The sequence below is a fragment of the Actinacidiphila cocklensis genome (genome assembly GCF_907177275.1).
GTDB lineage: Bacteria > Actinomycetota > Actinomycetes > Streptomycetales > Streptomycetaceae > Actinacidiphila > Actinacidiphila cocklensis.
In genome coordinates, this window is the sequence record NZ_CAJSLV010000103.1 from 112,430 (window position 1) to 227,772 (window position 115,343).

At 70.9% G+C, this 115,343-nt stretch carries 91 protein-coding genes, 2 tRNA genes and 8 pseudogenes (1 of these 101 cut by a window edge); 53 read left to right on the forward strand and 48 right to left on the reverse strand.

The annotated features are described in order from the left end of the window. The 18 genes and pseudogenes from NFU81_RS35730 to NFU81_RS35810 all read left to right on the forward strand — a co-directional run. A protein-coding gene (locus NFU81_RS35730; RefSeq protein ID WP_251499797.1) for an ester cyclase crosses the window boundary here: on the forward strand, window position 1 shows a 1-nt sliver of it. Its footprint begins 449 nt before the window's first position; a 1-nt sliver of its 450-nt coding sequence is all that appears in the window; its start codon lies off the left edge, out of view; its stop codon straddles the left edge of the window (only 1 of its three bases is visible, at window position 1). A gap of 61 nt (window positions 2-62) precedes the next feature. Continuing rightward, a pseudogene (locus NFU81_RS35735) lies at window positions 63-11,903 on the forward strand (SDR family NAD(P)-dependent oxidoreductase); the annotation flags it as partial. 173 nt (window positions 11,904-12,076) lie between these two features. After that, a complete protein-coding gene (locus NFU81_RS35740; protein WP_251499801.1) occupies window positions 12,077-12,286 on the forward strand; it encodes a hypothetical protein in 210 nt (69 codons plus the stop codon). 86 nt (window positions 12,287-12,372) lie between these two features. Next, window positions 12,373-14,262: pseudogene (locus NFU81_RS35745) on the forward strand (type I polyketide synthase); the annotation flags it as partial. A gap of 83 nt (window positions 14,263-14,345) precedes the next feature. Then, window positions 14,346-15,272, forward strand: a complete 927-nt coding sequence (locus NFU81_RS35750) for an AfsA-related hotdog domain-containing protein (protein WP_251499803.1) — start codon at window positions 14,346-14,348, stop codon at window positions 15,270-15,272. 19 nt (window positions 15,273-15,291) lie between these two features. Next, window positions 15,292-16,275 (forward strand): acyltransferase domain-containing protein, encoded by a 984-nt coding sequence (locus NFU81_RS35755; RefSeq protein WP_251499805.1) that lies wholly within the window; start codon window positions 15,292-15,294, stop codon window positions 16,273-16,275. Between the two features lie 446 nt (window positions 16,276-16,721). Beyond that, on the forward strand, window positions 16,722-17,816 hold the full coding sequence (locus tag NFU81_RS35760) for a hypothetical protein (protein ID WP_251499807.1): 1,095 nt from the start codon (window positions 16,722-16,724) through the stop codon (window positions 17,814-17,816). A gap of 309 nt (window positions 17,817-18,125) precedes the next feature. Then, a complete protein-coding gene (locus NFU81_RS35765) occupies window positions 18,126-18,848 on the forward strand; it encodes a tryptophan 2,3-dioxygenase family protein (protein ID WP_251499810.1) in 723 nt (240 codons plus the stop codon). Beyond that, window positions 18,845-20,053, forward strand: coding sequence for an aminotransferase class V-fold PLP-dependent enzyme (locus NFU81_RS35770; protein ID WP_251499812.1), 1,209 nt, complete (start codon window positions 18,845-18,847; stop codon window positions 20,051-20,053). The genes NFU81_RS35765 and NFU81_RS35770 overlap by 4 nt, the downstream gene beginning before the upstream one ends. A gap of 4 nt (window positions 20,054-20,057) precedes the next feature. After that, window positions 20,058-21,344 (forward strand): tryptophan 2,3-dioxygenase, encoded by a 1,287-nt coding sequence (locus NFU81_RS35775; RefSeq protein ID WP_251499814.1) that lies wholly within the window; start codon window positions 20,058-20,060, stop codon window positions 21,342-21,344. Next, complete coding sequence (locus tag NFU81_RS35780; RefSeq protein WP_251499817.1) at window positions 21,341-22,972, forward strand: FAD-dependent monooxygenase; 1,632 nt, start codon at window positions 21,341-21,343, stop codon at window positions 22,970-22,972. Before NFU81_RS35775 ends, NFU81_RS35780 begins: the two co-directional genes overlap by 4 nt. Beyond that, complete coding sequence (locus NFU81_RS35785; RefSeq protein WP_251499820.1) at window positions 22,969-23,919, forward strand: aminotransferase class IV; 951 nt, start codon at window positions 22,969-22,971, stop codon at window positions 23,917-23,919. The genes NFU81_RS35780 and NFU81_RS35785 overlap by 4 nt, the downstream gene beginning before the upstream one ends. Next, window positions 23,916-24,683, forward strand: a complete 768-nt coding sequence (locus tag NFU81_RS35790; protein ID WP_251499823.1) for a cyclase family protein — start codon at window positions 23,916-23,918, stop codon at window positions 24,681-24,683. Before NFU81_RS35785 ends, NFU81_RS35790 begins: the two co-directional genes overlap by 4 nt. Window positions 24,684-24,711: 28 nt before the next feature. After that, complete coding sequence (locus NFU81_RS35795; RefSeq protein ID WP_251499825.1) at window positions 24,712-25,434, forward strand: methyltransferase; 723 nt, start codon at window positions 24,712-24,714, stop codon at window positions 25,432-25,434. A 73-nt stretch (window positions 25,435-25,507) separates the two neighbouring features. After that, complete coding sequence (locus NFU81_RS35800) at window positions 25,508-26,077, forward strand: NADPH-dependent FMN reductase (protein WP_251500138.1); 570 nt, start codon at window positions 25,508-25,510, stop codon at window positions 26,075-26,077. A 199-nt stretch (window positions 26,078-26,276) separates the two neighbouring features. Then, window positions 26,277-26,402: a hypothetical protein gene (locus NFU81_RS40920; protein ID WP_274037144.1), complete on the forward strand. Its 126-nt coding sequence runs from the start codon at window positions 26,277-26,279 to the stop codon at window positions 26,400-26,402. Window positions 26,403-26,542: 140 nt separating this feature from the next. Further along, the gene (locus tag NFU81_RS35805) at window positions 26,543-28,744 is read left to right on the forward strand and encodes a hypothetical protein (protein WP_251499828.1); all 2,202 of its coding nucleotides are present in this window, start codon (window positions 26,543-26,545) and stop codon (window positions 28,742-28,744) included. Then, a complete protein-coding gene (locus NFU81_RS35810; protein ID WP_251499830.1) occupies window positions 28,741-29,973 on the forward strand; it encodes a S53 family peptidase in 1,233 nt (410 codons plus the stop codon). Before NFU81_RS35805 ends, NFU81_RS35810 begins: the two co-directional genes overlap by 4 nt. A gap of 266 nt (window positions 29,974-30,239) precedes the next feature. On the opposite strand, the gene NFU81_RS35815 is transcribed toward NFU81_RS35810, so the two are convergent. Both NFU81_RS35815 and NFU81_RS35820 read right to left on the reverse strand, forming a co-directional pair. After that, window positions 30,240-31,307: a hypothetical protein gene (locus NFU81_RS35815; RefSeq protein WP_251499832.1), complete on the reverse strand. Its 1,068-nt coding sequence runs from the start codon at window positions 31,305-31,307 to the stop codon at window positions 30,240-30,242. Window positions 31,308-31,411: 104 nt separating this feature from the next. Then, window positions 31,412-31,780, reverse strand: a complete 369-nt coding sequence (locus NFU81_RS35820) for an ester cyclase (protein WP_251499834.1) — start codon at window positions 31,778-31,780, stop codon at window positions 31,412-31,414. A gap of 94 nt (window positions 31,781-31,874) precedes the next feature. On the opposite strand from NFU81_RS35820, the gene NFU81_RS35825 reads away from it, so the two are divergent. After that, the gene (locus NFU81_RS35825) at window positions 31,875-32,441 is read left to right on the forward strand and encodes a TetR/AcrR family transcriptional regulator (RefSeq protein ID WP_251499837.1); all 567 of its coding nucleotides are present in this window, start codon (window positions 31,875-31,877) and stop codon (window positions 32,439-32,441) included. Window positions 32,442-32,491: 50 nt separating this feature from the next. Here the strand turns inward: NFU81_RS35825 and NFU81_RS35830 are convergent, their stop codons facing one another. From NFU81_RS35830 to NFU81_RS35845, 4 genes are all read right to left on the reverse strand, one after another. After that, on the reverse strand, window positions 32,492-33,181 hold the full coding sequence (locus tag NFU81_RS35830; protein ID WP_251499840.1) for a hypothetical protein: 690 nt from the start codon (window positions 33,179-33,181) through the stop codon (window positions 32,492-32,494). Next, complete coding sequence (locus NFU81_RS35835) at window positions 33,181-34,080, reverse strand: SRPBCC family protein (protein ID WP_251499842.1); 900 nt, start codon at window positions 34,078-34,080, stop codon at window positions 33,181-33,183. Before NFU81_RS35835 ends, NFU81_RS35830 begins: the two co-directional genes overlap by 1 nt. Before the next feature lie 6 nt (window positions 34,081-34,086). After that, complete coding sequence (locus NFU81_RS35840; RefSeq protein WP_251499844.1) at window positions 34,087-34,653, reverse strand: hypothetical protein; 567 nt, start codon at window positions 34,651-34,653, stop codon at window positions 34,087-34,089. A gap of 218 nt (window positions 34,654-34,871) precedes the next feature. After that, complete coding sequence (locus NFU81_RS35845) at window positions 34,872-36,248, reverse strand: FAD-dependent oxidoreductase (RefSeq protein WP_251499846.1); 1,377 nt, start codon at window positions 36,246-36,248, stop codon at window positions 34,872-34,874. A gap of 172 nt (window positions 36,249-36,420) precedes the next feature. On the opposite strand from NFU81_RS35845, the gene NFU81_RS35850 reads away from it, so the two are divergent. The 7 genes and pseudogenes from NFU81_RS35850 (at window position 36,421) to NFU81_RS35880 (ending at window position 42,245) form a co-directional block, all read left to right on the forward strand. Further along, window positions 36,421-37,344: a cupin domain-containing protein gene (locus tag NFU81_RS35850; protein ID WP_251499849.1), complete on the forward strand. Its 924-nt coding sequence runs from the start codon at window positions 36,421-36,423 to the stop codon at window positions 37,342-37,344. 16 nt (window positions 37,345-37,360) lie between these two features. After that, window positions 37,361-37,672 (forward strand): annotated as a pseudogene (locus NFU81_RS35855) (winged helix-turn-helix transcriptional regulator); the annotation flags it as partial. Window positions 37,673-37,859: 187 nt separating this feature from the next. Beyond that, a complete protein-coding gene (locus tag NFU81_RS35860; protein ID WP_033176054.1) occupies window positions 37,860-38,063 on the forward strand; it encodes a cold-shock protein in 204 nt (67 codons plus the stop codon). A 252-nt stretch (window positions 38,064-38,315) separates the two neighbouring features. Beyond that, complete coding sequence (locus tag NFU81_RS35865) at window positions 38,316-39,845, forward strand: DEAD/DEAH box helicase (RefSeq protein WP_251499852.1); 1,530 nt, start codon at window positions 38,316-38,318, stop codon at window positions 39,843-39,845. Window positions 39,846-39,913: 68 nt separating this feature from the next. Further along, the gene (locus tag NFU81_RS35870; protein WP_251499855.1) at window positions 39,914-40,219 is read left to right on the forward strand and encodes an SCO5918 family protein; all 306 of its coding nucleotides are present in this window, start codon (window positions 39,914-39,916) and stop codon (window positions 40,217-40,219) included. Window positions 40,220-40,581: 362 nt separating this feature from the next. Further along, window positions 40,582-40,785 (forward strand): cold-shock protein, encoded by a 204-nt coding sequence (locus NFU81_RS35875; RefSeq protein WP_251499857.1) that lies wholly within the window; start codon window positions 40,582-40,584, stop codon window positions 40,783-40,785. A gap of 1,112 nt (window positions 40,786-41,897) precedes the next feature. Beyond that, window positions 41,898-42,245 (forward strand): helix-turn-helix domain-containing protein, encoded by a 348-nt coding sequence (locus NFU81_RS35880; protein WP_251499859.1) that lies wholly within the window; start codon window positions 41,898-41,900, stop codon window positions 42,243-42,245. Window positions 42,246-42,580: 335 nt separating this feature from the next. Here the strand turns inward: NFU81_RS35880 and NFU81_RS35885 are convergent, their stop codons facing one another. Then, window positions 42,581-43,927 carry a PP2C family protein-serine/threonine phosphatase gene (locus tag NFU81_RS35885; RefSeq protein WP_251499862.1) on the reverse strand — a complete coding sequence of 449 codons (1,347 nt, stop codon included), beginning with the start codon at window positions 43,925-43,927 and terminating at the stop codon, window positions 42,581-42,583. A gap of 138 nt (window positions 43,928-44,065) precedes the next feature. After that, window positions 44,066-44,899 carry an enoyl-CoA hydratase/isomerase family protein gene (locus NFU81_RS35890; protein ID WP_251499864.1) on the reverse strand — a complete coding sequence of 278 codons (834 nt, stop codon included), beginning with the start codon at window positions 44,897-44,899 and terminating at the stop codon, window positions 44,066-44,068. Between the two features lie 638 nt (window positions 44,900-45,537). On the opposite strand from NFU81_RS35890, the pseudogene NFU81_RS41515 reads away from it, so the two are divergent. Next, window positions 45,538-46,034: pseudogene (locus NFU81_RS41515) on the forward strand (transposase); the annotation flags it as partial. 98 nt (window positions 46,035-46,132) lie between these two features. On the opposite strand, the pseudogene NFU81_RS41520 reads toward NFU81_RS41515, so the two are convergent. From NFU81_RS41520 to NFU81_RS35910, 4 genes and pseudogenes are all read right to left on the reverse strand, one after another. Continuing rightward, window positions 46,133-46,342 (reverse strand): annotated as a pseudogene (locus NFU81_RS41520) (ankyrin repeat domain-containing protein); the annotation flags it as partial. After that, window positions 46,281-46,520: a hypothetical protein gene (locus NFU81_RS35900; RefSeq protein WP_251499866.1), complete on the reverse strand. Its 240-nt coding sequence runs from the start codon at window positions 46,518-46,520 to the stop codon at window positions 46,281-46,283. The gene NFU81_RS35900 and the pseudogene NFU81_RS41520, both read right to left, overlap by 62 nt. A gap of 588 nt (window positions 46,521-47,108) precedes the next feature. Next, complete coding sequence (locus NFU81_RS35905; protein ID WP_251499870.1) at window positions 47,109-47,675, reverse strand: Uma2 family endonuclease; 567 nt, start codon at window positions 47,673-47,675, stop codon at window positions 47,109-47,111. A 453-nt stretch (window positions 47,676-48,128) separates the two neighbouring features. Further along, window positions 48,129-48,201 (reverse strand) — tRNA-OTHER (locus NFU81_RS35910). A gap of 392 nt (window positions 48,202-48,593) precedes the next feature. Between NFU81_RS35910 and NFU81_RS35915 the strand changes: the two genes are divergently transcribed. The 3 genes from NFU81_RS35915 to NFU81_RS35925 all read left to right on the forward strand — a co-directional run bounded on the left by NFU81_RS35915 (window position 48,594) and on the right by NFU81_RS35925 (window position 55,015). Further along, the gene (locus NFU81_RS35915; protein WP_251499873.1) at window positions 48,594-51,359 is read left to right on the forward strand and encodes a helix-turn-helix transcriptional regulator; all 2,766 of its coding nucleotides are present in this window, start codon (window positions 48,594-48,596) and stop codon (window positions 51,357-51,359) included. A gap of 51 nt (window positions 51,360-51,410) precedes the next feature. After that, entirely contained in the window at window positions 51,411-54,191 is a 2,781-nt protein-coding gene (locus NFU81_RS35920; protein ID WP_251499876.1) for an ATP-binding protein, read from the forward strand. Window positions 54,192-54,448: 257 nt separating this feature from the next. Then, on the forward strand, window positions 54,449-55,015 hold the full coding sequence (locus NFU81_RS35925) for a CYTH domain-containing protein (protein WP_251499877.1): 567 nt from the start codon (window positions 54,449-54,451) through the stop codon (window positions 55,013-55,015). A gap of 1,089 nt (window positions 55,016-56,104) precedes the next feature. Here NFU81_RS35925 and NFU81_RS35930 read toward each other — a convergent pair. Then, window positions 56,105-56,716, reverse strand: a complete 612-nt coding sequence (locus NFU81_RS35930) for a TetR/AcrR family transcriptional regulator (RefSeq protein WP_251499880.1) — start codon at window positions 56,714-56,716, stop codon at window positions 56,105-56,107. Window positions 56,717-56,861: 145 nt separating this feature from the next. Between NFU81_RS35930 and NFU81_RS35935 the strand changes: the two genes are divergently transcribed. Genes NFU81_RS35935 through NFU81_RS35945 form a run of 3 tightly spaced genes read left to right on the forward strand, consistent with a single transcriptional unit; the run spans window position 56,862 to window position 59,180 of the window. Beyond that, window positions 56,862-57,596 carry an SDR family NAD(P)-dependent oxidoreductase gene (locus NFU81_RS35935; RefSeq protein WP_251499882.1) on the forward strand — a complete coding sequence of 245 codons (735 nt, stop codon included), beginning with the start codon at window positions 56,862-56,864 and terminating at the stop codon, window positions 57,594-57,596. A gap of 35 nt (window positions 57,597-57,631) precedes the next feature. Next, window positions 57,632-58,255, forward strand: a complete 624-nt coding sequence (locus NFU81_RS35940) for an NADPH-dependent F420 reductase (protein WP_251499885.1) — start codon at window positions 57,632-57,634, stop codon at window positions 58,253-58,255. Window positions 58,256-58,289: 34 nt separating this feature from the next. Further along, window positions 58,290-59,180, forward strand: a complete 891-nt coding sequence (locus NFU81_RS35945; RefSeq protein ID WP_251499887.1) for a TIGR03619 family F420-dependent LLM class oxidoreductase — start codon at window positions 58,290-58,292, stop codon at window positions 59,178-59,180. A gap of 723 nt (window positions 59,181-59,903) precedes the next feature. Here NFU81_RS35945 and NFU81_RS35950 read toward each other — a convergent pair. After that, window positions 59,904-60,842 (reverse strand): LysR family transcriptional regulator, encoded by a 939-nt coding sequence (locus tag NFU81_RS35950; protein WP_251499890.1) that lies wholly within the window; start codon window positions 60,840-60,842, stop codon window positions 59,904-59,906. 134 nt (window positions 60,843-60,976) lie between these two features. Here NFU81_RS35950 and NFU81_RS35955 point away from each other — a divergent pair, with 134 nt between their 5' ends. The 4 genes and pseudogenes from NFU81_RS35955 to NFU81_RS41525 all read left to right on the forward strand — a co-directional run. Next, a complete protein-coding gene (locus tag NFU81_RS35955; RefSeq protein ID WP_251500144.1) occupies window positions 60,977-61,909 on the forward strand; it encodes an NAD-dependent epimerase/dehydratase family protein in 933 nt (310 codons plus the stop codon). 51 nt (window positions 61,910-61,960) lie between these two features. Further along, a complete protein-coding gene (locus NFU81_RS35960; protein WP_251499892.1) occupies window positions 61,961-62,455 on the forward strand; it encodes an SRPBCC domain-containing protein in 495 nt (164 codons plus the stop codon). Between the two features lie 249 nt (window positions 62,456-62,704). Then, window positions 62,705-63,208: an SRPBCC domain-containing protein gene (locus NFU81_RS35965; RefSeq protein WP_251499895.1), complete on the forward strand. Its 504-nt coding sequence runs from the start codon at window positions 62,705-62,707 to the stop codon at window positions 63,206-63,208. A 204-nt stretch (window positions 63,209-63,412) separates the two neighbouring features. After that, window positions 63,413-63,526 (forward strand): annotated as a pseudogene (locus NFU81_RS41525) (IS630 family transposase); the annotation flags it as partial. A 41-nt stretch (window positions 63,527-63,567) separates the two neighbouring features. On the opposite strand, the pseudogene NFU81_RS35970 reads toward NFU81_RS41525, so the two are convergent. Next, window positions 63,568-64,626 (reverse strand): annotated as a pseudogene (locus NFU81_RS35970) (ISAs1 family transposase); the annotation flags it as partial. Continuing rightward, complete coding sequence (locus NFU81_RS35975; protein WP_251499898.1) at window positions 64,623-65,207, reverse strand: TetR/AcrR family transcriptional regulator; 585 nt, start codon at window positions 65,205-65,207, stop codon at window positions 64,623-64,625. The pseudogene NFU81_RS35970 and the gene NFU81_RS35975, both read right to left, overlap by 4 nt. 85 nt (window positions 65,208-65,292) lie before the next feature. Between NFU81_RS35975 and NFU81_RS35980 the strand changes: the two genes are divergently transcribed. Further along, window positions 65,293-66,192 (forward strand): alpha/beta fold hydrolase, encoded by a 900-nt coding sequence (locus NFU81_RS35980; RefSeq protein ID WP_251499900.1) that lies wholly within the window; start codon window positions 65,293-65,295, stop codon window positions 66,190-66,192. 68 nt (window positions 66,193-66,260) lie between these two features. Here NFU81_RS35980 and NFU81_RS35985 read toward each other — a convergent pair whose 3' ends face one another. The 5 genes from NFU81_RS35985 to NFU81_RS36005 form a co-directional block, all read right to left on the reverse strand. Beyond that, window positions 66,261-66,521: a hypothetical protein gene (locus tag NFU81_RS35985; protein WP_251499903.1), complete on the reverse strand. Its 261-nt coding sequence runs from the start codon at window positions 66,519-66,521 to the stop codon at window positions 66,261-66,263. A gap of 543 nt (window positions 66,522-67,064) precedes the next feature. After that, complete coding sequence (locus tag NFU81_RS35990) at window positions 67,065-67,553, reverse strand: cupin domain-containing protein (RefSeq protein WP_251499906.1); 489 nt, start codon at window positions 67,551-67,553, stop codon at window positions 67,065-67,067. A 412-nt stretch (window positions 67,554-67,965) separates the two neighbouring features. Beyond that, window positions 67,966-68,604 (reverse strand): NADPH-dependent F420 reductase, encoded by a 639-nt coding sequence (locus NFU81_RS35995; RefSeq protein ID WP_251499908.1) that lies wholly within the window; start codon window positions 68,602-68,604, stop codon window positions 67,966-67,968. A 90-nt stretch (window positions 68,605-68,694) separates the two neighbouring features. Beyond that, a complete protein-coding gene (locus NFU81_RS36000; RefSeq protein ID WP_251499911.1) occupies window positions 68,695-69,279 on the reverse strand; it encodes a YceI family protein in 585 nt (194 codons plus the stop codon). Window positions 69,280-69,499: 220 nt separating this feature from the next. Continuing rightward, window positions 69,500-70,132, reverse strand: a complete 633-nt coding sequence (locus tag NFU81_RS36005) for an FMN-dependent NADH-azoreductase (protein ID WP_251499913.1) — start codon at window positions 70,130-70,132, stop codon at window positions 69,500-69,502. A gap of 144 nt (window positions 70,133-70,276) precedes the next feature. Here NFU81_RS36005 and NFU81_RS36010 point away from each other — a divergent pair, with 144 nt between their 5' ends. Continuing rightward, on the forward strand, window positions 70,277-70,906 hold the full coding sequence (locus tag NFU81_RS36010) for a TetR/AcrR family transcriptional regulator (RefSeq protein WP_251499916.1): 630 nt from the start codon (window positions 70,277-70,279) through the stop codon (window positions 70,904-70,906). A gap of 58 nt (window positions 70,907-70,964) precedes the next feature. Next, window positions 70,965-71,278: pseudogene (locus tag NFU81_RS36015) on the forward strand (transposase); the annotation flags it as partial. A gap of 57 nt (window positions 71,279-71,335) precedes the next feature. Here NFU81_RS36015 and NFU81_RS36020 read toward each other — a convergent pair. Both NFU81_RS36020 and NFU81_RS36025 read right to left on the reverse strand, forming a co-directional pair. Continuing rightward, a complete protein-coding gene (locus tag NFU81_RS36020; protein WP_251499919.1) occupies window positions 71,336-72,274 on the reverse strand; it encodes an NADP-dependent oxidoreductase in 939 nt (312 codons plus the stop codon). Between the two features lie 17 nt (window positions 72,275-72,291). Beyond that, the gene (locus tag NFU81_RS36025; protein ID WP_251499921.1) at window positions 72,292-72,741 is read right to left on the reverse strand and encodes a MarR family winged helix-turn-helix transcriptional regulator; all 450 of its coding nucleotides are present in this window, start codon (window positions 72,739-72,741) and stop codon (window positions 72,292-72,294) included. 97 nt (window positions 72,742-72,838) lie between these two features. On the opposite strand from NFU81_RS36025, the gene NFU81_RS36030 reads away from it, so the two are divergent. Further along, window positions 72,839-73,726 (forward strand): alpha/beta hydrolase, encoded by an 888-nt coding sequence (locus NFU81_RS36030; protein WP_251499924.1) that lies wholly within the window; start codon window positions 72,839-72,841, stop codon window positions 73,724-73,726. 22 nt (window positions 73,727-73,748) lie between these two features. Further along, complete coding sequence (locus tag NFU81_RS36035; protein ID WP_251499927.1) at window positions 73,749-74,468, forward strand: SDR family oxidoreductase; 720 nt, start codon at window positions 73,749-73,751, stop codon at window positions 74,466-74,468. Window positions 74,469-74,545: 77 nt separating this feature from the next. Here NFU81_RS36035 and NFU81_RS36040 read toward each other — a convergent pair whose 3' ends face one another. Both NFU81_RS36040 and NFU81_RS36045 read right to left on the reverse strand, forming a co-directional pair. Beyond that, window positions 74,546-74,938: a Rossmann-fold NAD(P)-binding domain-containing protein gene (locus NFU81_RS36040; RefSeq protein ID WP_251499929.1), complete on the reverse strand. Its 393-nt coding sequence runs from the start codon at window positions 74,936-74,938 to the stop codon at window positions 74,546-74,548. 216 nt (window positions 74,939-75,154) lie between these two features. Further along, the gene (locus tag NFU81_RS36045) at window positions 75,155-76,606 is read right to left on the reverse strand and encodes a M1 family metallopeptidase (protein WP_251499932.1); all 1,452 of its coding nucleotides are present in this window, start codon (window positions 76,604-76,606) and stop codon (window positions 75,155-75,157) included. A 305-nt stretch (window positions 76,607-76,911) separates the two neighbouring features. On the opposite strand from NFU81_RS36045, the gene NFU81_RS36050 reads away from it, so the two are divergent. Both NFU81_RS36050 and NFU81_RS36055 read left to right on the forward strand, forming a co-directional pair. Then, window positions 76,912-77,802: a hypothetical protein gene (locus tag NFU81_RS36050; RefSeq protein ID WP_251499935.1), complete on the forward strand. Its 891-nt coding sequence runs from the start codon at window positions 76,912-76,914 to the stop codon at window positions 77,800-77,802. Window positions 77,803-77,868: 66 nt separating this feature from the next. Continuing rightward, a complete protein-coding gene (locus NFU81_RS36055; protein ID WP_251499937.1) occupies window positions 77,869-78,030 on the forward strand; it encodes a hypothetical protein in 162 nt (53 codons plus the stop codon). Window positions 78,031-79,075: 1,045 nt separating this feature from the next. Here NFU81_RS36055 and NFU81_RS36060 read toward each other — a convergent pair. The 4 genes from NFU81_RS36060 to NFU81_RS36075 are packed head-to-tail and all read right to left on the reverse strand — an operon-like array spanning window position 79,076 to window position 85,095. Then, window positions 79,076-80,464, reverse strand: a complete 1,389-nt coding sequence (locus NFU81_RS36060; protein WP_274037150.1) for a sigma factor-like helix-turn-helix DNA-binding protein — start codon at window positions 80,462-80,464, stop codon at window positions 79,076-79,078. Then, a complete protein-coding gene (locus tag NFU81_RS36065) occupies window positions 80,457-81,056 on the reverse strand; it encodes a hypothetical protein (protein ID WP_251499942.1) in 600 nt (199 codons plus the stop codon). Before NFU81_RS36065 ends, NFU81_RS36060 begins: the two co-directional genes overlap by 8 nt. After that, a complete protein-coding gene (locus NFU81_RS36070; protein ID WP_251499945.1) occupies window positions 81,053-82,723 on the reverse strand; it encodes a DEAD/DEAH box helicase family protein in 1,671 nt (556 codons plus the stop codon). Before NFU81_RS36070 ends, NFU81_RS36065 begins: the two co-directional genes overlap by 4 nt. After that, window positions 82,720-85,095, reverse strand: a complete 2,376-nt coding sequence (locus NFU81_RS36075; RefSeq protein WP_251499947.1) for an ATP-binding protein — start codon at window positions 85,093-85,095, stop codon at window positions 82,720-82,722. The genes NFU81_RS36070 and NFU81_RS36075 overlap by 4 nt, the downstream gene beginning before the upstream one ends. Window positions 85,096-85,371: 276 nt before the next feature. Here NFU81_RS36075 and NFU81_RS36080 point away from each other — a divergent pair, with 276 nt between their 5' ends. Beyond that, window positions 85,372-85,560 (forward strand): hypothetical protein, encoded by a 189-nt coding sequence (locus NFU81_RS36080; RefSeq protein WP_251499950.1) that lies wholly within the window; start codon window positions 85,372-85,374, stop codon window positions 85,558-85,560. Here NFU81_RS36080 and NFU81_RS36085 read toward each other — a convergent pair. After that, window positions 85,545-86,342, reverse strand: a complete 798-nt coding sequence (locus NFU81_RS36085; protein WP_251499951.1) for a very short patch repair endonuclease — start codon at window positions 86,340-86,342, stop codon at window positions 85,545-85,547. The genes NFU81_RS36080 and NFU81_RS36085 overlap by 16 nt on opposite strands. Next, a complete protein-coding gene (locus NFU81_RS36090; protein ID WP_251499954.1) occupies window positions 86,339-87,688 on the reverse strand; it encodes a DNA cytosine methyltransferase in 1,350 nt (449 codons plus the stop codon). The genes NFU81_RS36085 and NFU81_RS36090 overlap by 4 nt, the downstream gene beginning before the upstream one ends. Window positions 87,689-87,822: 134 nt before the next feature. Here NFU81_RS36090 and NFU81_RS36095 point away from each other — a divergent pair, with 134 nt between their 5' ends. Then, on the forward strand, window positions 87,823-88,671 hold the full coding sequence (locus NFU81_RS36095; RefSeq protein WP_251499956.1) for a GIY-YIG nuclease family protein: 849 nt from the start codon (window positions 87,823-87,825) through the stop codon (window positions 88,669-88,671). A 160-nt stretch (window positions 88,672-88,831) separates the two neighbouring features. Here NFU81_RS36095 and NFU81_RS36100 read toward each other — a convergent pair whose 3' ends face one another. From NFU81_RS36100 to NFU81_RS36130, 7 genes are all read right to left on the reverse strand, one after another. After that, a complete protein-coding gene (locus tag NFU81_RS36100) occupies window positions 88,832-89,137 on the reverse strand; it encodes a MazG nucleotide pyrophosphohydrolase domain-containing protein (RefSeq protein WP_251499958.1) in 306 nt (101 codons plus the stop codon). An 81-nt stretch (window positions 89,138-89,218) separates the two neighbouring features. Then, window positions 89,219-89,719 (reverse strand): nucleoside/nucleotide kinase family protein, encoded by a 501-nt coding sequence (locus tag NFU81_RS36105; RefSeq protein ID WP_251499961.1) that lies wholly within the window; start codon window positions 89,717-89,719, stop codon window positions 89,219-89,221. Continuing rightward, window positions 89,716-90,663, reverse strand: a complete 948-nt coding sequence (locus tag NFU81_RS36110) for a nucleoside 2-deoxyribosyltransferase (protein WP_251499964.1) — start codon at window positions 90,661-90,663, stop codon at window positions 89,716-89,718. Before NFU81_RS36110 ends, NFU81_RS36105 begins: the two co-directional genes overlap by 4 nt. A gap of 21 nt (window positions 90,664-90,684) precedes the next feature. Further along, entirely contained in the window at window positions 90,685-91,503 is an 819-nt protein-coding gene (locus NFU81_RS36115; protein WP_251499966.1) for a PfkB family carbohydrate kinase, read from the reverse strand. Further along, window positions 91,500-92,297 (reverse strand): HhH-GDP family DNA glycosylase, encoded by a 798-nt coding sequence (locus NFU81_RS36120; RefSeq protein WP_251499982.1) that lies wholly within the window; start codon window positions 92,295-92,297, stop codon window positions 91,500-91,502. The genes NFU81_RS36115 and NFU81_RS36120 overlap by 4 nt, the downstream gene beginning before the upstream one ends. 23 nt (window positions 92,298-92,320) lie before the next feature. Next, window positions 92,321-93,031: a maleate cis-trans isomerase family protein gene (locus NFU81_RS36125; protein WP_251499984.1), complete on the reverse strand. Its 711-nt coding sequence runs from the start codon at window positions 93,029-93,031 to the stop codon at window positions 92,321-92,323. Next, window positions 93,015-94,535: a radical SAM protein gene (locus NFU81_RS36130; protein WP_251499986.1), complete on the reverse strand. Its 1,521-nt coding sequence runs from the start codon at window positions 94,533-94,535 to the stop codon at window positions 93,015-93,017. Before NFU81_RS36130 ends, NFU81_RS36125 begins: the two co-directional genes overlap by 17 nt. Window positions 94,536-94,737: 202 nt before the next feature. Between NFU81_RS36130 and NFU81_RS36135 the strand changes: the two genes are divergently transcribed. Continuing rightward, entirely contained in the window at window positions 94,738-96,123 is a 1,386-nt protein-coding gene (locus tag NFU81_RS36135; protein WP_251499988.1) for an NsdA family TPR-like regulatory protein, read from the forward strand. A gap of 10 nt (window positions 96,124-96,133) precedes the next feature. Here NFU81_RS36135 and NFU81_RS36140 read toward each other — a convergent pair whose 3' ends face one another. Beyond that, window positions 96,134-96,847, reverse strand: a complete 714-nt coding sequence (locus NFU81_RS36140; RefSeq protein ID WP_251499990.1) for an SDR family NAD(P)-dependent oxidoreductase — start codon at window positions 96,845-96,847, stop codon at window positions 96,134-96,136. A 354-nt stretch (window positions 96,848-97,201) separates the two neighbouring features. Here NFU81_RS36140 and NFU81_RS36145 point away from each other — a divergent pair, with 354 nt between their 5' ends. The 3 genes from NFU81_RS36145 to NFU81_RS36155 all read left to right on the forward strand — a co-directional run bounded on the left by NFU81_RS36145 (window position 97,202) and on the right by NFU81_RS36155 (window position 98,907). Further along, window positions 97,202-97,777, forward strand: a complete 576-nt coding sequence (locus tag NFU81_RS36145) for an ATP-binding protein (protein WP_251499992.1) — start codon at window positions 97,202-97,204, stop codon at window positions 97,775-97,777. 439 nt (window positions 97,778-98,216) lie between these two features. Then, window positions 98,217-98,600 carry a hypothetical protein gene (locus tag NFU81_RS36150; RefSeq protein WP_251499993.1) on the forward strand — a complete coding sequence of 128 codons (384 nt, stop codon included), beginning with the start codon at window positions 98,217-98,219 and terminating at the stop codon, window positions 98,598-98,600. Window positions 98,601-98,667: 67 nt separating this feature from the next. Continuing rightward, window positions 98,668-98,907 (forward strand): helix-turn-helix domain-containing protein, encoded by a 240-nt coding sequence (locus NFU81_RS36155; protein ID WP_251499995.1) that lies wholly within the window; start codon window positions 98,668-98,670, stop codon window positions 98,905-98,907. Between the two features lie 473 nt (window positions 98,908-99,380). Here NFU81_RS36155 and NFU81_RS36160 read toward each other — a convergent pair whose 3' ends face one another. From NFU81_RS36160 to NFU81_RS36170, 3 genes are all read right to left on the reverse strand, one after another. Then, on the reverse strand, window positions 99,381-99,764 hold the full coding sequence (locus NFU81_RS36160) for a hypothetical protein (protein WP_251499997.1): 384 nt from the start codon (window positions 99,762-99,764) through the stop codon (window positions 99,381-99,383). A 464-nt stretch (window positions 99,765-100,228) separates the two neighbouring features. Further along, window positions 100,229-101,638 (reverse strand): DUF3631 domain-containing protein, encoded by a 1,410-nt coding sequence (locus tag NFU81_RS36165; RefSeq protein ID WP_422665380.1) that lies wholly within the window; start codon window positions 101,636-101,638, stop codon window positions 100,229-100,231. A 463-nt stretch (window positions 101,639-102,101) separates the two neighbouring features. Continuing rightward, window positions 102,102-102,335, reverse strand: coding sequence for a hypothetical protein (locus tag NFU81_RS36170; protein WP_251500001.1), 234 nt, complete (start codon window positions 102,333-102,335; stop codon window positions 102,102-102,104). A 97-nt stretch (window positions 102,336-102,432) separates the two neighbouring features. Here NFU81_RS36170 and NFU81_RS36175 point away from each other — a divergent pair, with 97 nt between their 5' ends. Together NFU81_RS36175 and NFU81_RS36180 are read left to right on the forward strand one after the other, a co-directional pair. Beyond that, entirely contained in the window at window positions 102,433-103,128 is a 696-nt protein-coding gene (locus tag NFU81_RS36175; protein ID WP_422665376.1) for a helix-turn-helix domain-containing protein, read from the forward strand. Then, window positions 103,125-104,717 carry a tyrosine-type recombinase/integrase gene (locus NFU81_RS36180; RefSeq protein WP_251500003.1) on the forward strand — a complete coding sequence of 531 codons (1,593 nt, stop codon included), beginning with the start codon at window positions 103,125-103,127 and terminating at the stop codon, window positions 104,715-104,717. The genes NFU81_RS36175 and NFU81_RS36180 overlap by 4 nt, the downstream gene beginning before the upstream one ends. Before the next feature lie 128 nt (window positions 104,718-104,845). On the opposite strand, the gene NFU81_RS36185 is transcribed toward NFU81_RS36180, so the two are convergent. From NFU81_RS36185 to NFU81_RS36205, 5 genes are all read right to left on the reverse strand, one after another. After that, window positions 104,846-104,919, reverse strand: a tRNA-Thr gene (locus tag NFU81_RS36185). A 102-nt stretch (window positions 104,920-105,021) separates the two neighbouring features. Next, window positions 105,022-106,653, reverse strand: coding sequence for an alpha/beta hydrolase (locus NFU81_RS36190; RefSeq protein WP_251500004.1), 1,632 nt, complete (start codon window positions 106,651-106,653; stop codon window positions 105,022-105,024). 87 nt (window positions 106,654-106,740) lie between these two features. Next, entirely contained in the window at window positions 106,741-107,937 is a 1,197-nt protein-coding gene (locus NFU81_RS36195) for a hypothetical protein (RefSeq protein ID WP_251500006.1), read from the reverse strand. A gap of 398 nt (window positions 107,938-108,335) precedes the next feature. Further along, window positions 108,336-109,529: a DNA polymerase III subunit delta' gene (locus tag NFU81_RS36200; protein ID WP_251500008.1), complete on the reverse strand. Its 1,194-nt coding sequence runs from the start codon at window positions 109,527-109,529 to the stop codon at window positions 108,336-108,338. 41 nt (window positions 109,530-109,570) lie between these two features. Then, window positions 109,571-110,998, reverse strand: coding sequence for an aminotransferase-like domain-containing protein (locus tag NFU81_RS36205; protein WP_251500010.1), 1,428 nt, complete (start codon window positions 110,996-110,998; stop codon window positions 109,571-109,573). Between NFU81_RS36205 and NFU81_RS36210 the strand changes: the two genes are divergently transcribed. After that, entirely contained in the window at window positions 110,997-111,893 is an 897-nt protein-coding gene (locus tag NFU81_RS36210; protein WP_251500011.1) for a DMT family transporter, read from the forward strand. The genes NFU81_RS36205 and NFU81_RS36210 overlap by 2 nt on opposite strands. A gap of 207 nt (window positions 111,894-112,100) precedes the next feature. Here the strand turns inward: NFU81_RS36210 and NFU81_RS36215 are convergent, their stop codons facing one another. After that, window positions 112,101-114,398, reverse strand: a complete 2,298-nt coding sequence (locus tag NFU81_RS36215; RefSeq protein WP_251500014.1) for a macrolactam cyclase family protein — start codon at window positions 114,396-114,398, stop codon at window positions 112,101-112,103. Window positions 114,399-115,343: the final 945 nt, after the last annotated feature.

The window sequence follows — 115,343 nt, forward strand, 5'->3', positions numbered from 1 at the left end:
ACCGGCACCCCGCGTCGATTGTTCGGGATTCGGGATTCGGGATTTCGTCGAGGAGATGCATCATGACTGACGGGTTCGCAATCATCGGCATATCCGCCCGGCTGCCACGGGCGAACGGGCCGGCCGCATTATGGCGGCTGCTGCGTTCGGGCACCGACGCGGTCACCGAGCCTCCCCCGGGCCGGACGACCGCACGCCGTGGTGCGTTCCTCGACGACATCACCGGATTCGACGCGGGCTTCTTCGGCCTCTTCCCGCGGGAGGCCGCCGCCATGGACCCGCACCAGCGGCTGGTCCTGGAGCTGGGCTGGGAGGCGCTGGAGCACGCCCGGCTGACCGCGGACCGGCTGGCCGGCACGCAGACCGGGGTGTTCGTGTCCGCGCCGGGCGAAGTCGCCCCGGCGTCCGCGCCCGACCCCTACACCTTCACCGGGCGGCAACGCGGCATGGCCGCCAACCGGTTGTCCTACGCGCTCGGCCTGAACGGCCCGAGCCTGACCGTGGACACCGGGCAGTCCTCGTCGCTGGTCGCGGTGCACCTGGCGGTGCAGTCGCTGCGCGCCGGGGAGTGCGACCTGGCCCTGGCGGGCGGCGCCAGCCTGATGGTGGCCGCCGACTCCGGGAGCGGCCTGGCCGAGCTGGGCGTGCTCTCCCCCGACGGCCGGTGCCACGTCTTCGACAGCCGCGCCAACGGCTTCGTCCGCGGCGAGGGCGGCGGCCTGGTCGTCCTGAAGCGGCTGGCCGACGCCGTGGCCGACGGCGACCGGATCGCCGCGGTCGTCCTCGGCAGCGCGGTCAACAACGACGGCCACTCGCAAGGGTTGACGGTGCCCAGCGCGGCCGCGCAGCAGGCGCTGCTCACCCGGGCGTACCGGCAGGCCGGGGTCGACCCCGGCACCGTCACGTACGTCGAACTGCACGGCACCGGCACCGCCGTGGGCGACCCGGTCGAGGCGGCCGGGCTCGGCGCCGCGCTGGGCACCGCCGCGACCCGGACGGCACCGCTGCTGGTCGGGTCCGTCAAGACCAACATCGGGCACCTGGAGGCCGCGGCCGGGATCGCAGGCCTGCTCAAGGCCGTACTGAGCCTGCAGAACCGGCGGATACCCGCCAGCCTGCACTTCGCGGAGCCCAACCCGGCCATCCCGCTGGCGGAGTTGAACCTCGCGGTGGCCACACAGCTCCTCCCGTGGCCCGAAGGCCCGGCCGTGGCCGGCGTCAGCTCCTTCGGCCTCGGCGGCACGAACTGCCACGTGGTGCTGGCCGAGGCCCCGCCGACCCCCGTTCAGGACGCGCCCTCGGGCCTGCCCGCGGTGCCGTGGGTGCTGTCGGCGAAGACCGCGGACGCCCTGCGCGGGCAGGCCCGGCGGCTGCTGGAGCAGACCACGGGACTCGACCCGGTCGACGTCGGCTACTCGCTGGCGACGACCCGCACGCTCTTCCCGGTCCGCGCGGTGGTGTTCGGCCGCGACCGGGCCGAACTGGAGTACGGTCTGAGGGCCTTGGCTGACGGGACAGGCCCCGCGGTGGCCGGTACGGCCGCAGAGCCGCTCCTGGCCATGGCCGCCGGCTTCACGGCGGGCGCCGAGGCGGACTGGGCCGCGATCTTCGCCGGCTCCGGCGCGCGCCACGTGGACCTGCCCACCTACGCGTTCGACCGGCCCGCCCCCGACGCGGCCCGCCCGGCCGAGGCAGCGCCCGCGGCCGGCGACCTGCTCGGGGTCGTACGCGCCGAGGCCGCCGCCCAGCTGGGCCACCACGACGCCGACGCCGTACCGCGCGACCGCAGTTTCAAGGACCTCGGCTTCGGCTCGCTCAGCGCCGTCGAACTCGCCGACCGGCTGTCCGCCGCACTCGGCCGGGACGTCGAGCCGACCGCGGTCTTCGACTACCCGACGCCGTCCGCGCTCGCCGCGCACCTGGCGGCGGAGCCCCCGGCAGCCCTGCGGCGACCCCCGCCGCCGGCAGCGGCCGACCGGCCCGCGGACGACGACCCGGTCGCGATCGTGGGCATCGGCTGCCGGTACCCCGGCGGCATCGCCTCCGCCGCCGACCTGTGGGACGTCGCGGCGGGCGGACGTGACGTGATCTCCGGCTTCCCCACCGACCGCGGGTGGGACCTGGACGGCCTCTACGACTCCGACCCGGACCGCCCGGGCACGACGTACGTCCGCGAGGGCGGCTTCCTCTCCGACGTCGCGGGCTTCGACGCCGCCTTCTTCGGGATCAGCCCCAGCGAGGCCCTCGCGATGGACCCGCAGCAGCGGCTGCTGCTCGAAGTCACCTGGGAGGCCCTGGAGAACGCCGGCATCGACCCGCACTCCCTGGCCGGCAGCAGGACCGGCGCCTTCGTCGGCATGTACGGCTGGGACGCCGCCGAGTCCGTCGAGGGCTACCGGATCACCGGCGGCCTGTCCGGCGTCGCCTCGGGCCGGCTGGCGTACACGCTGGGCCTCGAAGGACCCGCGGTGACCCTGGACACGGCGTGCTCCTCGTCGCTCGTCGCGATGCACCTGGCCGTACGGTCGCTGCGCTCCGGCGAGTCGGACCTCGTGCTGGCCGGCGGCGCCACCGTCATGGCCACCCCCCGGGTCTTCCTCGAATTCGCCCGGCAGCGCGGCCTGTCGCCGGACGCCCGCTGCAAGTCCTTCGCGGCGTCCGCGGACGGCACGGCCTGGGCCGAGGGCGTCGGCGTCGTCGTCCTGGAACGCCTGTCGGACGCCCGCCGCCACGGGCACGAGGTACTGGCGCTGGTCCGCGGCAGCGCCGTCAACCAGGACGGCGCCTCCAACGGGCTGACAGCCCCGAACGGCCCCTCCCAGCAACGGGTGATCCGCGCGGCACTGGCCGACGCGGGCCTGTCCACCGCGGACGTCGACGTCGTCGAGGCGCACGGCACGGGGACGCCGCTGGGCGACCCCATCGAGGCGCAGGCGATCCTGGCCACGTACGGGCAGGGCCGGCCGCGCGGCCGCGAACTCCTGCTCGGCTCGCTCAAGTCGAACATCGGGCACACGCAGGCGGCCGCGGGCCTGGCCGGCGTGATCAAGACGGTGGCGGCCATGCGGCACGGCGTCGTGCCCGCGACCCTGCACGTCGACGCGCCCAGCCCGCACGTCCCGTGGTCGTCCGGCGCGGTGCGGCTGGCCACCACCGCCCAGGACTGGCCGGACACCGGGCGGCCGCGCCGGGCCGGGGTCTCCTCGTTCGGCATCTCCGGCACCAACGCCCACGTCGTCCTCGAACAGCCGCCCGCGCAGCCGGAACCCGCCGCCGCGGCACCGAACTGGCCGGTGCTGCCGTGGGTCCTCTCGGCGAGGACCGAGGACGCCCTGCGCGGCCAGGCCGAGCGGCTGCTCGCGCACGCCGCCGGGCACGACCCGGCGGACATCGCCGTCTCGCTGGCGACCACCCGCGCGCGCTTCGCGCACCGCGCGGTGGTGGTCGGCACGGACGCCGCGGGCCTGACCGCCGGGCTGTCCGCGGTCGCCGCGGGACGGCCCGCCCCGAACGTGGCCTACGGCCGGGCCGGCGACGAACCGGGCAGGACCGTGTTCGTCTTCCCCGGCCACGGCATCCAGTGGCTGGGAATGGCCGCGGAACTGCTCGACTCCGCCCCGGTGTTCGCCGCGCGGATGGCCGACTGCGCGCGGATCATCGACCCGCTGGTGGACTGGTCGCTGCTGGACACGGTCCGCGAGAGCGCGGACGACTCCTGGCTGGCGCGCGTCGACATCGTGCAGCCGGCGCTGTTCGCGGTGCTGGTGTCGCTGGCCGAGCTGTGGCGCTCGCTCGGCGTGACGCCCGACGCCGTCGTGGGCACCTCGCAGGGCGAGATCGCGGCCGCCTGCGTCGCCGGCGCGCTGTCGCTGGACGACGCGTGCCGGCTCATCGTGGCCCGCGCGCGGCTCATCGCCGACCGGCTGCCCGGCGCGATCGCGTCGGTCGGCGCCCCGGAGGAGGCGGTGGCCGCCCGGCTGCTCCCCGGCCTGTCGGTCGCCGGCGTCAACGGCCCGTCAGGGACGACGGTGGCCGGGCCCGAGGACACGCTGGACGCGTTCCTCGCCGACCTGCGCGCGACCGGGGTTCCGGCCAGGATCGTGACGCCGTTCGCGTCGCACTCGCCGCTCGTCGACCCGCTGGAGGAGCCCTTCGCCGAACTGGCCGCGTTCGTCCGCCCGTCCGCCGCCACCGTGCCGGTCTACTCGACGGTGACCGGGGCGGCCGTTGCGGGCGAGGACCTGACGGCCGCGTACTGGTACCGCAACTGCCGGGAGCCGGTGGCCTTCCAGCGTTCCGTCGAGGCCCTGCTCGCCGACGGGTTCACGCACTTCGTCGAGTGCGCACCGCATCCGGCACTCGGCCTGCACATCGAGCAGACCGCGGAGCGGGAGGGCCGCGCGGTCACCGTCGTCGGCTCGCTGCGGCGCGGCGAGGGCGGCCCCGCGCGGCTGCTGGCCTCCGCGGCCGAGCGGTACGTGCGCGGGGGCGAGGTGGCGTGGGAGTCGGTGCTCGGCGGTGCCCGGCGGGTGCCGCTGCCCACGTACGCCTTCGACCGCACGCGGTACTGGCTGGAGCCCGAGCCGCGCACGGACGTCACCGCGCTCGGCCTGACCGTCGCGGACCACCCGCTGGTCGGCGCGGTCGCCGAACTGCCCGACACGGACGCGGTCCTGCTGCCCGGACGGCTGTCGCTCGCCACGCACGGCTGGCTGGCCGACCACGCGGTCGCGGGCGCGACGCTGCTGCCGGCCACCGCCTTCGTCGATCTGGCCCTGCGCGCGGGCACCGCTTCCGGCCGCGGGTTCCTGCGCGAACTGGTCCTGCAGACCCCGCTCGTGCTGCCGGAGGAGGGCGGCGTGGCCCTCCGCGTGGTCGCGGACGACGGCGAGGTCGCGATCCATTCCCGTGCCGCGGACGGCGGATGGGTGACGCACGCGCGCGGTGAACTGGCCGCCGAGGAGCCGTCGGCTCCGCCGCCCCCGGCCGAGTGGCCGCCCGCGGCGGCGGACGCGGTCGACCTGGCGGTCGCCTACCGGCAGTTGGCGGAACGCGGTTACGGATACGGTCCGGCCTTCCGCGGCCTGCGCGCGGTGTGGCGCCGCGACGACGAGGTGTTCGCCGAGGTCGCGCTCCCCGCCGGGGCCGACCGGGCCGGCTTCGGCCTGCACCCGGCGCTGCTCGACGCCGCGTTGCACGCGGCGCTGGTCACCGTCGCCGCGGACGGCCTTGCGCTGCCCTTCTCCTGGTCCGGCGTCCGGCTGCACGCGACCGGCGCGACCGCCCTGCGGGTGGTGATCACCCCGAGCGGCCCCGACGCGATCTCGCTGGCCGCCTACGACGAGTCCGCCCTGCCCGTGTGCACGGTCGGCTCGATCCTGCTGCGCCGCCTGTCACCCGAGCAGCAGACCGCCCTGACCCGCGCCGCCCACCCCACCGCCCCCCGCCTGCTCGAACTGACCTGGACCCCGCTGCCCCACCCCAGGCCGACCCCGATGACGGTCGCCGGCTGGACCGAGCTCGACGGCACGGCTCCGGTCCCGGACGTCGTGGTCTTCGACGCGGACTTCGCCCCGGGCGCCGTTTCGGGCGCCGTTTCGGGCGCCGTTTCGGGCGCCGTTTCGGACGCCGTTTCGGGCGCGAACGGCCCGAACCCGGCCGACCCACAGCTCACCTCGGACGCCGTCAACTCCCCCGCGTCCGCACCGGACATGCTCGCCGCCACCCACGACGCCACCCACCGGGTGCTCCGCGTGCTCCAGGACTGGCTGGCCGACGAGCGCACGGCGGGCAGCGTCCTGCTGGTCGCCACCCGCGGTGCGGTGCAGCCGGCCGGTGCGGGTGCACCCGACCCGGCGGCCGCGGCGGTGTGGGGTCTGGTGCGCACCGCGCAGGCCGAAGCACCCGGCCGGTTCGTCCTGGTGGACACCGACACCGGCACCGGCACCCCGCCCGCCGCGGGCCTCGACGCGGCCGCCGTCGTCGCCGGCGGCGAACCGCAGGTGATGATCCGGGCGGGCGTGCTGCACGCGGCCCGGCTGGCCCCGGTGCAGGACTCCCCCGCCGGCGGCTTCGACACGGCCGGCCCCACCCTGATCACCGGCGGCACCGGCGGGCTCGGCTCCGCTCTGGCCCGGCACCTGGTGACGCGGCACGGCGTACGGCGCCTCGTCCTCGCCTCGCGGCAGGGACCCGACGCCCCGGGCGCCGCGGAACTGACCGCCGAACTTGCGGAGTTGGGCGCGGACGCCCAGGTCGTACGGTGCGACGTCACCGACCGCGCCGCGCTCGCCAGCTTGGTGACGCCGGAGCTGACCACCGTGATCCACGCGGCCGGAGTGCTCGACGACGGCGTGCTCGACGCGCTGACCCCCGACCGGATGGACGCCGTGCTGCGGCCCAAGGCGGACGCCGCCTGGCATCTGCACGAGCTGACCGAGCGGACGGGCGCCGCGCTCGTGCTGTTCTCCTCGGTGCTCGGCGTGAGCGGCGGCCCGGGGCAGGCCAACTACACCGCCGCCAACGCCTTCCTGGACGCGCTGGCCGCGTACCGGCAAGGCCGCGGGCTGCCCGCGCTGTCCATCGGCTGGGGGCTGTGGGACCGCGGCACCGGCATGGCCGAGCGGCTGCGCGACGCGGACATCGCCCGGCTCAGGCGGCGCGGCATGGCCGAACTCCCGGTCGACGCGGGCCTTGAGCTGTTCGACGCGGCCCTCGCGCAGCACCGGCCGCACGTGGTCGCGATGGTCTCCGACCGCGCGGCGCTCCAGCTCGCCGCCGCCACCGGCGAACTGCCCTCGGTGCTGCAGGACCTGGCCCCGCGCCCGGCGCAGGCCGCGCCCGCGGAAAGGTCCGCCCCCGCGGACCTGCTGGCGCTGACCCGTACCGAGGCCGCGGCCCTGCTGGGCCAGAGCGGCGGCGAACAGATCGACCCGGATCGCAACTTCAGGGAACTCGGCTTCGACTCGCTGCTGTCCGTCGAGCTGCGCAACCGCCTCAGGACCGCCACCGGATTGGCGCTGCCCGCGGGCGTCATCTTCGACTACCCCACGCCCGCCGCACTGGCCGGCTACCTGCGCGACCGGGCGTCCGGGCGCACGCAAGCCGCGGAATCACGCCCCGCGGAAGCGGCGGACGACAGCGACCCGATCGTCGTGGTCGGCATGAGCTGCCGCTTCCCCGGCGGCATCGCCTCGCCCGCCGACCTGTGGGACGCCGTGGCCGGCCGCAGGGACGCGATCGGCGCCTTCCCCACCGACCGCGGTTGGCAGGAGACCGGGCTGCCCATGCAGCAGGGAGGTTTCCTCGCCGACGCGGGCGCGTTCGACGCCGGCTTCTTCGGCATCAACCCGCACGAGGCGGCCGCGATGGACCCGCAGCAGCGGCTGCTGCTCGAAGTCAGCTGGGAGGCCGTCGAACGCGCCGGCATCGCACCGGAGTCGCTGGCCGGCAGCAGGACCGGCGTGTTCGCCGGGATCATGGCCCAGGAGTACGGTGCGGGCGCCGACGACGCCGCTGCCGGGGTCGAGGGCTACCGGCTCATCGGCAGCCAGGGCAGCGTCGCGTCCGGCCGGGTCGCGTACGCGCTCGGCCTGGAGGGTCCCGCGGTCACCGTGGACACCGCCTGCTCCTCGTCGCTGGTCGCGGTGCACCTGGCCGCCCGGTCGCTGCGGTCCGACGAGTGCGACCTGGCGCTGGTGGGCGCCGCCACGGTGATCGCCACGCCCAGGGTGTTCGTGGAGTTCGCCAAGCAGGGCGGTCTCGGCTCCGACGGGCGGTGCAAGTCGTTCGGCGCGGGCGCCGACGGCACCGGCTGGAGCGAGGGCGCGGGCGTCATGGTGCTGGAGCGGCTGTCGCGGGCCAGGGAGCGCGGCCACCGGGTGCTCGCGGTGGTGCGCGGCAGCGCGATCAACCAGGACGGCGCCTCCAACGGCCTGACCGCCCCCAACGGCCCCTCCCAGCAACGGGTGATCCGCGCGGCACTGGCCGACGCGGGGCTGTCCACCGCCGACGTCGACGTGCTGGAGGCGCACGGCACCGGCACGGTACTGGGCGACCCCATCGAGGCGGAGGCGGTGCTGGCGACCTACGGCCAGGGCCGGCCCGCCGACCGGCCGCTGCTGCTCGGCTCGGTCAAGTCCAACCTGGGCCACACGCAGGCCGCGGCGGGCATGGCCGGGATGATCAAGATGATCGGCGCGCTCGACCGGGGCGTGGTCCCGCCGACGCTGCACGCCGACCCGCCGACGTCCGCGGTGGACTGGTCGGGCGGGGCCGTCCGGTTGGCCACCGAGGCGGCGGAGTGGCCGCGGACCGGGCGCCCGCGCCGCGCGGGGGTCTCCGCGTTCGGCATCTCCGGCACCAACGCCCACGTCATCCTCGAACAGCCGCCCGCGCAGCCGGAGTCCGTCCCGGCGGCACGGAACTGGCCGGTGCTGCCGTGGGTCCTCTCGGCGAAGTCCGCCGACGCCCTGCGCGGCCAGGCGGCCCGCCTGCTGGCCCACGTGCGGGCGGACGAGTCCCTCGACCCCGCGGCCGTCGCCACCGCGCTTGCGGCGACCCGGTCCCGCTTCCCGCACCGGGCGGTCGTCACCGGCGCGGACCGCGCCGAGCTGCTCGACCGGCTGGCCGAGGCCGTCCAGGCCGGGCCGGCCGAACCGGCCGCGGGGCCGGTCGTGTTCCTCTTCCCCGGCCACGGCAGCCAGTACGCGGCCATGGGGGCGACGCTGTACGCCGAGTTCCCGGTGTTCGCCGGCGCACTCGACGAGGTGCTCGCCGCACTCGACGCGAACCTCGAACGGCCGCTCGGAGAGCTGCTGTTCGCCGCGAAGGGGACGCCCGAGGCCGCCGTGCTGCTGGACCAGACGGAGTTCACCCAGCCCGCGCTGTTCGCCGTCGAGGTCGCGCTGTTCCGGCTCGTCGAGTCCTTCGGGCTGCGTCCTGACTACCTGCTCGGCCACTCCTTCGGCGAGCTGGCCGCGGCGCACGTGGCCGGGGTCCTGTCGCTGGCGGACGCCGCGCGGCTGATCACCGCGCGCGGCCGCGCCATGGGCGCCCTGCCGCCCGGCGTCATGGTGCAGATCCTGGCGAGCGCCGAGGAGATCGAGCCCACCCTGGAGCCCGGCGTGTCGATCGCCGCCCTGAACGCACCCGACGCCACGGTGGTCTCCGGGACGCCGGACGCGGTCGAGCGGGTCGTCGAACGCTGGCGGGAACGCGGCCGGCGGTCGATCAAGCTGCGCAACCGGCACGCCTTCCACTCCGCGGAACTGGACGGCAGGCTCGACGAGTTCGCCGCCGTGGCCCGGGAGGTCACCTACCACCCGCCGACGATTCCGATCATGTCCAACGTCAGCGGCGGGCCGGCCGCGGAAGGGGACCTGCGCTCGGCCGAGTACTGGCTGCGGCACGCGCGGGGGACCGTGCGGTTCGTGCCCTGCGTGGACGCCCTCGCGGAGCTGGGCGCGCGGACCTTCGTGGAGATCGGCCCCGGGCGGGCGCTGACCACGCTGGCCGCGCAGACCATCCCCGCGAAGGTCGTCGCGCTGTCGCTGCTGCGCCGGGACCTGCCGGAGCTGGCCAGCCTGCTGCCCACGCTCGGCGAGCTGTCCGCACGCGGCCTGCCGGTGGACTGGCGGGCGGTGTTCGGTGAAACGCCCGGCCCGCTCGCGGAGTTGCCCACCTACGCCTTCGACCGGCGGCGCTACTGGCTGCTGCCGGAACCGCCGGCCGCCGCGACCGGCATGGGGTTCACCGCCGCCGACCACCCGGTCCTGACAGCCCGCTTGGAGCTGCCGGACAGCGGCACGGTGATCCTGTCCGGTGCGGTGTCCAGGAACTCGCCCGGCTGGCTGGCCGACCACGCGGTGGCCGGCTCGGTGATCGCCCCCGGCACGCTCTTCGCGGAGCTGGCGCTGCGCGCCGCCGCCGACGCCGGGGCGGACACCGTACGCGAACTGGTCCTCCAGGCACCGCTGGTGCTGCCCGAGCAGGGCCGCCGGTTCGTCCAGGCGGTCGCCCACCCCACCGGCGAGGTGGTGGTCTCCGCCCGCGCCGACGAGCCGGGGGCGCCCTGGGTGGTGCACGCCAGGGGCGCGGTGGCCGCCGCCTACCGCGCGGCCCCCCGCGAGGAGGGCGCGTGGCCGCCGGCCGGCGCCGTCCCCGTCGACTTGGACGGGGCCTACGACCGGCTGGCGCACCAGGGCTTCGGGTACGGCCCGGCCTTCCGCGGCCTGCGCGCGGTGTGGCGCGACGGCGAGGACGTACTCGCCGAGATCGCCGCCGACGTCGATCCGGGCCGCTACGGCCTGCATCCGGCCCTGCTGGACGCGGCGTTGCAGGCGTGGCTGGTGGGCACCGGGCGCGGCGGCACGGACGTCCCCTTCGCCTGGGAGGACGTGGCGCTGCACCGCGCCGGCGCGGACGCCCTGCGGGTCCGGCTGTCCCCCGCGGGTCCCGACGGCGTCTCCGTCACGGCGTACGACCGGGCGGGCAGGGCGGTGCTGACCGCCGGCTCGGTGCGGCTGCGCCCGATGTCGGAGTCGGGCGGCCGGCTGCGGGAACTGGCCTGGGCTCCGCTGGACGCGGTACCCGCGGCCGCCCCCGTACCGGACCCCGAGGTCGCGGTGCTCGACGACCTGCCCACCGGTCCTGACGTGGTCTCCGCGCTGCACGCGGCGACCCGGACGGTGCTGGGCGCGCTCACCGCACCGGCGGCGAAGCGGCTGGTCGTCGTGACGCGCGGCGCGGTCGGGCTGCCGGGGGAGGACGTAAGGGACCTGGCGGGCGCCGCGGTGTGGGGCCTGGTGCGCTCCGCGCAGGCCGAACAGCCGGGCCGCTTCGTGCTGGTGGACACCGACGGCGACGTGGACCTGCCCGCCGTCCTGGCGGCGGGGCAGCCGGAACTGGTGGTCAGGTCGGGCGTGCCGCACGCCTCCCGGCTGGCCCCGCTGCCGCAAGGCCCGGCAGGCGCGGTCCCGTTCGGTCCTGACGGCACGGTGCTGATCACCGGCGGCACCGGCGGGCTCGGCGCGCTGTTCGCCCGGCACCTGGTGGTGGCGCACGGGGTCAGGCGGCTGCTGCTGGCGAGCAGGCGCGGTCCTGCCGCACCGGGTGCCGCCGAGCTGCGCGCCGACCTGACCGAGCTGGGCGCCGTGGTCGACGTCGTGGCGTGCGACGTCACCGACCGGGCCGCGGTCGCCCGCCTGGTCACACCCCGGCTGACCGCGGTGGTGCACGCGGCGGGCGTCCTCGACGACGGCGTGCTGGAGTCGCTGACACCGCAGCGGCTGGCCGCGGTGCTCGCGGCCAAGGCGGACGCGGCCTGGTACCTGCACGAGGCGACGCGCGGGCTCGACCTGAGCGCGTTCGTCCTCTTCTCGTCGGTGGCCGGCACCATCGGCACCGCGGGGCAGGCCAACTACGCGGCGGCGAACGCCTTCCTGGACGGGCTGGCCGCGCACCGCAGGGCCGCGGGCCTGCCCGCGGTGTCCATCGCCTGGGGGCCGTGGGCGGGTCGGTACGGGATGACCGGGCACCTGCGCGAGCCGGACCTGGCGCGGCTGCGCGACCAGGGGCTCGCGGCGATCTCCGAGTCCGACGGCCTGGCGATGTTCGACGCGGCCCTGACGGCGCCGCGCGCCCAGGTGGCCGCGGTGACGCCGAGCACGGCCGCCGCCCCGGACCGGCAGGACGACGCGGTCATGCTGCGGCACGAACTGGCCGGCCTCGCACCGGAGGAGCAACGGCAGCGCGTCCTGGACCTGTTGAGCCGCAAGCTCGGCAAGGTGCTCGGCCACGGCGAGGGGCAGCCGCTCGACGCCGACCGCAACTTCCGGGAGCTGGGCGTCGACTCGCTCACCGCGATCGAACTCCGCAACGCCCTCGCGCCGCTGACCGACGCGCCGCTGCCGGCCACCGCGGTCTTCGACTACCCGACCCCCGCGGCACTGACCGACCACATTCACCGCATCCTCGTCGCGCCGGTACCCGACGCGCGGCCGACCCGCCAGGAGTTGATCGAGACGATGGACACCGAGGAACTGATCGCGGCCGCGATGGGCGAGGGGGGACCGCGATGACCGGGAAGACACCGGCGGCCCGCGTCCCCGCCGCACGCACGCTGGGCGCGGGCGCCCACTACCGGCGCCCCGCACCGTCCCGCTGGTACCGGGCCTTCCTGATGGCGATGTGGCAGATGCTCGTCTCGCTGGGCGCCGCGTTCGCGCCGCCGCCGGTGTGGCCGGACGACGACCCGTACGACTCGGGGTGGAGTGACCTGTGGTGAGCCAGGACACCGAAGCCCGGCTGGTGGCGGCGCTGCGCGAGTCCCTCAGGGAGATCGAGCGGCTGCGCGGGAGCGGCCGCGGCGGCGACGACCCGGTCGCGGTCGTGGGCATCGGCTGCCGGTACCCCGGCGGCATCGCCTCGGCGGCCGACCTGTGGGACGTGGTCGCCGAGGGCCGCGACGTGATCTCCGGCTTCCCCGCCGACCGCGGCTGGGACCTCGACGGCCTCTACGACCCCGACCCGGACCGCCCGGGCACGACGTACGTCCGCGACGGCGGGTTCCTCGACGGTGCCGCGGACTTCGACGCGGGATTCTTCGGGATCAGCCCGGGCGAGGCCGTGGCGATGGACCCGCAGCAGCGGCTGGTGCTCGAAGTCGCCTGGGAGGCGCTGGAGGACGCCGGCATCGACCCGCACTCGCTGGCCGGCAGCGCGACCGGGGTCTTCGTCGGCCACATGGCGCAGGAGTACGGGCGCGACATCGACGAAGCCGGCACCGAGGGCTACCGGTTGACGGGCACCGCGGGCAGCCTGGTCTCCGGCCGGGTGGCGTACACGCTGGGCCTCGAAGGTCCCGCGGTGACCCTGGACACGGCGTGCTCCTCGTCGCTGGTCGCCGTGCACCTGGCCGTACGGTCGCTGCGCTCCGGCGAGTCGGACCTGGTGCTGGCCGGCGGCGCGACCGTCATGGCCACCCCCCGGGGCTTCGTGGACATGGCCCGGCAGCACGGCCTGTCGCCCGACGGGCGGTGCAGGTCGTTCGCGGCCTCGGCGGACGGCACCGGATGGGCCGAGGGCGTCGGCGTGCTGGTGCTGGAGCGGCTCTCCGACGCGCGCCGCCACGGGCACGGGGTACTGGCGCTGGTCCGCGGCAGCGCCGTCAACCAGGACGGCGCCTCCAACGGGCTGACCGCCCCCAACGGCCCTTCCCAGCAACGGGTGATCCGCGCGGCGCTGGCCGACGCGGGCCTGTCCACCGCCGACGTCGACGTCGTCGAGGCGCACGGCACCGGCACGGTGCTCGGCGACCCCATCGAGGCGCAGGCGATCCTGGCCACGTACGGGCAGGACCGGCCCGCGGACCTGCCGCTCGCCCTGGGGTCGCTGAAGTCGAACCTGGGGCACACCCAGGCCGCCGCGGGTGTCGCGGGGATCATCAAGATGGTGGCCGCACTGCGCCACGGCGTGGTGCCCGCGACGCTGCACGTGGACGAGCCGAGCACGCATGTCGACTGGTCCGCTGGACGCGTGGAGCTGGCGACCGGGCGGCACGGCTGGCCGCAGACCGGGCGGCCGCGCCGGGCGGGCGTCTCCTCCTTCGGCATCTCGGGGACCAACGCGCACGTCATCGTCGAGCAGGCACCGGTGGCGCCCGCCGAGCCCCGGCGGCCGCTGCCCGCGGTGCCGTGGGTGCTCTCGGCGAAGACCCCGGGGGCGCTGGCCGCGCAGGCCGGCCGGCTGCTGGCGTCGCCGGAGGCGGCCGGCGCCGACCCCGCCGACGTCGGCTACGCCCTGGCGTCCCGGGCGCGGTTCGCCCACCGGGCCGTCGTGCTCGGCGCGGACCGCGACGAACTGCTGAAGGGCTTGCGGGCGTTCGTCGCCGAGCCGCTGCCGGGCACCGTCGTCGGGCGCGGCGAACTGCGGGACCGGGCCGACCGGTTCGTGGCCGGCGGCGCCGTCGACTGGGCGGCCGTGTTCGCCGGGACGGGCGCGCGGCGGGTCGGCCTGCCCACGTATCCCTTTGCCCGGCAGCGCTTCTGGTCGGTACCGGCCACGGCCGCGGGCACGCCCGCCGGCACCGCTCCCGCCGTTCCCGCGGGCGACGCCCTGGCCACCGTGCGCGCCGCCGTCGGCGACATCCTCGGCGAGTACGGGCCGCTCGGCCTCGACGACGACATCGTCTCGCACGGCCTGAACTCGCTGTCCGCCGTGGAGCTGCGCGGCCGGCTGCAGGCGCTGACCGACGTGCGGATCAGCCTGACCGACATCTTCGACAACCCGACCATCCGCTCGCTGGCCGCGTTCCTGGACCGGCCCTGACAGTCCCGGAGGCTCCGATGACCACCGACCCCGTTGCCGCTCTCGCCTTCGACCAGCTGGTGCCGCCCGAGACGGTGAACCGGCGCTCGCCCCGCGAGGTGTTCGTCACCGACCACGCCCGGCTGGGCGCCGACGAGTACGCGATCGCCGTGCGGATCGCACCCGACCACCCGCTGTGGTCCGACCAGCGGGCGCCCTGGCACGACCCGCTGGCGCTGACCGAGGCGTTCCGGCAGGCGTTCGTCGTCGTGCGGAACGGCTACCTCGACGTGCCGCGCGGTACGCCGTCGGCCGTGCAGCAGATCACCCTGAACGTGCCGGGGACGGACGTCTTCCGCGCCGACGGGGCGACACCGCTGCAGGGCGTCGTGAAGGTCCGCGTCACCCAGACCGACGACTCGTTCGACATCGCGGGCGACTTCGTCGTCGGCTCGGTGCCCGCCATGTCGCTGTCGTTCAGCAGCCTCCTCTTCGACCGCGACTACTACCGCGAGATCCGCGAGTACCAGCGGTCCCGGCGGGCCGCGGACCTCGCCGCCGCCCCCGACGCCAAGCCGGTGGACCCCGGGTCGGTCGGGCGCAACGACCCCGCCAACGTGGTGATCGGTCCCGCCGTGCGGCCCGACCGCTACCCGCTGCTGGTCGACCGGACGCACCCGTCGTTCTTCGACCGGGACTACGACCACATCCCGGCGTCGCTGCTCATCGAGGCGATGCGGCAGTCCGCGCTGCTCAGCGCCGCCGAGGCGGGCCTGCGCACGGGCGAGGCGGCGCTGACCCGGGCCGAGCTGGACTTCGGCATCTTCGTGGAGATCGACGTGCCCGCGGAGTGCGCGGTCTCCGTGGCCGGCGGCCCGGGGTCGATGGCCGCGACGCTCGGCATCGACCAGGGCGGCGTCCGCGTCGCGAGCGGAACCCTGGAACTGACCGGACTGAACCCGTGACGACGAGGTGGTGTGTGTGATGGACGTCCGACGCGAAGTCGCCCTGGTCTTCCCCGGGCAGGGCGCGCAGCACCCGAGGATGGGCGCCGACCTGTACGGCGTCGAGCCGGCCTTCACCGCGGTGATGGACGAGTTCTTCGCCGCGGCCGGCGCCGACGGGCCGCCGCTGCGCGACGACTGGCTCGCGCCGGAGCCGGGGCCGGACTTCGACGACTGCGGGCGCGCGCAGCCGCTGCTGTTCGCCGTCGGCGCGGCACTGGCGTTCGCGGTGATCGCGCGGGGCCTGCGGCCCACCGTCCTGGTCGGGCACAGCGTCGGCGAGCTGGCCGCGGCCGCCGTCGCGGGGGTCTTCAGCATCACCGACGGCGGCCGGGTGATGGCGGCCAGGACCACCGCGATGGCGGCGACGGAACCGGGCGGGATGCTCGCGGTGGCCGCGGGCGTCGACCGTATCCGCGAGGTGCTCGGCGACCTGGCGGGCCACGGCATAGCGGTCGCGGCGATCAACAGCCCCTATCAGACGGTGCTTTCCGGCGCAACGGCCGAACTGGACGCCGCGCAGCGGACGCTGGCGGCCAAGGTGGTCGCCTGCCGCCCGGTGAAGGCCCGGCAGGCCTTCCACAGCCCGCTGTGCACCGAGGCGGCGAAGCACTTCTGCGAAATGCTCGGGAACATCCGGCTGCGCCCGCCCGCCATCACCATCCGCTCCACCTCCACCGCCCGCGACGTGACCGACGCGGAGTCGGTCACCCCGGAGTTCTGGTCGGCGCAACTGACCAGACCCGTGCTGTTCTGGCCCGCGATGGACGGCCTGCTCGGGTCGGGCAGCCGCATCTTCCTCGAAGCAGGCCCGAAGGGCAGCTGCGCGTCCGTGCTCCACCTGCACCCCACCGTCCAGTCCCGTACGCACCTGGTGCTCCCGCTGCTCCCCGCGGCCTCGCGCGGGCAGGCCCGCCAGGTCTTCGACGAGTCCGTCTCCACCGCCCTGTCCCTGTCCGCCTGACCGCCGCCGCCGACGGCTCGCCCCCGCCGGCGGCGCGGGCGCCGGGCCGGGCGCGATCCTCTACGGTGATCAAAGCACCGCCGCCACACCGCCGGCGGTACCGCTATCGGCACCCTGGTCCGACCGGCTACGTCGCATTTATCCTGCACGGTACGGAATCAATAAGAATTCGGGCCTGATCACCCGAAAAGCAGAAATTCCCACCCGGGCACGGTTGTACGCAGCCTGCGGTCGCCGTAGCCGGAACACCCACTTAGTCCACACCGGGCCACACCCCCCTTGACTTCACTACGACGCGGCTTGCATGCTCCTGTGCAGGGTCACCATGCGCCCTTCACGATGAATATTGCACGCACGGGTCGTATATTTATTCACGGGGAATCTGCGCCGCCTGCACCCGCGCGCGGAATTGGTGCCGATGTTCCCGTTCTAGCGGGGAGCAGGCTGTGCAGAAAAAGATCACCGAGATCTTCAACGACAAGTGCCTCAGACCCGGTTCCCGATTACGGAACAGCACACGGGACGCACAGCTGCCCGATGTGTACGCGAAATCCTTCGGGTATCTGCTGCTCGACCGCCCGCTGTTCGCATCAGAACCTGAGATCAACGCCTTCGCCACCGACTTGGGCGCGCTCCTGGCACTCCTGGCCTCCCTGCCCGACCGGCTCTTCGACGGAGATGTGCGCGCCTACTGCGACGCCCTCGGAATGGACAGCCGGCCGGCCTCCCTCATGTGCCGCGGGTCCGACGTGCCGCCGCCGCGCAACGCGCGGGCGGACGCCCACCACGACGGCGAGGCCTTCATGCTGGAACTCGACGTCGGCAGCCGGCTCGGCGGCACCGACACCGCCCAGGCCAACCGCGACCTGCTGGCCCTCGGCCGGATCACCCTCAGGGGCACCGGGATCGACGTCCTGCTGCGGTACTTCGTCGCCTCGGAGATCGTCGACGACCCGCAGGCCCTGGCGGACTTCGACACCGTGCTGCGCGCCGACGAGGCCGGCCGCACCGTGCTCCACCCCCCGCTGCGAGGCGCCGTCCTCGCCGGCAAGGGCATCCTCGCGATGCTCCACGACCCCCTGGTGCAGGCGACCTTCACGCCCGCGGAACAGGCCGTGGTCGACCGCGTCATGCCGTGGACCGCCCTGCTGGGCCAGGCCCGGCACTCCCCCGCCGCACTCGCCGCGCTGCTGGACCGATGTCGGGACCGGCGCGAGGAGCTGGTGGCCGAACCCGGCGTCGGGCGCGGCGGGGTCGGCACCGTCATCGGGCACCAGGTCACCGACGCGGTGCGGCGGCAGGCGCTGCCCGACGCCGCCGCCGGGGACCACGTCGTCCAGGAACGCGTGCGGCCCGCCACCGAAGCGGTGGTGGACGCCGACACCGGCGCGGTCCACGAGTGGGTCGCGAACCGGGACGTGTTCGTCGACGCGGAAGGCTACGCGGGTAGTTACGTCCGGGCGCTGAAGCCGGGCGACGGCGCGGTGGTCGCCTGCTCCAACCCCGGCACCCGCGGTACCTGCGTCTTCGCCGCTCCCTGAACCCGGCGGGGCGGGCGCTCCTTCGAGCCTGCTCCCGTCCCCCGCGCGCCGCGGCCCTGCACCGCCGCTCGCGCCCCCTTGCCTGCGTGCGGCACGACCCGCCGCGCGCCATCCGAGCGGACCTGCCCGGTTCCGCCTTCCGTACCTGCGCATGCCACCCGCGACCGACGTGCCTGCGACGCCCTGACCGCGGCGCGCCGGTGCGCCCCACCCATGGCCGCTGTCAGGAAAGGGGTTCTCCCGTGCAAAGCCATCCGCCCGACCGTGACGGACGCCCGCATACCCACGACGCCAATCCGAGGTGACGCGATGAGGGACTACTCCGAGCAGATACTCAACGGCGAGGGCAAGGACGACTACGCCCGCTACATGCGCACCGACACCCTGCTCTCGCTGCAGCGCCGCCCCGAGGAGGTCGTCCACCGCGACGAGCTGCTCTTCCAGGTCGTTCACCAGTCGACCGAGCTGTGGCTGAAGCTGGCCTGCTCGGAACTGGCCCAGGCGAGCGAGCACCTGGCCAGGGGCGAGGAGGACCCGGCGATCGAGCTGCTGACCCGGGCCTGCCTGGGGGTCGAACTGATCACCGGACAGCTGGACATGCTGCGGCACCTGTCGCCCTGGGACTTCCAGACCATGCGCACCATCCTCGGCCACGGTTCGGGCGCGGACTCGCCGGGCTGGCGCGGGGTGCAGCGGCACAGCCGCCGGCTGGGAGCGGCCTTCCAGGCGTACGTCGACGAACGCGGCCTGGACGTCGCTGAGTTGTACCGATCCGGCCAGTACACCGCGCCGTACCGGCTGGCCGAGGCGGTGATCGCCTGGGACGAGCAGGTCTCCCTGTGGCGGGTGCGGCACTACAAGGTCCTCACCCGGGTCATCGGCAACGGCGTGATCGGCACCCAGGGCACCCAGGTGGAGGTCCTCAGCAAGCTCATCGAGCACAAGTTCTTCCCCGAACTGTGGCGGGTGCGCACCGAGTTGACCCAGACCGGCCCGATGGGCGACTACCACCTCGCGGAGCCGTCCTCATGACCGCGGGACCGGCCGCGGTCGCGGCCCCCGACGCCGCCGCCTTCCGGCGGCGCTTCCCCGCGCTGGAGAGCCGCGTCCACCTGGCGAGCTGCAGCCTCGGCGCCCGGTCGCTCGACCTGGACGCGGCGATGGACCGGATGCTGGACGACATGGCACGCGGCAGCGCCCCGTGGGGCCTGTTCGAGGAGCAGGTGGCCCGCGCCCGCCAGGGCTTCGCGGACCTGATCGGGGCGCGCGTCGAGCAGGTCGCGGTCGTCCCCAACGCCTCCGTCGGCGCCTACCAGGTGGCGTCCACGCTGGAGTGGGCGCCGCGGAGCAGGATCGTGACCACCGCCCTGGAGTTCCCCTCGATCGCGCACGTGTGGCTGGCCCAGCGCCCGCGCGGCGCCGAGGTCGTCCACGCGCCGGGCGCCGAGGACTACGCCCGGCTGGTCGACGAGCGGACCCGGCTGGTCTCGGTGCCCCTCACCGGCTACCAGGACGCGGCCCGGCTGCCGGTCACCGAGGTGGCCCGGCTGGCGCACGACGCCGGCGCCCAGGTGTTCGTGGACGCCTACCAGGCGGTGGGCACGGAACCCGTCGACGTCACCGCCCTGGACTGCGACTACCTGGTGGCCGGGACGATGAAGTACCTGCTGGGCCTGCCGGGGCTCGCCTTCCTCTACGCGCGGCGACCCGCGCCCACCGACCGGCTCCCGCGGCTCACCGGGTGGTTCGGCCGGGTCGACCCCTTCGCCTTCGACCCGACGACCCTGGACTTCCCTGCGGGCGCCGGGCGCTTCGAGACCGGCACCCCGGCAATCCCCGCCGCGTACGCGGGCGTTGCCGGCCTCGGTCTGGTCGGCGGCCTCGACCTGGCGGTTGTTCGCGCGCACATCCTGGACCTGACGGACCTGGCGGTCGACCGGCTGACGGCGCAGGGCGAGCGGGTGCGTGCGCTGCCGCGCGAGCGGCGCGGCGCCCACGTCGGGCTGCTCGACGCCGACCCCGGCGGCCTGGCGCACCGCCTCGCCGAGCGCGGCATCGCGGTCAGCGCCCGCGGCGAGGTGGCCCGCCTGTCCTTCCACTACTACAGCAGCGCCTCGGACGTCGCCGCGCTCTGCGCCGCGCTCGACGACCTCCGCCGCGGCCGCAGGCCGGGTCCCCCGGCCGCTGTCCCCTCCCACCATCCGACCGGCCTCCCGGCCGGCTCACCGAAGGGCTGATCTCGTGCTGCGAGCCGAGCTGGGGTCCTGGTTCCAGGACCCCGACCCCGAGAAGTTCCCCTACGACGCCGTCGTCCGCCAGTACCAGCGGGTCGGCAAGCACTTCGTACCGCAGGAGTTACTTGCGGCTCTGTCCGAGGTACGCGACCGGTTACCGTCCCTGAACGGCCCCTGGTCGCACGTCCAGACGCTCGCCTCCTTCCTGAGCACCGCCCTGGACAAGCCCGACGGCCGCTACGACTACGCGTCGTACCTGGCGCTCGGGCTGCTCGACCTGCCCGCGGTGACCGACCCGGTGGAGCAGGCGCCCTTCGCCCGCTCCCGCTGCGACCGGCTCACCTCCCAGCTGGTCTGCGACGCCTTCGCCTTCGAACTGGCCGTCGCCGACGGGCGATCCGACCTGCTGCCGAAGATGCGCCCGGCCCACGACCAGGTCGAGAAGCGCTTCAAGCACGGGCTCCGGGCGATTCGGCCCGCCCTCGCCCGGATGTCGCTGGCGGCAGGGCTGACCGCCGACAACCCCGCCGAACTCGCCCGGCAGGCCTGCTTCCTGGTGCGCTCCGACATGTCGCTTGCCGAACGGCGCGCGCTGTCGGTCTGCGTGCTGCCAGTGGACACCGCCCACGACGAGTACCTCTTCCTGCGCGTGCTCCAGACCTTCGAGACGACGTTCGCGCTGCTCGCCGTGCACCTGCGCGGTGCGATGGCGGCGATGGCCGGCCGCCAGGTGGAGCGGGCCGAGCACTTCCTGGCCGGCGCGCGGACCGCGCTGTCGGAGTCGGCGCCGCTCTTCTCGATGCTGGCCACGATGCAGGTCGAGTCCTTCCGGATGTTCCGCGAGTTCACCGACGGGGCCAGCGCCATCCAGTCGCGCAACTACAAGCTCGTCGAGTCGCTGTGCCGCCGCCCCGACCCCGAACGGGTCGACTCGGCCGCCTACACGTGGGTGCCCGAGGTGCGCGAGCGCGTGCTGGCCGGGCAGGCCACCCTCGACGACGCCTACCGCGAGGCCGCCGGGTCCGGCGACCTGTCCGAGGCCGACCGCGAGCGGCTCGCCGCCGCCATGGAGGGCTTCGCCCGTGCGCTGATGCGATGGCGGAACACCCACTACCGGCTCGCCGTCCGGATGCTCGGCGAGGCGCCGGGCACCGGCTACACCGAGGGCACGCCCTACCTGGCGTCGGTGCGGTCCATTCCGGTCTTCGAGAGCGTCGGCGCGGGCGGGGGCGGCGTCGACGAACCGCAGGCGGAGGCCCTGGCGGCCGACGAGCAGGCGGCGAGGACCCGATGACCGCACTCGACGCGCCCGTCGGCATCATCGGCGCAGGCCCGGTCGGCCTGGTGACCGCCCTGCGGCTGGCCTCGTTCGGGATCCCCAGCGTGCTGCTGGAGTCCTCGGGCGAATTGGTGAAGCAGGGCTCCAAGGCGTGCCTGATCCAGGGCGACGTGCTGGAGATCCTGGACAAGTTCGGCTGCGCGGCCACCGTCGCCGAGGAGGGCGTCACCTGGACCGTCGCCAGGACGTACGTGCGCAACCGGGTCATCCGCTCCGCCGAGTACCCGCGCGGAACCGGCTTCGGCCCCTTCGTCAACATCTCCCAGCACCGCATCGAGCAGGTGCTGGCCGCCGCCGCGGAGGAGCACCCCGACTGCGACCTTCGCTGGGGCCACGAGGTGGTCGACGTGGCGCAGGACGGCGACGCGGTCACCGTCACGGCCAGGACCCCGGAGGGCGAGCGCACCCTGCGCTTCTCGCACCTGGTCGCCTGCGACGGGGTGCGCAGCAGGACCCGCGAGCTGCTGGACGTCGCGTGGACCGGCTACACCCACAAGGACCGCTTCCTGATCACCGACATCAAGGCGAAGCTGCCCCTCGCCAAGGAGCGGCACTTCCACTACGACCCGTCCTTCAACCCCGGGCGCCAGCTGGTGATGCACCCGCAGCCGGACGACATCTGGCGGATCGACTGGCAGCTGCCGCCGGACGCCGACATCGACGCCGAGCGGGCCGACGGCCGCTTCCACCAGCGGGTCAGGGACGTCATCGGCGACATCCCGTACGAGATCGACTGGGTCAGCACCTACCGCTTCCACCAGCGGGTGGTCGCCCGGCTGCGGGTCGGCCGGGTGCTCTTCGCGGGGGACGCGGCGCACGCCCTGCCGCCGTACGGCTCGCGCGGCATGAACAGCGGCATCCAGGACGCCGACAACCTCGCCTGGAAGCTCGCCCTGGTCCACCAGGGCCGGGCGGACGAGGAGCTCCTGGAGACCTACCACACCGAGCGATACGCGGCCGCGAAGGAGAACCTGGCCGTCACCGAGGCGACCATCCGCTTCATGGTGCCGCCCAACCGCGCCCGCCGCTGGGCGCGTTCGGCGCTGCTGACGCTCTCGCGCTCGCTCGGCGCGGCCCGCGACCGGGTCAACAGCGGCCGGATGGCCGAGCCGTACGTCTACACCGCGTCCCCGCTGGTGCAGCCGGCCGGCGGGGACCGGCTGCTCGGCGCCTTCGCGCCGGACGGCCCGGTCGACGCCGGCGGGGGGCCGACCCGGCTGCGGCAACTGCTCGGGGCCGGCTTCGTCGCCCTGGCCGCCGCCTCCGACGGCGCCCGCGCCGCCGCCGTCCTCGGCCCGCTGGCCGAGCGGGCGCGCACCGCGCCCTGGCCGGTCCCGGTCCGGCTGGTGGCCCTGCTGCCGCAGGGCGCGCCCGCCGACGGGCTGCCCGAAGGCACCACCGCCGTCCGTACCGGCCGGGCGGAACTGCTCACCACCTACGGCGCCGAGCGCGGCGGGTGGTGGCTGGTGCGACCCGACGGCCACCTCGCGGCCCGCGGGGACGGCGCCGAGCACTTCGCGACCGCACTGCACACCGGCATCGGCACCCCCGCCATGTCCCTTGTGGAAGGAAACCGTCCATGACCGACACACCACCGCCCTACGCCTGGCTCGACGGCCGCGTCGTGCCCTGGGACCAGTGCGTCCTGCACGCGCGCAGCCAGGGCGCCTTCTGGGGCGCCAACGTCTTCGAGGGAATCCGGGTCTACGCCGGCGGCCCCGGCGACGACCGGCTGCACGCCTTCCGGGTCGCCGACCACCTCGCCCGGCTGCGGCAGTCGATGAAGGCCCTGCACATGGAGATCGAGCACACCGACGCCGAACTGGCCCAGGCGTGCAACGACCTCGTGCTCGCCAACGGCTACGGCACCGACGTGCACGTGTGCGTGGTCGCCTACTTCGGCATGGGCCCGCACTTCGACCCGCTGGCCCACACCACCGAGACCGGCGTGCACATCACCTCCACCCCGGTGGGCCGCTCCGCCGCCCACGAGCAGGGCGTCGCGGCGTCCGTCTCCTCCTGGCGCCGGATCAGCAGCGACGCGATGCCCACCAGGATCAAGGCGGGCGCGAACTACCACAACAGCCGCCTGGCGCAGCACGAGGCGGTCCGCAACGGCTTCGACACCACCTTGCTGCTCAACGGGCGCGGCACCGTCTCCGAGGCGCCCGGCTCCTGCGTGGTGATGGTCCGCGAGGACCGGCTCGTCACGCCGCCCGGCACCAGCGGCGTCCTGGAGGGCATCACCGTGGCCACCGTCAAGGAGCTGGCCGCCGAGCACCTCGGCCTGCCGCTGGAGCGCCGCGAGATCGACCGCGCCGAACTCCACGCCTGCGACGAGCTGTTCCTGTGCGGCACCATGTCCGAGCTGCTGCCGATCACCAGCGTCGACCGCCTCCCGGTCGGCGACGGCAAGCGCGGCCCGGTCACCGCCGCCCTCCAGGGCCACTACGACGACGCGGTACGCGCCCGTGCCGGCCGCCCGCAGTGGTGCACGCCGGTCCTGCCCGCACGGGAGGTCGTCGCATGAGCGTGCTCGCCGACCTGACGGCCGCGCTGCGCGACGGCACCGTCGAGGTGGTCGACCTGACCGCGCCGCTGTCCGAGGACACCCCGATCATCGACCTGCCGCCGGAGCGCGGCCAGCCGTGGCCGTTCTCCCGCGAGGTGATCAGCGACTACGACGAGGCCGGGCCGACCGTCTACTGGAACAACATCCGGCTGTCCGAGCACACCGGCACCCACTTCGACGCGCCCGCGCACTGGCTCTCCGGCAAGGGGCTGCCGGACGTCTCGCAGGTGCCGCCCGGCCGGCTGGTGGGCCCTGCCGCCGTCATCGACATGACCGAGCAGGTCGCCGGCGACCCCGACTTCCTGCTCAGGCGCGAGCACGTCGAGGCGTGGACCGATGCCCACGGCCCGCTGCCCGCCGACGGCTGGCTGCTCTACCGCACCGGCTGGGACGCGCGCCGCGAGGACGCCGTGCGCTTCATCAACGGCCGGCACACCCCCGGCGTCGCGCCCGAGTGCGCGAAGTGGCTCGCCGAGGAGACGCCGCTGCTCGGCCTCGGCGTCGAGACCGTCGGCACCGACGCGGGCCTGGCCGGCGACTTCACCGACCAGCCGTTCCCCTGCCACTGGTACCTGCACGGCGCGGGGAAGTACGGGCTGACCCAGCTGCGCAACCTCGCGCTGCTGCCGCCGACCGGAGCGCTGCTGGTGGCAGGCCCGCTGCCGATAGTCCGCGGTTCCGGCAGCCCCACCCGGGTGCTGGCACTCGTCGAGCGCGCCTGACGTGGCGCACCCCGGAAAGGAGCACACCGTGGACGACACCGGATACCAGCGGGGCGACGCCCTGCTGCGCAGGCACCAGGAGGACGGCGCGCGCCCCGCCGAGTTCTCGCTGCTCGGCAGGGAATGGGATCTGCTGGAGGGCGTGTTCAGCCCGACCTACACGCCGGTCACCGAGCTGTTCTCGACCTGGCTGCCCTACCCCGAAGGCGGCAGCTTCCTGGAGATGGGCTCGGGGGCGGGCGTCACCGCGGTCGTCGCGGCGCAGTCCGGCTGCGCCGCGGTCACGGCGGTGGACATCAGCGCCGCCGCGGTGGACAACACCCGGCGCAACGTCGAGCGCCACGGCGTCGGCGACCGGGTCCGGGTCCTGCACAGCGACCTGTTCTCCGCCCTGGATCCCGCGGACCGCTTCGACCTGGTCTTCTGGAACTCCAACTTCGCCGAGCCGCCCGCGGACTTCGTCAACGAGACCGACCTGCACCACGCGTTCTTCGACCCGAGCTACGACGCGCACCGCCGGTACGTGGACGAGGCGCGCGGCCACCTGACCGCGGACGGCCGCCTGATGCTGGGCTTCAGCAGCATCGGCAACACCGCGAAGCTGGCCGCGATCACCGAGCGGGCCGGTCTGGAGACGGTGACGGTCCGCTCGCAGACGCGCCGTCTCGACGAGCACACCGAGATCGAGTTCCAGCTGCTCGAACTGCGGCAGGACCTGCGCCCGCAGCGGGGGCCGGCCGCGGGCGGCTGACCCGCGGTCCCCGGAAGCGATCAGCACACACCCGTCCTTCCCCGAAACGCCGCAAGGAGTCCCTCCCGTGTCACTGCCCCGCCTGCACGTCCTGACCGCCAGCACCCGCCCCGGGCGGGTAGGTCCTGCCGTGGCCGAGTGGCTGCTCCCGCTGGCGGCCGGGTCCGGCCTGTTCGACGTCCACCCCGTCGACCTCGCCGACTTCCGTCTGCCGCTGTTGGACGAACCGCACCACCCCTCCGAGCGCGACTACACCCAGGAGCACACCCGGCGGTGGAGCGAGTCGGTGGCGGCGGCCGACGCCTTCGTGTTCGTGATGCCGGAGTACAACTACGGCATCAGCGCGGCGCTGAAGAACGCGATCGACTACCTGTACTACGAGTGGCAGTACAAGCCGGTCGCGTTCGTCAGCTACGGCAACACCTCGGCGGGCCTGCGGGCGGCGCAGATGGCCAAGCAGGTCGTCACCACGCTGAGGATGTTCCCGCTCACCGAGGCGGTGTCCATCCACTTCGTGGGCCGATCCATGGTCGACGGCCGCTTCGAGGGCACCGAGGCGCACGCCCAGTCCGCCAAGGGCATGTTCGCCGAGCTGGAGCGGGTGGCGCTCGCCCTGCGGCCGCTGCGCGAGACGGCCGGCTGAGCCCCGGCGGGTCCGCGGGCAGCACCGTCACCACCGCGAACCGAGCGAGCAGTTGGCAGCGGCCCTACCTGACCCGCTGGGCGGTCGCCGACCTCGGCGACGAGCCGGCGGTGACGGCGGCACTCGCCGAACTGGCCGGGACTGGTTCGGGAGCCGGGGTGTTCACCTGGGTGGAGACCGCCCTCGAAGTGACCGCGCGGTGCTGCTGTGGGTCGCCGGCTACGTGGTCGTCGCCGCGCTCGCCTACGCCCCGGGGGGCTTCCGGCTGGGCGGACTGCTCGGCTACGACGTCCTCTTCGGCCTCGGCGGGTGCGCCTGCTCGTGACAACGCGTCACGTCCGCACCCTGGGTCACACAAGTAACGTGTGTCACAGTGAACTCCCGTGGGGGTGCCACGGATTGCCGCCCGGGTGCTTGCGGGCGGCGGGCGTCCATCCCCCAGAAATCCCCCCACGGAGGACAACCATGACCACAACTGGAAACGGCCGCGCGGCGTCGGCGCTCGCGGTCTCGGCCGCGGTGGCCGCCGCCGCGGCACTGACCGGCGGGCCGCCCGCCACCGCGGCCACGACCACCGCGCCCCACGTCCGGGCCATAGCGGCGCCCGTGGCGAAGACCGTCACCCTGGTCACCGGCCAGCGCGTGCGCGTCGACATGGAAGGGCAGCGGGTCACCGCGTACCGCGTGCTGCCAGGACAGGACACGGGCGGCGCGCTGCTCTCCTTCGGCGTCGGGGACGGCGACAGGTACACCCTGCCGGCCGACGCCATGCCCGAGATCGGCGGCCGGCTCGACCTGTCGCTGTTCGACGTCACCGCCCTGGCCCGGCAGACCGCCGGCGACGGCCGCATCCCGGTGACCCTGGACTTCGCGGCGGGCGCCACCCCCACGGCCCCGCCCGGAGTCCGCCTCACCTCCGTCGACGGCTCGACCGCCACCGGGTACCTGACCCCCGCCTCCGCCGCCGCGTTCGCCGGGGCCGTACGCGGGCGGACCCTGCCGGAGGCCCTCGGCTCGGTGCGGCTCAGCGGCGCACCGGGCGCGGCCGCCCACCCCGACTTCCCCCTGCACACGCTGCAGATCAACGCCACCGGGCTCGCCGGCGCCCCGGCCGACACCCCGATGGGCAGCATCGTGCTCAACACGGACGACGTCAGCCGCTTCGGCACGGCCGTCCCCGTGGACGGCGGCGAGGGCAACGTCCAGGTCCCCGCGGGCCATTACGCGATCTACACCGTCTTCCTCGACCACGACGCGAAGGGCAGCGCGGTCGCCTACCGCGAGGTCGCGCAGAACGCCACGGTCGCCGACGGCGCCGGCACGACCACCGTGGCCGCCGACGAGAGCGCCGCCGACAAGCGCGTCACCGTCACCACACCCCGGCCCGCCACCGCGGACCTGCTCAAACTCACCTGGTTCCGCAAGGGTCCGACCGGCATCGTCTCCTTCGACAGCGTCCAGATCGGCGACCCGTCGACCGAGGCCGTCTACGTCAACTCGCAGCCCGCGGCGCCCGGCGGTTCGCGCTACGTCGTCCAGTGGGGCGGCTCGGCGCCGGACGGCGGGGCGTACCGCTACGACCTGGCGTTCGGCTCCGACGACGTCCCCGCGGACGAGTCCTTCGCCGCGCGCGCCGACCGGCTGGCCACGGTCGAGCAGCACTTCTCCGCCGACCCGGCCGGCGGCGACTTCCCCGGCGCCTTCTACGTCCTGCCGGTGAGCGACTGGACCCGGGCCGTGGAGGCGGCCGGCCAGGCCGTCCTCGCGCCCCCGGTCGACCCGGGCCGCACCTCCATACCTGGCAACCGCACCGAGTACCTGGGCACCGCCGACGGCGGCAGCTGGCTGTTCAGCGAACTGACCCCGCAGCTCGGCACTTTCGAGTCCGACATCACGTCCCTCGCCGCCGGCACCACCCGCCGGATCGACTGGGGCCACGGCCCGCTGGCCCCGGCCCTGGGCGCCCACCGCGACCAGCAGCTGCGGGACTGCACCGCCTGCGCGGGCGACGGGCTGTTCAGCCTGTACCTCCCGACCGGCGACAGCGAGCCGGACCACATCGGCAGTACCGCCACGGGCACCCACTTCACGCTGTACCAGAACGGTGCGAAGGTCGTCGACGAGGCGGACGTCGTCGGCGCCCAGGTCCCGGCCGCTGCCGGCCCCACCACCTACCGCGCCGTCTACGACACCGACCTCACCGCCACCGGCGCGACCCAGTCGACGCGGACGCACACCGACCTCACCTTCCGCGACACCGGCCGGGCCGATCCGGACCTCGCCCTGCCCGCGGACGTGCCGTGCCCGGAGACCGGCTGCCGGATCATGCCCGCCCTCACCCTCGCCTACCGCCTCGACTCCGACCAGTCCAACACCAGCGCCCTGGCCGACCAGACCATGGACCTCACCGTGGGCCACCTCTCCTACGACGGCCACGGCTCGCTCGCCGCGATCACCTCGGCCGCGGTGTCGGTCTCCTTCGACGGCGGCGCGACCTGGCAGGCGGCCACCCTCACCGGCACCGGTGGCGGTACCTACCACGCCAGTTGGAGGAACACCGGAACCACCGCCCCCGTCCTCAAGGTCACCGCGACGGACGCGGCCGGCGGCTCCCTGGCCCAGACGGTCACCGACGCGTACACCCTCGCTGCGGGAGGCCTGCGATGACGGCACGCCCCAAGTCCCCGCGCCGGTACGTGAACGCGCTGGCCGCCGCGGCAGCCGCCGCGGCCCTGGCGCTGGTCCCCACCGGGTCCTCCGCCGCGACCGGCCCCCATGTCCGCGAGGTGTGCGGGTCCGCGAAGCCGGGCTTCGCGCGGTGCCTGGCGCAGGTCCGTACCGACGTGCACGGCGGCCGCGGAGTACGCGGCCCGCACGCGCGCACCGCGTCGCTCGCCGCCCTGCCGCCCGGCTACGGGCCGGCCGAGCTGCGGGCCGCGTACCACCTGCCCGCGGACGGCGGGGCGGGCCAGACCATCGCGGTCGTCGAGGCGGGCGACGCCCCGCGGGCCGAGGCCGATCTGGCCGTCTACCGCACGACGTTCGGGCTGCCGCCCTGCACCACGGCCAACGGCTGCTTCCGCAAGGCCGACCAGCGCGGGGACGCCGCCCCGCTCCCGCCCGACCTGGGCTGGTCGGTGGAGGCCGCCCTCGACCTGGACGCGGCCTCGGCGCTGTGCCCCGCGTGCCACCTGCTGCTGGTGGAGGCCGACCAGGCGGCCGGCGCGACCCTGGCCGCGTCCGTCGACACGGCCGCCGCGCTCGGCGCCACCGAGATCTCCAACAGCTACGCCGCCGCCGAGAGCAACCAGAACGCGGCCTTCGCCGCGGACTACGCGCATCCCGGCGTGGCCGTCATCGCGTCGTCAGGGGACGCCGGTTACGGCATCCCCAGCGTCCCCGCCGCCTACCGGAGCGTGATCACGGCCGGCGGCACCACGCTCACCCCCGCTCCCGGCACCGCCCGCGGCTGGTCGGAGAGCGCGTGGCAGGGGGCGGGCAGCGGCTGCTCGGCCTGGGTGGACAAGCCCGCATGGCAGCACGACGCCAACTGCCCGGGCCGGATGACCGCCGACGTCTCCATGGACGCCGACCCCGACACGGGCCTCGCGGTGTACAACACCGACGAGACCGGCGACCCGGGCGGCGGCTGGTCGGTGGTGGGCGGCACCAGCGCCTCGTCACCGATGCTCGCCGCGGTCATCGCGCTGGCCGGCCACCCGGCCCGCTTCGGCGACGCCTCCCGCCTCTACACCGCGACGGCAGGCCTGACCGACGTGACCAGCGGCAGCAACGCGGCCGGCACGGACTGCGGCGGCGACTACCAGTGCACGGCAGGACCCGGCTACGACGGCCCGACCGGCAACGGCACCCCGGACGGCCTGACCGCCTTCTGACACCCCCCGCGTAGCGCACAGCCGAAGCCCGGGCCGGAACCCTCCCGGCCCGGGCTTCAAGGCCGCGGCCGCCGCCTGCGGATGCCGCAGCGCCCCGTCGAAGAACCGCGCCTCCCCCAGCCACCCGGCCGGGGTCACGGCACCGGACGTCGCCAGCCGCAGCCCCGCGTCGGAGGAGTACGTCGATGCACCGGGGTAGGCATAGGTGTGGGTCGGGCTCGCCATGCCGCAGAACCTATCCGCACCCTCCGACAAGTCCCCGCCGGCTACTCGATGTCGACGTAGGCCTGGTGGTGCGGGTCCTCGGCGCAGACGAAGACCATCAGCGCGTCGCGCGCGCCGCTGAAGCCGGTGGGGTCGTGGAACGCCTGGCCGTCCGCGCGCCCGACGGTGACGTGCTGCTCCTCCGCCGGGGTCCAGCTGTCGGCCCCGCGCTCGCCGTTGGGCACGGTCAGCAGCAGGCTCGACGCACCGCCGCAGTCGGGGCAACCGAGCGGCCGGGGACCGTGCGGCCAGTACGGCCAGCCGCCGGCCTTGAGACCTGTCGCGGTGCTCAGGTCGTTGCGGTAGTCGTAGCCCCGCGGCTCCTCGCCGCCGGACGGGTCGGCCTCGTCCTCCTCCCACTCCAGGACATCTGACCGGAGCGGCTCGGGGAGGTCCTCGACGTCGGGGTACTCGGTGACCTGCTCGGGGTGCAGCACGCACGGCTGCAGGAGGTAGCCGCTCTCGGAGCCGGGAGCGGGAGCGGGAGCGGTGCCGGCCGTGGCGAGCCCGGCGGCGGCACGCCACAGCAGGTGCACGGCCGGCCCGTTGTAGTGGGGCTTCTGCCCGGGTGCCTCCTGGTGCTGGAAGGGGCACCAGAGCAGTTGCAGCAGGTCCGTGCCCGAAGGGAACGCGATCGGGGGCGCGTCGGCGGCGAAGAGCTGCAGGACGGGCAGCAGCGGAACGGGCTCCGGCGGCACCGCCGGCTCCCAGGTGCGGACCGTCGGGGGTTCTGCCGAGTCCGCGCCGGCCGCTTCCTTACGGCGGGCCTCGAACCTGGCGGCGAGGGACGAGGCCCCCGACCGGGCCGCCGCGGCCGCAAGCCGCTCGCCCGCACGGCGCCGCAGCTCCTGTTCCTCATCGGTCATCGGCCGCCGGACCTCGACAAGGTGCGGCAGCCGGCACGTGGGCCACTCCTCGTCCGCAGGCCACACCATCGGCCCGGCTACGGAGCTCTGCTGCGCGTGCGGGGTACCGCGCCGCGGATGCAGGCGGACCGCGGTCCGGGCCAGATCGGCGATCTCGGGGAACAGCACGGTGACTTCGGCCGGCCGCGGTGGCGTGGTGAACATCTGCCAACGATCGCAGGGCGCGCCCGCAGCCTGCCCGCCGGGTCGGGCCGGGGACCGGCTCCACTCGCCCCGGCCCGCACCGCCGATCGCCGATCGCGCCCGGATCAGAAGGGCTCGGCGACGACCCAGTGCTCGACGACGCGGCCCTCGACGACGCGGACCATGTCCATGCCGGCGACCTCGAACCGCTGCCCGGTCGGGGGGCGGCCGAAGAAGTCCCCGGTGTGCGTGCCGCTGATCCGGTACTGGTTGGCGACCCACTCGCCGTTCTCGACGCTCCGCAGCGCGGTGACGGCGAAGTCGGGAACCCCGGCGACGATGCCCTCCCATTTGCGGCGCCATTGCTCGCGGTCGGACTCGACGCCCTGGTCGAGGGATCGCGGCGCGATGTACTGCACGGCCGCGTCGAAGTCGCCTGCGGCACGCAGGTCGTTGATCGCGCGCACGACCTGGGCGGGGCTCGAAGACGTCATGGGTGGTCCCGACTCTCGATAAACGGGGAGACTCCCCGGCACGGTGTGCGTGCCACAATACGGGGAGACTCCCCGGATGAACAAGGAGGGCGGCATGGCAGGCCGGCCGACCCGCCAGGACGCCCAGCGCAACCGGTCGCGGCTGCTCGACACCGCCGCCGAGGTCTTCCAGGCCGCCGGCGCCGACGCGCCCCTCGACCTGATCGCCGAGCGGGCCGGCGTCGCCAACGCGACGCTGTACCGGCACTTCCCGACCCGGCGCCTGCTGGTCAGCGCGGTCTACGCCCGGATCATCGACACCCTCTGCGCGGAGGCCGCCACCCGGGTCGAGGACGGCGGGGCCGGCGCCCTGTTCGACTGGTTCGGCGTCGTCGTGGCCCACATGCAGGCCAGCCGGGGCCTGCGCGAGACACTCGTCGCCGCCTACGCCCTGGCCCCCGAGGGATCGGCCGCCGAGGTCGAAGAATGGCACGAGCGCATCCGTGCGACCGCCCTCCCCCTCTTCACCCGCGCCCAGCAGGAGGGCCTGGTCGCCCCGGCCCTCCACTGGCCCGAAGTCCTGGCCCTGGTCACCGCGGTGGCCGGCGCGGCCGGCGACGACACCCGGGCGGCCCGCACCATGCTCGCCATCGTCACCGCCGGCCTGCGCGCCACGCCCTGAAGGTCACCGCCGGCCTGCGCGCCAACGCCCTGAAGAGCAGCGGACCGGGATCAGCGGTGCAGGTGGCGGCGGGCGGCGGCGGTGCGGCGGGAGGGGGCGGGCCTGCGGTGGCGGCGGGGGCGGGGGCGGCGGGCGTGCTCCGGCGCGCGTTCCTGCGGCGGCTCGGTGGGGGCGGACCTCGACGGCGCGTCGGCGTCCCCGGCGGCGCCCTCGACGGTGGAGGACGCCGTACCCGTCACTTCCTGCGCGGCGTCGCCCGCCGCCGAAGCCGCGTCGCCCGCCGCAGAACCGACGCCCCTGACGGCCTCGTCGGCGCCTTCGCCCACGTCCCTGACTGCTTCGCCCGCGCCTCGGCCGAGTTCGCCGGCCGCGCGCCCGGCACCCTGACCGAGCGATTCCGCGGCCTCGCCCACGGGCCGGGCGACCGACTCGAGGATCTGGGGGTTGCGGTCGATGGTGCGCAGGACGTTCTCGATGATCGCGACGACGTTGTCGAGGTTGACCTTCAGCAGGGCCTTGGCCTGCACCCCCTCGATGTCGAGATCGACCTTCCCCAGGACGGCGTCCACACCCACTTCGAGCGTGAGCAGGTCCTGCACCTCCGCGCGGAGCGCCACTCTGGCCCGGAGGTCCTCGACGTCCAGACCGATCCGGTCGACGTGGAGTTCCTCGACGTCGAGCAGCACGTCCGGCTCGCCGGCAGGCTTCCTCGCCTCCGGCGCGGTCTCCGGGTCAGCCATCAGCCCGCCCCCTCCTCGTCGTCCTCGTATTCCTCGTCGGCGTACTCCTCGTCCTCCGCTTCGTCTTCCTCCCGCGCCATGGCCTCCTCGTGGGTCTCCACGACCTCGCCCTCGCGGACCTCGCCGCGCCACCCCTCGACCTCCTCCTCGGAGAAGGTCACGTACCGCTGGAAGTTCTCGAAGTCCAGCCGTGCCCGGCGGCCCTGGGCACCCCAGAGGTTCTCGGCCTTCTCCACGATGCCGCTCGGCTGGTAGACGAGGACCATGAGGATCCTGGTGAGCGTCGGGGTGATCTCGTGGAAGCTGACGGCACCCTGCGTGGTGCCCGTCGACCCCTCGGACGTCCAGACGATGCGGTCGTCGGGAAGCTGCTCCTGAACGGTCGACTTCCAGGTCCGTGTCGACGGGCCGACCTTGACCGTCCACTCGCTGACGGCCTCGTCGCCGCGCCGGGCGTGCTGGGCGGCCTTGGCGAACCCGCTGAAGGTGTCGTACTCGGTCCAGTGGTCGTACGCGGTACGCAGCGGAACCCCGACGTCGATCATCTCGATGATGTTCGTGGCCTTGCCGTCGGCCGACTCGTCGCCGTCGTCGGAATCGCCGTCGCCGCCCGAGACGGCGTTCCTGACCTTCCCGACGACTCCGCTCGTGAGGTTCGCCCCCGTCTCCGCGGCGATGGCCGCGGCCGGCGACTCGCCGTGCAGGACCCGGCTGCCGACCTTCGGGACCGTACCGCTGTCCTCGTCCACGTCCAGCAGCCGGTCCGCCGCCTCACTGAGGCGATGCCCGGCCCTGCGGGCGGTACGCCTGGCGCGGGCGCCGACGTAGCGTCCCAGCTCGTGCCTGAGCTGCGTCAACGGCGGGGTCTGTGTCGTGTCGGAGTTCTGGTCGGTCGCCATGGACGGTCACCTCTCCCGCCGGGTACGCGAGCTGGTTGTCTTGTGGGCTCGGCCACTGGTGGACGACGCTCTCCTGGCCTGGCTCCTCTTCTTCGCCGCGGGGGTCCGCGGGGAGCGCGTGCCCTGCGAACGGGCGGTCGCGGACTTCCGCGCCCCGGCGGTCTTCTGGGCCGGCCGGGCCCGCCGCTTCGGCTCGGCGCGTTCCGGCTCTCCGGCCGGGGCCTCGTCGGCTCCGCCGTCCCCGGTGCCGTCCGCCTCGCCGCTCAGGGCCTCGGTGCGCTGACGCAGAGTCCCGGCCAGCGCCGTCACGCCACGGTTCGCCACGGAGGCGGCGGCCTTGCTCAGGCATCCGCGATTCGCCTCGTCGCCGGCGCGCTCCGCCTGGTCGCCGCCGCGCGCGGCGGGCACTCCCGGCACCTTGCGGACGGCGCCCGTCACGAGCCCGCCCGGCCGCAGGCCCCTGCCCGCCAGGAGCGCCGCGGCGGTGAGGGCCATCTGCCCCCTCCGGGTCCGGCCGAGGAAATATCCCCCCGCGACGGCCGCGGCCATGCCGAGGTTCTTCGGTTCGCCCATCACGCTTCGCCTTCTCACCGTCGGTTGCGCGTGTTCCGTGCAGGGGTCAGGACCGGAGCGCACGTCCGAAGCGGCGGCCTCCCGTCGTCGGCGGCTTTCACGCAGCCGCGACCTGAGGCAACCAACCCGACGAGCCACCCCACCCCTGCCCAGTCTCGTCCACTTCTCCGAAACCGCATCTGGGCCCGCCCGCCGGGGCGGGGCGGGGCGGGGCGGGGTCAGCGGACGACGGTCGCCAGGACCTCGTTGAAGGCCTCCGTGGAACTGGGATGCGTCCAGATGGAGTCGCGCAGAGTGCTCGCGGTCGTACCGCTGCGCATCGCCAGCGCCACGGTGTTCACCAGCTCCTGCGCGTCCACGCTCAGGAGCGCGGCGCCGAGGATCGCGTCGGTCTCGGCGTCGATCACGAACTTCATCAGTCCCCTGGTGTCACCGACGATGCTCGCGCGGGGCATCGCCATGATGTCCGCGATCGCCTTGGCCGCCACCCGCACGGACCGGCCGGCGGCGCGCGCCTCGGTCTCCGTCAGGCCCACCCGGGCCAGCGGCGGCGTCGTGAACAGCGTGTACGGCACGGCCACCCGGTCGGCGGTGGAACGCCGGCCCTCGCCCAGCAGCTGGTCCGCGGCGATCCGGTGGTCGTCGAGGGAGACGTAGGTGAACTGGGGTCCGCCGTTGACGTCGCCGAGGGCGAAGATGTGCGGGCGGCTGGTGCGCAGGTGCTCGTCCACCTCGACGGCGCCGCGTGCGGTGGTACGAACGCCCGCCGCCTCCAGCCGCAGCCCGTCCGTGCGGGGCGCCCGCCCGGTGGCGGCGAGGACCGCGTCCGCGGTGACGGTGGCCGCGGCCCCGTCCTGCTCGTAGTGGACGACGGCCGCGCCGTCCCGGTCCTCGACCCTGGTGACGTGCGCCGAGGTGACGAAGGTGATGCCCTCGTCCTGGAGGATGTCCCGCATCGCACGGGCGACGTCGTCGTCCTCCCGCGGCAGGATGCGCGCGGTGCTCTCCAGGACGGTGACCTCGGTCCCGTAGCGGCGGAGCATCGCCGCGAACTCCAGCCCCTGGTAGCCGGCGCCGAGGACGGTGAGCCGGCCCGGCATCTCGGGCGAGGCGATCAGCTCGGTGCCGGTGACCAGGTGCGCGCTGTCCCGCAGGCCGGGGACGTCCGGGATCACGTTCGTGGCGCCGGTGTTGATCACGATGGTGTCCGCGGTGATCTCCAGCCGGTCGTCGCCGGCGACGACCTCCACCCGGTGGTCGTCGAGAAAGGCGGCGGTACCGGTCACCACGGTCACGGAGTCGAGGGTGTCGAGCATCCGGAAGTTCTTGCCGCGCATCACGGCGGTCAGCGCCGCCGTCGACGCCACGGACTCGGCGTACCACTTGGCGGGGTCCGCGCCGTCCGGGCGCTCGGAGGCCCGGTGGATGAGCGCCTTGGTCGGTACGCAGCCGGTGTTGATGCAGGTCCCGCCGTACATCTGGGCGGACCGCTCCACCATCACGACGCGCTTCCCCGCGCGGCCCATGGTCGCCGCGAGCGTCTTGCCGCCCTTGCCGAAGCCGATCACCAGCAGATCCGCGTGCATTGTGTCCATACAGCCAGCGTCCACCCGACCGGACGACCCTGCAAGGCGAGGAAGAATCAATTACCGTCGAGATAGGCTCACGCTGCCTGAGGAAGAGCGCTCGCACCGGCTTCGGGCGGGGCCTCGTAAGGGGCTTCGGGCAAGGCCTTCGGAGGGGCTTCGGGCGGACGGAGGGAGACCCGTGGACGCGGTCAGCACGCTCATCCGCATGGCGCGCCTGGAGGCCGGCGTGGACGTGCGCTGCCTCCTGGCGGGCGGCCACGTCATGGACAACCCGCCCGGCCCGACGGGCCAGGTGCCCTTCCACGTCCTGCTGGCCGGCCGCTGCGTCGTGCAGGCCGGCGAGCGGATCGTCGACCTGGAAGCGGGCGACGTCCTCGTACTGCCACGGGCCGGGCGGCACCGCGTACGGGTACGGGTGGACACCGGCGCACCGCCGGTGCCCGCCACGCGGCACGAGGGCGCGTCGGTGGCCACCCTGCGCAGCTCGTCGGCTCCGGACGTGGACCTCTTCTGCGGGCACTTCACCTACCGGCCGGGCGCCGGGGAGTTGCTGTTCGCCGGGTTGCCCGACGTCCTCCACGCGTCGTTCGGCACCGGCGCCGGCTCGCCGCTGCGGCTGCTCGGTGAGCTGATGCGCAACGAGGCGGCGCTGGACGGGCCGGGAGCCGGGGCACTGCTGGCCTCCCTGTGCGAGGCGCTGCTGGCGCTCGTCCTGCGCGGCGACGGCCGCACTCCCCCAGCCGCCGCCACCCCCGCGTGGACGGCGGTGGCCGATCCCGGGCTGCGGGCCGTCATCGACGCCGTCGTCCACGAACCGCAGAAGCGGTGGACGCTCGCCGGGCTGGCCGAGGTCGCCGGCGTCTCACGGGCCACCCTGGTCCGGCGCTTCCCCGCGGCCACCGGCACGGGGGTCGCCGACTTCCTCACCAGGACCCGGATGACGGTGGCGGCGGACCTGCTGACCACCACGCAGCGCAGCCTGGAGGACATCGCCGCCAGCGTCGGCTACCGCTCGCCCTCCGCCTTCGGACGGGCCTTCAGGACCGTCACCGGTACGACGCCCGCCAGCTGGCGCCGGGCCGCAGCGCTGACGCGCGGCTGACGAGCGCCACCGGACGCTGCTGGAGCAGCGGCCCCACCAGACGCACCCGTCGCGCCACACATACGTGCTCACCGACCACGGAGGCTCCCTGCGCCCGGTGATCGTCGCCCTCGCGGCCTGTGGCAACCAGCACCTGGCACCGGGACCGGCCGCAGGCCCTGGCATGCGCGCCCGGCACGCCGAACCGGGGCGACACCTGACTCGGACCAGACCCCCCGGCCGGAACGCACGGGTGCGGAAATCTGATTCCGCAAGTGCAGAAATACCGACACGCCACCCGGAGTCTTCTTCGCCTTTGCCGGCAGGGAAATTATGGAACCGCGAGTGACCACCGCGGCGTGCTATGGTATCCATCAGTTGCAGTTGTGGTTCCCAGAAACTTCGAGTGCCCTTGCCGACATGACGGTGGGAGCACTTCTGTATTTCCGGCATTTTTCCGGACGGGGTAATCATCGCGGCGACGCGGATTCCGCACAGTGCAGATTCCGGGTACTGCCCCTGAAGGAGATCTTGATATGGCATCTGGCACCGTGAAGTGGTTCAACGCGGAAAAGGGTTTCGGCTTCATCGAGCAGGACGGTGGCGGCGCTGACGTCTTCGCCCACTACTCGAACATCGCCGCCTCCGGCTTCCGCGAGCTGCAGGAGGGCCAGAAGGTGAACTTCGACGTCACCCAGGGCCAGAAGGGCCCGCAGGCGGAGAACATCGTTCCCGCCTGACGCTGACGCTCAGAGCAGGCCGGGTCCCGCACCTTGGGGTGCGGGCCCCGGCCTGCTGCTTTCTCCGGAAGTCCCAGGCGGTATTCGGGTACGCCGTGAAAGCCAGCTGCCCGTCGGGCATTTTACCTCCGGGCTTTTCGATGGTTTCCCCGCTCCGCGCATTCACCAGCATCGGTTCGTCCTCGTGCTCCCACTCGCGGCCTGGCTCCGCCCGGGATTCCTCGACGTACCGAAATCGAGGAAAGGTTCTCCGTGAACCGCACTTTTCGCACGACTGATCGCTCTTCCCGCAACCGCTCCTCCGGCTCCGGCTCCGGCCGCAGCGGCTACCGCAGCCAGGCGCCGAGCCGCTCCGGCGGCCCGTCCCGCTCCGGCAGCTACGGAGGCCGCCGACCGGCTGCACAGCAGGGGGAATTCGCCCTGCCCGTCACCCTCACGCCCGCCCTGCCCCCGGCGGAGACCTTCGCCGAGCTGGACCTGCCGTCCGCACTGGTGAAGACGCTGGCCACACAGGGGATGGCCGTGCCGTTCCCGATCCAGGCCGCCACGCTCCCCAACTCCCTGGCAGGACGCGACGTGCTGGGCCGCGGCCGCACCGGCTCCGGCAAGACCCTGGCGTTCGGCCTGGCGCTGCTCGCCCGCACCGCCGGACAGCGCGCCGAGCCCGGACAGCCGCTGGCCCTGGTCCTGGTCCCGACGCGGGAACTGGCCCAGCAGGTCACCGACGCCCTCACCCCGTACGCCCGCGACCTGCGGCTGCGGCTGACCACCGTCGTCGGCGGCATGTCCATCGGCCGCCAGGTCAACGCGCTGCGCGGGGGTGCCGAGGTCGTCGTAGCGACTCCGGGACGGCTCAAGGACCTCATCGACCGCGGTACGTGCCGGCTGGACCGGGTCGCCATCACCGTGCTGGACGAAGCGGACCAGATGGCTGATATGGGATTCATGCCGCAGGTCACCGCCCTGCTGGACCAGGTGCGCCCAGGCGGTCAGCGGATGCTGTTCTCGGCCACTCTGGACCGCAACATCGATCTGCTCGTGCGCCGGTATCTGAATGACCCGGTCGTCCACTCCGTCGACCCCTCCATGGGCGCCGTCGCCACGATGGAGCACCACGTTCTGCACGTGCAGACCACGGACAAGCAGGCTCTGACCACCCAGATCGCGGCCCGCGACGGCCGGGTACTGATGTTCCTGGACACCAAGCACGCCGTGGACGCACTCACCGCGCACCTGCTCCGCACCGGCGTGCGGGCGGCGGCGCTGCACGGCGGCAAGTCGCAGCCGCAGCGCACCCGTACCCTCGCGCAGTTCAAGAGCGGTCACGTGACCGTGCTGGTGGCTACCAACGTGGCCGCCCGCGGTATCCACGTCGACGACCTCGACCTGGTCGTCAACGTCGACCCGCCCAGCGACCACAAGGACTACCTGCACCGCGGCGGACGGACCGCCCGGGCCGGTGAATCCGGCCGCGTGGTCACCCTGGTCCTGCCCAGCCAGCGGCGCGAGATGACCCGGCTGATGGCCACCGCCGGAATCACCCCGCAGAGCACACAGACCCACTCCGGGCAAGCTGAACTGACGCGCATCACCGGCGCCCGCACCCCCTCCGGCGTGCCGGTGACCATCACCGAACCGGTCGGGGAACGCACCAGGCGCAGCACGTCGTCGTCCTCGCGTAGCCGGCGCAACCGCCCCTCGCAGGCCGGGCGCTCCGGCCGGCCCACCCTGGCGTCGAAGGGAACCTCACCGCGCCGCTCCGCCCTCGGCACGGCAGCCTGAAGCCCAGCCGGACTGCACCCTTCCAGGCGTACCGGCTCCTGCCCTGTCCCCATCATCTGCGAGGTCCCATGCGCTGCATCATCGCCCGCTTCCCCTTCGACTTGACCAAGAGCGACGTGCAAGCATCGATGAAAGGCATCAAGCCCGAGCTCATTTCGGGTGAGTCCGTGATCATCAGCCGCCGCCAGTACCCCGTCAAGCAGGTCGGAGAAGTCGTCACCAGGCAGGATCGCCGCGATTTCAGCGCCGCCGAGATGACCCGCGCCCTCCTCAGCCTCGGCTTCACGTGCCGCGGCGCCGTTGGGCCGAAGGTTCCGCCCGCCGCCCTCAGCCCGCTCCGGACAGCACAATCGCTGCTGGGCGTCGAAGCGTAAGTCCAGAACCGATGGCCTCACCCAGCCGGCGGCCGGGGCGCACTTCGTGCCCCGGCCGGCCGCGTTGAGGGACGGCGATACGGCCGGCGGCCTCGACTGAGGCACTCGTGTCCGCCCAGCGGCGGGCCGTCTCGGCTACGCAGCGGCGTGGCCAGGCGGCTCTGCCGACAAACGAGCAGGCCGGGGGTGCTGCCGGCGACGTCGACCGGGCGTGCCCGGTTCAGAAAGCGGCCGGCCCCCCGATCCGTCCCGTCCCCCACGGTGCGCCCGACCCTCGCTCCGGCTGCATTGCCCAGTCCATGCCGCGGTGAATCCGCCGTCGAAATTTCTCACCGCACTTCAAGCGCGCAGGAAGGTGCAAAATGCCCACAGGCACAGTGAAGTGGTTCAATTCGGCCAGGGGTTTCGGTTTCATCGAGCAGCCGGGCGCCGGCCCGGACGTCTTTGCGCACTACTCGAACTTCGTCGACCCTGAGCTCTCCGGGCTGATCGAAGGCCGGAGTGTCACTTTCGAGGTCACGCAGACCCCGAAGGGGCTGTGCGCAGAGAACATCGTCTGCCGGTAGTCCGAGCAGCCGGAATCCTCGTCGCACGAAGACGCGTGAGTCGGTGCATCGCCGGCCCCGGACGAGTCGCCGTCCCGTCTCGGCCGGCCTGCGTGCCTGCCGTCCGGCGTACTCACACCACAGGCGCGGCCCGGACGCTTCATGATCCCACTGATGCAGTCCGGGCATCGACCGACTCGGCGAAGGACGCGGGTCCGTAGGCAACCCCGGCCACCACGATGAGGTCGGGATGGCCGACCAGGCCGACGGAGCTTCGCGGAAGGTCCGGTGGGCGCGCGCAGCGGCGACGCCGGTCAGCCGACCGCTGCGCATCGCCCGCCCGACGTCATCCCGTCCGGCAGGGCGCGATTACCTCACCGTCGAACACGCGGAAATCTATGTCGCCTGGAGTAGACATTGGGCGGCAGCATGGGTATGTTTCCTGTCGTAGTCGAGATCGAGCGGTGCCCGGCAGACACGAACTGCCGGGCAGCAGTACACGCAAGTGCAGGTCGGTACGGCTGTGGAGTTCCGAAGCCAGGTGACAGCAGGACGGTGACGGAGCTGACGCCGGACCGGGTGGCCCGCAGTGATCAGGGGCCGCCGCCGGCAGTACCGTAGGCGCAGTTTGCAGTACCAGCAGTGCAGTGATGGATGTTCCTCGGTGAAGGCGTCGGGCTGCGGGCGCGCGCACCGGGAGGTTCGGCAGTGGGGTTCCAAGCCAGAGCAGACGCAGGGTAGGCGACGGGGCTGGCTGTCGAAGAGCGGCGCTTACTCAGGCCGCTGCAGTTCGCATCACCGGTATCACCGGCACGAGAAGCAGTACCGCGTTGCCGGCAGTACGAAGTTCCCGTCTGGTAATCAGTTGTTCAAGAGGGAAGAACGGAGGAGCTGAGCGCCATCAGGATCGCCCGGGCGGAATCACCGAGCCCGGGTACCGCAGGACATCGATAGCGAGGTGGTCTCCGGTCACGCAACCGCGATCCCCGCACTCCCCTTTCCCCCCCGGATGGGCGTGCGGACACAGAAGGCCGGCCCAGCAATAGACCGGCAGATGGTGTTGCATTTCCTTCGGGGCCCTGGTGCAGTACTGCACCAGGGCCCCTCCAGCGCGTGTTCCACAGAGAGGTGAGATGACAGCAGACGATTCGTTCGGCCGTCTCGATGACGACGACTACCCCGCCTACACCATGGGCCGGGCCGCCGAGATACTCGGCACGACCCAGGGCTTCCTTCGCGCCGTCGGCGAGGCCCGCCTCATCACCCCACTCCGCTCCGAGGGCGGCCACCGCCGCTACTCCCGCTACCAGCTGCGCATCGCCGCCCGCGCGCGGGAACTCGTCGACCGCGGCACCTCCATCGAGGCCGCCTGCCGCATCGTCATCCTTGAAGACCAGCTTGAGGAAGCCCAGCGCATCAACGCCGAATACCGCCGCGCCGCCGAATCGGCGAATTCAGCGAACGAGTCCGGCGACGGCTGAGATCTGCCGCTCTCCCAGTGGCGCAGCCCCCGGTAAGACGACCTCCACGACCAGCAGCACGCGCGCTCGGGACGCGTGGGCATGATGTCCGTCGTGTCGGCGCGGTACACAACCACATCTGCGGTGCTCGGACGTGCCGCCTGGTGACGTTCTGCCTGGTCAGAGCGCGTATGACAGGTTGGCCTGTGTCGTCTCGTAGACGACATCCAAAGGCGTCCGGCCGTCGGATGGCCGCGGGAGACTCCGAGTGCCTCTCATCTCGGGGCTGTCGTCCCTCTACAGGAGGCGCCCATGCCCGGTAGAGAAGAACCGGCGAACCTGTACAGGTCAGAGCCTCATTTCGTGCTCAGGCCGGGGCGCCGTCGGGCCACGAGGGCGGCGATGTCGTCGTTGAGCTCGCCGCCGCTGTAGTCGACCAGGTCGCGGTGGAGATGCTCGAGGAGGTGGTGGGGCGCCTCGCCGCTCCACGAGCGGATGCGCTCGGCGAGGGGGTAGAAGGCGCCGGAGGGGTCGCGAGTCTCAGTGACCCCGTCGGTGTACAGCATGAGCTGGTCTCCCGGGTGGAAGGGGGCGAGGTCGACGTGGTACTCGTCGCTCACCAACATGCCCAGGTTGAACGGCGGCGAGGGGGCAGCGGCCTGCAGCTCCCGGACCTCGCCGCGGTGCATCAGCAGCGGGGGCGGGTGGCCGCAGGTGACGGTCCGGACGACCGGTTCGTCGTCCGGGATCTCGGCGAGGAGAGCGGTGATGAAACGTTCAGCGATCTCCGAGCCCGGGACCCCGGGGTACTGGGAGGCGTGGCGGCGCACGCTCGTCTCCAGGCGGCTGGCGAGGTCGGGCAGGTCAGGAGCGTCGTGGGCGGCCTCGCGGAAGGCGCTGAGCAGCGCCGCGGCGGTCTGGACCGCGAGCAGGCCCTTGCCGCGTACGTCGCCGATGAGCAGCCGTACGCCGTGGGGGGTACGGATTGCCTCGTACAGGTCGCCGCCGATCCGGGCTTCCGCCGCGGCGGCCAGGTACAGGCTTTCGAGCGTGACGTGCCCGAGGTGGCGTGGGATCGGATGCAGCACCGCCAGCTGGGCGGTCTCGGCCACTGAGCGGACCTGAACCAGCTGATGGGCGCGTCGGTCGAGCAGACGGTTGAGGAAGACGGCGAATGCCGCAATCGCCGCGAGCGTGGCCAGCTCAGAGTAGGCGGTCCCATCCCGCAGCGCGTTGAAGCGCATTATCAGGCCGAAGAAAATGGCGCACGCGCCCACTCCAGTGAGCACGGTCCCCTTCAGGTGCAGCAGCGCGGCGGCAGAAACCACGGCAGTGGCGAGGAAGGCGATCGGCCTGACACTGCTGGGTGTGAAGAGGCCGACCAACAGGCCGACGAACAGCAGCAGCGCAGGCAGCATGGACAGCAGCAACCTGTCTCGCGCAGCAGCGCTGTGTGCGTCTCTGCGTTCCTCAGGAGATTTCGCCACCGCGCCGCTCCCCGAGGTCGTAACGGCCCTGGTTCGAAAGCCAGGCCCCGGTGGGTGTTCCCGCACGTCGAATGCGCCTTCCCCGGGGTGCGACGCGTAGTCGACCCCGGCGCAGACCACCTGGCCCGGTGTGAACGCGGCTGGGGCGATATTCACCGCCGCCCGCGCGACATCCGCCGTGCGTCCGGCCGCCCAGTGGTTCAGCTCGCCGAGCACCCCGGCGCGCAGTACGTCGCCGACGCGGGTCGGGGCCGAGTCGAAGCCGGTGGCGTCGATGGCGTGCCCGTCGACCGGGCCCCGTTTCGGTGAATACGCCGAATCCTCTCTGACCGTTGCTGCTCCAATTCAACAGTTTCACTGTGGGGTTCCTTCCGGCTGGCGTCCGAGGTGGTAGCCCAGGCGCATTTCGTAGTCGCCCGGCTGATTGCGTCCTGCGGCGAGCGCGGCCGGAAGCCTGCGTTTGGACCCTGGCCAGCCGAATGAGTCAAAGTAGAGGTCGGAGGACGACTGCAGATCCTCCGCGGAAGGCAGCGTGTACCGGTTCACCTGCTTTTTGACTGCGGCGATCGACTCCTTGTCAAAGGAGGCGACCCGGCGGGCGAGCGCGTCGACGAACGCGTCGAGTTCGCCGTCGGGGAGCGTGCGGTTGACCCATCCGTACCGCTCGGCCAGCTCACTCGTGTAGTCGTCGCTGGACAGGACCACCTCCAGTGCGCGTGCCCGGCCGAGCAAGAGGGGCAGATGCTCAAGGCCGCCGCCGCCAGGCAGGTTGCCGTTGGCCACTTCAGGCTGGCAGAACAGCGCCCCCTCACTGGCGAAGCGCATGTCCATCGCCTGGATCAGCTCGCTACCCAGACCCCGGACTCGTCCGCGGATCTTCGCGATGGAGACGACGGGCAGGCGTGACAGGCGCGTGGTGGCGTCGATCAGCAGCGGGTATCCGCTTGCGCCAAGTTCCTTGGGGGTCTCGGCGACCCGGGAGGTGTCGTAGTGGTTCAGGAAGTAGTCGGGGTTCGCCGACTCGAACACGGTCACGAGTACCTCCGAAGCAGCCTCCATCTGATCGACCAGCCTCGGAAGCTCCGTGAGCATCTCCGGGGACACCAGGTTGATCGGTGGACTGTCAAACGTGATCCTCCACAGACGTTTGGTCTCGGCGGTCACGGAGAAATGAGTCCATTGCTCCACGGATTCGTCTCCTCGGTCTGAACGTACCTCGCCTGACAAAGCAGGTCGCACGACGGAGGCGAGGTGTATAGGAGGCCCGCCGGTACCGGGCCGGAGTCACGCGGTCCGCTCGGCGGTCACCGCTTCTCGCAGTTCACCAATCCGCGGACCGGGCCAGCCGGCATTACTGGGTGCGAGTGATCAAGCCATCGGCGATCGGCTTCCGGTGCCGCGGTGTGCTTGGCACCCGTGGGCGAGGGTGTGGAGTACGGGCAGGGCGTCATGCCTGCCGTCCGTCAGGCGGTCCCGGACCCACGGGCGCACTATGACTCCGTAAGGGATGCGCATCACCAAACCGGCCTCGGCCAGGCGCCCGAGGCGGGCCGCGAGCACGTTCGTCGGCACCCCGACCGCGACCCGGTCCGACAAACGCTCACCAGAGGACTTCACCTAACCCGCTCTCGGCACACCATCGACAACGACCGAATTACACCTAAGTTACCGGTAGTGACCCTTGACCCGGGGTTGCGTCCTGGGAAGTGGTGTAACGGGTGGGGACCTGATCCGGGGTTTGTCCCGGCGTCCGGGTCGGTGCCCGCATAGAGAGACGGCCGCCGGCTGACCTTCGAAATGCCGATAGCTCGAAGGAGATCAGCACGATGACCGCAAGCAACAGTCTGCCCCTGCACGCCCTGACCGAGGACAATCTCGCTTCGGCGGGTCCCGGCCTGCTGCGCGCGATGGTCAAGACGTTCGCCGACGCGGCGATGTCGGCGGAGGCCGACGCGATGTGCAATGCCGATTGCGGGCAGGTCAGCGACGAGCGCGTCACCAGCGCAACGGATTTCCGCCCGCGCGAGTGGGGCACCCGGGCCGACCGTCGAACTCGCGACCCCCAAGCTGCGGCAGCGAAGCTAGTCCCCGGCCTGGCTGCTGGAACGCCGCCGGGCCGAGCAGGCCCTCATCTTCGTGGTCGCCACCGCCTGCCCCACGGCGTCAGCACCCACGAGTGGAGAAACCCGCGCAGTCCCTCGGCGTCGCCCAGCCGTCGAAGTCCCAGGTCAGCGCGATGGCCAAGCACCTGGACGAGCAAGTCGCCGCGCTCCGCAACCGGCCCCAGGGCGCCAGCCCGTATGCGTTTGTCCGGGCCGACGCCGGCTGGCCGGCGTTCCTGCGCTCGCTTCGTCGCGCCCTCGCCCTACGAAAAGAAGACCGCCCCCCACAGCGGCGTATTGCCGTGACGGTCCGGACGTCAACCGCCGCACCCGCAGCCAGGAGAACCTCAACAGCCAATGGAGCCTGGGCCTGAGCCGCGAAATGCAACGGCCTCCAGCCCGCGTCGTCGACTGCCTCCACGGCGGCGCCTCCGGCCAAGAGCACCTGCAGGCCATTCACGTGCCCATCAGCAGCCGCATAGTGCACCGTCGTCCGCCGCAACCGATCCCGACCCGTCATGCCGACCATCCTCAACCGGCTTGACCAAACGGATAGTGCCCCCGCCGGCCGCCGACCGCGCGATCAGGTCGTGGCTGCTCATACCGAACCGGACCCGCCTCACCCGCAGATCGGCCGCCTCAGCCGGGGTCTTGGCGACCAGCACCTCCCGGTGGCCCTCCACCGTGGCCGTCATCCGCAGGTCCACGCCCCGGCAGCACATCCGCGTACACCGCGCCTGCGCCCAGCAGACGGCTGGCACATCCCTGCAGATCCGCAAGCCCGATCGACCGACGCTCACAGCACCGTGAAGGCGTCGGCTGCACGCTCCTTGCACGCATGGCCACCGGATGCCGCCGGGTAGAACCTTGGGAACTCAGACGAGAGGACCGAGATCGATAAGTTCGCAGGTCAGAGCCATCCACGACGAGAAGTAACCACGTCCGGTCAACCGGGGACCTACGCAATACGATGCGCAGACCAGGACCGCCCGATCAGCCCGAATTCCGAGGTCAAAGAAAACAAGAAACCCCAGGCCAGAGAGCTGACCTGGGGTTCCGGTGGAGCCCGCCTTCGGGATTCGAACCCGAGACCTACGCATTACGAGGGCCGGCGAGATCGTGACGGCAGGTGGCCGACGGTGCCACGAGTTCCTGTTTCGGCTGGTCAGACGCTCGCGGCCTTGATCATCGTGACGGCCGGTCCACGGCAGTGCCGTCCCGTCCGCGCACGCAGCGCTCGCGCAAGCCGAGATCTCCTCGCCGTCATGAAGGCGCCTCAGCGCGCCACGCCGACATCAGATCTGGCCGAGGTCGACCTCCATCGGGAAAGGAGCCGCGACCTTGACGACACCGGTGAAGACGTCCCCGTTCCGGTAAGCCCTGTTCGCAGGATCGAGAACATAGGTGTAGACCAAGGGGACCCCGGTCGCGGCCTGCTCGACCCGCCAGTAGAAGGCGATACCGGCCTTGGCGTACTGGTCGGTCTTCACGATCCGGTCGGTGGTCTCCGACCCCGGCGAGACGACCTCCACGACCAGCAGCACGTGCTCGGGACGGGTGGGCATGATGTCGATCGTGTCGGCGCGGTACACCACCACATCCGGACGACGATTGGTGAGCGGGATGTCCTGAAGCCGGACATCGAAGTCGGTGTCGGCATTCCAATCCGGCCCGCCGGCGGCCTCCAAGGCATTCGCCAAGATCCGGTCCAGCCGATTATGGCGCTTGGAGGCGCTGGGGCTCACGACGACCATCCCGTCCACGATCTCGATCCCCGCACACTGCTCCTCGGACCAGGAGTCGTACTGCTCCGCCGTGATCTGCTCGTGCATCCACGCAGGGGCTGCCGTCTCGGCAGTCATGACGCACCTCCCGAACACCACAGGAGCGGGCCAGAACCCGCCGAGTTCAGCCTACTGTCTCAGTCGCCCAGCACGCTCAGCGCCAGAATGGCCGGCGTCCGCACTTCCACGGCCACCGGCCGTGGCATGCCCCGCGCTGACTGTCGTGCCTACTGGCGCCACGACAGAATCCCGTCGTCGGCCTGCGGAACCACCGGCGGCGCGGTCCGGGCGCGCGAGCCGCGGAGCGTCCGACCGCACGGGTCGCGTGTCCTCAACGGCTTCCGCGACGGTATCGGCGAAAGCCGCTGGCGTCGGCCACCACCCGGACTACCCGCCGGCTTCATTGAAGAAATAGCCGACGCTACCCCTCCCGGGTCCAGGCCGGTCATCGAAGAAGCAGCAGCCGAGAGCGTCACCTGTCGCAGCGAAGGGCAAAAACCCCAGGTCAGAGGACTGAACTGGGGTTCACCGTGGAGCCGCCTTCGGGATTCGAACCCGAGACCTACGCATTAGGAGACCGTGAACGATCATGTTGCCGGGTGGCGCATGATGCCGCCTCGTGACGTTTTCGCTGATCAGAGCAAGTACAACAGGTTGGGCTGTGCCGACCCGTGGCACACCGTCCACATGCGTCTGTCCACCGGCCGTCCACCGGGGCCACGCCCGCCGCATGGTGACGTTCTGCTGCCTCGCCGGCACCACGGAGCGTCGTCCGGCCGCCCATGCCCATGCCGCGTCGGCACCGGACTTTCCCCGAACCCAGGGGCGTCCTCTCCCGCCGAGCTGCGCAAGGCGGGTGGCGGGTTGGGTCGGATCACCGTCATGTGACGCTCGATTACTGCATGACCGCGCGCCTAGCGTCTTCTCACGTCACGGTCTCGACGACAGGGGATTCCCATGGTGTGGCGCGGGCCTCGTTCCGGGACGGTGCGGCCGATGGTCGGCCGCTTCGCCGAACGCGAAGCGATCGGACAACTCCTCGACGCAGCACGGGAGGGACTCAGCGGGGTCCTGGTGCTCGCGGGCGAAGCAGGGATCGGCAAGACGCGGCTGCTGGAACACGCGGCGGCCCAAGCCGCCGGTGCCCGGCTGACGTGGCTGGTCGGCGTCGAAGCCGAGCAGCTCCTGGGTTACGGCGCGCTGCACCGGCTCCTGCGGCCGCACCTCAACCGCATCGACCGGCTTCCCGCCAGGCAACAGGACTCCTTGAACGCCGCGTTCGGCCTGGCCGACACCTCGTACTCGGACCGGTACCTCGTCGGTCTGGCGACGTTGGCGCTGCTGTCGGCCGCGGCGTCGGAGCTGCCGATACTGTGCCTGATCGACGACGTCCACTGGCTCGACCGGGAGTCGGCCGAGACGTTGGCCTTCGTCGCCCGGCGGCTCCACGCCGACTCGCTGGGCTTGATCTTCTCGACCAGGAACGACCTCGGCGACCAGGGACTGTTCGACGCCTTGCCTTCCCTGCGTGTCGGCGGACTGCCCGCCACCGACGCCCGGGAGCTGTTGTCCCTCGCCGTTGACGGGCACCTGGACACGGCGGTCGCGGACCGGATCGTGGCCGGTACCGGGGGCAATCCGCTGGCGCTCATCGAACTGGCGGCGCATCTCGGCGCCGAGCAGCTCGCCGGGGTCGCACCGATGCCCGACCCGCTGCCGGTGAGCAGGCTGCTGGAGGAGTACTTCCGGCAGTCGGTGGCCGCGCTGCCGTCGGACACCCGGATGCTGCTCCTTCTCATGGCCGCGGCGCCGACCGACGACATGGCGGTGGTCTGGCATGCGGCCGGCGTGCTGGGCCTGGCGGCCAAGTCCGCAGCCGCGGCCGTCGAGGCCGGGGTCCTGGACCACGGTGCCGGCCCCGGGTTCCGGCATCCGCTCATCCGATCCTCGGTCTACGCGGCGGCTTCCGGGCACGACCGGCGGCGGATCCATGCCGCCCTTGAGGCGGCCAGCGATCCGGCCCGTGTTCCCGACCGGCGAGCATGGCATCGTGCCCAGGCGACCCTCGGCCCCGACGACGCCGCGGCCGCGGACCTGGACACTGCTTCGAACTGCGCCCGGGCCAGGGGCGGATATTCCGCTCAGGCGTTGTTCCTGTCCAAGGCCGCAGAACTCACCATCGAGCCTGCCAAACGCGCCGAGCGCTACCTCGCCGCAGCCCAAGCCCATCTGACCTCCGGAGACCGCGCCGCGGTGCTCCCCTTGCTCGACCTCGCCGTACCCGCCCTCCAACAGCCCTCCGCCCGCGCCCGTGCGCTCCGGATCCGGGCCTCGGCAGAGCTCTTCAACGCCGGCAACAACGACCGCGTCCCCGCCATGATGCTCGACGCCGTGGCCGAACTCGCCGACGCGGATCCCCGCATGACCTGGGAACTGCTCTACGAGGCCGTGCACGCCGCTGTCGTCGCCCGGGACCCCATGCATCGCACGACTTTGGCGGACGTGGCCAAGGTCGCGGTCGCCACCCCGCACCGCCCGGACGCCCCGGCCTGGAGCCCCGACCAGCTGGTCAAAGGCCTGGCTCTCCGTACGGCCCACGGCTACGAGAGCAGCGTGGCGACGGTCCAGGAAGCCCTGGCGAAGCTGCGCGGCTCAGCCGAACTGCACGACATGGCCAGCCCGTTGAGCATCATCGTGGGCCTTGCAGCGGACGACGTGTGGGACATCGAGGCATGCGTCGAGATCGTCGGCCGCCTCGCGGCCGCGGACCGCAGCCAAGGTGCGCTGTACGGCCTCAGCCTGTCCCTGTCGGTCCTGGCGTACACCGAGATCTGGAACGGGCGGCTGACCGCGGCCGAGGCGCTCTTCGCCGAGGCTCAGGACTACGCCACGGCCATCGGACTGACGACTCAGGGAGATCTCAACAGGGCCTTGCTGTACGCGTGGATGGGCAGGGAAAGCGATGTGCACGCCGCGGTGGCGATGATGGACGTCGTCTCGACGACATGCGGACTGGGTATGCTGCGCCAGCTGGCACTTCACGCTCTCTGCATTCTCGACCTGGGTATGGGGCGCTATGACGAGGCGCTGCGCCACGCGCTGCCCACCTACGAGGAGGACGTGCCGTCGCAGGGCAATCTCGTGCTGCCGCTTCTCGTGGAAGCCGCCGTCCGCGCAGGCGACCGGCACACGGCCGCCCTCGCGCTGAAGCGGCTCGAAGATCGCGCGCAGCTTGCCGGGACGCCGTGGGCGCTGGGTCTCCTGGCCCGATGCCGTGCCCTGGTGGACGACACCGCCCTTGCGGAGAACTGGTATCGGGAGTCGATCGACCTTCTGGCAGCCGTCCCCCTCGCCGCAGAACACGCCCGGTCAAGCCTCTTGTTCGGCGAGTGGCTCCGTCGGCGCAAGCGCCGATCCGAGGCCAGGACCCATCTGCGGGCCGCGTACGAGTCCTTCAGCGCGTGGGGCGCGTCGCTGTTCGCCGAACGAGCCCGGATCGAGCTGCTCGCGACGGGGGAGACAGCGCGCAGACGCGTCCCGGAAACCAGATTCGATCTCACGTCGCAGGAACGGCAGGTGGCCCTGCTGGCCGCTTCGGGACTGACCAACGCAGAGATCGCCTCCCGGCTGTTCATCACGACCTCGACGGTCGAGTTCCACCTGAACAAGGTGTTCCGCAAACTCGGCATCACCTCGCGGAGGCAGATCGCCGCCGCACTCGGTCGGCCGGGATTCGACGACGGCCCCTCACCGCCCGACTGATCCGTCCAGCCCCTGGTGGACAGCGTGCGCTGCCGATCGGATGATCGTTGCGTGAGCACAACCAATGGCTGGCGTCTCGTCGGGCGCGACGACGAGCTGCGATCCCTGTTCGGGTACCTGAACGAGGTCAATTCCGGGGGGCGCGCGATCGGGCTGTTCGGAGAACCCGGGGTGGGCAAGAGCGCTTTGCAGGCAGAGGTCGTGGAGCACGCACGGTCCGCCGGATTCACCGTGCTCACCGCACGGGGCAGTCAGTCCGAGACGCGCCTCCCGTTCGCCGGCCTCCATCAGCTGCTGCGGCCCCTGTTGCCCCGCGTCGACCGACTTCCGGCCGTGCAGCGCGACGCCCTCTTGGCCTGCTTCGCAATGACCGACTCGATCGAGGTGCAGCCGTTCTTCACATCCTTGGCGGTTCTGGAGCTGCTCGTCGACTCGGCGGGAGACACGCCGGTCCTCGTGTGTCTCGACGACGTCCACTGGATGGACCAGCCGTCGATCGACGTATTGGCCTTCGTCAGCCGTCGCATCTCCGGCGAGCGGGTGATCGTGCTGTGCACATCGCGACCCGAGTCGCTGCCGTTCGCTGACGCCCACACGATCGAGTGGGTGGAGCTGGAAGGCATCGACGAAGCCGCATCGGCAGCGTTGCTGGACGCGCGGGCGCCGCAGCTGGTTTCGACCGTTCGCGATCGCGTGCTGCGGGAGGCCCGCGGCAATCCGCTCGCCTTGCTCGAGTTCGCCAGCGCGCTGGAGTCGGGGCGGTACGCGTGGACCGAGTTCGACGAGGACCTGCCCATGACCGCACGCCTGGAACGCACGTTCGCCACGCGTGCTGAGCACCTCGTCCCGGCCGCGCGCGCGGTTCTGACCATTGCCGCGGTCGACGACGGCGACGACCTCAACGATGTCCTCGCGGCCGCGGGGATCCTGTTCGGTTCGCCGGTCGACCTCGTCATGGCGCAGCCGGCCTTCGAGCACGGGCTCTTGACCGTGCTCGGCGAGCGGTACCGAATCGCCCACCCGCTGGTCGGTTCGGCCCTTCGGCAGGGCATGCCGCCGGCCACCCGCCTGCAGGCGCACGCGGCGCTCGCGCGCGTCCTGGCCGATCAACCGGACCGCGCGACGTGGCACCGGGCCTCCTCGGTGTCAGGACGCGACGAGCGCATCGCGGCCGAGTTGGAACGGGCGGCCGCGAACGCCCAGCGCCGTGGCGCGGTCGCCTCGGCGGCCGCGTGGCTCGAGCGAGCGGCTGCGCTGAGTCCGGACCCGCAGTCACAGGCCGCGCGTCTGCTCAGCACAGCGGAACTCAGTTATCAGCTGGGCCGGTTCCGCCAGGTCGAGCAGATCAAGGCGCAGGTCACGGGGATGACGCTCCGGCCCCGGGATCAGTCGAGGCTGGCCGGGCTCCAGGGCGTCTTCCACGACGGCTCCACAGGTGAGCCTGCGGAAGTACGTCACCTCGTCGGCCTGGCGCAGCACGCCATGGGCGCACAGGATGTCGACCTTGCCATGCAGCTGCTGGTCGGCGCGGCCCGGAGGGCGTGGTGGCGCGATCCCGGTGCGCTGGTGCGGCACGAGATCGTCCGGGCCGCCCAGCAGGTGAACCTGCCGGCCCGCGACCCCAGGCTGCTGGCCATTTACGCCCTTTCCCAGTCCGACGAGCACAGACCGGTGGTCATCGAGCAGCTCGCGCTGTGGCCGGCAGACGCCGGCGGCCGGCCGGATCTGGCCGGCATGCTGGGCATCGCCGCGTTTTGCACGGGCGATTTCCGCCATGCCGTCGCCTTCCTGTCCACACCCGTCCAGGAGCTCCGCGCGCAAGGCCGCATGAGTCTGCTTGCCGAGGCGCTGGCGATACGGGCCTGGGCCGAGGTCTACCTGGGGGTATTCGACGCGGCACGCTCGGCCGACGAGGCCATGCGGCTCGCGGACGAGACGGGGCAGTCACTGTGGGCTGCCACCGCACGCATCGCCGTGGCGTTGATCGATGCGGTCCGCGGAGGCCGGGACACGCGTCAGGATCTGCTCTTGGAGGCCGAACACGTGGCGCTGCGGACCCCGAATGCCGCGTCGTCCCTGCTGGCCGGCGTACAACTAACCCGTGGCATCACCGAGTTGTGCGCAAATCAGCACGAGCGGGCGTACGGCGAGCTGCGTCGGGTGTTCGCGCCCACCGACCCCGCGTTCCAGCGGATGCAACAGGTATGGGCACTCAGCTACTTGGCTGACGCCGCCGTCCGCGCCAATCACCGGGCCGAGGCGAGATCCATGTTGACCTCCATCGAACAGATTGCGGGTGCTTGCCCTTCTACGGGTTCGGTCATCGCCCTGGAGTACTCCAGAGCGGTGCTGGCCGACCGCGCCTCGGCCGAGTCGCTCTTCCAGGCAGCCCTGGCCGGCGCGGCCGGCGAGCTGCCCTGGCATCGGGCTCGCATTGAGCTGGCTCACGGCTCGTGGCTGCGCCGGCAACGACGCATCGTCGAGTCCCGTGGACCGCTGCGGGCGGCGAGGGCCACCTTCGACAGCGTAGGTGCTCGCGCGTGGGCGCAGCGAGCCGATCAGGAGCTCCGTGCGACGGGCGAGCGCGGGTGGCAGCCGACGTCAAGCCCGCGCGAGCTGCTTTCGCCGCAGGAAATCCAGATCGCCGAGCTGGCCGCGCAGGGTCTGTCCAACCGCGAGATAGGTCAGCGTCTGTTCCTGTCGCACCGGACGGTCAGCTCGCACCTGTACCGCGTTTTCCCAAAACTCGGCATCGCCTCCCGCAATCAGCTGGCTGCCGCGCTGGCCGACCACGGCGATCAGTCCTCGCCGCGGCCGCCTTCGGTCGGTTGACGCCGCTGCTCTGGCGGGGGTCGTCCCGACCAGGCCCGCAGCACCGCACTCTTCCAACTCGCCACCGAGATCCCCGCCGCGATCCTCGCCTGCACGCTGGGCATCCACACCGACGTCGCCGTCGCCTGGCAACGGCTCTCCGCCGTCGACTGGGCCACCCACGCCGCCGAGATCAGCCAGCGGGCGAGGTCGACGTGACCTTCCAGAAAGGCAACTGAAATGCGCTGGCAGGGAGAAGCCGCTGAGAAGCTGTCTTCATGATGGACAAAGCCGGCGGGGCTCAAGGTCAGACGGTTCGCCCGGGAAAGTACGCGCACGTCGAGCGGGAGCGGCGGTTCTTGCTGGCTGAAGCGCCGGCGCTGTCAGCGGTGACGGTCACCCGGATGATCAACGACCGGTATCTGGTCGGGACGCGCCTGCGTCTGCGACGCGCAGAGCGGTCAGACGGCGGCTGCGAGCTCAAGCTCACCCAGAAGGTGCCGGTCGCTCGGCCGGGAGCAGTTCAGGGACTGATCACGAATACGTACTTGTCGTCGGCCGAGTACGACCTGCTTGCTTCCCTGCCGGCCGCAGTGCTGTCCAAGACGCGTTTCAGCGTGCCCCCCTTGGGCGTTGACGTCTTCGACGGTCCGCTGCAGGGCTTGGTCCTGGCGGAGGCCGAGTTCACCACCGATGAGGAGGCCCAGTCCTTCGTGCCCCCTCCAGAGTGCGTGGCAGAGGTGACCGACGACGCCCGCTTCACCGGAGGCCGCCTTGTCGAGACCTCCCGCCCGGACCTGCTCCGATGGCTGGCTGAGTACAGGCTCCGACCAGCGACTCCCTAGCAGCCGAAGCCTCTGGTGCCAGGCATTCGGGCAGTTCCAATACCTGACGTCACCATGAAGCGTCCTCCCCCAGGTCGGCAAGAGCGCCGCCGAGGCCACCGCCAAACTCGTTCCGCTTCAGCGCAGGGCCGAGGCGGAGCAGGCCCGGAAGGCCGCCAAGGAGGCGAAGGAAGCCCAGGCCAAGGCCGAGGAGAAGGCCAAGCGGAAGAAGCCCAGAACCTGGATCCAAAAGCGCTCCGCTCACGCATCGCTCACTCAAGCCGTTCACCGCCATCCGAGCGGCCGGACGTAGCGTGCCCCGGAAAAGGAAAAGCCCCAGGTCACGGCGAGTGAGTCCTGAGGTCTTCCGGAGCCGCCTTCGGGATTCGAACCCCGGGACCTACGCATTACGAGTACGCGAACGATCATGTCGCATGGCTCCGGCTGCTGCCGCCTGGTGCTGTTCTGCCTGGTCAGAATGCCTGCCTCAGGTTGAGGCGTAGCACCCCGTCCCGCCCCGTCCAAAGGCGTCCGCGCTCCCCTTGCGCTCCCCACACCACCTCCCGATGGGCTGAAGCCCGCACCGCACAGTGTGAGACGGGGGCTCGCTGTCCGAATAAAGGGACGTGGCTGTGATGTTCTGGACCGTCGATCACCCGCCCACAGGCACTCCAATCCTTGAGCACGCCGATGGATTGTGGGGTGTTGACAACGCGCCGAGCTGCAACTGCGGTGCGTTCCGCGCTGCATCACCACGAGCCGCTCGGCGATCTCCCGCAGGCTCGCCGCAGCGTAATATCCCTGGCTTACCCGGTACCGGGCCGCCACGTGCGCAGCGCCTGCCGCCGCCCCGATCGTCTCGTCCGAGTTGTCCGGCAGAGCGCTGAGGCCGTTCAGCCCTACGGCAGCGTGCGGCGCCCGCAGTTGCCAGGCCGACCACGTCGGCGAGTCCTCGGGGGTCGCCGGTCTCCCCGGCGGCTTCTGCTCCGGCCTTCAGCAGGCGGGCGGCCAGTTCCGCAAGAGCCGGCAGGTGCGGGCCACGTGCCGGGCGGCTGGTGTCGCGTACCAGCGGGTGCAGCCGCGCGTCCAGCCCGGCCGCGGAGTGCCAGGTTAACTCGATACTTCCTCCCGTCGCCGGTCATCGCCAGCTGTGGCGGGGATGGCGTTGTCGATGAGGACGGCGGCGATGGCGGCGGCGGCGGGGAAGGCGTCGGCGTTGAGGACCCGGGTGCGGGCCGCGGCGCCGTCGATGAGCAGCGCGAGCTGCTCGCCGAGCTGTTCGGGGTCGGCGGCGCCGGCTTCGCGGGCGGTGTCGGCGAGCCGCCCGGCGACGGCTTTCTTGTAGTCGCGCGCGTACTGGGACGCGGGGTGCTGGGGGTCGTGGAGTTCGACGGCGGCGGCGATGTAGGGGCACAGCGGGGTGGTGGGGGGGATGTCGAAGGCGGCGAGGAGCCGTTCGCGGGGCGTGAGGTCGGTGCGGTCGAACACGCCGGACAGAACGGAAGGGTCGAATTGGCGCAGGTACTCGGCGACGATTTCGTCCTTGCCGGTGAAGTGCTGGTAGGCCGTGCGCTTGGACACCTCGGCGGACGCGCAGAGCTCGTTCATGCCGGTGCGGTTGATGCCCTGCTCGCGGAAAAGCTGCTCGGACGCGCTGAGGATGCGCTCGCGCGCGCCCCGGCCGCGGCGGCGGCCCGTGGGGCCCTTCTCCAACTCCGTCATGGACCCAGCGTACCGCAAGCGGGTAACGACTGGTGTACATAGCTTGCGCCCCGGTCGCGCACCCCATACGGTAAGTACACAAGATGGTGTACATAACACTGTCGTCCCCAGGTGCACCCGGCACCACCGACCCAAGGGAGCGACCATGGGAAAGCTCGACGGCAAGGTAGCGGTCATCACCGGCGGCACCACCGGCATGGCACTGGCCGGCGCGAAGCTGTTCGTCGACGAGGGAGCGCATGTCTTCATCACCGGCCGCCGCCAGGACGCCCTGGACGCGGCCGTGAAGCAGATCGGCCGCAACGTCACCGGCGTCCAGGGCGACGCCGCCGACCTGGACGACCTGGACCGCCTGTACGACACCGTCAAGCGGGAGAAGGGAAGCCTCGACGTGCTGTGGGCCAGCGCCGGCGGCGGCGAGCCCGCCCCGCTCGGCGAGGTCACCGAGGCCCAGTTCGACACCTGGTTCGGGCTCAACGCCCGCGGCACCCTGTTCACCGTCCAGAAGGCCCTCCCGCTCCTCAACGACGGCGGCTCCATCCTCATGACCGGCTCCAACGCCTCCCTCGGAGCCTTCCCCGGCTGGAGCGTCTACGCCGGCAGCAAGGCCGTCCAGCAGGCCTGGGCCCGCGTCTGGCTCAACGAACTCAAGGACCGCCGCATCCGCGTCAACGTCCTGACCCCGGGCCAGGTCGCCACCGCCAAGCAGGAAGAACTCTTCGACGAGGCCACCAGGCGCCAGTTCGAGTCCCTCATCCCCCGCGGCCAGATGGGCCGCCCCGACGAAATCGCCACTGCCGCCCTCTTCCTCGCCTCCGACGACTCCAGCTACGTCAACGGCATGGAACTCGTCGCCGACGGCGGCACCACCGCCATCTGAACCGAGCAACGCACACAACGAGGACAGGACATCCCATGGGCAACATCAGCATCATCGGCACCGGGAACATGGCCCGCACCATCGGCGCGCGGGCGGTAGCGGGCGGCAACACCGTCGAGGTCATCGGCCGCGATCAGTCCAAGGCCGCCGACCTGGCCAAGGCCCTCGGCAGCGGCGCCAAGACCGGAGAATGGGGCACCGCCCCGGCCGGAGACATCGTCATCATGGCCCTGCTGCACAACGCCGTCGTGCCCGTCGTCGCCCACTACGGAGACGCCCTCGCGGGCAAGGTCGTCGTCGACATCAGCAACCCCTTCAACTCCACGTTCGACGGGCTGGCCCACCGCGAGGAGACCTCGATCGCGCAGGAAGTCGCCAAGGCCGCCCCGGCCGGCACCGCCGTAGTGAAGGCGTTCAACACCGTCTTCCGGCACGTCCTGGAGAAGGGCCGGCCCGACGTCTTCCTCGCCGGCGACAATGCGCAGGCCAAGGCAAGCGTCGAGGCGTTCGTCAAGAGCCTCGGGCTACGCCCGCTGGACGTCGGCCCCCTCAAAATGGCCCACTGGCTGGAAGGAGCGGGCGTGGTCACGGTGAGCCTCGCCAACCACGGTGTGGGGAACTTCGACTTCGCCCTCAGCATCACCGAGCTTCCCGTCTGAGCAAACGGTTGACGGATCACCGAAAGGACTCGCCATGAAGCTTGGCTTCACACTTCCCATAATCGGGCCCGCTATCAGCAGCGCAGCTGGCCTGAGCGCGTTCTGCCGCAGGATCGAGGACCTTGGCTACGACACCCTGTGGGTCGGCGATCGCCTGGTCCAGCCGGTCGATATGCATAGCACCTATCCGGGCAGAGAACAGCCGTACCCGCCGCAGATGAAGCGTTACCTCGACCCTGTGCTGCTGTGGACCGTCGCCGCGACGGCGACCAGCCGGGTGCGGCTGAATGCCAGCACGCTCAGCACCTTCTACTACGAGCCGCCGCACCTGGCCCGGATGCTGACCACGCTCGACGTGCTGAGCGACGGCCGTCTCGAGGTCGGCGTGGGCCTCGGGTGGATGAAGGACGAGCACGACATCTCCCGCAGCGCGGACTGGAGCCGGCGCGGGCGGATGCTCGATGACCTGCTGGCGTTCCTGCACGAGTGGTGGACGGCCAACCCGGTGTCCTGGGACAGCGAGTTCTTCTCGCTGCCGCCGGTCCACGCCGACCTGCGCCCGGTGCAGGCAGGTGGGCCGCCCATCTGGATCGGCGGCGCCAGCGAGGCCGCGATGCGCCGGGTCGGCCGCAGCGCCACCGGCTGGCTCGGGATCGATTTTCTGCCGGACGAGGTCGCGGACCAGTTGTGGTCGCTCGCGCGCCAGGCGGCGCAGGAGGCCGGCCGCGATCCCGACGCGCTGAAGAAGGCCATACGTATCAACCTCGAACCGGGCACGTCCGTTGATGCGCTGGCCGACAAGCTCAAACGCTTCGCGGAGTCCGGTGCGGACGAGGCGTTCGTGGACGCCTTCGCACTGTTCTCCGGCCTTGACGAGATGCTTGACTTCGCCGGCGAGGTGATCGCGCGCACCGGTCGGTTGTGACCACCCAAGAGCCGGACGACCAAGGACATCCTCGCCTGCTCGTTCGCCGAGAACGCGGTGCTGAACAGCCCGCTCGGCGATGAGCCGCCCCACCCACGGCCCCCGCACCCACCCGGTGTGGCGGCCGCCCACACCCCACTCCCGGCCCAGCAGCAGCCCGGAGCACTCGCCCGCTCAAGCCGCCAGAACGTCGGGGCGCGCGCCCCAATCGCCTCTACGGGCGTTCTCCCGCGCGGAGGGCGAACTGTTCAATACACACAACGAACCAAGCGCGTAACCCCTGACCAACGCATTGCATACGTAGGTCCACGCAGCCCGATCTGCCCCCTTGGTCGTAGAGGTAGAAGTACACGGTGCCTGCCCCCGCGCTCGACACCGTCTCCATATCCGCCAACCGGCGATCTCGCATCAGTCGGCAGTTCTGAGGACGAAGCCGGGACCGCGCTCCTGGCCTGCGGACCGCCGCCGTGCGCGCCTGATTGCCGCCGACCGTGCGGAGCCGCCCAGGCGCGCCGAGTCGTGGGACGGCGATGCCACACGGCTCGTCTGCGTCGTCGGGCAGGGCACCGATGCGCCCTCCGGGCGGTCGCCGCAGCAACGTCGGCCCGTGCGGGCGTCGATGCGCCCAGGTCTGGCCTTCGCAGAGTCGATGGGTGCTGACGCCGCCCCCCTGTTGGTCGCCGGCGAACGACCTGGTCGCCTACCGCCTCGGCGGGGCGATCCTCAGGAGGACGGTCGCGCCTTCGCGGGAGTCGAGTTGTCCCCTCCGAGTTGAGTTCGCACGTCGCGGGGCACGTGCACGCCGTGCCTGCGCATGTTGGCGATGAACCGCGCGGCGAGCGGGTCGAGTGTGGTTGGGGTGACCGCCACCAGTTGCCTGACCCAGTGTGGTGAGAACGATCGGACCGCGCCCGGGAAACCGGCGCTGATCGCGCTCACCGGGCATACGGCGACCCCTAGGCCGGCGGCCGCGAGTTGCGGGGCTGCGACAGTCACCGATGTCCTCATCACAGGCTCCGGGCGGACTCCGGCCTTGGTGAGGGACCGGTCAAGCCACGTACTGAGGCCGTTGTCCGGAGCGAAGTGGACAAGGCGCACCCCATCAAGGTCCTGTACGCGGACGACGGGCTGTCGGGCGATGGGGTGATCCGTTGGTGCCGCAAGCACAATTTCCTCGTCGGCGACCACGGTGGCCGTGAAGCGGTCGGGCACCGGAGCGGGCATCAGCACCACGTCCGCTTCGTCGGCGTCGATGAAGCCGTGAAGCTCTTCTGCCGACGTGGATTCACGCAATGTGATCGTCACCTTGGGGTGACGGTGGTGCCACTCGCGAACGACCGGGGCGAGTACGGAGACGAGGCTCTGCGCGCAGGCCAACCGCAGCGATCCCCCGGTCGCCTCGCCGGCTGCGCGGGCCGACTGGACCGCGGCGGCAGCCGCCTCGATCGCTCGTCTGGCATCCGCGACGGCGGCGCGCCCAGCGGGAGTGAGCTTGACTCCCCTGGGTTCGCGGCGGAGCAGCACCATTCCTACCTCGCGTTCCAGCGCCGCGAGCTGGTGAGAGACCGCCGGCTGCGACGAATGAAGCAGCCGTGCCGCATGTGTGACCGACCCGGAGTCCGCGACCGCGACAAGGCACTCCAGCGCCCGAAGAGAAGGCATGCGAAAATTTTATCGCAGTCCGTCCAACTATGAATCTTTTCGAGGGAATGGCTCGTGGCTGGAGACCGCTCCACCCCGTGAGTCCTTCTCGCCCGAAGCAGGCGAGGAGGCCGGTCTCGACGGAGGAGAGTTTCATGGCACGAGCATTCGTCACGGGCGGCTCGGGGTTCATCGGCAAGGTACTGGTACGCAGGCTCCTGCAGGAGGGGCACTCGGTGGCTGTTCTGGTCCGCAGTGAGGCATCGGCCGCGAAGGTGTCGGCACTGGGCGCCGAGCCCGTGCGGGGCGAGCTGACCGACCCGACCACGTGGCGCAACGGTGTGACGGGCAGTGATGTGGTGTTCCACCTCGCTGCGGAGACGGACGTCACCGCTGATCGTGAGCGCCACGAGTTTGTGACGGTCCGCGGTACCCAGGCAGCCGTCGATGCGGCCCGCCACGCGCAGGTTCCCCGGTTCGTCCACTGCGGGAGCGAAGCCGCGCTCCTCGCCGGTGACCCGCTCGTGGACGTCGACGAGACCGCGCCGCTGCGACCCGACTCGGAAGCCGCTTACTGTGCGGTGAAGGCCGTGGCCGAGAAGATCGTGCTCAACGCGAACACCGCGGACTTCGCCACGGTGTCGATTCGCCCGAGGTTCGTCTGGGGTCCCGACAGCTTCCTCGTCGAAGGCTTGGCGGCGGCGGCGAAGGCCGGGCAATTCGCCTGGATCGGCGGAGGCCGACACACAACTGACATCACGTTCGTCGAGAACGCCGTCGAGGGACTCATGCTCGGATGGCGGCGCGGCCGACCAGGTCAGGCCTACTTCGTCACCGACCGGCACCGTGTCACCCTTCGCGAGTTCCTGGAGACCCAGTTCGAGATCCATGGCGTCGGTGTCCCGATCCCCGACCTGGACGCCGAGACCGCCGCCCGCGAAGTCCCCGTTCCCGTTCGGTGGTTCCTCGGGCAGCAGTGCACTCTGCGGACGGACAAGGCCGTGGCCGAACTCGGATACGAGCCCGTTGTCTCGCACGCCACCGGCCTGGAGGCCGTCAGGAACTCGGTGGGTGTCAGCCACGCGTGAAGCGCCGTCCACGTTCAACCGGCATACGTCAAGAGTCATCTGGAGATTTCTGTGTTTGAAGCGATAAATTGGCCGGAAGCTCTGGCCCCCAATCGCTCCCCGATCCACTTCACCAACGACCTCGAGATCGAGGCCTCTCCTGAAACGATCTGGTCCCTGCTCGTGGACCCCCGAACCTGGCCCACCTTCTACCCGGGCGTCGAACATGTCCAGCTGCTTGACGGCCATGAATCGCTGCACCTCGGAACTCGATTCGAAACCACCCTGGCCGGCCAGGACGTTTTCGCATCCGTACAGGAATTTCAACCTGTGACGCGTATCGCCTGGGGTGGTTACCCCAGGGCATCGGAAGCATCCAGGGCCTACCACGCTTGGATCATCACACCTACGCCGAGGGGGAGCCACCTCTGGACCGAGGAGACGATGCAGGGCCCGCTCTGGATCGAATTGGCGAAGCAGGATCCTGAAGTCTTCTGGCGCACACACGAGAACCTTCTCGCGGCGCTCGCCAAGGTAGCGGCCGAGGGTGACAATCGCGCCGGCTGACTCGCGGGTACAGCGTGCTGCCGAAGGCGGGAGTCCATACGCAGTACCAGCGGGGGACGGTCTTCCCGCGACATCTCCAGGGGCGCCCCCGCCGCGGACCGCCCACAGCCTCACGTCGAACCACAGCGATCAACTTCTCGAAGCGACCTGAGCTCTGCCGGGTGAACGGGCTGTCCGTCCAAACACCTCAGACAGCAGTTGGCGCATTGAAGCGTTCTCTCCAACCCGTTCGGGCAGGAAAAACAACGGATGTACGACAAGGTGAATTGGCCCCAGCGGTACGACCCGAAAACGTCGGCTCTCTACGCGCTCAACGATATCGACGTGAAGGCGCCGCCTGAAGTGGTGTGGAAGCTGCTCGTCGAGGCCGAGAACTGGTCGAGCTACTTTCCTCCCGAAGATCAGGTCAAGATCCTGGGCGATGAGACGGTACTGGAGCTCGGAACCACGTACAGCCGGGTGACGGTGGGATTTCCCATGACTCTCGACGTGACGGAGTACGAGCCCTTCACCAGGCTCTCGTGGGAGACGACGGTCGACGGCGACGAAACCGGTTCGAGCGCGTACCACGGCTGGGTGATCACGCCCACGAGAAATGGTTGTCACGTGCTGACCGAGGAAACGCAGCAGGGCCCCTTCTTCCTCGAGGAACTCGGCCACAAGCATCCCGGCGCGCTCTACCGCTATCACCAGGACTGGGTCGAACGTCTCGCCCGTGCCGCAGAAGCTGAGGTCGCGAAACCCGCGGCCTGACACGCATACATACGCGGGCGTGAGCGAGGCCCTGACCTCGGGTATTCAAGGAGGGGGCTGCCTGATCGGTGGTCAGGCAAGCGAAAGGTGCCTCTGACCGGCAAGAATGAGGACTGTCGAAGTCCTTCTTCCTGCCACCGTCGGAGGCACTTCCCAGGCCGAGCCGACTTCGTAGCAGGTGCCCGGGGCCTGGTGACAGGAGTCATGCGGTGTGCGCATGGGGGCGGCCTGACGCCCGGGGAGCGGGAGAAGCGGGAACGGCTTCGGCTGGAGGCAGCCGGGTGGTTCGCACGCGGGGACAGGTTCCGCAGCGTGGCCATGGCGCGGGGTGCGGTGCCGGTGCGCACTCGCGAGGCGTCCTCGCTATAGGTGACGTCTCTGACGTGGTGCAGGGCCTCAACCGACCAGTGGTTCTGCACGAGTTGGGCGAGTTGCGTCGGGCGGGCCTGCTCGGGCGACAGGCTGGTGACCGCGTAGACGGTCTTCGTCTGGACCTTGCCGGTCCTGCGGTGGGTGCGGCGGCGCTTGATCTCCATGGCCTGGACGGCCTGCGGGAAGAGCAGGCCGGGCTGGACGGTGCAGACCTTCAGGCGGCGGACCTCTCGGCGGCCGTGCCCGGCCCCAGCGGTGCGGGCCTGCAGCGGGATCTCCCGCCAGGGCAGGCGCCGCAACCACTTACGCAGCTTCTTCTGGTTTCCCTTGACGACCAGGAGGTAGTGGCCGCCGGCAGTGATGACGTGCTAGGCGTGGGGGCGCTGGGTGTGCATCGCATCGGCGGTGACGACGACGCCGCGCAGGTCGAGCCGGTCCAGCAGTGGGGCGAAGGCGGGGATCTCGTTGCTCTTCGCGGCGACTTGACGCTGGGCGATCACGGTCTGGCAGCCGTGCAGCGCGGCGGCGAGCAGGTGGACGGCCATGCCGTCGGTGCGGAATCCACGCACAGTCTTGCCGTCGACGGCCAGGCCGATCAGTGTCTCGCCGGGTTCGTCCACCGGGTCGGCGGCGTACCGGGCGAGCCAGGCGCCCACGGCGTCGTCCAAGGCGTCGCCGTCCAGACGAGCGAGGAGTCGTCCCAGTGTGGAGGCGTTCGGTGTGCTGGAGGCGAGCCCGAGCTGTTCGCGCAGGCTGGAGTCGGTATCGGCGGCGAAGCGGGCGATGGTGGCCAGGGACCTGGCTCCGCCGAGCATGGCGACCAGACACAGCGCGAGCAGGGAGCCCAGGTGGTAGCGACGGCCGCGGAACCGGCGGGGATCGGGTATCCGGCTCAACGTCTCCGCCAGGGAGGTGAACTGCTGCGGTTCCGGATCCGGGCAGGCGGAGTCGATGCCCTGGCAGTGGCGCTGCAGGACACCGCTCAGGAAGGATGGCACGCGAACGCAACCCCTGTTCTGATCAAAGGCTTCGAGAACCTTGATCATCGGCGCAGCGCCCGCGCGAGCGCGTCGACGGTCACACCGACGATCGCCCGGAGTTGCTCCGGGCTCGACCCGGCCCTACCCATCACCGCGAGAGACTGGTTCACGGCCGCTACGTGTACGGCGAAGTCCTCGGCGTTCTCGTCGGACATTCCGCCAGCCTTCAGCGCGGTGCGCAGGCGCGGGCGCTGTAGGCCAAACAACTCTTTGACATGCTCTGCGACACTTGGGCTCAGCGTCGGACTCGCCATGACCGACTGGGCCATCAGGCATCCGTCGGGCACGGCGGGGTCGGCGATGCGCCCCAGGGTGACATCGAAGAACGCACGGACGGCGGCGACGGGGTCCTCGGCCGCGCACGAGAGGGCGGCGTCGAACTTGTCGCCGTAGCGCGTGGCGTAGCGATCCAGGCAGCGAAGGAAGAGCGCGTCCTTGTCGCCGAGCGAGGAGTAGATCGAGCTGCGGTTCAGGCCGGTCGCCCGGGACAGGTCGTTGAGCGAGGTGTCGGCGTAGCCGGAGCGCCAGAACTGGATCATCGCGGCGTCGAGCGCCGTGTCCATGTCGAACTGCTTCTTGCCTGCCATGCAGTCCATCCTCCCATCTTGGACTGATCAGTTCAAGACGTGCTAGCGTCGAATCACGGTCCACCCGCCTTGATGGAGGATTCCCATGACCAACCCCGTCCCCGCCCTGCCTCTGCATGACCTGGCCGGATTCACGCACCGCTGGGTCGACGCCGACGGCGTCCGCCTGCACGCCGTCGAAGGCGGTCGGCCGGACGGGCCGGCCGTCGTCCTGCTCACCGGGTTCCCGCAGACGTGGTGGGCCTGGCGAAAGGTCATGCCTGCTCTCGCCGATCGGTTCCGGGTCATAGCGATCGACCGGCCGGGCCAAGGCAATTCCGAGCATCCGGAGCTCAGCTACGACACGCACACGGTCGCCGAGCACATCCAGGCCGCTGTGAACGCTCTCGGCGTGCGGGACTACTGGCTCGCCGGGCACGACATCGGCGCCTGGGTCGCCTTCTCCCTCGCCCTGAACTACGAGAGCCGACTGCACGGGGTCGCGCTGCTCGACGCCGGAATTCCCGGTATCACCATGCCGGAAGCGATCCCTCTCGACCCGACTCTGGCGTTCAAGACCTGGCACTTCGCGTTCCACGTGGTGCCCGATCTTCCCGAGACGCTGATAGCCGGCCACGAGCGGGAGTACATCAGCTGGTTCCTGAAGACCAAGTCCCTCGCGCCCGACGCTTTCGAGGAAGCAGAGCTCGACCACTACGGCGCGGCCCTCGCCGTCGATGGCGCCTTGCGCGCCGGCCTCGCCTACTACCGCGATGCCGCCGAGTCCGCGCGCAAGAACCACGCGGCGCTCGAGCAACGGCGACTGACCGCGCCCGTCCTCGGAATCTCCAGCAGCCACGGCTCGATCCCGGATATGGCGGCCTCCATCAGCCCGTGGGCCGAGAACGTGACCGGCGTCATCGTGCCCGACGCCGGTCACTACATCCCCGAGGAGCAGCCCGAGGCCGTCGCCGCCGCCCTCACCGACTTCTTCAGCGGCCGTTAAGTGCTCTAGCAGGAGGGCGATCCCCATTGCCGTCGGGGGCCCGTCAGTTACGGGCCCGCCCCGCGCGCCTACGGACGTGCCGTGAACCGCCCGTCGCCCCGCTTGTGCGGACAGCCCCGGGCGGCGAGCTTGGTCATCTTCGCCCGCAAAGGTTCCAGCTTGCCGTGTACCGAGGCGTCCAGCCCAAGCCGCGCGCCGACCGCCCTGACCTGCACCGGGCCGCCCGCCTCCCGCATGATCGCCAGGATCTTGCGGTAGTCGCCGGGCAGCCCGCCCTCGTCGGCCGCGTCGCCGCGGTGCGGGATGAGCAGGACTGCCCGCCCGGCCACCTTCGCCGATGCCGGAGCGACAGCCCGGCGTCGACCCGGGCCTGCTCGGCCAGGCGCTTCAACACTCCGCTCCGCGATCGCCAGTTCGTGCCGCTCGGCCTGCCTCCTGGAGTGGCTTGCCCAACTCCGCGGCGAGAGCGTCCAGTTCACTCCGGTGGGCGGTGATCCGCTGCCGCTCCTGCATCCCCGCGCCTCCGCGTTCTCACGGTGTGCCGACCTGCTGACGGATCGTAGGCGGGGGTCGGTCGTGGGCGCAGCCGAACCCGGCATCCCGCCAGAACCGGACCTGCCCGATGATCTACACCATGGTCATCGGCCGCCGACCGCCACGAGTACCCAACTCGCCATTCACGCCAGACCCGTGACCTGAGACTTCACGATGCACACCACTCAAGGGCGAATCGGGCAAACCGTCCGCAGCGACGCGTACACACGCGATCAGTTTATCTCGCTGGCTGAGAACGCATCAGCCCTGCAGCACAATCCCAGGCGCGGAGGGATTGTTAAGGCTCGTCGATATTGTGGGTGGGTGCTCTCGTTGATTTACTGCAGCGGGGGCCCGACATGCTCGGTATCGTACTTGACCGCAAGCGCCTCGATGCGCGAGTCATTGTCATTGATGACCCCGCCATTTTCCTGAGCGAGTGCGGCGATTTCGTAGAACAGCCCGTCCGGGCCGGCGGGCGCGAACATGACCAGGAACCTCGCCCGCTCGCGTCCGACCACCCGGGGCGCGTGGGCCGTTCCGCGCGGCACCATGACGAGCGTGCCAGGCCTGGCGCTTACCCGCTGGTCGCCGATCTGGAAGTCCATCTGGCCCTGGAGGACATAGAAAAGCTCCTCGCTGCTGTGATGGATATGAAGAGGGGGCCCGAAGCCGGGCTCCGCCGTCCCCTCCATCACGGCGATGGAGCCTGAGCCCTGGTCGGCGGTGACCTTGCCAACCAGGTTGGGGATCAGCAGGCCGTCGCCGGGGATCGGCAGGCCGTCGCCGGCCGGTAGGACGATCGCCCCATTTGGCAGGTAGCTCACGAGGTTCCCTTCTGAACGGAAGCGGACTTTACGTGCACCGCAAACGGACTATTGCCCGCTTGCTTGCGTCTCCGGAGGTGTTTTGGCTGAGCAGTTGACCATTGTCCTTCTTGGTCGGGTCTATCCGCAGCCGCTTCGGGTGGCTGCGGAAAGACTTAATTTCCAGTTCAGTATCAGGGTTCACCTAGTGTCTCGTGATCCCGTTTGAGGACGTTCACACTGGAGAAGGTGCCACGGCGGATGGACTGCCGGGTGATAATGCCGGACCAGGTCTCTATCTGGTTGATCCACGATGACCCGAAGGGAGTGAAATGAAATTGGATGTGGAGTTCTTCTCCGCCGCGAGCGCCACAGATCGCGGCTGGGTGGCCGATGTCGGCGTCTTCAGTGCGGATGGAGAAGGTGCGTATGGTCAGTCGCGGACGGTGAGGCCGATGGAGAAGCTGCTGCTGTGGACGGCCTTGCCGAACATGGCGCGCATCAACAACACGCTCGTTCCTTCGAGCCAACGAGCGCTCTTCAGGTCGCCGACGTCGAGCGGGCGCAGCGCGAGGGTCTCGACGAACAACGACACGCGCGCCTTGGCCTCGGCGTCGTCGCCAGCGATGAACACGTCCAGCGGGCGGGGATCCTCGGGCGTGTAGGCGGCCAGCACGTGGCCGAAGACGGTGTTGAACGCCTTGACGACGTGCGCTCCCGGGGGAGCGCACTTGGCGATCTCCTGCGCAGCGGAACTGCCCTCTGGTGTAACCAGTCCCGTCAGGTCGGGATTGAACGGGTTGGTGATGTCGACGATCACCTTGCCCGACAGGGCGCTTCCGAACTGGCGCAGGACCGGTGCGGCGTGGGCGTAGGGCACGGCGAGGATGACGATGTCGCCGGCCGGAGCCGCGCCGATCGTCCCTGCCGTGGCGCCGCCGATCACCGCGGCCAGAGCGTCGGCCTTGGAAGCGTCGCGGCCGAGGACCTCGACCGCGTTGCCGCCCGCGAGTGCGCGGCTGCCCAGGGCGCGGGCCATGTTCCCCGTCCCGATGATGCTGATCCTGCCCATGGTGTGTGCTCTCCTTCTTCTTCTCGATCTTTCGGTGTTCCTCGCTGGCGCCGGGTCAGGCGCACGGTCGAGGGATGGGCCGCGTTCAGTTCACGCGGTGAAGCGCAGGTCGAGGTTGATGACGGCCGGGCCCTTCATCATGCCGAGAGGGTTCTTGAGCCCGAACTGCGCCGGATCGATCGTGACGGCGCCGCGCAGCACGACCGCATCGGTGCCCTGCTTCTTGAAACTCACCGGGTAACTCAGCCTCCTGCTGGTCCCGCGAACGGTGAGCTTGCCCTCGACGTCGGCGGTACTCGAGCCTGTGGGCGTGATGCGTTCGGCGTCGAAGGTGATCTTCGGGAACGACTCGGCGTCGAGCATTTCCTTGCTGCGCAGGTGGTTGTCGCGCTTCGTGTGCTTCGAGTCGAGCGAGGCGACCTCGATGACGAGGCCGCCCCCGGCGGTGCCGTCCGCATCGACGGTGCCCCTGCCCTGTACCGAGCCGAAGACGCCGTTGACGGCCGTCAGACCCCAGAACGTCCTTCGCTGGAAGCCGACCATGCTGCGTACCGGGTCGAGTGTGTAGTGGCCGGATGTGATCTGGGTGGTGGACATCTGGACTCCGTTCGGTCGGGCGCCACAGTCCGACGCCGCGCTTTGGTGTTTGTCTTCTGATTCCTCGATCGCCGCCACGCTTGACGGCGGGTAAGGGCGAGCGGGTCGAGAGCTCAATCAAGGTCGGGAGGGAGCTGGGTACCGAGGTCCTTGAGGCCGTCCAGGGCGAGGCTGACGCCGACGACGGCGTTGCGCTCGATCGCGGTCAACTCGGCTTCCCACAGGTCGGCGAGGGATCCGCCTCAGGCACGCGAGCGGTCTCCGTCCTTGTGCGGGGTCCCTGTGCCGTCGGCTCGGTTCAGGTGGTGGCGATGCCGGTGCCGACCTTGTCGGCTTCCTCGAGAGCCCTGGTGCGCAGCTCGGCGGCCAGATCGCGCAGGCTTTCCATGCCGGGGGTGGTTGCCGCGAGGGTGAGTTCGCGCTCGATGACGGTCAGGTCGGCCTCCCAGACGTCGGCGAGGATGCGCCTGAGGTAGGGGGTGGAGTGGTCCCAGCCATCGCGCGGGGTGCCCGGGCCGTAGCCGCCGCCGCGCACGGTGACCAGCACTGTCGGCTTGCCCTTCAGGACGGGCGTGGTCGGTCCGGCGGCGGCGATCACCAGGTCGACCCACGTCTTGACGTGCTGGGAGACGCCGAAGTTGTAAAACGGCACGGCCAGGATGACGACATCGGCCGACGCCAGCTCCTCGACGAGGTCCCTGGCGTTCGCGAGCGCCTCACGCTGGGCGGGGGTGCGCTCCGATTCGGGCGTGAAGCCGGCGACGGTGGCGCTCGCCCAGATGTGCGCCGGCAGCGGGTCGGCGCCCAGGTGGCGGCGCACCACCTTCTCGCCGGGATGCGCTGCCGTCCACCTCGCCTCGACTACGTCGGCGATCTCCGCGCTGGCGGAGGCCGCGGGCAGGATGCTGGCATCGAGTCGGAACAGGGTCATGGTTGAACTCCTTGGTCGATCTTGCCTGCGCATGGGGCGACGCAGGTCGCGAAGCGGGCTTGGCGCCTCGCACCATCACAAGCGGACTTTACCCCAAACGGACTTCACCCCGGATAGTATTCCGCTCGGGTAGGGTGTGTGACCGTGAACGCCTTCCGCCTGCCCGTCGGTCCTCCGAGTGCCGAGCGTGCCGACGCCGCCCGCAACCGCGAACACCTGCTGAAGGTCGCCCGCGAGATGATCTCCGAAAGCGGCGTGAGACGGCTCACCATGGACGCACTGGCCGAGCGGGCCCAACTGGGCAAGGGAACTGTCTTCCGGCGTTTCGGCAGCCGAGCCGGGATCTTCGCCGCATTGCTCGACGACGCCGACCGCACGTTCCAGCAGCAGGTGCTCTACGGGCCGCCGCCACTGGGTCCCGGCGCCGACGTGACCGCACGGCTGGTCGCCTACGGCCGCGCGCGCATCGAATTCCTGCTCGAGCATCATGCAATCGAGCGCGCCGCACTTGATCGCAACCAGCAGGTGACCATCGCCGCGGGCGGGATGTCGACCACCCACATCCGGATGCTCCTCGGGCAAGCCCGGCGCGAAGGCCTCCTGCACACCGCCGATATCGACAGCCTGGCAATGCAGCTCGCCGCAGCCCTCGAGGGACCCTTCGTGATGTACCTGGCGCCCGAGGAGAACGCCACCGCAGGTCCGGCACGCCGAGCAGTCGCGCTGGCTGACAGCTGGGAGTCACTTGTCGAACAAGTCTTGAAGGTTCAATGAGCGACTCAGTGAACCTGTAAGGGCTTGCCGAGCGCGGTACCTCGGCGGCGCCGGTCGCGTCCTGAGTTCCTTGACCTGCAAGGTTGTCCAGCAGCTGGCCGCCCACATCGCGGACCTCGCCCAGCTCCTGACGCCTCGCGAAGGAAATGCCGACGGGCTCTCACGCTGGATCGTCCAGGTCCGCGCAGTAGGTCTGCCTCATCTGCACTCCTTCGCCCGCGGCCTGGACCGTGACGCCGTGATCGCCGCGCTCACGCTTCCGTACAGCAACGGCCCATCGAAGGCGTCAATACGAAGACCAAGCGGATCGCGCGCCAGATGCACGGACGGGCGGACTTCACCCTTCTTCGCCACCGCATCCTCCCCGGATAGCGGCACGTTCCGTCACCACCGAAAGAGAGACAGGGCCGTTGACTGGACACACCCCGACTAGGGAATGAGCGCGATCTTGCCGTGGGTGTGGCGCTGCTCCAGGGCGGTGAAGGCGTTGCGGACGCGGTGGAGGGGGTAGGTGGCGGCAATGGGAATCTCGATGCGGCCGCTCGCGGCGTGGGCGGCCATCTCGGTGAGAACCTCGCGGGTGGAGCCGTCTGCACTGCCCGCGTTCCTGGTGCCGTACTGGGCGGCCTTCTCGAAGGCGATGATCGTTTCGATACGCTCGGGCGGGATGCCTAGGTCGACGGCGAGTTGGACGTACTGGGGTCCGAACAGGTCGATGAAGGCGTCGATGCCGTCTGGGGCGGCGGTGGCCAGGTTCGCGGCGAGGTGGTCGCCGTAGGGGATCGGAACGGCACCGTGGGCTGTCAGCCAGGGTGCGCGGCTGGGCGAGGCGATGGCCAGGACACGGACGCCGCGCAGGGCGAGGAGTTGGACGACGATGCTGCCGACCCCGCCGGCGGCGGCGGAGACGGCGACTGCCTCGCCCGGCCTGGGGTCGACCGCGTCGACGGCCGCCCAGGCGGTGCAGGCGGCGACGTAGAGGCTGCCGGCGACGGGCCAGCTGAGCTCCCCGGGCTTGCGGATCAGCTGGGCGGCCGGAACCACGGCGTGCGTGGCATGGCTTGAGCGCTGCCAGGAGTAGCCGAGGACCTCGTCGCCGGGCGCGAATTCAGCGACATCTCTGCCTGTTTCGAGGACCGTGCCGGCTAGGTCACTGCCCTGCCCCGAGGGGAAGGCGGCGGGGAACCGCTCGTGCAGGGCGCCGCTGCGGATGGCGGTCTCGCCCGGGTTGATGCCCGCGGCCCTGACCTCGACCAGGACTTCGTCGGCGGCGGGGCGAGGGACAGGGATGTCGGCGATGTAGAGGACGTCGCGATCCCCGTAGCGGTCGAAGCGGACGGCGCGGGCGTGTCCGGGTGCGGCAGTCATGAGTGTTCCTCCTCGGGTCAGGGGTTGCGCATGGTGTCGGCCCGGTGGGGCGTGGCGGTACGCAGTGCGGTGAGCGCCGTCGCCAGGTGGCCCAGTCGCGCCGCGGTGAGCGGGGCCGCGATGCGCCCGGCGAGTTCCTCGTCGAATATCCGGCCGGCGTCACGGGTCAGCGTGCTGCCGGCTTCCGTGAGCCGGATGATCGACGAGCGGCGGTCGGCAGGGTTGGGCCGGCGTGCGCACAGGCCGGTCTTCTCCAGCCGGTCGACCGCCTGGCTTGCGCCGCCGATCGTGATCGACAGGGCCGCGGCGATCTCGTTGACCCGGCAGTTGTCGGTGCGTTCGACGACGAGCATCACATTGAAGCTGCCCAGTGAGAGGTCTGCCTCGCGGCGGAGCCGGGCGTCGATCTCGTTCCACAGGTCGGTCTCGAAGCGCACCAGGTCGTCGAACACCTGTCGCAGATCCATGTTGCCTCCAGTTGCCATATGCATTAGCTCTGATTAGATTAGCACTAATGCACTCTACCCCGCGGCCCCCTCGCGGCCGTTCCGGAAGGCAACACCCTTGAGCCAGCAGCAGCGCGATACCGTCGCCCAGATCCTGCGCAACGCCCCCGTCGACCTCGGCGGCGAGGTGACCGAGCAGCGGGAGTTGTTCGCCAAGATGGTCGCCGCGAACCCCGTCCCGGACGGAGTCCGCATCGAATCCCTCTCCCTGGACGGCATACCCGCCCTGAGCATCGAACCCCAGGCCACCACGCCGGACAGCACCGTCCTGTACTTCCACGGCGGCTGCTTCGTGGTCGGCTCGGCGCGGGCCTCGGCGGGCCTGGCGGCCAACCTGGCCCGCAAGACCGGAGCCCGGGTCATCTCCGTCGACTACCGCCTCGCCCCCGAGCACCCCTACCCCGCGGCCCTGGACGACGCCCTGACCGCCTACCGCGCGCTCCTCGGCGGTGAACACGGCACCGCGCCCATCGCCGTGGCCGGCGAGTCGGCCGGCGCCAACCTCGCCACCGCGCTCATACTCGCCGCCCGCGGCCTGGGCGACCTGCCCCAGCCCGCCTGCGCGGTCCTCTTCTCCCCCTGGGCCGACCTCACCGTGCCCCACCTCCCCCAGGACGCCGGACTCGACCCCGTGATCAACGCCGGCGCGCTGCGCACCCGCGCGGTCGACTACCTCGCCGGCGCCGATCCCCGCGATGGGCTGCTCAGTCCCGTCCACGCCGATCTGACCGGCCTTCCTCCGATGCTTATCCAGGCGGGCTCGGAGGAGTACCTCCTCGACGACGCGGTCCGGCTCGCCGCCCGCGCTGCCGCAGACCACGTCCCCGTCACCCTCGACGTCACCCCCCGTGTCCTCCACGTCTTCCAGGCGTTCGCCGCGCTTCTCGAGGAAGGCGAGGACGCCCTCACCCGCGCCGCCGCGTTCCTGCACACCCACACCCACTGACCACCGACAAGGACCCGCTCGCATGGACCTCACCGACAGAGTCGTCCTGATCACCGGCGCCTCCTCGGGCATCGGCGCCGCCACCGCCCGCGCCGCCGCCGACGCCGGCGCCCGCGTGGTGCTGGCCGCCCGGCGTACCGAACGGATCAACGCCCTCGCCGGCGACCTGCCCCACGCCCTCCCTGTCACCTGCGACGTGACCGACCCCAGCCAGATCCGTGCCGCGGTCGGGGCAGGAGTGGACCACTTCGGCCGCCTCGACGCCCTGGTCAACAACGCCGGCCAGGGCCTGCACCTGCCTCTGGAGGACGTCGACCCCGACGACTTCCGCGCCGTCCTGGACCTCAACGTGATCGCCCCGCTGGTGGCGATGCAGGCGGTGCTGCCCGTCATGCGCGCGCAAGGAGGAGGCGCCATCGTCAACGTCAGCTCCGCCACCACCCAGATGGTCCTGCCAGGACTCGGTGCCTACGCGGCCGGCAAGGCCGCCCTGAACCAGCTCTCCGCCACCGCGCGCACGGAACTGGCCGCAGACGGCATCAGGGTCTCCACCGTCCTCCCCTTCGTCACCGCCACCGAGTTCCACCAGACCCTGCGCGCCGGAGCCGTCGTCCCCGCCGCCGCCGACTTCCCCGTACACACCGCGGAACAGGTCGCCGCCGCGATCCTCGACCTCATCCGTACCGGACAGGCCGAAACCAGCCTCCTAGCACCCGGCATCGGCAACCCGGAGCGCCCCTGACCGATCGCCCACGGTGCGGGAACGGGCGGGGAGGGGCGACGCCGAATCATGGGCGTCGCACGACGTGCTCCGGTACATTAGGCGTGCTTGATGCGCTGGCGGAGTTCGACCAGCCGGACCAGATTGGCGCCGTCTCCGGGGGAGCCGGCGAGGCCCTTCTCCTTCGCAAGCGCGATCAGGGTGGGGAGGAAGCCGGCACGATCGGTCGTGCTGTGCACGATGTTGGCGATCCGCACGACCGAAGACCACACTCCCTGCTCGGCGAGGCCGATGACGGCGGTTTCCACGACGTTGCGAACCCGCAGGGTGCCTTCGTACTCGTCGCCTGCGGGGAGGGCCGGGTCCCCCTCGGTGGCCGGTCGGCCCAGGTTCCCCGGCAAGCCTATGCTTCCCGCTGCGACCAGCGGCTTTCCGGTTCCCGCCAGTGCCTCGCCGTACGCGAGCATGATCGGGAGCTCCGCGGCGGCCACGGCGTCGATCCCGCCGGAGGGAAGCAGGTCCGGCCTGGGCGCGACGTGGATGACGCCGTCTGAGTCCCCGGCTGCCTCCTTGAGTCCGTCGAGATCACGGAGGTCGGGGACGGCGGGAGGTGACCCTCCGCGCAGCGGGCGGGCAGGGTCCTGAGCGGCGGCGCCTGGGAACCGCGGTCGACGAGGTGCTCACGGAGGTTCCTGTCGTCGTCCGGGTCAGGTCGCGGGGGTGGTGTGCCAGTCGGGATGGCCCGGCATCGGTGGGGTGACAGGGGAGTAGAGCCAGGAGTCGAGGAAGCCGGAGAGATCACGGCCGGCCACCTGGGAGGCGAGGCGGACGAAGTCGGCTGTGGTGGCCGAACTGTCCCGGTGCTTGAGCACCCAGTCGTGTTCGACGCGCTGGAACGCGCGGTCGCCGATCTCTTCGCGCAGCGCGTAGAGGACCAACGATCCCCCGTCGTAGATGTTGGGGCGGAAGAGGCTGAGCCCGACGCCGGGGGTCGGCGCCTTGGGCGCTGCCGGTGGGCCGCCGGCGGCCCGTACCGCGTCCGAGTCCTGGTAGGCGGCCAGCATGCGATGGTCCAGCGTGGGGCCGCCCCGCTGCTCGCCGTAGAGGGTCTCGTACCAGGTGGCGTGGCCCTCGTTGAGCCACACGTCCGCCCAGCGGTTCGGGGAGACGCTGTCGCCGAACCACTGGTGGGACAGTTCGTGGACCATCAGCGACTGGACGTACCATGCGGGCACGTCGGTTCGGGTGAAGAGGTTCTTTTCGAAGATCGGCAGGGTCTGGGTCTCCAGTTCCGCGCCGATGTGGGTGTCGGTGACCAGCAGCCCATAGGTCTCGAAGGGGAAGCTGACGCCGAGTTGTTTCTCCATCCAGCTGATCTGGCCAGGCGTCATCTCCAGCCAGGGTTCGAGCGCCGCGGCCTCCGATACTGGCACGACGTCGCGCATCGGCAGACCGCGCGGTCCCTGCCGGTGCAGGATCGTCGAGTCGCCGAGGGAGATCTGCATGAGGTCGGTGGCCATGGGGTGTTCGCCTCGGTACACCGATGTGGTGGTCGCGCCGTGCCGGGTGTGGGAAATGAGTACACCGTTGGCGGCCGCGGTGACATCGGCGGGCGCGGTGATCCGGTAGGTGAAGTAGGCCTTGTCCGACGGATGATCGTTGCTGGGGATCACCCGGTGCGCGGCATCGGGTTCGTTGAGTAGTTCGAGCCCGTCCGGGTTGGGGATCCAGCCACCCGTCATGCTGTTGCCTGTCGGGTCGTTCGAGTGGCTGATGCTGATCTGCAGATGCTGGCCAGCCCGTACGGGGTGGGCGGGGGTGAGCACCAGGTCCTCGCCGACCGTTGCGAAGGGCACCCGGCGGCCGTTGACCTCCACCCAGTGAACCGTGCCGTGGGTGTAGTCGAGGTTGATGGTGTGCAGCCGGGAGGTCGCCGTCGCGTCGATCCGCGTCACGGTGTCGACGGGGCTGGTGTTGTCCCCGCTGTAGGTGAGGGAGATGTCGTAGGAGCGGACGTCGTAGCCGAAGTTGCCCAGGTCGGGGAAGAGAGGGTCGCCGATTCCGGAGGCCGGGGGAGACCCGGGCAGGCCCGCGGCTATGAGCGCGATGGAAGCGGCTGCGAGCAGCCCAAGTTGCCCACCACGTAATATGTTTCGCATGGTTGCAGTGTGACAGACGTGTCGCCGTGGAGCCTGTCCGCCGGCACGAAGTGCCGGACGGCTCTTTGCGTTGGCCACGAGAGTTCCCACGACGATGTGCGACAGCTGGACGGCCTACCCGGTCTTGTGCGCGGGCAGGTCCTTTGTCTGGACAGTCACTCGTAAAATCGTCGGACCCGGGGGTCCCGGGTATGGCGGTGAGCTTGTCGCCGTCTGATGGCTCAAAGAACTTGGCCGCCCGGAACGCCGCGACGACTCGACCGCTAATGGGGATACGCGACTCGATCGCTGTGTAGGACAAGGTCATGTTCGCCCTGACCAATAGCGCCCTCATGGAACTGCGGCTGGCCAAGAACCTGCTGGACGAGCAACTGAAGAAAAAGAAGGCCGAGTACGCGAACGTCACTCAGTTCCTGCAAGCCTCCGACTTCGACTTCGTCGTCTGCCCGCGCTGCATGCAGCGCCTGGAGAACAGGCCCGTCCCCGCCGACCACTGCGTCGTGTGCCTGCAGCCTGATCCGCGCGACGCCGACGTCGACCCCGACGTCGTGCAGCAGACCCGCAGAGCGCTGGAGGAACAACTTCAGGACGCCAGCGCAGTCCAGGACGCCGACATGCAGGTCCTGCAACGTGCACAAGAGGCCGCCGAGCAGGCCGAATTCCGTGCCACCACCCTGCGCCGCCAGCTCGATGCGCTGACCCGGAACACAGTCGCACCCCGCTTCGAGGCGATCGCGCAGTCCAGCGCCCGAGTAGCCACGCTCAAAGCGACCATCGACGCAGTGGCACAGCTACGCGACTTCTGGACTCGCGCCCGCTCGATCAACCAGACCGTCCGCGACATCGCCGCCGAACGCAAGGAACTCACCGCGGCGTTCAAAGCCCGTACCGCAGACCTCCAGAGCCGACAGACCCTAGTCGCGGAACTCTGCACATCCTTCCGCACGATCCTCGAGGACTTTCAACCGCCATGGGAGGTGGAGTCAGCGGTCGTGGACCCCGACTCGTATCTGCCGGTCGTCACGACACGCAGTTCGAGAAAATCCAGGCGTCCGGCGGCGGCATCAGCGTGCGTCAACCTTGCCTACAGTCTGGCGCTCTTCGAGTTTGGCCTGACCCACCCTGACGTGCTGGTCCCCTCCTTCCTGATCATCGACTCCCCACGAAGGGTGTTCGGCAACAACCCCGAAGGCTAGGAAACCAGCCGCCGAATCTACAACCGCTTCAAAGACCCGGCTCGCACCTATGGTGAGGCCCTGCAATTGATCGTCGCCGACAACGACACAGCGCCCGTTCCCAGCGACACCTTCGGCAAGATCGAACTCGACTACATCAACCCATTGGTCCCCGGCATCGTCCATCCCGGCCCCGGCCACACAGCCCGCATCGAAGAGGAGACTGTCGAAGGCAGCGCATCCTCCTGACCGCACCGTCCTCCATCAGCGCATCTCCAGGTTGTCCAGTGCGGCGCTGCTCCGGGAGTGTCGTGGGCGCATGACCACCGGCCCCGCGTCCCACCGAGTGCTCACCGCAGTTCTGGACGGCCATCACCTGTCTCCAAGTCCGCGGCCCATCCTCCCCAAGCGCCCACGACCGGGAGGACTGAAGCACGGGCGCGGACCCGCACCGGCGAAGGCGCTAAACGGCACCACGCGAGTCAACCCGCCAGAGGTACCGGCAGAGAAGGGCCATAGGGCCGGCGAACCGCGAAGGTCACCGCCGCGGCCGGCGACTACGACGTCCGGGTGGAGCTCGCACACACCGACGCAGCCGCCCGTTCACCAGCGCGATCATCGCTAGGTACCGAGGCAGGCGCGAGATCTGTCGAGACCGGACAGCCCCGACCTCGCCGGACGGTCTCGGCGCGGTGGTCGCCATTGGCCCGTCGACCGAAAAGCAATAACAGAAGCTGACCAGGTGTCACGCACGCCTGTCCACCGGTTGTCCACCGAGGCCCACCACGCCCGCCCGACCTATCCCGCTAGATGAGCGAAAGCCCAGGTCAAAGGCCCGGGTCATCCATACGATCACGGAAATCAAATCTGTGACCTACGCATTGCGATGCGTAGACCACCCGTGTCCGTTCAGTCCGGATTCCAAGGCCAACAGAGACAAGAAACCCCAGGTCAGAGGCCTGACCTGGGGCTCACCGTGGAGCCGCCTTCGGGATTCGAACCCGAGACCTACGCATTACGAGAGCTGCCAAGATCATGTCCGGTGGTGCTGGGCGGTGCCACCGAATCCCGTCTTCCCAGGTCAGAAACTTGCGACCCCGATCGGTGTGATGCCTAGTCCAGCCGTTGCCGCCCCGTCCGCTCACGCACCGCTCACGCACTTGGGACGTTTGACAGCCTGTTGCAGCAGAGCCCGAGCCTCTGGGCTCCCGAGACGAAGAGCGCAGCGCGCATGGCCGCCACCATCGTTTCTCTGTTGTCCTACGCGCCCCCTCGTCAGGGGTTCACCGAACCGCTACGGCGACAGGCCAGCAGCGAAGTCGCCTGGCGGACTCGCATCAGTTTCCGCAGGCCCGATCGCCGCAGGGCAGACATGTCGGGGGCAAGCATGCTCGATGCGCGCCGTCGAGTCGTCCGTACGGAGGAAGAGGACGAATTCGCATCCGCCCATCATTCCGTGCTGCTGCACCAGCACCCGCAGGCTGGAGATCTGGGCCGCGCTCGTCGCCCGCTTGAGGACGATCGGTGTGGGGTGACCGGCGATGGAGAAGGTCCTGACCATAGGGGCCTGTCGCATTCCGAGCTGCCATGTGAGCCAGCTGCTGACGACAACGCCGCTACCGCGAAGGACGTCCTTGTCCACCGTGAGCCGGACGCCAAAGACGTTTCCCGCAGGATCGACGGCCATCCTCGCCGGCCGTGCCGGCTTGCTTTCCTCGATCGGTGTAGCACCTCGCGCGACCAGCTCAATCAAGCCATCCTCCGTGATGCCCACCCTGTCGTCCAACAGGCATTGGTGCAGGCGCCACAGGGTCACCGGGTAGCGCTCACCGACCTTCACGAACAGAGCGTCCTTGGGCAGCGGCCCCAGTTCGGTCAGCACAGCGACGAAGGCCTCCACGGCGTTCGGGTACGGAGTGACGTTCAGGTGAGGCCATTCGGCCAGCGCCCACTTGCCCTCCAGACGGAGCTGCACGAACCTCTCGTCCCGCCTGAGCGCCTCGGCGACGGCGGGCTTCCGCCTGATCCCAGTCGGCTCCAGCAACTCCTCCGCTCGGCAGGGCTCGCCATGCGCCAGGAGGAAAAGGTAGGCCGCGTCCCTTCCGCGGGCGCGACGGCGCAGCCAAGTTCCCCCGAAGCCAGGCACCAGAGGGCTATCCGGATGTCCGAGCAGATCCAGCAAGGGGACCTCGTCCGGTACTCCGGCAGCCGCGAAGGTCACCGCTACGTCCTCCCCACGCAGCGGCGCCTCCTCCACTCCTCGCCGAAGCAGCACTTCCAGGCCGCCAGGTCTGCGGGTCCACCAGCCGCGCAGACGACCAGCCCACGTCAATGGGTGCTCAGCCCCGACAGCTTCGACAAGAGGCCCCACACCCACCTGGTCGCGTACGCCCAACACCGCCGCCACCTCGCACTGGGCCACTGCCGAGCGCTCGGTGAGTGTGGTGAGCCGATCACGCCAGTCACCCACAAAGGCGTCGGCGAAGGCGCAGAGATGCTCCTGCGCCTTCAGAAGCAACTGGCGGACCCGTTCGCGGCTCACCTCATGCTCCTGCCCGATACTTCCGAGGGTCTTCCCGTCGGCACGATCCTCGATCATGCGACGCGACCGGGCAGGAAGCGCACCGAAAGCAACTTGAAGCCAGTCGTCATCCCTCGTCACGGCGGAGCCCCGTTCAGCCATCGGTGACGTGCGCACTGATCAGACCAAGCCGCTTCGCGATCCGCTCGTTAGTCGCCTTCTGCTCCGGGGTGATCCTCCGAACGAACGAGTCCACCGTGCAGATGACCCACTGCAGGGCGTCGCCGCCAGCCTGTGATGCGATGGCCGCCCACGCGAGATGCTTGAAGTCGCGCATGGGGCCCCAGGCGAAGCGCCGCTCCATCTCCTCGTCGTCCTCGTGGCGAATCGTCACGCAGAGCGGCTTGATATCGAGCGTCTCAAGGTCGACGTTCCAGCCGTGACCAAGGGCCTTGTCGACGAGTGCACTGACCGGAGTGGCCGGCTTGACCACGAGCGGAGCCCACTTGCCCACCCCGTAGGTCGCCCGGATGTACTCCTTCATGGGCCTGTCCTTGAGCCACGGCCGGACGTTCTCCGGCTTCCCGATGAACGGGAGGAGTCGTCCTCCCACCTCGGGGTCGGAGGTCCATGCCTGATAGTGACGGGTGCGCTCGGTGTCCGTGAGATAGGTCCAGTTGAGGTCGGCGGCCCGCATGTAGAGGAGACGCACGACTTCTTCTTCCAGGTCCGAGGGGATCGCGTACTTGGTCATTCGATTCCAGTCGTCAGAGGGAACTGAAGGCGAACCTCGTCCGCCTTGGTCTCAAGGTCCGCCGCGTCCTGGATCCAGTGGTCCATCAGCGATCCGACGGTCTCGTCGCTGAATTGGATACGGGAGGCGTGCGGCATCCGTACGCGCAGGTGCTCGCTCTCTTGGGCCTCCAGCGATCGCCGGAGGTCCAAGGTCGCCGCCACCCTGCGAATGTCGGTCACGAAGTCGAGGACCCGCAGGGCCTCCTTGCCGGGGCTGAGTCGGAGTCCGCGGCCGAGTTGCTGGACGAAGATCCGCCGGCTGTGTGTGACCCGCAGGAAGGCGATGAGGTTCACGTCCGGGACGTCGACGCCCTCGTTGAAGACATCGACACACGTGATCACCGATACCCGGCCGAGCCGGAACTCGTTCAGCAGGATCTGGCGTCGCTGCCGCGGGAGTGCGCTGTGCAGGAAGGACGCGTTGGCCCACGCCGCGTCGGACGAGGCGAACAACCGGGCCATGTGCTCGGCGTGCTCGATGGTCTGGCAGAAGACGATGGCCCTCGGCTCCGTCGTGGTCCGCCACGCCTCACGGAAGTGCTCGATGATCTCCTCGTCGCGCTGCGGCAGGAACAGGGACTTGTTGAGATCCTTGATCGACTGACCGTGCACGCTGGCGTCCCGGACGGCGTTCCAGTCGACGTTGTCGACGTACAGCCGGTAGTCGACGGCGGAGAGGAAGCCGGCGGCCATGCCCTCCGCGATGCCCATCTTGAAGCTCGGGTATCCGAAGCGGGAGGTGATGTCGAACTTGTCACCGCGCCAGGGTGTCGCCGTCACGCCGAACTGCTCAGCATCCCCACACAGATCGAGCAATTCCGCAAACCTGCCGGTCTCGGCCACGTGGTGCGTCTCGTCGATCATGATGAGGTCGGGTCGGTAGCCCACGCGTACGGCACTGAGAACGGATTCGACAGTTCCGACCACGACTCCGTCGAGGCCGCCGGGGCGGCTTTCTCCCGTGAGCAACCGCGTGGGAACGGACTTGGGGATGTGCCGCCACATCGCCTTCTCGAGCTGCGCGACGAGGTCCTTCATGTGTGCGACGACAAGAATCCTGGCGTTCGGATTGGTCTTGAGGTGACGGCTGATGATCTCCCCGCCCACCACGGTCTTGCCGAGACCCGTCGCGAGGACGAGCAGCGCGGTGCCGTCGGCGTCGAGGTCCCGGACCACGGCGTCCGCCGCCTCGGCCTGGTAAGGGCGCAGGGCGTACTTCGCGGGAACGGTCTCGGGCATGCGGTCCCCGATCGACCGCAGGGTCGCGCCGTGCCAGACGGTGATCGGCACGCCGACTCCGTTGAGCGCCACGCGGCGGGCCTCCGCCGCCGCGTTGATGTCGGTGTTGGTCACCAGGATGGCCTTGTCCGCGCGGTAGCGCGTACGCGCGCGCTCAAGGTCGTCGACACCGCTCCGGTCGACCTTCCCTCCGGCCTTCCACTTGCACTGGAAGACCCACTGCTCCCGACCGCGTACCGCCAAGAGATCAGCGCCCTGGTCGCCGGCGCCGTCGATAACACGCACGTCATTGAAGCCGAGGTACCAGAGGGCGCGTTCGACGGCATGCGTGAGACCCGCTGGCCCTCCGCTCAACAGCTCGTCCGCCGAGAGGAAGACGGCGCTCACTTCTCCTCCGCGAGGTCGTCGGCCAGCAGACGAATGCTCAGCCTCGTCCGCAGCAGCTGGTCTGGAAGGCTGGCCCCGGCGTAGGTCGCCTGCGTCGCGATATCGGAGAGGTAGCCGACCGTGCGCGCGAGGCTGAGCCGCCGCGCGGACGCGGAGGCGACACCCTCGTAGACGCCCTGGAAGACGCGGTTGTCCATGAACAGCGACGGGAGCGACTCGACGAGACGGACCAGGAAGAGGGCGGGCACGTGCAGCAGGAACTCACCGCTCGCACCGAGGTCGATCGTGCGGGTGACCTTGCCGTTGGCGATCATGGTGTGCTCGGTGTGGGTGAGTTCATCGGGCGAGAGGAACTGAAACGCCTTCCCCGGTTCGCCGGTGCGGTCCAGCTCGGACGCCATGCGGCGACGGACCTCAGCCAGCAGTTCCTTGGCCTCGGCACTGATCATCTCGGCGTCCAGAGCGCTGGCGGGCAGCGACTCCGCCCGGATCGCCGCGATGAGCTCCGAGTGGCTCCACTCCGAACTCGTCTGCACCCTGAGCAGCACGGCGATCTCCGCGAGCAGCAGATCCGCCGGGGCCGCTCCGAACCTCTGGAAGATCGGATGATCGAGGTCGAGGAACGCCACGAGGGCGTTGCCGCCGCGCTGGTCCAGCAGGACGGGAGTGGGGTGGAGGTTCTCGTCGGTCAGGCCTCCCACCGTGAGCCGACGTGCCTCGACCTCGACGAAGCCGACGCGCGGGTGGCCGAAGGAGCGGCTCAGGGCCGGGTAGGTGGTCGAGTTCTCCGTGTAGCGCGTGACGCGTTCCTGCCGCGTCTCCTTACGCCTTTCCGGGGCCGGCGCGGCGGGAGCGGGCTCGCCGTCCTTCGGGGGCTGCGCCTGGGCTTCGAGCTTCGTCTCGTCCGGACCGGTCGCGGGGGAACTCGGACTGCCGATTTCCGCGCCGCCGAAACCAAGCGCCTCCATCACGGCCGCCTCGTCGGGCTTTCCCGGGGTGGCGGCGGCCGCCTTCGCATTCTTGCCCCTGCTCTTGGTCGCCTCGTGGTCCTCGACCGCCTGCCACCAGCGCTCATCGGTCTGGTAGTCGGGGTTGCCCCGGTGGAACTCATGTCCCCACCGACGGGTGTCATCGTGGATCGGCTTGCGGCCGTCTCCCGGGACCAGGTACCGCAGACCGGCGTCGTTGCGACGGTATCCCTTGAAAAGGAGCGCGAGCGGGCTGGTGTTCTCCTCGTACTCAAGGTTCGCCGCGCGCTGGGGCAGCAGCGGCGCGACCCCCCTCACGATCTCGACCGCCGAGCGCCAGCTGCGGTCGCCGTACTCGAAGGCGTCCTTCTGGTACGTGACCGGGACGTGGTCGAGATGGATCTCCCCGATGATGCGGCCGCCCTGGTGGGCGAGGTCCACCGGATACTCCGGCTCCTCGTTGCCCACCGCTCCGTCAGGGTTGCGCCAGGTGAACAGCTGCTTGTCCCAGCGGAGGATCTTGCGGCCGTTGCGCAGGAAGTCGATTCCGTAATCGTGCTTGTGCATGTACCGCTGGATGCCGAGCCACCCGTGCACCCGGCGCTCACGAACCGTGAGGCGATCGCTCCCGCAGTCCTCGCAGGCGTCGCGATCAGTGAGCTGCCACTGTCCGCAGTCACCGCAGGCGAGACCGTTCTCCAGCTTCTGGTCGATCTCGATGTAGGCGGGGATGCGCTCCTTGTTGTTGTAGAGGACCGAGCGGTCCTCTCCCCAACGGCAGTGCCGGACAGGCTTCACCTGGAAGCCACCAACCCACAGCTCGAACGGACGGTTCAGGAACATCCAGGAGTAGACCTGTCCCAGGATGTTGCGCAGGGCCGAGCCGTTCTTCTGCAGCCACCGAGCACGCGTGGGATGCAGGCGGCTGATGACGATACGCGTGCCGTGCTCGTTGGGATCGGCCTTCGGCTCCGTGATGTCCTCCGCCTCGAAGTCGTCTCCGATGCGGTCGAGGTCGATCTCCACGCCGATCCACTCGGTGTCGCCCTGGCGCGTGGTCAGGACACGCGTGTGCTTGCCGAGCCGCGCCGTCGAGACGTTGAACCCCATGCCGAAGAGGCCGAGCTTGTCGTGCATGTCGTTGCCCGACCAGCCGGCCCGTACGGCCCGCTCCAGCCGGTCGTACGTCATGCCGCGACCGGTGTCGGTGATCACGAGCTGGCCCTGCGCGGAGTCGGGGAGCTCGACGCTGACGCGAAACCCGCCAGCCCAGGGGGTCCCAGACCGATGGATCTCCGTGAAGTCGTCGAAGGCGTTGTCGATCAGCTCCGCGATGCACTGCCACTCGTCGAACTCGATCTCGCCGAGCATGCGCAGCACACGCGCGGAAGGAGTGATCTTCATAGGTGGACGGACCCCCTGTCCTCGTCTCGCGTGGGCACGCCGAAGAAAGCCCTGCCGCGGGCAGCGCTTCGACGCGCGGCTCGGGTAGAGCCGTACGCGTGATGAAGAGAGTAGAGGGCACCACTGACAATCGGCGGTAAGTTCCCTGCAACTCCATCCACTTGGGTGGTCTACGGCGGTTGTGGGTTCCGGTCGCCAACCATCGCAAACGCAACGTCCCCCCGACGATCCGCAGTGTCGGTGGCAGACGCCGACGGTCCTTGGGAGACTCCTTCTGTGATCCGTGAACCCGCCGAGGTATCCGTAGAGCCCGATGGGCGCGTCGAACTACCGTTGGGGCTGTTGGCCGAGGCCGGCGTCAATGTTGGGGACGGCCTGCTCGCGTTCAGCGAGGGCGACGGGCGCATCGTCCTGCGCCGGGCCTCCGACGCCATCAACGATCTTCTGAATCACGGAACATTGTGATCATCCCGTGCCGCAAAGTCGCGAACGGCCGCGGCGACCCGGCCCGCCGCTTGTACGGGATCTTCGTGCTCCCAGATTCTGATGGCGCGCCATCCCGCCTCTGCCAAGAACTGGTCGGTCTGGGCGTCCCTGGCCCGGTTTCCGTCGATCTTGGTGCGCCAGAAGTCACTGTTCGTGCGTGCTGGACGGCAGTGATCGGGGCACCCGTGCCAGAAGCACCCGTCCACGAAGACGGCGACACGGGCGCGGGTGAAGACGAGGTCGGCGGTTCGCTGTACTCCGGGAAGCGGCCGCGCCGATACGCGGTAGCGCAGACCCTCGCGGTGCAGCAGTGAGCGGATTCGGAGTTCCGGTGCCGTGTCGCGGCCTCGGTTCCCGCGCATCGTTGACCGCGTGGCAGGGGACGACGCCCACGACCCTTCCGGGAGAGGACGCTCTCCGACCATTCCCCTGTCCTTCGCGATCTGCCAAGCCTGCTCAAGATTTGCCGCACGCGTCGGGTGCTCCACTTCTCCGACATACAGGGCAGGCGAACGCCCGTTCTCCGACCAGCGGAGATAGGCCCTGATCCGGCGAGTCCTGGGCAACAACTTCAGCGTGATCGAGGCCAGCGCGTAGTCGCCGTTTTCACGCTTGACGTAGCGGCCCTCGCGACCACCTGCGGCACGATCCTGCTCGGCGACGATCGCCTTCCTGGTCCGTCCCTGCCGTCCCCGCCAGGCCCTCTCAGGTGGCGGCTTGTCCTTCCAGCCCACTTGCCGGGGCTTGGCGCCGTCGTTCACGAGCGCCGTTCCGCGTCGTCGAGGGCTTTCGCGACGGCGCTGGTGAACACCTCGCCCAACTTCACGGGAACTGCGTTGCCCAGCTGCCTCATGCGTTCACCCCGCGGGCCCGCCATGCTCCATCCATCGCCGAACGTCATGACCCTGGCAGCCTCGCGCACGGTCATGTACCGGTGCTCGGGGCGCAACTGGCCGGTCTTCTCGTCGCGCACCAGGTTGTCGAGCTGCATGACCGACTCGCCACCGGGCACACCGTGCACCCCAGCCTTGACGGTCTTGGCCGGCCGGTCAAGTTCGTTGGGCGTGTGCCCGTCGTAGATCCTGGCTCCGGGCCACCCGATGTGGTCAGGGAAGCCGCCCTGTTCCGTCGTCTTGTCCAACATGCTGGTGTTGATCTCGGGGAGCCCCATTACCGCGTCTCGAAGGGTGAGCCATGGCTGGAGCTCCTCATCCCCACTCTCGAACGACAGCTGCTCATTCGCGTAGCGCGAGGTCACCAGATCGATGACGCGCCTCGGAATCTTGGCGCCCGCCTGCTTGTGGTGGTCCCAGTAGGAGCCTTCGAGGATCGTCCGCGCGAGGGCCGCATGGGAGTGGGTGCGCGCGACAGCGCGCTTGACCAGCTCCGGATCCACGCCCAGGTCAGCGCGGAACGCCAGGAGGATCACCCGGTTGCGGATCTGCGGCACCCCGTAGTTGGCGGCGTTCACGGCGTGTTGCGTGACCTCGTAGGTCTCCGCCGGATCGGTGTCCTTCGCGTCGAGCCGCTCCCGCAACGCGTGGTCGTGCTGCTGCCATGTGGCACCCTTTCGGCGCTTCACGAACGGCAGGGAGAGCTCGCGCTTGATGTACTCGAAGTAGGGATTGAAGGACGGGCGGAGGAGCCCTCGAACGTTCTCACAGATGACGGCCTTGGGGCGGATCTCACGAACCGCCCGGAACATCTCCGGGAACATGTTCCGCTCGTCCTCGTCACCCTTCGCGACTCCACCGAGGCTGAACGGCTGACATGGTGGCCCGCCGGCCAGAAGGTCCACATCGCGATCCCTGAGGAAGCGCATGTTCAACTCTCGGACGTCGCCGGTCACCAGGGGAGGGTAGTGGGGCCGCTCAACGGCGCCCGCAGCTTCGAAGCCTTCCGCGCGTTGCTCATCGATCTGGTCCAGCCACTTCGCCAGCACATCAGAATCGACGTCCGCGGGAAACGCGTCGAAGCGATTGCCCTCAAGGGTCTCGCACGCCCTCGGCGCGAACTCGTTGAGCAGCAGGTGCCGGAAGCCGGTGTTCGTGCTGGCTTGGACCAGCCCGCCTCCGCCCGCGAAGAGCTCTACCGACGTCCGTTGCATTTTCCACTCCTTGCAGTTCAGTGCAACCAGAAGCATACCGCGGAGTAGTGCCGATTGTGACCCGTGTGCCGGAGAAATTCGTGTGATGTCGTACGCTCCACAGCGGCAGAACCACGAAGGGAGCGACGGGGGTCATGACGGCGACAGCAGGGGGCTCGGAGGAGTCGACATTCCACCGAAGCTTCACCCTCAGCATCACGAAGGCGCTCGGCGATCAGCTCGCGGCGGACCTCGTCAAGCTGGCCAGGGCCCCCTTGAGTGACGTGAGCATCAACCAACTGCTGCAGCGTCCCGGTGTCTACCAGCTCTACCTGCACGACGAATTCGTCTACGTGGGGAAAGCCGAGATGTCCGTGCCAGCGCGACTTCGACAGCACCTCAAGAAGATCTCGGGCAGACGTGGAATCACACCGAACGACATGACCTTCTCCTGTCTCTACGTGGCGGAGGACTTCTCGGCCCTGGCGCCGGAGCAGTTGCTCATCAACCACCACAAGGACCTGGGTGAGATCCCGTGGAACAACAACGGCTTCGGCAATAGGGACCCCGGCCGCCAGCGGGACCACACCGCTCTCAAGCCCACCCACTTCGATGCCCTGTACCCGATCGATCTCGACCGGCCGGTCGAGGGCCTCGTGACAGGCGAGACAAACCTGCTCGATCTGTTGAAGTCAATCAAGACGACACTTCCGTACAACATCCGGTACGCGAAGTCGGGAGACTTGGAGAGCACCAAGCTCGTCATCACGGATGTAGAGCTCTCAACCGACGCTCTCTTCAAGAGCGTGTCGGCTGCGGCTTCTGGCGGTTGGCAGATCACAGCGCTTGGGGGGTACGTCGTCATGTACGAGGACAACCCCACCGAGTACGCGAGCGCATCGCGTTACTACCGGGGCGGAGAGGTAGTCCATGGAGTTCCACGCTTCGCTACCGAAGATGAGGGGACGGGGGATGACGGTTCGTCCACGCCGACGGGAGGCTGAACACGCTTGGCAATCGAATGATTAAGGCGGACAGTGCTAGGCGGTAAATTGGATCCCATTTTCCCTGCCTAGCGAAGTGCGGCCGAGCACCGCCTGACACCATCGGCCAACTTGTACCCCATCACTCATGCATGGCGGCGAGTTACGAGCTCGTACGTGGTTAGCCTTCACCGATCCGGATTGGCACGCCGTGCTCGTTGCGTTCGTAGACGCGGCGGGTGTTCTTGTCGATCTTGTGGGCCACCTCGTCGCTGAGGTCGATGCCGTTCATCTCGGCGAGGGCCACCAAGTAGAGGAAGACGTCGGCCAGTTCCTCGCCGAGGTCGGGCAGGCCCTTGCGCCAGGCGGTGAATGCTTCGCCGATCTCGGCAGTCAGGAGGCCGAACTCCAGTGGCACGTCGGAGGTGTTGAAGCCCTTGGCGGTCTTGTTCTCCCAGGCGAGCTTCTGGGCGGACCGGATGTCCATGGCTCCTCCGACGAGTGGGGCAGCAGGTCGGTCGCAGCCTAGCGAGGTGGAGAACGCACCAGAGGAGAGGGTCTGGCAAGTTCACTCTGTAGAGGGGATGTCCAGCAAGCTGGTGTCGATCGTCAGTACAGACGCGTAGTCCGCCAGGGTCTCGAAGACGCGCCGGTATGCCGTGATCAGAGCCGTGACCTCGTCCAGGCTGATGGCCTCGCCGTCGCGAGCGAGGAGCCGTTGGTGGATGACGGCCGGTGGGGCGGTGAGGTGGACGAGCAGGCCGTCGCGCGCAATGACGGTTTCGGCGAGGTCGATGGCCTGGCTCCATGTGATGCGGGAGCGGCCCCGGTTGAGGGGGCCGTAGACCAGTTCGCTGAGGAAGCAGCGGTCGAACAGGAGGTGTCCCTCCTGGGCCAGGATCGCCCGGTATCGGCTGGCGAGATCGAGGTGGTCGGGGGTTCGCGGGGAGTGCACGACCGTGAAGCCGTGATCGACGGACAGGCTTCGGGCCAGGGTGGTCTTCCCGACGCCGTCGCACCCTTCGAGGACCAGAGTCCGGTGGCCTGTGGCGATCTGTTCGACGCTCATGCCGACAGCCATGCGGTGACGGCCTCTGGGGTGTCGAGCCGGGCCTGCACGGCGTACTGAATCATGAGGTTCCGCCAGTTCGGCTCACGGCCTGTGGCGTGGGTGAGGCCGGTTCGGCAGGCGTAGGCGGCAGTAGGCGTACTGGAAGCGCACGCGGCGCCGATCAACAGAGCCCCACCTGGTGGGGTTTCCGGTCCTGAGACGTCGACAAGGAGTCGTCTCGCGCCTATAGCGGCTGTCAGATCTGCCAGAGCAGCCGAGACGGGTTCAGACGCGGCAAAACGCTGCGGCCCGACAATGCGGTGCCCGGCTGAGACGCACGCCTGGACGAGGTGATCGACGCCCCGACTGCCGTACGGAGAGGGCTCGACGAACACCGTCCCTCCAATCGGTGGTCGGGGTTCGTATCGAGCTATCGCCGGCAGTTCGAGCAGAGCCTCGACGGCGGTATCGAGTGCGGATGCCGCTTGTGCGAGGTTGCGCTCGCGGAAATCGGTGAAGCGTGAGGCCGTACCCGACTCCGACGCAGTGCTCGGCGGGCCGAGGCGGGGCAGTCGGATGACGCGAGTCGCCGCCGCCTCGATCAACGGATCGGGGAATTCGAGCCGCGGACCGTCTCCCGTCAGCGAGTACGTCTGGAAGTCGGTGGTCAGTACGACGACCGGCACGCCGCACGCCCAGGCGTACCCGATCTCCATGCAGACGCCGTCGTCCAGGCTCGGGCCATGCAGGATGGCCACCATCGCGTCGATCCGACGCAGGCGTTCACGGTCCAGCTCGAAGAGACGTCGTCCCTTGACGTCGGCGACCAGTTGTTCCTCGTCGGTGTCGCAGAACGGCAGGAAGACGCGATCCGGGCCGGTCTTGTCGGCCAGGCGTTCGGCGAGGTCGGCGGCCAAGGCGCGGTCGTGCGCGGCGAAGAGTCGGTGAGCGATGTAGTACACCGGGTGCTCCCAACGGATGGGTCAGGGTCGGCGGGGCGCCGGAATCGGCAGGGGCGGTGCTGTGACGTGCTCGGCGGCGGCGAACACCGCCTGGGCGAGTGCCTGTTGCGCTGTGGTGCCTCGGGCACGCTGTGCCCGGTAGGTGCCGGCCAGCGTGTCGCCCGCCCCGGTCACGTCGCAAGCGCTGCGGGTCGGCGGCCGGATTTCGGCGACCACCCGCCCGGACTCAAGGACGCGCGCCGTGCGGGGGCCGTCGGTGATCACGACTTCCCGCAAGCAGGCGACATCGACCAGGCCCCGGAGAGCCTGGTATTCGGCCGCGTTGACGAAGACGGTGGAAGCGTCCGTAAGCCAGGGAAGGGCTTCCCAGATCAGGGGGGCGGCGCTGGGCAGGTAGAAGTCGAGGCTGAAGTCGGCCCGCTGCCTGGTCAGCTCGGCCAGGACCGTGCGGACGCCGAGCGGGCGCCGGCAGCAGACGTGGTAAGTGCCGCCAGCGGAGCGGGCCAGGTGTGCGAGCACGTGGTCCGTGAGTCTCTCGGCGACGCCGTAGTCAGCGGTGACCGCGAGCAGCTCGCCGGCCACGTCGTAGGTGAGGCCGAACGACGGCGTGGGGCCGGCGAGTCGGTATGCCGCCGACCAGTCCAGCGCCGCGAAGTCGGCTGCCTCCGGGAGGTGGGCGAGGTCGTCGCCCAAGACGCAGACCGGCCCGGCGCGGAGTCCGGCCCTGGTGGCGGCCAGCGAGGTCAGCAGTGCCGCGCCGCCGAGGCTGGTGCCTCCCCGGCCGTCGGGGTAGCACGTCGTGTCGCGGGAGACGTTGCCGATCACGGCCAGCGCGGTCACGCTCCACGCTTCCGGTGCGGGCAGTCGACCACCTGAGTACACACGGGTCGGCGGGTGCACAGCCGAGGGGACGGACCATTGAGGTAGAGGCGCTTGAAGTAGATGAGGACCAGGTGGACCCACCAGGTCGGCTCGACGTCGTTCGGGATGGTCGCCGCGTACTCGTGGCGGATCGCGAGCGAACGGAAATCGTCGCGGTACGCGTGGACCGCCGCTTCGAGGATGTGCCGGAACCTCTCGTGGGCGACCGCACCGTTCGGCAGCTCAATGCCGAGAGCGGGTGCGAGTTTGCCGACCATTCCGGAGTCCACCGGGACGATGCCGCTGTGATAGCCGCGGGCATTGAGCAGAGCGCACTGCGCGACCTTGAAGGAGGCACCGCGCACCCGTTCGGCGAAGTCCGCCACGAGGTCATCGACGCCCGCAGCGGGAGATGACGGATCGATCGCGTGCTTGTCCCACAGCGTGCACAGGTCGGCGAGCGAGCGCAGGTAGTCGATCCGGGTCCGGGGCAGTCCGATCGGCCTGACCAGCGCGGCGAGGTCGCCGGCCGACGCGTTCGCCAGCGCGTCGAACCCGCGGGCGTCGGCCGTCAGGATGACGTGCCGGTAGGTCTCCACCATCCGGTAGGACACCCGGGTGGACCAGCCGGCGGCGAGCATGCGCATGCGGGGGTCGGTGATGGACAGCGGCCACCACCGGTTGTCGTCGTGGTTGGCCTCGACCTCGGCGCGGACGTCGGGCAGGGCGGCGGCCCGTTCGACAAGGCGGTGAATGCGCCGGTTGTCGATCAAGCGGGGCCTTGGGCGTTCGAGGGTCACAGGGCTGCTCCGGCAGAAAGGCGGGCTGCCAGCAGCCCGATGGCGAGGTTGGAGGTGATCACGGGTTTGCCCGTTGCCTGCTCCACGTCCCGGACGATCGGCAGGGTGTGCCACCCGGTGCACGACAGAACGACGGCGTCGGCCGCCTGCACTGCCTTCTCCGGCAGAGAGCCGACCAGTGCCCGGACTTCCTCTGTGCCGACCCGCGGATAGCCGTCATCAAGGCCCAGGCTTACGTGGGCCAGGACATCGACGCCAGCCTTGACCAAGGCGTCGCTCTCCGCCGCAGTCACGGGGCTCGGGTACGGCGTGGCTAGGACGACCCGCCCCAGTCGGGCCGAGGTCAGGGTGCCGACCAGGGCGTCGAACGCGGTGACGACGCCGGGCGGCATCCCAGGACCGCCGGTGAATCCCGCCGAGGTGCAGGCGAGGACGACCGCGTCCAGAGGCACGTGCGACAACGAGTCCAGCGCTCCGGCGGCGGCTTCGCGCAGGCCGTTCCAGAAGGTGTCGTCGACCGCCGTGGACCGTGACTCCGGCACGAGACGGGCGTGGTGGAAGACCGTATGCGTCAGGCCCAGGCGCGGGAGTTCGGTCTCGACGGCGACGTTGGCCCAGGGCAGCAGCACCCCGACGCGGACCGTGCGGCTGCTGCCCTCGTCGAGCCTGGCGAGCAGGTCGAGGGTGCCTTCAGGCCGCTGCGGCAAGGCGCTCTCCGTAGATCATCCGTGGGGCGTGGCCCGTGACGGTGAGATCGCCGACGGTTCCCACGGGGGTGGCGGTGTCGCGCTCGATGATCTGGATCGAGTACGAGCCCAGGCGGCGCCACCATGTGCCGTCCTGGCCGACGAAGTAGGAGTGCAGGCCCGGGACGCGCAACCCGGTGGGGTACACGCGCTCCTTCATCGGCTGGTCCCAGCCGAAGTCGATGTCCGCCTTCCACGAGGCGAAGTGCTCGGCGGACGGCAGGGGATCCTGCTGGCCGAGGGCGGCCAGCGGCGTTCCCGGGAAGGCTCTGGCCAGCCGGACATTGGTGCGGTGGCACAGGAGCCCCGCGTCGAGGATCCGGCTGAGGCCCAGAAGGTTGGCGACGTGGGTGCCGTGGGTTTCGCCGGGCAGTCCGTAGATCAGGTTCAGGCCGGGAAGGAGCTTCGGCAGTCCGCCGGGGCCACGGCCTGCGCCAGCCTCGTTGATGTGCTGGACCGCGCGCATCAGGATGTCGGGTGTGCAGGTGAGGTTGTTGCGGTCGACGACGGCCGGATCGAAGGTCTCGATGCCCATCGGAGCGCAGTTTCCCTCGGTGCAGTGCTCGGCCACCAGCTTGGCGATCCGCGCCCCGACCGGTGCGGCCACGGCGAGCGGATCCGCGTTGTCGATGTGGAGCACCTCCAGCTCCGGGCAATGCTCCCGGATGCCGCCGAGCAGTGCCCGGATCGCTTCCTCGTCCCGGTTGCGGTAGGAGAAGAAGCAGGTCTGCTGGCCGAGCCGGAAGTTGCGGATTCCGGCCGCGTAGAGCTGGGTGGCCTCTTCCACAACGTCGTCAACGTCCCGGAAGGCGACGAGCGGCGACTTGGCCGGCTCGTTGCAGAAGTCGCAGAACTTCCGGCGCGTGCAACCGCGGTACAGCTCCAGTTCGGCGATCGGTCGCCACGGCATTTGCGCTACCAGCCCGCTGAAGTCGTCCCGGTCGCCGCGCATCAGGTCGTACGGCGCCGCCTGGCGGCTGCCGAGGGTGACGTCCCTGGACGTGATGGTCGCCGCGTGCACGGCGTCGAACATCCCGGCGTACTGCGCGGAGGCGTCGTTCACGTACGCCGACAGCGGCCCGAGAAGGCAGCGTCGGCCCCGGACGCACGCGAGAGCGCGGGCGATCTCCTCCGGCGAGCCGTTCACGGCGTGCAGGTGTACGGACGGCACCGCGTCACCGGCGACCACGACGACCAGCTCGGCGTCACGCAGGAGCTGGATGGCGTTGTCGCGGTTGGCGGTGACGGAGTACGTCAGGGGATCGCTCTGCGGCGGCTCCACAGCGGGCCTTCCGCCCGCGAGGCACCAGCGGACGTCGTCGATCGTCAGGTAACGCACGTCTGCGTCCGGCCGAGACCGCCGCAGAGCCGACCATGCGCTCCGGACGTACGTCGACAGGTAGGGCGGCACACCGAGGCCGCTCGGCTCGACGGTGAAGCAATCCAAGATCACGACTGGGCTCATCGTTCCCCTCCCTCTGCCGGGGCTGCCTCGGGCCACGGATCCCCCGGAGCGCTGGACCTTCGCCCCCGCGCTTTCAGTCTCGGGCGGAGACAGGCTCCCGACGAGGGGTCGTCGGGGTTGTTCGGTTGCACAGGGGTTGTAAATCAGCTACCCGCCGTACGAAGGCTGGGACGCCGCGTGATCGACAGGGCATCATCAGATCATGGTCAGGAACAGAGGCCCTGCGGACGGGAACACGGCGCTGGGGTCGGCGATCCTCGAAGCCGGTTGCTCGCACGCGGCCTTAGCCCGCAAGGTCAACGAACTCGGCCGCGCACAGGGCGTGGTGTCGCGATACGACAAGGCGTCCGTGACCCGGTGGCTCAGCGGCATGATCCCGCGGGGCCGGGCTCCGGAGTTCATCGCCGCTGGCCTGGCCGGGTTCCTCGGCCGCCCCGTTTCGCAGGTCGATCTCGGCTTTCCCACCGAGCCGCAGCGCCCGGTCGTCGCCAAGGCGCTGACGTATCGTGAAGATGTGGCCGAAACGCTGCACATTCTCGCGGAGCTCGGCTCCACCGACATCTCGCGCCGCAGTCTGCTCGGGACCGTGCCGTTCGTGGCGACGGCCTTGATGGATCCGCAGCGCCAGTGGCTGCTCTGGCTCCTGGAGGAGGACCAGGCGCCGCAACTGGCCGCCGTTGCGGGCGGAGGTCCCGCGCAGCGTGTCCAGGCGATGATCAGCATGTTCGACGAGATGGACAACAGGTTCGGTGGTGGCGGCGTCCGGCCCAGCATCGTGCACTACCTCAGCACGGAGCTGACGCCGCTGCTGCAACGGCGCGGTACGCCGCCCCACCAGCGACGTCTCCTCTTCACGTCCGCGGCCAAACTCGCCGCGATGGCCGGGTGGTGCTCGTACGACTCCGCCGACTACGGCCTGGCACAGCGGTACATGACCCAAGCCCTCCGGCTGTGTGCCGAAGGCGGTGACCGCGTTCTCGGCGGTCAGGTCCTGGCTGGCATGTCTCATCTGGCCACCAGCCTTGGGAATCCGGCCGAAGGGGTCGCGCTTGCCCGCGCCGGGATCGCCACCGCCAAGTCCGCGGGCAGTCCGCTCGGGCTGATGCGCTTGCACGCGATGGCCGCCCGTGGCCATGCCGCGATGGGCGACTCCCAACCGGCGACCCGCTCTTTGGTCGCCGCGACCGCGGCTTTCGACCTGAGCCGTGGGGCCGACGAGGAGTCCCGCTGGGTCGGATATCTGGATCACCACTATCTGGAAGCGGAGGCCGCCCTCGTCCACCGCGATCTTGGCGAGTCCGCGGAGGCGGAGCGCCTGGCAGAAGCCTCCGTGCGGGCCAACGCCAACCGCCGTCGCCGGCAGGCCATCAGCCGCTCCGTACTGGCGACCGCCCTCTTCCAGCAGAACCGTCTGGACGAGGCCATCGGAACGGCGACGCGTGCGCTCGACCAGTTGGGAGACGTCCACAGCGAGCGGTCGGTGCAGGCGCTCCGGGACTTCCGGTCCCGGCTCGCTCCTCGACGGACCGAGGCTCTCGTCCGCGACTTCGAGCGGAAGGCTCGGCCGATTCTCGGCGAGGCGGCCTGAGGTCCGCTGATCAGTACCCGTCGGGTGTGGGGGCGTTCTGCCCCCGGTCAACGGGGATGTTGGCCCCTGTCACCCCCCGGGACTCCGCCGACAGCAGGAAGGCGATCACGTCGGCGACCTCCCGCGGCTCGACCAACTGACGGCCGGGGAACTCGTCACGGAACCGATCGAAGGCGGCCGGGTCCTCCTCCCGTATCCGGTCCCAACGCTTTCCCCGGATGAGCATCGACCCCGGGCTGACGGCGTTCACCCTGATGCCGTCGGCACCTAGCTCCCGCGCCAGGGACGACACCATGTGGATCTGAGCGGCCTTGGCGGATCCGTACTGTGCCTGGGGACCAGGCCGGGAGCCGGAGATCGACGAGACCACCACCACGGACCCGCCGCCAGCTGCCCGCAGGTGGGGAGCCGCCGCCCCGACGAGCCGGGCGGCGTGGCCCGCGTTCATCTCCCAGGTCGCCAACCAGTCCTGATGCGTGGCCTCGCCCAAACCGCGGCCCCGCGCTCCGCCGGCGCTCGCGACTGCACCGTCCAGGCCGCCCAGTTCCTCGGCGGCTTCCGCGACGAAGGTCTCGACAGCTCCTGCTTCGACGACGTCGAGGACACGCGTGACCAGTCGATGCCGGTCGGAGGGTGCGAGAGCGTCACGCAGGACGTCAAGATGGTCGGCCGTCCGCCCGCAGGTCGCGACACAGGCTCCCTCGGAGAGCAGCAGCCGGACCACCTGCTCTCCAAGACCTCGGGAACCACCGGTCACCACCATTCGGCGCCCATCGAAGCGACCGCCCCGCCCGCCCGCTGCGCTGGTCTCCCTAATGGTGGACATCGCTTCCTCCTGGTGCCTTCCTGCATCCCCTCCTGCCTGATTACACCCCCTGTTGCCCCTGCTGCGGGCGATGCCGAGACGGTTCTGTGGATGCCTACCACTTCAAGGACCTACGGCGAGGCTGTCGCCGGTCCGTGTGCCGACGATCCGCCTCGCCTCCGGGCGGGGCGACCCGAATCGAGAACGAGTCGACAGCCAGCAGCCGAACGCTCCCCTCCGACCGGGAGGTACGTCGTGTCCCAGGCATCATCCATGATCAGCACCCTGACGTTGACGGATACGCCCAGTTCGCCCGCCTCGGCTCGACGGCACGTCGCGGACGTGCTGCGGGGCTGGGGGGTGTGCTCCGAGGAGACCGTCGAGACGACCCGCCTCGTGGTGTCCGAGCTGGTCACCAACGCGATCCGTCACACGGGGAAGGCGGCGGACTTGCTTCCGTCAGGCCCGGAGCTTGTCAGCAACGTCGAGCTGGTGCTGGAGGCCACCGACTCGATGGTGCGGATCTCGGTACGGGACCGAGATCCGACCCCACCTCGGTTGAAGGCGGTCGACGTCGAAGCAGCAGGAGGAAGAGGCATCTTCCTCGTGGCAAGCCTGAGCACCCGATGGGGCCACTACCGCTGCCAGCCGGACCTGGGCAAGGTCGTGTGGGCCGAGGTACCGCTCCTCTCTGAGGGCAGCGCCGGAAGTTCACACAGCCTCGCGGCAGCCTTTCCGGCACCCAGCAATCCGCAGCCCGTACCGGGCCGGCTTGCCGAGGTGGACGCAGGACATCGGCCGTGCTTCCGCGCCGCAACGGCCCAAGGAGCGACGGAGCGGGCAGGTTGAAGTGCCTCGCCAGTCGCCTGGCTCAGGCGCGTTTTTCGATCCGCTCGCCGTATCGCAATTCGCGCCAGCTCCGCAGTCCGCCAATCACGCCGGACCGCTCCAGCTGTGACACAGCCGCACACCTTCCACCAGAAAGCGCCTGTTCATGAACACGCGACACGTTGCCCGAACGCCGACGCACCGGCTCGGAGGAGCCCAGAGCAAGGCGCAATCGCACGGGTCCCAGCGGAGCGCGGTGCCGTTCATCGCGCAGTGGAGCGGGGAGCGGGACGGGGACATGCCGGTGGTGCTCCGTCGGGGCCTTCGGGGGATCGGCTATGCGAACGAGCGGTCGTTCGACCGGGACTCGTACGGGATTCTGTGGAGCAGGACTCCTTCCCAGCCCGGTCGTGGTGTGCCCGAGTACGGGAAGGTGCACAGTCTGCGGCAGCGGTTGTGTATGGCGGGGCTGCGGTGCCAGGTCTGCGGCGGGCCGGCCGACCGCACCGCCGAGGGCGTGCTCTGGCTCCTCGACGCCCCGGCCGACGACCTGAGGCCCGGAGCCGAACACACCGCCCACCCGCCGGTCTGCCGCCCCTGCGCCCACCAGGCCGTACGGTCCTGCGTCCACCTACGAGCCCGATACGTGGCTGTGCGGGCCTCCGCCTTCACCTTCTACGGCGTCCAAGGCGCTGTCTACCAGGGGACCCTGTCCGGCCCCCGCGTGTACGACGCCGCGGCCGTTCGCCTGGGCGACCCTCGCCTGTCCTGGACACGGGCCAGCCAACTCCTCATGACGCTGACCGATTTCACCGTGATCGATCTGAGCGACCCGACCACTTGAGCCCACCGGCCTTGCCGCGGCCGCGTAGCCGTTCCGTCCAGTCATCCTTCGACCCTTGGGAGTCGCTGTGGCACCGCGCGCCCGGAGCCGTCCCCGAAGGCTCCATCACGAACCGGAAGCCGTCACCTGGGCGCGAGAGAAAGCCGGTCTGACCAAACGTGCCCTCGCCCAGGCCGTCGGCGTCTCCGAACAGCTCGTCGGTGAGATCGAATCCGGCTGGCGTAACGCCACTCCTGCCAATCTGGCCCGCATCGCCCAGACGCTGAACTGCCCGGTCGTCTTCCTGGAGCGCAAGCGTGACCGCTGATTACTGACCGCTGCCGTCACCTGCTCCGGCGGGAATCCGGAGCGGGCGGCTGTGCCGAGGGCCAGTGCCGCGCCGGTCGCACGGCTTTACGGCAGTCGGCGGGTGACGAACGCGGTGGCCTCGGCGGTGACGCGGTGGTGAAAGTCGGCGATGGCAGCCTGGTACTCCGCGAGACGGGCGAAGTCGTGAATGGAGCGACCGTTGTCAGCGAGAGCCGCACGAACAGCGGCCTGCTGATCGGCGAGGCGCTGGCAGGCGTCCAGGAGGACCGTCGCAACGCGGCGTGCGACTTCGCAAGTGTCACCGGTAGTCGGCGTTGTCATCGACGGCCAGCAGCCGTTCGCCGTCGGTCAGGTCAGCTCCGGTCGCACACCGACGCGAAGGGCGGCGGTCGTCGTGGGGAACGACCGCCGCCGAAGGAAGTTGTGTCAGTCACAGCTCACGATGTCTGCGGCACACGTGCCCTCGTCCGGCTACTCGTCGGTGCTGGCGAAGAGGTAGCCGTCTGGGGCGAGCGCCTCGCGGAGCCGGAGGTATTCGGCACGGTCCTCGTCGCTCAGCAGCGGCGCCACGTCGCTGACAGTGGCACCGGTCGGAAGCTGGCCGAAGTAGGGAAGCAGCAGCTTGGGCAGGGCTTCGACTGCTTCCTGATACTCACGCCGGTAGTCGCCTTCGCGCTTGATCTGGTCAGCGGCGATCGTGAACTCCTCCCGGGTGGCGCTGAAGGCGAGGGCCTGCTCGGCCTTCGTGAACGGCCGGCCGCCGAGGTGGGACCACCGGTTGGTGTCAGGACGGCGGCGGAAGTCCGCGTCGCACAGGAGAGTGACGACGTCGAGGCGGATGTTGGACTGGGGCAAGGAACTCCTCGTGTGTGGTGGTTCAGGAGAGTGAATGTGCAGGGCGCGTGGTGGGCGGCGCAACGGACGCATCGCGTCGGTCGGACGAAGGAGAGGTCGCTTCGCGCGCTGTCAGGCGGGAGACGTCGGGCACTGCTTGGCCCAGGGACCTCCGAGAGGTCCGGTCCCGCCACCCCCGGGGCGGGATTCGGCGAAGGCGCCTTCGCCAGCGGCGAAGAGTGTCTTCGCAGATATCTTGCTCCCGCTCGCGGGGGCCTGCGAGAGCAATGCTCTCGCTATATCTTGCTCCTCTCGATTCGGGCGGTGGGTCGACCATCAGCGACGTGTCCCACCCGTTGCGGGGCTGGTCAGGGCAGGTACGGGTCATCGTCCTGGTACGGGTCGACCCGTCACACCCGGGCCACCCGTCCCACGCTGACCTGCGGCGGGACGGGTGATGCGGGTCGAGGAGAGTCGACCGCCTGTCAGCGGCGCGGACCCGTACCAGGCGAGGGTGGTGGCGGTGGGGGTCTGCCCGAACCCGGCAACTTGGGCCTGGCCTCCGGGAGTGATGTCACCCGGGCCTGAACGTCATTCCCGGCTGCCTCGGCGAGGGCGAGGGGTAGGGGCGGCTCGGCTTCAGGAACGGTAGGGGCGGTGTGTTCAGGCAGGGGGCAGTAGCGGTTCCAGGGGTCGATGAAATCGGCCCTGGCGTAGCCACGGCGCTGGGTGCCATCGGGGAAGCGGCGGTTGGCGGGGTGGATCTCGTAGTCCGCCAGCAGGATCTGGAGTTTGCGGGCGGTCAGTCCGGCCGGGCCTTGTTCATGCCAGGGCGCTTCGGGGTCGGCGTTGAGGGCGTGCAAAAGCGTCTCCGTGGCCAGCAGGGGTGGGTCGCCGTGCCGGGCGAACGCGCCCCGCAGGTCCGCCAGGATCCGGACCTTGGCACCCCGGTCCTGCTCGTTGCCCTTCTCCCGCTCCGTCATCACCCGGCACGCCGTGCGCGCCCGCTGCGGCCACGCACCGCCGGCCAGGTCGGCGACCGCGACCAGTGGCTCCCACGTGTCCGCTGCCCGGTCCCGCACCGGCATCGCAGGGATCAACTCAGATGCCTCTTCCAGCAGGGGGCCCAGCCAGTCCGCGAGCCGGTCCCGCACCGCCTGCAGGAACGGGATGTCGGTGCGGGTGCGGAAGTCGTCCACGTGCTCGGTCTCCAGGCGCTTTCGCATCCGGATGATGACAGCCCGGTCCATGATCGTGTCGGGCAGGTCTCCGATCCCGGCGATCGCCGCCATCGCGAACGTCGGGAACCTCACAGCCTTGTGCTCCGGCCCCATCACCCGGGTCGTGGGGCGGTTGCGCTGGTGACCGGCGTTGAGCAGACCCCGCATCTCCTCGTTCTTCTCCGCCACCTTCACGCTGCCGAAGATCGTGTCGGCCTCGTCCACCAGTAGTGTTGGCGGCTCCTCCGTGATCGACCGGAAGATCGCTGCCGGAGTCGAGTTCACCGTGATGAACGGGGCGTGGACCGTCTCGTGCAACACGTCCAGCAGCCGCGACTTCCCGCACGCCTTCGTCGGCGCCACGATCGCCAGCCGCGGTGCGTGCTGCCATGCCGGTTGCAGATGTGACGCCGCGATCCACAACGTGATCGCGTCAAACGCCTCCGGACTCGGCGCCACCACATACCGGGCCACCGCCGACCGCAGCTCATCCAGCAACCCCGCTCCCTCACCAACAGGGTGGTCCCCGACGGGCCGGTCCGGTCCCCAGGTCTGGTCCGCTGGTCCGCGGCTTGGTCCCCCGGTTCCGTCGGGCCGGTCCGCAGCCGCCTGGTCCGAACCGGCCGGTCCCCCGGCCTCGTCACCTCCGGTCCGCTGACCGGAACCCTCGGTCAGCAGATCGGGCGCCGGACCACCGTGGTCCCCTGCTTCCGGGGTCGTGACCTGCGGGGACCATGGTCGGTCCCCGTCGCGGTCCCCACTTCCCGCTGGTCCGGCCACCGGCCGCTCGCTACCGGTTCGGTCCCCGGTCTGCGGACCTTCGGTCCGGTCGCCCGCGGGACCAATCTCTCTGTGAGCGGACCAGACACCGCTGGTCCGCTGGCCCAGCACCTCAGTGGTCCGCTGCTCCTTGGACCGCTCACCGACCAGACCGTTCGCCTCGGCCAGTGGTCCGCTGGTGACCCGGCCTGGCTCACCCGGTACCGCGACCGGCGGCCAGGGCTGGTGCGGGGATGCGCCTTCGGCGCCTGGAGTCGTACGGGGCATGCATCACTCCTCGAAGGGCGGGTGCGGGCTGGACCGCCCTTCCCGCCAGGGTTGGTTGTTGGGGGCATCGCACGGGGTGAGGGAATGGAGCTCACGCCGCCAGGCCGAGCAGGGCCTGCAGTTCGGCGGTCACCACTCGGTAGGAGTTGCCCAGCCGCAGCAGCCGGCACGGGTACTCGCCCCTCTTCGCCAACTCGTAGCCCTTGCTGCGGCCCAGGCCCAGCGCCCGGTTCGCTGTCTCCAGGTCAACTGCTGCCGGCAGTGCCAGCAGTTCGGCCCGGCTCATTCCCCTCGTTATCGGACGGGCCGTATCGGCCACACCCATGCACTACTCCGCTCGTTTCATGGAGCTCTCGGCGAACACCGTCTGGTGCTCGTTCTCCCAGCTGCAGAAACTATCTTGGCGAAGGTATTGTGTCTCTGTGACACAGATTGATTCCGAAGATGAAGAGGCCGACTACTACGAGGACGAGGAGGAGAACGACGACGTACCGGAGTGGACCGATCAACTGATGACGACCGTCGCAGCCGAAGTCCGACGCCGCAGGAAGGAGCGAGGCATGAGCGCACAGGAACTAGCGGACGCCTGCGCGGCGATCGGTCACCCGATCCCCCGCAACGTGATCGCCAACATGGAGTCCGGGCGCCGCTCCGTACTCCCGCTCGTTGACGTCATCGTGCTCGCGGAGGCACTCGACACCCACCCCGCGCTGCTGATCTACCCGTTGGGACACGTCCGCGAACTGCAACGCCTACCCCTCCAGTACCCCACCTCCCCCTGGGACGCGATGAGTTGGTTCGTCGGGGAATCCGGCGAGGGCCAGGACGCAGCTCTCGTTAACGCCTTCCACGAGTACCGACGCCAAGAAGCCGTCGCCTTCACCGCGTGGAATGCCATGGGCAACTATCGCCACGACGCGGAAATCGCCACCGACCCGAAGATGCGCGCACAAGCCCAGCGCGGCGAGGAACAAGCCATCAAGCGCCTCGAAACAGCAGCCGCCCATCTTCAGACCACGCGCTCGCGCCTCCAACGCATCCTCGGTCCATCGGGGAACTTGCCCCCAGGACTCGAAGCACTCACTGCCGATATCCCCGACGGAAAGGACAGCATTTGAAGGGCTCCACCCACCGCCGCTGCTACTGCCGCGACTCCAAGACGGGCAGGCCGCTGGGCAAGAACTGCCCCAAGCTCACCACTCGGAAGCACGGCTCCTACTCCATACGCCAGGAACTCCCGCCTCGCCCGGACGGTTCCCGCCGCGCCTTCAACCGCGCCGGCTACGAGACGCTCAAGGCCGCCCAAGCGGACCTCGACCACGTACGCGCACTCCTCGGCCTGGCCGAGACGGACGACCCCGAAGGCATCGCCCTGATCGCGGCCATGCTGGCGGAGGTCAGCGAAGAGAAGGCGCCGCTCCCCGACGTCGAAGAGACGCGACGGCGGCTGAAGTCCGGCCAGGATCTCATCGGGCGTATCACCGTAGGCGAATGGCTGGACCAGTGGCTCGCAGCGAAGCGCATACGCAGGTCGGGCATCAGCCGCTATGAGACCGACGTCCGCGTCCACCTCAAGCCGCGCATCGGGCACCACCGGCTCGACCGGCTGCGGGTCAGCCACCTGAGCGACATGTTCACCGCCATCGCCGACGCCAACGCCGAGGTCCTGGAACAGAACGCCCAGCGGAAGGCAGCGGTCGCGGAACTGGCCACCGTTCCGTGGAAGGGCGCTGAACACCGCGCGCGCCGCAAGGCGATGAAGGAAGCGATCGACGCCATGCCGGCGATTCGGCGGGTGACCGGTCCGGCGACGCGGCTCCACGTCAAGGCCACCCTGCGGGCGGCACTCAACGACGCCATCAGCCAGCAGATCATCACCTTCAACCCCGCGGCCCACGTCGAGATCGACCCTGTACGCAAGCCCAAGGCCCTTGTGTGGACGAACGAGCGGGTCGAAAAGTGGCGCAGGGGCGGCGAGAAGCCCTCCCCCGTCATGGTCTGGACGCCCCAGCAGACCGGCGCCTTCCTCGACTCCGTCGCCGAGGACCGGCTGTACGCCATGTGGCACCTCATCGCCTTCCGCGGGCTGCGGCGCGGTGAGGCCTGCGGGCAACCCTGGTCGGAGACCAACCTTGATGCGCACTCCCTCACCGTCTCAGCCCAACTCGTCCAGGACGGCTGGCAGGTCGAGACGTCCGAGCCCAAGACGGACAGCGGCTTCCGCGTCATAGCGCTCGACGACGACACCGTGGAGGTGCTGAAGCGGCACCGCGAGCGGCAGGAGGCCGACCGCGAGGAATGGGCCTCGGCCTGGGTGGACACCGGCCTCGTCTTCACGCAGGAGGACGGCTCTTGGCTGCACCCCGGCAAGGTCACCGACCTGTTCGAACGGCTCGTCGCCGCCTCCGCTCTCCCGCCGATACGGCTGCATGACCTCCGCCACGGCGCCGCCACGCTAATGCTCGCCGCCGGCGTCGATGTGAAGGTCGTCTCCGACACCCTCGGCCATAGCGACACGCGGATCACGCGGGACATCTACCAGAGCGTCCTCCCCCAGGTCGGCAAGAGCGCCGCCGAGGCCACCGCCAAGCTCGTCCCACTTCAGCGCAGGGCCGAGGCGGAGCAGACCCGGAAGGCCACCAAGAAGGCGAAGGAGGCCCAGGCCAAGGCCAAGAAGAAGGCCAGAAGGAAGAAGCCCAGGAGCTAGATCCAAAAGCGCTCCGCTCACGCATCGCTCACGCAAGCCGTTCACCGGGATCCGAGCGGCCGGACGTAGCGTGCCCCGGAAAAGGAAAAACCCCAGGTCACGGCGAGTGAGTCCTGGGGTCTTCCGGGAGCCGCCTTCGGGATTCGAACCCGAGACCTACGCATTACGAGTGCGTTGCTCTGGCCAACTGAGCTAAGGCGGCGTGCTGCGCGCTCGAGGCCAAGGGTGGCAGTCGCAGCGGGGGCAAGTCTACAGGGTTGCGGGGGGTGGTCCTGACCGGGTGGGGATCTTGGAAGGGTGCAGGTCAGGTGCACTTCTTGCCGGACGGGGGGACGGTGCCGGACAGGAGGTAGGCGTTGACGGCGGTGTCGATGCAGGTGGAGCCGCGGGCGTAGGCGGTGTGGCCGTCGCCGTCGTAGGTGAGGAGGTGGCCGGAGGAGAGCTGGGCGGCGAGGGACTTCGCCCAGGCGTAGGGGGTGGCCGGGTCGCGGATGGTGCCGACGACCAGGATCGGGGCGGCGCCCTTGGCCTGGATGCGTTCGGGGTGGCCGGTGGCGGCCAGCGGCCAGTAGCCGCAGATCAGCGAGGACCAGGCCAGCGCGGTGCCGAAGTGGGGAGAGGCGGCGCGGAAGCTGGGCACCGCCTTCTTGACGTCGGCCGGGGAGTGGAAGGCCGCGGGGAGGTCGAGGCAGTTCACGGCGGCGTTGGCGTACATCAGGTTGCTGTACTTACCGGCGTCGTCGCGCTCGTAGTAGCTGTCGGAGAGCTGCAGCAGCGGGGCGCCGTCGCCCTTGTTCGCGCTGATCAGCGCGCCGCGCAGGGCGGGCCAGGCCTCCTGGTCGTACATCGCGGCGATCACGCCGGTGGTGCCGAGCGCCTCGCTGAGGGGGCGCTCGGTGCCGGTGGGGAGCGGGTGCTTGTCCAGGCGGGCGAAGAGGGCGTCGAGGCGGGTGCCGGCGTCCGCGGCGGAGGTGCGGCCGAGGGGGCAGTCGGAGCGTTTGACGCAGTCGCGGGCGAAGGCGTTGAAGGCGATCTCGAAGCCGCCGGCCTGGGCGCGGCTACTTTCCAGGGCGTTCACCGAGGGGTCCATGGCGCCGTCGAGCACCAGCCGGCCGACGCGCTGGGGGAAGAGCCCGGCGTAGGTGGCGCCGAGGAAGGTGCCGTAGGACTTGCCGACGTAGTTGAGCTTGGCGTCGCCGAGCAGCTGGCGCATGACGTCCATGTCGCGGGCCGAGTCGACGGTCGAGACGTGGCCGATGAGGCCCGCGGACATTTTCTTGCAGCCGGCGGCGAAGGTGCGGTCGGCGGCGGCGAGCTTGTCGGTCTCCGCGGTGTCGTCGGGGGTGGAGTCGACGGCCGTGTACGCGTCCATCTGCTTGTCGGTGAGGCACTTGACGGGCTCGCTGCGGGCGACGCCGCGCGGGTCGACGGCGGCCATGTCGTAGCGGGCGGTGACGGCGGCGGGGTAGCCGCTGGCCGCGTACTGCAGGTAGTCGATGGCGGAGCCGCCGGGGCCGCCGGGGTTGACCAGCAGCGAGCCGAGGCGTTTGCCGGGGCCTGCGGCCTTCTTGCGGGCGACGGCGAGCTTGAGGTCGTCGGCGGCGACGGGGTGGGCGTAGTCGAGCGGGACCTTCATGGCCGCGCACTCGAACTCCGGGACGCCGCAGGAGCGCCAGGCGAGCTTCTGCTTGTAGTACGGCTCCAGGTCGGCGGGGGTGGCGGCCGGGAGCGGGGCGAGGGTGGCCGTGGCGGCCGGCGACGCGGTGTCGGACGGGGCGGGGGCCGCGGCCGCGGCCGGCCCGGAGGGGGGTGTGGCGGAGGCGGTGGCGGCGGCCTGGTGGCCGGTGCCGCCGGAACAGGCCGACAGCAGCAGCCCGGTCACCGCGATCACGGTGGCCGGGAAACGGAGCGGGCGCGTGGGGTGCTTGGAGTGCATCGGCTGCTCAGGTCCTCCCGTCGGATGGGTGCGAGCGTAACCGGCTGAGGGCGGGGGCAGCCGGGAACGGTGTCCCCTAATGAGTGATTACGAGCTTTGCGGCGGTTTGCGGGATTGCGGTGCGGTGTGGGGTGGGTAGGCAGTCGATGGGGCCGTGGAGGGGGCGCGGGAGATGAGGGGAGGGAGAGGAGAGCGGGGGGCGAGTGAGGGCGGGGATACGGGTGGCAGGCCGGTCGAACCGGCGTGCGGCGGCAGTGAGGGGATCGGGGATGCGGCCGGCGAGGGGGCCAGGGATGGGGACGGCGACGGTGACTGCGACGGCGGGGTGACGGTCCTGGCGGGGCCGTCGAGCTTCTCCGTCAGGTAGCCGGCGATCAGGGCGAAGAGTTCACGGTGGGCGGCGACGCCGTCGATGACGCGTACCTCGTCGCCGTGCGGGTGCAGGGCGTCGCGCAGCCGCAGGGCGGCGGCGCCGGCGGCGGTCTCACCGGAGGTGGTGGCGAGCAACAAGGAGGGGTGCGGAAGTGGTGAGGGGGCCAGAGGTGGATACAGACCGGAGATCCCGGCGGCGGCCGCGTAGCGGCCCGTGGTGGCAAGTGCTTCGCGTACGGCGCAAGGGGCGTCGGCGCCGACCCCGATGACGCCGGTGGCGGTACGGGTGGTCAGTACGCGGTAACGGCGCTCGGCTTCGGCGACGGCGGCGGCGTCGCGGGCGGAGTCATGGGCGGAGTCATGGGCGCAGCCGGTGGGCAGCACGAGCACGAAGGAGTCGGAGAGCCCGCGCTTGGTGGCGAGGGCGAAGCCGCCGTAGAGGTCAGGGTCCGCGGTGGCGGGGACGTGGGCGACGACGACCGGGAAGCCGATGCCGGCCGCCTTCGGCGAGGTGTACTGCGGCGGGAGCCACACCCGGGTGCCGTCCTGCAGCTGGTCGAGGGTGCCGCCCGCCGGGTGCCCGAGGGTGCGCACCTCGGGCGGCGGCGGGGCGGGCTCCGGCGTACGGGCCGGCGGTGACGGTACGACGACGGGTGCGGGTGCGGCCGTCCCGGTGCCGGTCCCGTCCTGCCCGCCGGCGCCGCCGAGGACAAGCGGTACGGCCAGCGCTGCGGCCAGCAGCGCCGCAGCCCCGGCGGCGCCCGCGCGCAGGGCGGTGCCGGTACGGTCCACGGGCAGCTCGTACGCCCGCCCGGCCCGCTCGGCCCACCAGTGGCGCAGCGCGCGATGCCCGAGCAGCACGGCCGAGGCAGCGGCCAGCACCACCGTTACGGACCGCACGACGTCAGCCACGACAACCCCCTCGGGACGGTTGCGGCCCCGCGGGGGACGACAGCGGGCAGGACCACTGCCTGCACCTTGCAACGGCGACCGCCCCAGCCCCGGCAGCCGTTGCGTTCACACCGCCGCGATCACCCGAACGCCTCATCCCGCCCGCGGGCGGCGCCCATCCGCCGGCCGCGGCGGGTGGGGGGCGCCCCTTCGTCAGGGGGCGCCCAAGCGCAGGCCGCGGTGGCCGTGCGGCGGCCTTGTAGAGGGGGCAACCATCAGGCGCGCGGACGCCGACCCGCACGGAGGGAGGGAGGGAGGCCGCGCGAAGGGAGCGGGCCACCCCGCCGGCGGAGAGCGGGCCGGCGGGCCCGCAGGAGGGGGCCGGCCCAGCCCGTGTGAAGGGAGGTGAAGGGCGGGAGTCAGCCGGCCCGGAGGGCGAGGGTCATCGCCTCGACGGCGAGGAGCGGGGCGACGTTGCGGTCGAGGGCCTCGCGGCAGGCGAGAACCGCCTCGAGCCGCCGCAGGCTGTGCTCGGGCCGGGAGGTGGCGGCGATCTGCCTGATCCCGTCACCGACCTCGGTGTTGGCGATGCGCTCGCCCGTACCGAACTGGACGGTGAGCACATCACGGTAGAAGGAGGCGAGGTCGGTGAGAGCGAGGTCGAGGGAGTCGCGCTGGGTGCGCGTGGAGCGGCGCTTCTGGCGGTCGGCGAGTTCCTTCATGGCGCCCGCGGTGCCGCGCGGCATCCGGCTGCCCGCACCGGCGGACGCGCCGAGCGCGGCCCGCAGCTCCTCCGTCTCCTTGGCGTCGACGCCTTCGGCGACCGCCTTGGCGTCCTCGGCGGCCGCGTCGACGAGTTCCTGGGCCGCGCGCAGGCAGCCGCCGATGTCGGCGACCCGCAGCGGCAGCCGCAGTACCGCCGCCCGGCGCTCCCGCGCCGACTCGTCGGTGGCCAGCCGCCTGGCCCGCCCGATGTGGCCCTGGGTGGCCCGGGCGACGTCGGCCGCGAGCCCCGGGGCGATACCGTCCCGGCGGGTCAGCACGTCGGCGACCGACTCCACGGACGGCGTGCGCAGGCTGAGCAGCCTGCAGCGCGAGCGGATCGTCGGCAGGGCGTCCTCGACCGAGGGCGCGCACAGCAGCCAGACGGTGCGCGGCGCCGGCTCCTCGACGGCCTTGAGCAGGACGTTGGCCGCGCCCTCGGTCAGCCGGTCGGCGTCTTCGAGGACGATCACCTGCCAGCGGCCGCCGGCCGGCGACAGCGCCGCCCGCCGCACCAGGTCGCGGGTGTCCTTGACGCCGATGGACAGCAGGTCGGTGCGGACGAACTCGACGTCGGCGTGCGTACCGACCAGCGTCGTGTGGCAGCCGTCGCAGAAGCCGCACCCGGGTGCGGCGCCCAGCGCGCGGTCCGGGCTGACGCACTGGAGTGCCGCGGCGAAGGCGCGGGCGGCGGTCGAGCGGCCGGAGCCGGGAGGGCCGGTGAAGAGCCAGGCGTGGGTCATACGCGACCCGGCGCCGCCGGACGTCACCAGGGCGTCGGCGTCCGTCGCGGCCGCGGACAGCTCGGCCACCACATGGGGCTGGCCGACCACGTCGTCCCATACGGTCACCGCGTGCTCCCTTCGCCGCCGGCGTCCGTTCGGCACGGCGGTCAGACCCGATCGTATGCCTGCCGCAGCCGGTGGACGCCCTCCCGCAGCTGCTCGGTGCTCACCGCGCTGGTGTAGCTCAGCCGCAGGTGCGGCGCCGGCGGCTCGGCGGGGAAGTAGGGGCGGCCGGGGGTGACGGCGACGCCGGCGTGCAGGGCGGCGGCGGCCAGCGCGGCCTCGTCGGTGCCGTCCGGGAGCCGCAGCCACAGGTGGTAGCCGCCGTACGGGACCCGTAGCCGTACGCCGGGCAGTTCGCGCTGCAGGGCCTCGGCCGTCGCGCCGCGCCGGTCGCGCAGGGCGGCGGGCAGCGCCCGCAGGTGGGTCCGCCAGGCGGGCGAGCCGACGAGTTCGAGGGCGGTCTCCTGCAGCGGGCGGGGCACGAAGAAGCTGTCGACGACCTGCCCGGCCCGCAGCCTGTCCATGGCAGGCCCCCGCGCGGTCAGCGCACCGACCCGCAGGCTGGGTGAGGTGGCCTTGGTCAGCGACCGCACGTGCACCACCACACCGTCGGGGTCGTCGGCGGCCAGCGGTCGCGGCAGGGCGGGGGCGTCGGCGTGGACGAGGCGGCGGGCGAAGTCGTCCTCGACCACGAAGGCCCCCGCCTCCCGGGCGACCCGCAGCACCTCGTGCCGCCGCTCGGCGGACAGGCAGGCACCGGTGGGGTTGTGGAAGAGCGGCTGGCACACGAACGCCCGCGCCCCGGTGGCCCGGAAGGCGTCCGCGAGCAGGTCCGTACGCACTCCGTCGGCGTCGACCGGCACCGGTACGGGCCGCAGCCCCGCCGCCCGGGCGACGGCCAGCGTCCCCGGATACGTGGGCGACTCCACCAGCACCGGCGCCCCGGGGGCGACCAGCGCCCGCAGTACCGTGCTGAGCGCGCTCTGCCCGCCCGCGGTGACCAGGACGTCCGCCCCGCCGAGCGCGGAGCCCGCCCCCGCGATGTCCCGCGCGAACCAGTCCCGCAGTTCGGCGAGCCCCTCGACCGGCGGCCGGTCCCACGTCCCCGGCCGCCGCCCCGCCCTCGCCAGCGCCGCGGCCAGCGCTCGCTCCGGTTGAAGCGAGGGGTGCAGATACCCGCCGACCAGGTCGATCACCCCGGCCGGCGGCACCGCGAGGGTGGCCAGTACGCCGCCGGAGTCGGCGACCCTGGGCCGGCGCGGCCCGGCGCTGAGCGCGACCTCCTGCCACGACAGGTCCCCCTGCGACGGCGCCGCCGCCATCACCTTCGCCCGGAAGACACCGGCACCGGGCCGGGAGACCACCGCGCCCTCGGCGACCAGCGCCGCGATCGCCCGCGACACCGTCACCGGGCTGACCCGGTGCTGCTCCATCAACGCACGGCTGGACGGCAGCCTCCCGCCTTCCGGATAGCGCGCAAGCTCGGCCCGCAGAACGCCGAGCAAATGCGTCACACTGCTACCCTCATTCATGACAGCACAGGATAGCGCTACTGCCGCCCCCCAGATAGCAGCGAACCACGGAACCGCGCTCGCCGCGCTCGGCGTCCTCGGCTTCTCCTTCAGCTTCCCCGCCACCGCCTGGTCCCTCGACGGCTTCGGCCCCTGGACGTCCACCGGGCTGCGCGGCGTCCTCGCGGCACTCCTGGCCCTCGGCTGCCTCGCCGCCCAGCGCGTCCCCGTGCCCGAACGCCGCCACTGGCGCGGCCTGCTCACCGTCGCCGCCGGGTGCGTCATCGGCTTCCCGCTGCTCACCACCCTCGCGCTGCGGGCGTCCTCGACGGCGCACTCCGCCGTCGTCATCGGCCTGCTGCCGCTGGCGACCGCCGTGATGTCGGTGGCGCTCACCGGGGAGCGGCCCTCCCGGCTCTTCTGGTTCGGCGCGGTGGCCGGGGCGGTCGCCGTCATCGCCTTCACGCTCCAGCAGAGCCACGGCGCACCGTCCCTCGCCGACCTCTACCTCTTCGCGGCCCTCCTGATCTGCGCCGCCGGCTACGCCGAAGGGGGCCGGCTCTCCCGGCACATGCCCGGGTGGCAGGTCATCGCCTGGGCCGTCGTGGCGGCCCTCCCCGTCACCGCCGCGACGGCCCTGGCGGCCTGGCCCGCCGAGCCTTCCCACCCCACCGGCCGAGCGGTGACCGGCCTCCTCTACATCGCCGGGATCTCGCAGTTCGGCGGCTTCGTCCTCTGGTACCGCGGGATGGCCCTCATCGGCGTCGCCCGCGCCAGCCAACTCCAGCTGGCCCAGCCCCTCCTGACACTGGTCTGGTCCGCCCTCCTGCTGAGCGAGCACGTCCCGCCGGCGGCGCCGCTCACGGCGGTGGCGGTGCTCCTGTGCATCGCGGCAACCCAACGCGCCCGCGCCTAGCCCCTCAGCCACCGCGAAACGGCAGGCCGCCGACGGCGGGGAGGGGACGATCCGGGGGTGTCCCTGCAGGCGTGCGCACCACTCCCGCTGGGACGTTCGGGAAGGGCCGAGGCGCGCAGGCCGAGGAGATACCCCCGGAGCGGGACCCATCCACAGGCGGCACCCGCACCCGACCGCCCACCCGCGCGGGTGGGGGGCGGGAAACCCTCACAGCGAAAGCCGCTGCACCCCGCCCGCAACCGCCCGCCGCGCAGGCGACTCCGTACCGGTCCAGCACGACCCCCGCCGCGCCAGCAACCTCCGCAGCCACAGCTCGACGGCGACCAGCTCGCCCAGCCCGTCGAGCGGCGCCGCAGGCGCGGTCGCCGCGGAGCGCAGGGCGTCCCGTACGACCCGCGCGTCCACCAGGCCCGCGTCCGCGAGCAGCGGCGCCTCGAACAGCTCGACCAGCGGGTCGACCGCCGACCGCACGCCGACCCGGGCGGCGGCCGCCGCGGCGGAGGAGTGCGAGGCGGCGCCCCAGCCGGCCGGCAGCGAGCGCACCCCGGCGCTGGCGAGCACGTCCCGCAGGATGTCGGCGCGCGCCCCGGGCCGTACGCGCAGGGCGCCAGGCAGGGCGCGGGCGGCGCGGACGACGGCGTTGTCGAGGTACGGAGCGTGCAGCCGCTGGCTGGGGACGGCGGCGGCCTGCTCCAGGACGCGGAAGTCGGCGGCGTGCCGGGCGAGCACGGCCCGCGCCCGCCGCTCGCCGGGGCGCTCGATCGGCCACGGCCGCCGCGCGGCGTCCTGCAGCCGGACCGACACCTCGGCCAGCGCCTCCCCGGTGAGCCACCGGGCGGCGGGTCCCGGCCGGACCCAGGCCATCGCGGCGAGCGACGCGCCGATCGGACCGTCGGAACCGGAGCCGCCCAGGGAGCCCGAGCCACCCGCACCCCCGCCGGAGGCGTACCGCAGCAGCAGGGCCGCCGCGTCCTCCACACCCTGTTGATAAGGGGTACGGGCCAGCCGCCGCGCGGCCCGGTAGACGGTGATCGGCACGGTCAAGGGCACGAGCATCGAAGGCCCGGCCGCGGCGGAGCCGCCCGCGCGGGTCAACGCGGCGACGGGCCGTACGAGATGGCGCCGGCGCCGGTCCATGAGCAGGTCGGCGAGCCGGGCGGGATGCGCGTCGAGGACCTGCCGGGCGCCGAAGCCGATCAGGTGGTCGGCGCCGCCCGCGGCGAGCCTGCGCCGGTGGCGTTCCGCGACGATCAGCGAGGGGCCGGGCTCGTCGGTGAGCGGTACGGCCGGGCCGCCGGTCAGGTCGGCGTAGGGCAGGGCCTCTTCGCCGCCCGGTACGACGACGTGCCGCAGCCGCGGGTCGGCGGCCAGTTCCCCGGCGCGGGCCAACTCGCCGTCCCGCAGCGGGAGTCCCCCGGCGGTGAGGTCGTTGAAGGTGACGGCGAGCAGGCGTTCGCCGGCCAGCGAGCCGGGGGCGCCCGGGATGGTGCCGGGCATGCCGGGCAGGCCGGCGGCGAGCAGTGCCAGCGTGGCGGAGGCGCTGCCGCCGGACAGGTCGGCGCCGATCCCTGGCGCGGGTACGAGGCCGCCGAAGTCCTCGCCGTCGGCGGCGAATCCGGTGCCGTCCGGTACGAACCGGGGCTGCGCGAGCCGCGCCCGCACCGACTCCACCAGCGCGTCCCGTATGGCCGCGATGGCCGCGTCGGCGTCGGCGGAGGTGGCGGGCTGGTGGCCGACGGCGAGCGAGGCGGTCGGCTCGTAGCCGGTGATCTCGGGGGTGCCCTCGCGCAGGGTCAGAGCGTGGCCCGGCGGGACGCGCCGCACTCCGAGGTACGGCGTCCCGTCGCCGAGCGCCTCCGGCGCGTCGGGGCAGGCGAGCAGCGCGGCGAGGTGGGTGACGTCGAGCCCGGCCTCGACGAGGTCGGCGAGCGGCAGGGCGGCGGTGGCGTAGGCGGTGCCGCGCGAGAAGCGGGTGTGGAAGACCGGCCGGGCACCCGCGAGGTCGCCCAGCACGGTGATGCGGCGGCCCAGTTGGAGGACGGCGGTGTAGCTGCCCGGCCAGGCGGTGACGTGGCGCAGAGCGCCGCCGCGGGCGGCGACCAGGCCGAGCCGCAGCTCGGCGTCGCTGGCCGCGCATCGCCCGAGCACCGCGAGCCGCGCGATCCCCTGCGTCCCGCCGCCGTAGGCACCGCCGTTGGCCCGCGAGCCGTGCCCGCCGCCGTACGAACCCCCGTTGCCGCCCCCGGAGGAGTCGCCGTAGGAGGACGAGCCGTACGAGGAAGATCCGTAGGACGACCGGCCGTACGACGAGGAGCCGTACGTGCCGCCCGCGTGCGCCGAGTCCGCGTGGACCACCCGGACCTCGTCAGGGCGCCAGTCGCCCACCGCCCACAGCGGATCGGGATCGCCCCACAGCAGTTGGGCGCCGACCGGCAGCAGGGTCCGGGCACCGTCGCCGGGCACGGGAACCGCGGTGGCACTGCTCCACCCCACCAACCACCGCATCGTCGCCTCCACAGGCTGTGGACAGCCGATGCGCAGGCTCCGACCCACCGCTTCCTCGCGCGCGCCTCGCCCCGCCGTGCCACCACGTCTGACGTCCGAAAGACCATGCTGCCACGTGGACGCGCGCAAGGAGGCGCATGAGTGCTCCCTGGTGCGCCGGTTCGTGCGCCCGACGCCTGCCGGCCAGAGCGAGGCGGACGCCGATCGGTACAAATTTGCGCGAACGCGCAACGGATCAGCGACGGAAAAACGCCGGCCGGCACCCGCCGGAGGTGCGTATTCGGGGCGTTGCGGACAGCGACGACACCCGGAAGTCGCCGCCCGGCCGAAACGTCGGGTTCGCGCCAAAGTTTTGCCGCGGCAGCGGCACATGCCGGGGGTGATATGCCGGGTAACCGAGGCCGTTTCCTGCGATCGTTTTCCGCCGCCGATCTTCGTCCGGGACGCCGCCGATCACGCTCGCACAGATCGCCGACACGCCCGCGTCGCGACCCGGAGCAACCGCGGACAGCCCGCGCGACTACCGCGCGTGGCCGCCGCGGGGCACGCTCAGTACCGCCAACCGCCGTGCGCGGCGGGCGGATCGAGGCCGCAGCACCCGGGAAGGTGGGTGGCCCGCGCACGACACACGGCCCGGGAAGCGACTCAACGCCCCCCGGGCCGGTCCGCCACCCGCGGGGATTGTGGCAGCGGAACTCGCTGGCCCGCCGCACCCCGCCATAGCCGCCTGACGGAAGCACGGGCCGACCCACGACTCACCATGCAACCGCCCGCAGCCGATTCGGCACAGAGCGCACAGGCGGGCGCACGGCCACATATACCGGGAGCACGCGCCGCCTGTCGCGAACAGCCCTCCGCCGCAGCCGAGTCGGGCACCGCCGGCGGCGAATCACCGGATGCGCACCAGATGGTCGCCCGGAGCACTTTCCACGCCACGGACGCGTT

What these genes read in the sequence shown, in the direction of transcription:
- NFU81_RS35810 (WP_251499830.1), top strand. Translation starts at nt 28,741, where the DNA reads ATGACGGCACGCCCCAAGTCCCCGCGCCGGTACGTGAACGCGCTGGCC.
- NFU81_RS35905 (WP_251499870.1), bottom strand. Translation starts at nt 47,675, where the DNA reads ATGACTGCCGAGACGGCAGCCCCTGCGTGGATGCACGAGCAGATCACG.
- NFU81_RS35955 (WP_251500144.1), top strand. Translation starts at nt 60,977, where the DNA reads ATGGCACGAGCATTCGTCACGGGCGGCTCGGGGTTCATCGGCAAGGTA.
- NFU81_RS35805 (WP_251499828.1), top strand. Translation starts at nt 26,543, where the DNA reads ATGACCACAACTGGAAACGGCCGCGCGGCGTCGGCGCTCGCGGTCTCG.
- NFU81_RS36095 (WP_251499956.1), top strand. Translation starts at nt 87,823, where the DNA reads ATGACGGCGACAGCAGGGGGCTCGGAGGAGTCGACATTCCACCGAAGC.
- NFU81_RS36150 (WP_251499993.1), top strand. Translation starts at nt 98,217, where the DNA reads ATGGCGGGGCTGCGGTGCCAGGTCTGCGGCGGGCCGGCCGACCGCACC.
- NFU81_RS35790 (WP_251499823.1), top strand. Translation starts at nt 23,916, where the DNA reads ATGAGCGTGCTCGCCGACCTGACGGCCGCGCTGCGCGACGGCACCGTC.
- NFU81_RS36050 (WP_251499935.1), top strand. Translation starts at nt 76,912, where the DNA reads ATGTTCGCCCTGACCAATAGCGCCCTCATGGAACTGCGGCTGGCCAAG.
- NFU81_RS35815 (WP_251499832.1), bottom strand. Translation starts at nt 31,307, where the DNA reads ATGTTCACCACGCCACCGCGGCCGGCCGAAGTCACCGTGCTGTTCCCC.
- NFU81_RS35935 (WP_251499882.1), top strand. Translation starts at nt 56,862, where the DNA reads ATGGGAAAGCTCGACGGCAAGGTAGCGGTCATCACCGGCGGCACCACC.
- NFU81_RS36145 (WP_251499992.1), top strand. Translation starts at nt 97,202, where the DNA reads ATGATCAGCACCCTGACGTTGACGGATACGCCCAGTTCGCCCGCCTCG.
- NFU81_RS36135 (WP_251499988.1), top strand. Translation starts at nt 94,738, where the DNA reads ATGGTCAGGAACAGAGGCCCTGCGGACGGGAACACGGCGCTGGGGTCG.
- NFU81_RS35835 (WP_251499842.1), bottom strand. Translation starts at nt 34,080, where the DNA reads ATGGCGACCGACCAGAACTCCGACACGACACAGACCCCGCCGTTGACG.
- NFU81_RS36190 (WP_251500004.1), bottom strand. Translation starts at nt 106,653, where the DNA reads ATGCACTCCAAGCACCCCACGCGCCCGCTCCGTTTCCCGGCCACCGTG.
- NFU81_RS35755 (WP_251499805.1), top strand. Translation starts at nt 15,292, where the DNA reads ATGGACGTCCGACGCGAAGTCGCCCTGGTCTTCCCCGGGCAGGGCGCG.
- NFU81_RS36045 (WP_251499932.1), bottom strand. Translation starts at nt 76,606, where the DNA reads ATGCGAAACATATTACGTGGTGGGCAACTTGGGCTGCTCGCAGCCGCT.
- NFU81_RS35780 (WP_251499817.1), top strand. Translation starts at nt 21,341, where the DNA reads ATGACCGCACTCGACGCGCCCGTCGGCATCATCGGCGCAGGCCCGGTC.
- NFU81_RS36020 (WP_251499919.1), bottom strand. Translation starts at nt 72,274, where the DNA reads ATGACTGCCGCACCCGGACACGCCCGCGCCGTCCGCTTCGACCGCTAC.
- NFU81_RS35765 (WP_251499810.1), top strand. Translation starts at nt 18,126, where the DNA reads ATGAGGGACTACTCCGAGCAGATACTCAACGGCGAGGGCAAGGACGAC.
- NFU81_RS35945 (WP_251499887.1), top strand. Translation starts at nt 58,290, where the DNA reads ATGAAGCTTGGCTTCACACTTCCCATAATCGGGCCCGCTATCAGCAGC.
- NFU81_RS36060 (WP_274037150.1), bottom strand. Translation starts at nt 80,464, where the DNA reads ATGGCTGAACGGGGCTCCGCCGTGACGAGGGATGACGACTGGCTTCAA.
- NFU81_RS35845 (WP_251499846.1), bottom strand. Translation starts at nt 36,248, where the DNA reads ATGGACACAATGCACGCGGATCTGCTGGTGATCGGCTTCGGCAAGGGC.
- NFU81_RS35980 (WP_251499900.1), top strand. Translation starts at nt 65,293, where the DNA reads ATGACCAACCCCGTCCCCGCCCTGCCTCTGCATGACCTGGCCGGATTC.
- NFU81_RS35940 (WP_251499885.1), top strand. Translation starts at nt 57,632, where the DNA reads ATGGGCAACATCAGCATCATCGGCACCGGGAACATGGCCCGCACCATC.
- NFU81_RS35750 (WP_251499803.1), top strand. Translation starts at nt 14,346, where the DNA reads ATGACCACCGACCCCGTTGCCGCTCTCGCCTTCGACCAGCTGGTGCCG.
- NFU81_RS35880 (WP_251499859.1), top strand. Translation starts at nt 41,898, where the DNA reads ATGACAGCAGACGATTCGTTCGGCCGTCTCGATGACGACGACTACCCC.
- NFU81_RS35875 (WP_251499857.1), top strand. Translation starts at nt 40,582, where the DNA reads ATGCCCACAGGCACAGTGAAGTGGTTCAATTCGGCCAGGGGTTTCGGT.
- NFU81_RS35820 (WP_251499834.1), bottom strand. Translation starts at nt 31,780, where the DNA reads ATGACGTCTTCGAGCCCCGCCCAGGTCGTGCGCGCGATCAACGACCTG.
- NFU81_RS35965 (WP_251499895.1), top strand. Translation starts at nt 62,705, where the DNA reads ATGTACGACAAGGTGAATTGGCCCCAGCGGTACGACCCGAAAACGTCG.
- NFU81_RS36005 (WP_251499913.1), bottom strand. Translation starts at nt 70,132, where the DNA reads ATGACCCTGTTCCGACTCGATGCCAGCATCCTGCCCGCGGCCTCCGCC.
- NFU81_RS36100 (WP_251499958.1), bottom strand. Translation starts at nt 89,137, where the DNA reads ATGGACATCCGGTCCGCCCAGAAGCTCGCCTGGGAGAACAAGACCGCC.
- NFU81_RS36215 (WP_251500014.1), bottom strand. Translation starts at nt 114,398, where the DNA reads ATGCGGTGGTTGGTGGGGTGGAGCAGTGCCACCGCGGTTCCCGTGCCC.
- NFU81_RS36105 (WP_251499961.1), bottom strand. Translation starts at nt 89,719, where the DNA reads ATGAGCGTCGAACAGATCGCCACAGGCCACCGGACTCTGGTCCTCGAA.
- NFU81_RS35740 (WP_251499801.1), top strand. Translation starts at nt 12,077, where the DNA reads ATGACCGGGAAGACACCGGCGGCCCGCGTCCCCGCCGCACGCACGCTG.
- NFU81_RS36210 (WP_251500011.1), top strand. Translation starts at nt 110,997, where the DNA reads ATGACAGCACAGGATAGCGCTACTGCCGCCCCCCAGATAGCAGCGAAC.
- NFU81_RS36035 (WP_251499927.1), top strand. Translation starts at nt 73,749, where the DNA reads ATGGACCTCACCGACAGAGTCGTCCTGATCACCGGCGCCTCCTCGGGC.
- NFU81_RS35930 (WP_251499880.1), bottom strand. Translation starts at nt 56,716, where the DNA reads ATGACGGAGTTGGAGAAGGGCCCCACGGGCCGCCGCCGCGGCCGGGGC.
- NFU81_RS35825 (WP_251499837.1), top strand. Translation starts at nt 31,875, where the DNA reads ATGGCAGGCCGGCCGACCCGCCAGGACGCCCAGCGCAACCGGTCGCGG.
- NFU81_RS35995 (WP_251499908.1), bottom strand. Translation starts at nt 68,604, where the DNA reads ATGGGCAGGATCAGCATCATCGGGACGGGGAACATGGCCCGCGCCCTG.
- NFU81_RS35870 (WP_251499855.1), top strand. Translation starts at nt 39,914, where the DNA reads ATGCGCTGCATCATCGCCCGCTTCCCCTTCGACTTGACCAAGAGCGAC.
- NFU81_RS36025 (WP_251499921.1), bottom strand. Translation starts at nt 72,741, where the DNA reads ATGGATCTGCGACAGGTGTTCGACGACCTGGTGCGCTTCGAGACCGAC.
- NFU81_RS35770 (WP_251499812.1), top strand. Translation starts at nt 18,845, where the DNA reads ATGACCGCGGGACCGGCCGCGGTCGCGGCCCCCGACGCCGCCGCCTTC.
- NFU81_RS36205 (WP_251500010.1), bottom strand. Translation starts at nt 110,998, where the DNA reads ATGAATGAGGGTAGCAGTGTGACGCATTTGCTCGGCGTTCTGCGGGCC.
- NFU81_RS35925 (WP_251499877.1), top strand. Translation starts at nt 54,449, where the DNA reads ATGATGGACAAAGCCGGCGGGGCTCAAGGTCAGACGGTTCGCCCGGGA.
- NFU81_RS35860 (WP_033176054.1), top strand. Translation starts at nt 37,860, where the DNA reads ATGGCATCTGGCACCGTGAAGTGGTTCAACGCGGAAAAGGGTTTCGGC.
- NFU81_RS35950 (WP_251499890.1), bottom strand. Translation starts at nt 60,842, where the DNA reads ATGCCTTCTCTTCGGGCGCTGGAGTGCCTTGTCGCGGTCGCGGACTCC.
- NFU81_RS35840 (WP_251499844.1), bottom strand. Translation starts at nt 34,653, where the DNA reads ATGGGCGAACCGAAGAACCTCGGCATGGCCGCGGCCGTCGCGGGGGGA.
- NFU81_RS35915 (WP_251499873.1), top strand. Translation starts at nt 48,594, where the DNA reads ATGGTCGGCCGCTTCGCCGAACGCGAAGCGATCGGACAACTCCTCGAC.
- NFU81_RS36170 (WP_251500001.1), bottom strand. Translation starts at nt 102,335, where the DNA reads ATGGGTGTGGCCGATACGGCCCGTCCGATAACGAGGGGAATGAGCCGG.
- NFU81_RS36090 (WP_251499954.1), bottom strand. Translation starts at nt 87,688, where the DNA reads ATGCAACGGACGTCGGTAGAGCTCTTCGCGGGCGGAGGCGGGCTGGTC.
- NFU81_RS36130 (WP_251499986.1), bottom strand. Translation starts at nt 94,535, where the DNA reads ATGAGCCCAGTCGTGATCTTGGATTGCTTCACCGTCGAGCCGAGCGGC.
- NFU81_RS36065 (WP_251499942.1), bottom strand. Translation starts at nt 81,056, where the DNA reads ATGACCAAGTACGCGATCCCCTCGGACCTGGAAGAAGAAGTCGTGCGT.
- NFU81_RS36075 (WP_251499947.1), bottom strand. Translation starts at nt 85,095, where the DNA reads ATGAAGATCACTCCTTCCGCGCGTGTGCTGCGCATGCTCGGCGAGATC.
- NFU81_RS35975 (WP_251499898.1), bottom strand. Translation starts at nt 65,207, where the DNA reads ATGGCAGGCAAGAAGCAGTTCGACATGGACACGGCGCTCGACGCCGCG.
- NFU81_RS35830 (WP_251499840.1), bottom strand. Translation starts at nt 33,181, where the DNA reads ATGGCTGACCCGGAGACCGCGCCGGAGGCGAGGAAGCCTGCCGGCGAG.
- NFU81_RS35785 (WP_251499820.1), top strand. Translation starts at nt 22,969, where the DNA reads ATGACCGACACACCACCGCCCTACGCCTGGCTCGACGGCCGCGTCGTG.